Annotated in this window: 113 protein-coding genes, 6 tRNA genes and 1 riboswitch (2 of these 120 running past the window's edge); of the genes, 29 read left to right on the top strand and 90 right to left on the bottom strand. The window is 61.3% G+C overall.

Annotation, left to right across the window (positions count from 1 at the left end):
* Positions 1 to 162, top strand: partial view of a protein-methionine-sulfoxide reductase heme-binding subunit MsrQ gene (gene msrQ / locus AF337_RS24110; protein ID WP_049734104.1) — the end only. Its footprint begins 495 nt before the window's first position; only the last 162 of its 657 coding nucleotides appear in the window; the start codon falls outside the window, past its left edge; the stop codon is at positions 160 to 162.
* A gap of 138 nt (positions 163 to 300) precedes the next feature.
* Here msrQ and AF337_RS24105 read toward each other — a convergent pair whose 3' ends face one another.
* The 32 genes from AF337_RS24105 to rpsL all read right to left on the bottom strand — a co-directional run bounded on the left by AF337_RS24105 (position 301) and on the right by rpsL (position 20,039).
* The gene (locus tag AF337_RS24105; RefSeq protein ID WP_049734103.1) at positions 301 to 723 is read right to left on the bottom strand and encodes a ribosomal maturation YjgA family protein; all 423 of its coding nucleotides are present in this window, start codon (positions 721 to 723) and stop codon (positions 301 to 303) included.
* 171 nt (positions 724 to 894) lie between these two features.
* Positions 895 to 1,317, bottom strand: coding sequence for a 50S ribosomal protein L17 (rplQ, locus tag AF337_RS24100; RefSeq protein WP_003573769.1), 423 nt, complete (start codon positions 1,315 to 1,317; stop codon positions 895 to 897).
* Positions 1,318 to 1,441: 124 nt separating this feature from the next.
* The gene (locus AF337_RS24095; protein ID WP_003547579.1) at positions 1,442 to 2,452 is read right to left on the bottom strand and encodes a DNA-directed RNA polymerase subunit alpha; all 1,011 of its coding nucleotides are present in this window, start codon (positions 2,450 to 2,452) and stop codon (positions 1,442 to 1,444) included.
* A 97-nt stretch (positions 2,453 to 2,549) separates the two neighbouring features.
* Positions 2,550 to 2,939: a 30S ribosomal protein S11 gene (rpsK, locus tag AF337_RS24090; RefSeq protein WP_003547577.1), complete on the bottom strand. Its 390-nt coding sequence runs from the start codon at positions 2,937 to 2,939 to the stop codon at positions 2,550 to 2,552.
* Positions 2,940 to 3,072: 133 nt separating this feature from the next.
* The gene (gene rpsM, locus AF337_RS24085) at positions 3,073 to 3,441 is read right to left on the bottom strand and encodes a 30S ribosomal protein S13 (protein WP_003573772.1); all 369 of its coding nucleotides are present in this window, start codon (positions 3,439 to 3,441) and stop codon (positions 3,073 to 3,075) included.
* A gap of 221 nt (positions 3,442 to 3,662) precedes the next feature.
* On the bottom strand, positions 3,663 to 4,313 hold the full coding sequence (locus AF337_RS24080) for an adenylate kinase (protein ID WP_049734102.1): 651 nt from the start codon (positions 4,311 to 4,313) through the stop codon (positions 3,663 to 3,665).
* Positions 4,310 to 5,650, bottom strand: coding sequence for a preprotein translocase subunit SecY (secY, locus tag AF337_RS24075; RefSeq protein ID WP_049734101.1), 1,341 nt, complete (start codon positions 5,648 to 5,650; stop codon positions 4,310 to 4,312). Before secY ends, AF337_RS24080 begins: the two co-directional genes overlap by 4 nt.
* A gap of 232 nt (positions 5,651 to 5,882) precedes the next feature.
* The gene (gene rplO, locus AF337_RS24070) at positions 5,883 to 6,359 is read right to left on the bottom strand and encodes a 50S ribosomal protein L15 (protein ID WP_049734100.1); all 477 of its coding nucleotides are present in this window, start codon (positions 6,357 to 6,359) and stop codon (positions 5,883 to 5,885) included.
* Between the two features lie 16 nt (positions 6,360 to 6,375).
* On the bottom strand, positions 6,376 to 6,585 hold the full coding sequence (gene rpmD, locus AF337_RS24065; RefSeq protein WP_003547566.1) for a 50S ribosomal protein L30: 210 nt from the start codon (positions 6,583 to 6,585) through the stop codon (positions 6,376 to 6,378).
* A gap of 14 nt (positions 6,586 to 6,599) precedes the next feature.
* Entirely contained in the window at positions 6,600 to 7,169 is a 570-nt protein-coding gene (gene rpsE, locus AF337_RS24060) for a 30S ribosomal protein S5 (RefSeq protein WP_003573784.1), read from the bottom strand.
* A 131-nt stretch (positions 7,170 to 7,300) separates the two neighbouring features.
* Positions 7,301 to 7,663 (bottom strand): 50S ribosomal protein L18, encoded by a 363-nt coding sequence (rplR, locus tag AF337_RS24055; protein ID WP_003573785.1) that lies wholly within the window; start codon positions 7,661 to 7,663, stop codon positions 7,301 to 7,303.
* Positions 7,664 to 7,675: 12 nt separating this feature from the next.
* On the bottom strand, positions 7,676 to 8,209 hold the full coding sequence (gene rplF, locus AF337_RS24050) for a 50S ribosomal protein L6 (protein WP_003578670.1): 534 nt from the start codon (positions 8,207 to 8,209) through the stop codon (positions 7,676 to 7,678).
* A 42-nt stretch (positions 8,210 to 8,251) separates the two neighbouring features.
* Positions 8,252 to 8,650 carry a 30S ribosomal protein S8 gene (gene rpsH, locus AF337_RS24045; RefSeq protein WP_003547562.1) on the bottom strand — a complete coding sequence of 133 codons (399 nt, stop codon included), beginning with the start codon at positions 8,648 to 8,650 and terminating at the stop codon, positions 8,252 to 8,254.
* Positions 8,651 to 8,662: 12 nt separating this feature from the next.
* Positions 8,663 to 8,968 (bottom strand): 30S ribosomal protein S14, encoded by a 306-nt coding sequence (gene rpsN, locus AF337_RS24040; RefSeq protein WP_003573787.1) that lies wholly within the window; start codon positions 8,966 to 8,968, stop codon positions 8,663 to 8,665.
* A 32-nt stretch (positions 8,969 to 9,000) separates the two neighbouring features.
* On the bottom strand, positions 9,001 to 9,558 hold the full coding sequence (rplE, locus tag AF337_RS24035; RefSeq protein ID WP_003573788.1) for a 50S ribosomal protein L5: 558 nt from the start codon (positions 9,556 to 9,558) through the stop codon (positions 9,001 to 9,003).
* Entirely contained in the window at positions 9,551 to 9,859 is a 309-nt protein-coding gene (gene rplX, locus AF337_RS24030) for a 50S ribosomal protein L24 (RefSeq protein WP_003547559.1), read from the bottom strand. Before rplX ends, rplE begins: the two co-directional genes overlap by 8 nt.
* Positions 9,860 to 9,871: 12 nt before the next feature.
* Complete coding sequence (gene rplN / locus AF337_RS24025; RefSeq protein ID WP_003573790.1) at positions 9,872 to 10,240, bottom strand: 50S ribosomal protein L14; 369 nt, start codon at positions 10,238 to 10,240, stop codon at positions 9,872 to 9,874.
* Between the two features lie 258 nt (positions 10,241 to 10,498).
* Complete coding sequence (gene rpsQ, locus AF337_RS24020; RefSeq protein WP_003573791.1) at positions 10,499 to 10,738, bottom strand: 30S ribosomal protein S17; 240 nt, start codon at positions 10,736 to 10,738, stop codon at positions 10,499 to 10,501.
* A gap of 12 nt (positions 10,739 to 10,750) precedes the next feature.
* Positions 10,751 to 10,951 carry a 50S ribosomal protein L29 gene (gene rpmC, locus AF337_RS24015; protein ID WP_003547556.1) on the bottom strand — a complete coding sequence of 67 codons (201 nt, stop codon included), beginning with the start codon at positions 10,949 to 10,951 and terminating at the stop codon, positions 10,751 to 10,753.
* Positions 10,952 to 10,963: 12 nt separating this feature from the next.
* Positions 10,964 to 11,377: a 50S ribosomal protein L16 gene (gene rplP, locus AF337_RS24010; RefSeq protein WP_003573792.1), complete on the bottom strand. Its 414-nt coding sequence runs from the start codon at positions 11,375 to 11,377 to the stop codon at positions 10,964 to 10,966.
* 36 nt (positions 11,378 to 11,413) lie between these two features.
* A complete protein-coding gene (gene rpsC / locus AF337_RS24005) occupies positions 11,414 to 12,145 on the bottom strand; it encodes a 30S ribosomal protein S3 (RefSeq protein ID WP_003587196.1) in 732 nt (243 codons plus the stop codon).
* Positions 12,145 to 12,534, bottom strand: coding sequence for a 50S ribosomal protein L22 (rplV, locus tag AF337_RS24000; protein ID WP_003573794.1), 390 nt, complete (start codon positions 12,532 to 12,534; stop codon positions 12,145 to 12,147). The genes rpsC and rplV overlap by 1 nt, the downstream gene beginning before the upstream one ends.
* Before the next feature lie 2 nt (positions 12,535 to 12,536).
* The gene (gene rpsS / locus AF337_RS23995; RefSeq protein ID WP_003573797.1) at positions 12,537 to 12,815 is read right to left on the bottom strand and encodes a 30S ribosomal protein S19; all 279 of its coding nucleotides are present in this window, start codon (positions 12,813 to 12,815) and stop codon (positions 12,537 to 12,539) included.
* A gap of 15 nt (positions 12,816 to 12,830) precedes the next feature.
* Entirely contained in the window at positions 12,831 to 13,667 is an 837-nt protein-coding gene (gene rplB, locus AF337_RS23990) for a 50S ribosomal protein L2 (RefSeq protein WP_049734099.1), read from the bottom strand.
* Between the two features lie 11 nt (positions 13,668 to 13,678).
* Complete coding sequence (locus AF337_RS23985) at positions 13,679 to 13,972, bottom strand: 50S ribosomal protein L23 (protein WP_003547550.1); 294 nt, start codon at positions 13,970 to 13,972, stop codon at positions 13,679 to 13,681.
* Positions 13,969 to 14,589, bottom strand: a complete 621-nt coding sequence (gene rplD, locus AF337_RS23980) for a 50S ribosomal protein L4 (RefSeq protein ID WP_003578669.1) — start codon at positions 14,587 to 14,589, stop codon at positions 13,969 to 13,971. Before rplD ends, AF337_RS23985 begins: the two co-directional genes overlap by 4 nt.
* 13 nt (positions 14,590 to 14,602) lie before the next feature.
* Positions 14,603 to 15,244, bottom strand: a complete 642-nt coding sequence (gene rplC / locus AF337_RS23975; RefSeq protein ID WP_003587198.1) for a 50S ribosomal protein L3 — start codon at positions 15,242 to 15,244, stop codon at positions 14,603 to 14,605.
* A gap of 39 nt (positions 15,245 to 15,283) precedes the next feature.
* Complete coding sequence (gene rpsJ, locus AF337_RS23970; protein WP_003547547.1) at positions 15,284 to 15,592, bottom strand: 30S ribosomal protein S10; 309 nt, start codon at positions 15,590 to 15,592, stop codon at positions 15,284 to 15,286.
* Between the two features lie 154 nt (positions 15,593 to 15,746).
* Positions 15,747 to 16,922: an elongation factor Tu gene (gene tuf, locus AF337_RS23965; protein WP_003573803.1), complete on the bottom strand. Its 1,176-nt coding sequence runs from the start codon at positions 16,920 to 16,922 to the stop codon at positions 15,747 to 15,749.
* Positions 16,923 to 16,990: 68 nt separating this feature from the next.
* The gene (fusA, locus tag AF337_RS23960; protein WP_049734098.1) at positions 16,991 to 19,090 is read right to left on the bottom strand and encodes an elongation factor G; all 2,100 of its coding nucleotides are present in this window, start codon (positions 19,088 to 19,090) and stop codon (positions 16,991 to 16,993) included.
* A gap of 29 nt (positions 19,091 to 19,119) precedes the next feature.
* Positions 19,120 to 19,590 (bottom strand): 30S ribosomal protein S7, encoded by a 471-nt coding sequence (gene rpsG, locus AF337_RS23955; protein ID WP_003573807.1) that lies wholly within the window; start codon positions 19,588 to 19,590, stop codon positions 19,120 to 19,122.
* Between the two features lie 77 nt (positions 19,591 to 19,667).
* Entirely contained in the window at positions 19,668 to 20,039 is a 372-nt protein-coding gene (gene rpsL, locus AF337_RS23950; RefSeq protein ID WP_003547537.1) for a 30S ribosomal protein S12, read from the bottom strand.
* Positions 20,040 to 20,537: 498 nt separating this feature from the next.
* Here rpsL and AF337_RS23945 point away from each other — a divergent pair, with 498 nt between their 5' ends.
* Positions 20,538 to 20,831, top strand: a complete 294-nt coding sequence (locus AF337_RS23945) for a hypothetical protein (protein ID WP_049734097.1) — start codon at positions 20,538 to 20,540, stop codon at positions 20,829 to 20,831.
* 175 nt (positions 20,832 to 21,006) lie between these two features.
* On the opposite strand, the gene rpoC is transcribed toward AF337_RS23945, so the two are convergent.
* The 14 genes from rpoC to AF337_RS23880 all read right to left on the bottom strand — a co-directional run bounded on the left by rpoC (position 21,007) and on the right by AF337_RS23880 (position 36,698).
* Positions 21,007 to 25,215 (bottom strand): DNA-directed RNA polymerase subunit beta', encoded by a 4,209-nt coding sequence (gene rpoC, locus AF337_RS23940; RefSeq protein WP_049734096.1) that lies wholly within the window; start codon positions 25,213 to 25,215, stop codon positions 21,007 to 21,009.
* 191 nt (positions 25,216 to 25,406) lie between these two features.
* Complete coding sequence (gene rpoB, locus AF337_RS23935) at positions 25,407 to 29,546, bottom strand: DNA-directed RNA polymerase subunit beta (RefSeq protein WP_049734095.1); 4,140 nt, start codon at positions 29,544 to 29,546, stop codon at positions 25,407 to 25,409.
* 261 nt (positions 29,547 to 29,807) lie between these two features.
* On the bottom strand, positions 29,808 to 30,185 hold the full coding sequence (rplL, locus tag AF337_RS23930) for a 50S ribosomal protein L7/L12 (protein ID WP_049734094.1): 378 nt from the start codon (positions 30,183 to 30,185) through the stop codon (positions 29,808 to 29,810).
* Positions 30,186 to 30,243: 58 nt separating this feature from the next.
* Positions 30,244 to 30,762, bottom strand: a complete 519-nt coding sequence (rplJ, locus tag AF337_RS23925) for a 50S ribosomal protein L10 (protein WP_003587203.1) — start codon at positions 30,760 to 30,762, stop codon at positions 30,244 to 30,246.
* Positions 30,763 to 31,091: 329 nt separating this feature from the next.
* Positions 31,092 to 31,793 (bottom strand): 50S ribosomal protein L1, encoded by a 702-nt coding sequence (gene rplA / locus AF337_RS23920; RefSeq protein WP_049734093.1) that lies wholly within the window; start codon positions 31,791 to 31,793, stop codon positions 31,092 to 31,094.
* Between the two features lie 4 nt (positions 31,794 to 31,797).
* Positions 31,798 to 32,229 carry a 50S ribosomal protein L11 gene (rplK, locus tag AF337_RS23915; protein WP_003547518.1) on the bottom strand — a complete coding sequence of 144 codons (432 nt, stop codon included), beginning with the start codon at positions 32,227 to 32,229 and terminating at the stop codon, positions 31,798 to 31,800.
* A 176-nt stretch (positions 32,230 to 32,405) separates the two neighbouring features.
* Complete coding sequence (gene nusG / locus AF337_RS23910) at positions 32,406 to 32,936, bottom strand: transcription termination/antitermination protein NusG (RefSeq protein WP_003547516.1); 531 nt, start codon at positions 32,934 to 32,936, stop codon at positions 32,406 to 32,408.
* A gap of 17 nt (positions 32,937 to 32,953) precedes the next feature.
* Positions 32,954 to 33,154, bottom strand: a complete 201-nt coding sequence (secE, locus tag AF337_RS23905) for a preprotein translocase subunit SecE (RefSeq protein ID WP_003573826.1) — start codon at positions 33,152 to 33,154, stop codon at positions 32,954 to 32,956.
* 193 nt (positions 33,155 to 33,347) lie between these two features.
* Positions 33,348 to 33,423, bottom strand: a tRNA-Trp gene (locus AF337_RS23900).
* 168 nt (positions 33,424 to 33,591) lie between these two features.
* Positions 33,592 to 34,485, bottom strand: coding sequence for an NAD-dependent epimerase/dehydratase family protein (locus AF337_RS23895; protein WP_049734092.1), 894 nt, complete (start codon positions 34,483 to 34,485; stop codon positions 33,592 to 33,594).
* Between the two features lie 168 nt (positions 34,486 to 34,653).
* Positions 34,654 to 34,788, bottom strand: a complete 135-nt coding sequence (locus tag AF337_RS46085) for a hypothetical protein (RefSeq protein WP_003573829.1) — start codon at positions 34,786 to 34,788, stop codon at positions 34,654 to 34,656.
* Between the two features lie 204 nt (positions 34,789 to 34,992).
* Positions 34,993 to 36,168: an elongation factor Tu gene (gene tuf, locus AF337_RS23890; RefSeq protein WP_003573803.1), complete on the bottom strand. Its 1,176-nt coding sequence runs from the start codon at positions 36,166 to 36,168 to the stop codon at positions 34,993 to 34,995.
* A gap of 347 nt (positions 36,169 to 36,515) precedes the next feature.
* Positions 36,516 to 36,589 (bottom strand) — tRNA-Gly (locus AF337_RS23885).
* Between the two features lie 24 nt (positions 36,590 to 36,613).
* Positions 36,614 to 36,698 (bottom strand) — tRNA-Tyr (locus AF337_RS23880).
* Between the two features lie 30 nt (positions 36,699 to 36,728).
* Here AF337_RS23880 and AF337_RS43335 point away from each other — a divergent pair.
* From AF337_RS43335 to AF337_RS23870, 3 genes are read left to right on the top strand one after another with little or no spacing between them, the layout of a single operon-like run.
* Positions 36,729 to 36,905: a hypothetical protein gene (locus AF337_RS43335; protein WP_010069471.1), complete on the top strand. Its 177-nt coding sequence runs from the start codon at positions 36,729 to 36,731 to the stop codon at positions 36,903 to 36,905.
* A complete protein-coding gene (gene rlmB, locus AF337_RS23875; protein ID WP_049734091.1) occupies positions 36,902 to 37,792 on the top strand; it encodes a 23S rRNA (guanosine(2251)-2'-O)-methyltransferase RlmB in 891 nt (296 codons plus the stop codon). The genes AF337_RS43335 and rlmB overlap by 4 nt, the downstream gene beginning before the upstream one ends.
* Positions 37,793 to 37,830: 38 nt before the next feature.
* Entirely contained in the window at positions 37,831 to 38,523 is a 693-nt protein-coding gene (locus AF337_RS23870; RefSeq protein ID WP_049734090.1) for an AprI/Inh family metalloprotease inhibitor, read from the top strand.
* A gap of 34 nt (positions 38,524 to 38,557) precedes the next feature.
* Here the strand turns inward: AF337_RS23870 and AF337_RS23865 are convergent, their stop codons facing one another.
* Positions 38,558 to 39,292, bottom strand: a complete 735-nt coding sequence (locus tag AF337_RS23865) for a hypothetical protein (RefSeq protein WP_049734152.1) — start codon at positions 39,290 to 39,292, stop codon at positions 38,558 to 38,560.
* 206 nt (positions 39,293 to 39,498) lie between these two features.
* On the opposite strand from AF337_RS23865, the gene AF337_RS43770 reads away from it, so the two are divergent.
* Together AF337_RS43770 and AF337_RS43765 are read left to right on the top strand one after the other, a co-directional pair.
* Positions 39,499 to 39,657 (top strand): hypothetical protein, encoded by a 159-nt coding sequence (locus AF337_RS43770; protein ID WP_003587211.1) that lies wholly within the window; start codon positions 39,499 to 39,501, stop codon positions 39,655 to 39,657.
* 166 nt (positions 39,658 to 39,823) lie between these two features.
* On the top strand, positions 39,824 to 39,961 hold the full coding sequence (locus tag AF337_RS43765) for a hypothetical protein (protein WP_167347795.1): 138 nt from the start codon (positions 39,824 to 39,826) through the stop codon (positions 39,959 to 39,961).
* 75 nt (positions 39,962 to 40,036) lie between these two features.
* Here the strand turns inward: AF337_RS43765 and AF337_RS23860 are convergent, their stop codons facing one another.
* Both AF337_RS23860 and AF337_RS23855 read right to left on the bottom strand, forming a co-directional pair.
* On the bottom strand, positions 40,037 to 40,378 hold the full coding sequence (locus tag AF337_RS23860; protein ID WP_049734089.1) for a hypothetical protein: 342 nt from the start codon (positions 40,376 to 40,378) through the stop codon (positions 40,037 to 40,039).
* A gap of 183 nt (positions 40,379 to 40,561) precedes the next feature.
* Positions 40,562 to 40,637 (bottom strand) — tRNA-Thr (locus AF337_RS23855).
* A 156-nt stretch (positions 40,638 to 40,793) separates the two neighbouring features.
* Here AF337_RS23855 and AF337_RS23850 point away from each other — a divergent pair.
* From AF337_RS23850 to AF337_RS23840, 3 genes are read left to right on the top strand one after another with little or no spacing between them, the layout of a single operon-like run.
* Positions 40,794 to 41,567, top strand: coding sequence for an NAD kinase (locus AF337_RS23850; protein WP_049734088.1), 774 nt, complete (start codon positions 40,794 to 40,796; stop codon positions 41,565 to 41,567).
* A 4-nt stretch (positions 41,568 to 41,571) separates the two neighbouring features.
* Entirely contained in the window at positions 41,572 to 42,078 is a 507-nt protein-coding gene (locus AF337_RS23845) for a hypothetical protein (RefSeq protein WP_049734087.1), read from the top strand.
* A 34-nt stretch (positions 42,079 to 42,112) separates the two neighbouring features.
* Positions 42,113 to 43,132: an alpha/beta hydrolase family protein gene (locus tag AF337_RS23840; protein WP_049734086.1), complete on the top strand. Its 1,020-nt coding sequence runs from the start codon at positions 42,113 to 42,115 to the stop codon at positions 43,130 to 43,132.
* Between the two features lie 56 nt (positions 43,133 to 43,188).
* Here the strand turns inward: AF337_RS23840 and prfB are convergent.
* The 3 genes from prfB to AF337_RS23820 form a co-directional block, all read right to left on the bottom strand.
* Positions 43,189 to 44,320, bottom strand: a protein-coding gene (gene prfB / locus AF337_RS23835; protein WP_003573848.1) for a peptide chain release factor 2 whose coding sequence is annotated in 2 segments (ribosomal slippage) — positions 43,189 to 44,250 and positions 44,252 to 44,320 — 1,131 coding nt in all. Because the reading frame shifts where the segments join, the coding sequence is not laid out codon by codon here.
* 100 nt (positions 44,321 to 44,420) lie between these two features.
* The gene (locus tag AF337_RS23830) at positions 44,421 to 46,880 is read right to left on the bottom strand and encodes a penicillin-binding protein 1A (RefSeq protein WP_049734085.1); all 2,460 of its coding nucleotides are present in this window, start codon (positions 46,878 to 46,880) and stop codon (positions 44,421 to 44,423) included.
* A gap of 363 nt (positions 46,881 to 47,243) precedes the next feature.
* Positions 47,244 to 48,515: an N-acetylmuramoyl-L-alanine amidase gene (locus tag AF337_RS23820; RefSeq protein WP_049734083.1), complete on the bottom strand. Its 1,272-nt coding sequence runs from the start codon at positions 48,513 to 48,515 to the stop codon at positions 47,244 to 47,246.
* Positions 48,516 to 49,139: 624 nt separating this feature from the next.
* Between AF337_RS23820 and AF337_RS23815 the strand changes: the two genes are divergently transcribed.
* The gene (locus AF337_RS23815; protein WP_049734082.1) at positions 49,140 to 52,010 is read left to right on the top strand and encodes a ribonuclease E/G; all 2,871 of its coding nucleotides are present in this window, start codon (positions 49,140 to 49,142) and stop codon (positions 52,008 to 52,010) included.
* A 620-nt stretch (positions 52,011 to 52,630) separates the two neighbouring features.
* On the opposite strand, the gene AF337_RS23805 is transcribed toward AF337_RS23815, so the two are convergent.
* Complete coding sequence (locus AF337_RS23805) at positions 52,631 to 54,289, bottom strand: acyl-CoA dehydrogenase family protein (protein ID WP_049734080.1); 1,659 nt, start codon at positions 54,287 to 54,289, stop codon at positions 52,631 to 52,633.
* A gap of 179 nt (positions 54,290 to 54,468) precedes the next feature.
* On the opposite strand from AF337_RS23805, the gene AF337_RS23800 reads away from it, so the two are divergent.
* The 9 genes from AF337_RS23800 to rpmG all read left to right on the top strand — a co-directional run bounded on the left by AF337_RS23800 (position 54,469) and on the right by rpmG (position 65,944).
* Positions 54,469 to 55,425, top strand: a complete 957-nt coding sequence (locus AF337_RS23800; RefSeq protein ID WP_003587231.1) for an aspartate carbamoyltransferase catalytic subunit — start codon at positions 54,469 to 54,471, stop codon at positions 55,423 to 55,425.
* Positions 55,422 to 56,711, top strand: coding sequence for a dihydroorotase (locus AF337_RS23795; RefSeq protein WP_049734079.1), 1,290 nt, complete (start codon positions 55,422 to 55,424; stop codon positions 56,709 to 56,711). Before AF337_RS23800 ends, AF337_RS23795 begins: the two co-directional genes overlap by 4 nt.
* 45 nt (positions 56,712 to 56,756) lie before the next feature.
* Entirely contained in the window at positions 56,757 to 57,377 is a 621-nt protein-coding gene (gene plsY, locus AF337_RS23790) for a glycerol-3-phosphate 1-O-acyltransferase PlsY (RefSeq protein ID WP_049734078.1), read from the top strand.
* Entirely contained in the window at positions 57,377 to 58,519 is a 1,143-nt protein-coding gene (gene dprA, locus AF337_RS23785) for a DNA-processing protein DprA (RefSeq protein WP_049734077.1), read from the top strand. Before plsY ends, dprA begins: the two co-directional genes overlap by 1 nt.
* A 171-nt stretch (positions 58,520 to 58,690) precedes the next feature.
* Complete coding sequence (gene topA / locus AF337_RS23780) at positions 58,691 to 61,345, top strand: type I DNA topoisomerase (RefSeq protein ID WP_049734076.1); 2,655 nt, start codon at positions 58,691 to 58,693, stop codon at positions 61,343 to 61,345.
* 1 nt (position 61,346) lies between these two features.
* Positions 61,347 to 63,719 (top strand): ribonuclease R, encoded by a 2,373-nt coding sequence (gene rnr, locus AF337_RS23775; RefSeq protein ID WP_049734075.1) that lies wholly within the window; start codon positions 61,347 to 61,349, stop codon positions 63,717 to 63,719.
* A gap of 69 nt (positions 63,720 to 63,788) precedes the next feature.
* The gene (locus AF337_RS23770; RefSeq protein ID WP_049734074.1) at positions 63,789 to 64,241 is read left to right on the top strand and encodes a DUF983 domain-containing protein; all 453 of its coding nucleotides are present in this window, start codon (positions 63,789 to 63,791) and stop codon (positions 64,239 to 64,241) included.
* Positions 64,242 to 64,499: 258 nt separating this feature from the next.
* Positions 64,500 to 65,684, top strand: coding sequence for an MFS transporter (locus AF337_RS23765; RefSeq protein WP_049734073.1), 1,185 nt, complete (start codon positions 64,500 to 64,502; stop codon positions 65,682 to 65,684).
* A gap of 92 nt (positions 65,685 to 65,776) precedes the next feature.
* Positions 65,777 to 65,944: a 50S ribosomal protein L33 gene (gene rpmG / locus AF337_RS23760; RefSeq protein WP_003587245.1), complete on the top strand. Its 168-nt coding sequence runs from the start codon at positions 65,777 to 65,779 to the stop codon at positions 65,942 to 65,944.
* A 746-nt stretch (positions 65,945 to 66,690) separates the two neighbouring features.
* Here the strand turns inward: rpmG and AF337_RS23755 are convergent.
* The gene (locus tag AF337_RS23755; RefSeq protein ID WP_049734072.1) at positions 66,691 to 68,064 is read right to left on the bottom strand and encodes a PleD family two-component system response regulator; all 1,374 of its coding nucleotides are present in this window, start codon (positions 68,062 to 68,064) and stop codon (positions 66,691 to 66,693) included.
* A gap of 18 nt (positions 68,065 to 68,082) precedes the next feature.
* Positions 68,083 to 68,454 carry a response regulator gene (locus AF337_RS23750; RefSeq protein WP_003547430.1) on the bottom strand — a complete coding sequence of 124 codons (372 nt, stop codon included), beginning with the start codon at positions 68,452 to 68,454 and terminating at the stop codon, positions 68,083 to 68,085.
* Between the two features lie 133 nt (positions 68,455 to 68,587).
* On the opposite strand from AF337_RS23750, the gene AF337_RS23745 reads away from it, so the two are divergent.
* The gene (locus AF337_RS23745; RefSeq protein ID WP_049734071.1) at positions 68,588 to 68,896 is read left to right on the top strand and encodes a DUF3572 domain-containing protein; all 309 of its coding nucleotides are present in this window, start codon (positions 68,588 to 68,590) and stop codon (positions 68,894 to 68,896) included.
* A gap of 2 nt (positions 68,897 to 68,898) precedes the next feature.
* A complete protein-coding gene (locus AF337_RS23740; RefSeq protein ID WP_049734070.1) occupies positions 68,899 to 69,576 on the top strand; it encodes a hypothetical protein in 678 nt (225 codons plus the stop codon).
* On the opposite strand, the gene AF337_RS23735 is transcribed toward AF337_RS23740, so the two are convergent.
* Positions 69,551 to 70,138 (bottom strand): GNAT family N-acetyltransferase, encoded by a 588-nt coding sequence (locus AF337_RS23735; RefSeq protein ID WP_049734069.1) that lies wholly within the window; start codon positions 70,136 to 70,138, stop codon positions 69,551 to 69,553. The genes AF337_RS23740 and AF337_RS23735 overlap by 26 nt on opposite strands.
* A gap of 75 nt (positions 70,139 to 70,213) precedes the next feature.
* Here AF337_RS23735 and AF337_RS23730 point away from each other — a divergent pair, with 75 nt between their 5' ends.
* Together AF337_RS23730 and AF337_RS23725 are read left to right on the top strand one after the other, a co-directional pair.
* A complete protein-coding gene (locus AF337_RS23730) occupies positions 70,214 to 71,506 on the top strand; it encodes a DNA polymerase IV (protein ID WP_049734151.1) in 1,293 nt (430 codons plus the stop codon).
* A gap of 91 nt (positions 71,507 to 71,597) precedes the next feature.
* Positions 71,598 to 72,854, top strand: coding sequence for a L,D-transpeptidase family protein (locus AF337_RS23725; RefSeq protein WP_049734068.1), 1,257 nt, complete (start codon positions 71,598 to 71,600; stop codon positions 72,852 to 72,854).
* 102 nt (positions 72,855 to 72,956) lie between these two features.
* On the opposite strand, the gene dnaE is transcribed toward AF337_RS23725, so the two are convergent.
* The gene (gene dnaE, locus AF337_RS23720) at positions 72,957 to 76,454 is read right to left on the bottom strand and encodes a DNA polymerase III subunit alpha (RefSeq protein WP_049734067.1); all 3,498 of its coding nucleotides are present in this window, start codon (positions 76,452 to 76,454) and stop codon (positions 72,957 to 72,959) included.
* A 257-nt stretch (positions 76,455 to 76,711) separates the two neighbouring features.
* Positions 76,712 to 76,966: a hypothetical protein gene (locus AF337_RS42505; RefSeq protein WP_152971164.1), complete on the bottom strand. Its 255-nt coding sequence runs from the start codon at positions 76,964 to 76,966 to the stop codon at positions 76,712 to 76,714.
* On the opposite strand from AF337_RS42505, the gene AF337_RS23715 reads away from it, so the two are divergent.
* On the top strand, positions 76,956 to 77,420 hold the full coding sequence (locus tag AF337_RS23715) for a DUF5680 domain-containing protein (RefSeq protein WP_049734066.1): 465 nt from the start codon (positions 76,956 to 76,958) through the stop codon (positions 77,418 to 77,420). The two genes, AF337_RS42505 and AF337_RS23715, sit on opposite strands and share 11 nt — an antisense overlap.
* Positions 77,421 to 77,428: 8 nt before the next feature.
* On the opposite strand, the gene AF337_RS23710 is transcribed toward AF337_RS23715, so the two are convergent.
* The 25 genes from AF337_RS23710 to AF337_RS23590 form a co-directional block, all read right to left on the bottom strand.
* Positions 77,429 to 78,112, bottom strand: coding sequence for an ABC transporter ATP-binding protein (locus AF337_RS23710; RefSeq protein ID WP_049734065.1), 684 nt, complete (start codon positions 78,110 to 78,112; stop codon positions 77,429 to 77,431).
* Between the two features lie 14 nt (positions 78,113 to 78,126).
* The gene (locus AF337_RS23705; RefSeq protein ID WP_049734064.1) at positions 78,127 to 79,431 is read right to left on the bottom strand and encodes a lipoprotein-releasing ABC transporter permease subunit; all 1,305 of its coding nucleotides are present in this window, start codon (positions 79,429 to 79,431) and stop codon (positions 78,127 to 78,129) included.
* Between the two features lie 15 nt (positions 79,432 to 79,446).
* Positions 79,447 to 80,769: a proline--tRNA ligase gene (gene proS, locus AF337_RS23700; protein WP_049734063.1), complete on the bottom strand. Its 1,323-nt coding sequence runs from the start codon at positions 80,767 to 80,769 to the stop codon at positions 79,447 to 79,449.
* A gap of 591 nt (positions 80,770 to 81,360) precedes the next feature.
* The gene (locus AF337_RS23695; protein ID WP_049734062.1) at positions 81,361 to 81,636 is read right to left on the bottom strand and encodes a DUF1467 family protein; all 276 of its coding nucleotides are present in this window, start codon (positions 81,634 to 81,636) and stop codon (positions 81,361 to 81,363) included.
* 141 nt (positions 81,637 to 81,777) lie between these two features.
* Positions 81,778 to 82,182, bottom strand: coding sequence for a methylmalonyl-CoA epimerase (mce, locus tag AF337_RS23690; RefSeq protein WP_049734061.1), 405 nt, complete (start codon positions 82,180 to 82,182; stop codon positions 81,778 to 81,780).
* Positions 82,183 to 82,184: 2 nt separating this feature from the next.
* Positions 82,185 to 83,855, bottom strand: a complete 1,671-nt coding sequence (locus AF337_RS23685; RefSeq protein ID WP_049734060.1) for a ribonuclease J — start codon at positions 83,853 to 83,855, stop codon at positions 82,185 to 82,187.
* A 17-nt stretch (positions 83,856 to 83,872) separates the two neighbouring features.
* Positions 83,873 to 84,637 carry a biotin--[acetyl-CoA-carboxylase] ligase gene (locus AF337_RS23680; protein WP_049734059.1) on the bottom strand — a complete coding sequence of 255 codons (765 nt, stop codon included), beginning with the start codon at positions 84,635 to 84,637 and terminating at the stop codon, positions 83,873 to 83,875.
* Complete coding sequence (gene nuoN / locus AF337_RS23675) at positions 84,637 to 86,082, bottom strand: NADH-quinone oxidoreductase subunit NuoN (protein ID WP_049734058.1); 1,446 nt, start codon at positions 86,080 to 86,082, stop codon at positions 84,637 to 84,639. The genes AF337_RS23680 and nuoN overlap by 1 nt, the downstream gene beginning before the upstream one ends.
* Before the next feature lie 18 nt (positions 86,083 to 86,100).
* Positions 86,101 to 87,612 (bottom strand): NADH-quinone oxidoreductase subunit M, encoded by a 1,512-nt coding sequence (locus tag AF337_RS23670; RefSeq protein ID WP_049734057.1) that lies wholly within the window; start codon positions 87,610 to 87,612, stop codon positions 86,101 to 86,103.
* A complete protein-coding gene (gene nuoL, locus AF337_RS23665) occupies positions 87,612 to 89,612 on the bottom strand; it encodes an NADH-quinone oxidoreductase subunit L (RefSeq protein ID WP_049734056.1) in 2,001 nt (666 codons plus the stop codon). The genes AF337_RS23670 and nuoL overlap by 1 nt, the downstream gene beginning before the upstream one ends.
* Positions 89,613 to 89,619: 7 nt before the next feature.
* Positions 89,620 to 89,928 (bottom strand): NADH-quinone oxidoreductase subunit NuoK, encoded by a 309-nt coding sequence (nuoK, locus tag AF337_RS23660; RefSeq protein WP_049734055.1) that lies wholly within the window; start codon positions 89,926 to 89,928, stop codon positions 89,620 to 89,622.
* 22 nt (positions 89,929 to 89,950) lie between these two features.
* Positions 89,951 to 90,565, bottom strand: coding sequence for an NADH-quinone oxidoreductase subunit J (locus AF337_RS23655; protein ID WP_003573901.1), 615 nt, complete (start codon positions 90,563 to 90,565; stop codon positions 89,951 to 89,953).
* A gap of 141 nt (positions 90,566 to 90,706) precedes the next feature.
* A complete protein-coding gene (gene nuoI, locus AF337_RS23650; protein WP_003547385.1) occupies positions 90,707 to 91,198 on the bottom strand; it encodes an NADH-quinone oxidoreductase subunit NuoI in 492 nt (163 codons plus the stop codon).
* A 40-nt stretch (positions 91,199 to 91,238) separates the two neighbouring features.
* Complete coding sequence (nuoH, locus tag AF337_RS23645) at positions 91,239 to 92,282, bottom strand: NADH-quinone oxidoreductase subunit NuoH (protein ID WP_003587271.1); 1,044 nt, start codon at positions 92,280 to 92,282, stop codon at positions 91,239 to 91,241.
* A gap of 12 nt (positions 92,283 to 92,294) precedes the next feature.
* Positions 92,295 to 94,376, bottom strand: coding sequence for an NADH-quinone oxidoreductase subunit NuoG (gene nuoG / locus AF337_RS23640; protein WP_049734054.1), 2,082 nt, complete (start codon positions 94,374 to 94,376; stop codon positions 92,295 to 92,297).
* Between the two features lie 224 nt (positions 94,377 to 94,600).
* On the bottom strand, positions 94,601 to 95,305 hold the full coding sequence (locus AF337_RS23635) for an NADH-ubiquinone oxidoreductase (protein ID WP_049734053.1): 705 nt from the start codon (positions 95,303 to 95,305) through the stop codon (positions 94,601 to 94,603).
* Positions 95,306 to 95,307: 2 nt separating this feature from the next.
* The gene (gene nuoF, locus AF337_RS23630) at positions 95,308 to 96,612 is read right to left on the bottom strand and encodes an NADH-quinone oxidoreductase subunit NuoF (protein ID WP_003547378.1); all 1,305 of its coding nucleotides are present in this window, start codon (positions 96,610 to 96,612) and stop codon (positions 95,308 to 95,310) included.
* 10 nt (positions 96,613 to 96,622) lie between these two features.
* Positions 96,623 to 97,783 (bottom strand): NADH-quinone oxidoreductase subunit E, encoded by a 1,161-nt coding sequence (locus tag AF337_RS23625; RefSeq protein ID WP_049734052.1) that lies wholly within the window; start codon positions 97,781 to 97,783, stop codon positions 96,623 to 96,625.
* Positions 97,784 to 97,799: 16 nt separating this feature from the next.
* A complete protein-coding gene (locus tag AF337_RS23620; RefSeq protein ID WP_049734051.1) occupies positions 97,800 to 98,072 on the bottom strand; it encodes a hypothetical protein in 273 nt (90 codons plus the stop codon).
* Positions 98,072 to 99,262: an NADH-quinone oxidoreductase subunit D gene (locus tag AF337_RS23615; RefSeq protein ID WP_049734050.1), complete on the bottom strand. Its 1,191-nt coding sequence runs from the start codon at positions 99,260 to 99,262 to the stop codon at positions 98,072 to 98,074. The genes AF337_RS23620 and AF337_RS23615 overlap by 1 nt, the downstream gene beginning before the upstream one ends.
* 60 nt (positions 99,263 to 99,322) lie before the next feature.
* A complete protein-coding gene (locus tag AF337_RS23610) occupies positions 99,323 to 99,706 on the bottom strand; it encodes a four helix bundle protein (RefSeq protein WP_049734049.1) in 384 nt (127 codons plus the stop codon).
* A 40-nt stretch (positions 99,707 to 99,746) separates the two neighbouring features.
* Positions 99,747 to 100,349, bottom strand: a complete 603-nt coding sequence (locus tag AF337_RS23605) for an NADH-quinone oxidoreductase subunit C (RefSeq protein ID WP_003587282.1) — start codon at positions 100,347 to 100,349, stop codon at positions 99,747 to 99,749.
* Between the two features lie 18 nt (positions 100,350 to 100,367).
* Entirely contained in the window at positions 100,368 to 100,952 is a 585-nt protein-coding gene (locus AF337_RS23600) for a NuoB/complex I 20 kDa subunit family protein (RefSeq protein WP_049734048.1), read from the bottom strand.
* The gene (locus AF337_RS23595; protein WP_007626195.1) at positions 100,943 to 101,308 is read right to left on the bottom strand and encodes an NADH-quinone oxidoreductase subunit A; all 366 of its coding nucleotides are present in this window, start codon (positions 101,306 to 101,308) and stop codon (positions 100,943 to 100,945) included. Before AF337_RS23595 ends, AF337_RS23600 begins: the two co-directional genes overlap by 10 nt.
* Before the next feature lie 247 nt (positions 101,309 to 101,555).
* Positions 101,556 to 101,632: transfer RNA gene (locus tag AF337_RS23590), tRNA-Asp, on the bottom strand.
* Positions 101,633 to 102,036: 404 nt separating this feature from the next.
* On the opposite strand from AF337_RS23590, the gene AF337_RS23585 reads away from it, so the two are divergent.
* Positions 102,037 to 102,112 (top strand) — tRNA-Val (locus AF337_RS23585).
* A gap of 260 nt (positions 102,113 to 102,372) precedes the next feature.
* Positions 102,373 to 102,585, top strand: coding sequence for a hypothetical protein (locus tag AF337_RS23580; protein ID WP_049734047.1), 213 nt, complete (start codon positions 102,373 to 102,375; stop codon positions 102,583 to 102,585).
* Between the two features lie 405 nt (positions 102,586 to 102,990).
* On the opposite strand, the gene AF337_RS23575 is transcribed toward AF337_RS23580, so the two are convergent.
* Together AF337_RS23575 and AF337_RS23570 are read right to left on the bottom strand one after the other, a co-directional pair.
* The gene (locus tag AF337_RS23575) at positions 102,991 to 103,539 is read right to left on the bottom strand and encodes a glutathione peroxidase (RefSeq protein ID WP_049734046.1); all 549 of its coding nucleotides are present in this window, start codon (positions 103,537 to 103,539) and stop codon (positions 102,991 to 102,993) included.
* Between the two features lie 133 nt (positions 103,540 to 103,672).
* On the bottom strand, positions 103,673 to 104,032 hold the full coding sequence (locus tag AF337_RS23570; protein WP_049734045.1) for a hypothetical protein: 360 nt from the start codon (positions 104,030 to 104,032) through the stop codon (positions 103,673 to 103,675).
* 162 nt (positions 104,033 to 104,194) lie between these two features.
* Here AF337_RS23570 and AF337_RS23565 point away from each other — a divergent pair, with 162 nt between their 5' ends.
* Positions 104,195 to 104,800 (top strand): class I SAM-dependent methyltransferase, encoded by a 606-nt coding sequence (locus AF337_RS23565; RefSeq protein WP_049734044.1) that lies wholly within the window; start codon positions 104,195 to 104,197, stop codon positions 104,798 to 104,800.
* Here AF337_RS23565 and AF337_RS23560 read toward each other — a convergent pair whose 3' ends face one another.
* Complete coding sequence (locus AF337_RS23560; RefSeq protein ID WP_049734043.1) at positions 104,801 to 105,202, bottom strand: (R)-mandelonitrile lyase; 402 nt, start codon at positions 105,200 to 105,202, stop codon at positions 104,801 to 104,803. It abuts the gene before it with no gap.
* Positions 105,203 to 105,347: 145 nt separating this feature from the next.
* Between AF337_RS23560 and AF337_RS23555 the strand changes: the two genes are divergently transcribed.
* The gene (locus tag AF337_RS23555; protein WP_049734042.1) at positions 105,348 to 106,334 is read left to right on the top strand and encodes an aldo/keto reductase; all 987 of its coding nucleotides are present in this window, start codon (positions 105,348 to 105,350) and stop codon (positions 106,332 to 106,334) included.
* A 205-nt stretch (positions 106,335 to 106,539) separates the two neighbouring features.
* Here AF337_RS23555 and AF337_RS23550 read toward each other — a convergent pair whose 3' ends face one another.
* From AF337_RS23550 to lon, 4 genes are all read right to left on the bottom strand, one after another.
* Positions 106,540 to 108,738 carry an esterase-like activity of phytase family protein gene (locus AF337_RS23550; protein ID WP_049734150.1) on the bottom strand — a complete coding sequence of 733 codons (2,199 nt, stop codon included), beginning with the start codon at positions 108,736 to 108,738 and terminating at the stop codon, positions 106,540 to 106,542.
* Positions 108,739 to 108,833: 95 nt separating this feature from the next.
* On the bottom strand, positions 108,834 to 109,742 hold the full coding sequence (gene ribN / locus AF337_RS23545; RefSeq protein WP_425287896.1) for a riboflavin transporter RibN: 909 nt from the start codon (positions 109,740 to 109,742) through the stop codon (positions 108,834 to 108,836).
* A gap of 183 nt (positions 109,743 to 109,925) precedes the next feature.
* Positions 109,926 to 110,077, bottom strand: a riboswitch (FMN riboswitch).
* Between the two features lie 122 nt (positions 110,078 to 110,199).
* Complete coding sequence (gene hupB / locus AF337_RS23540) at positions 110,200 to 110,475, bottom strand: DNA-binding protein HupB (protein WP_003573937.1); 276 nt, start codon at positions 110,473 to 110,475, stop codon at positions 110,200 to 110,202.
* Between the two features lie 206 nt (positions 110,476 to 110,681).
* Positions 110,682 to 111,947, bottom strand: partial view of an endopeptidase La gene (gene lon / locus AF337_RS23535; protein ID WP_049734040.1) — the 3' portion only. 1,152 nt of this gene lie beyond the right edge of the window; the window shows 1,266 of its 2,418 coding nt (coding positions 1,153–2,418); the start codon falls outside the window, past its right edge; the stop codon is at positions 110,682 to 110,684.

Here is a 111,947-nt window from a genome sequence, read left to right as displayed (position 1 = left end):
CTGCATTTCGCGCTCTCGACCAAGATCCTCGATCTCGAGCAATATATCTATGTCGGGCTGATCATCGCGCTCATCCTCTACCGCTCCTGGCGGCCGATCGCCCGCAGCCGGAAAAAAGGCCAGGGTCGGACGCGCAATCGCGCCATGGCGTCGGCTTCGTGAGACCTTAAAGCGCGTCGCGATCTTTCAGATTCGCTCCTCGCGCTTTAAGTCTTTGTTTCTACGCATGTCGTTGGGGCAAAAGCGCTTCGCGCTTTGCCTGGGAAAACCGCTGCACACTTTTGCGCGACATGCTTTAGACTACCGGCGAGGACCAACCGCCGCCCGACGGGCGGGATCGCAGGCGCAGGCCGCTGCGATCCCGATCGCGTAAGCCAGAATGTTCCAGAGCGAAAATATCCGGCCGATCAGCAGTGCGCCTGCGGTCGTCAGTCGAAATGCGTCGAGCCAGGGCGTGTGATAGAGCCGGAACAACTCCACCGAGATCGCAATGAACAGCGCCATGGCGGCAATGATTGCCGGCCGTGACCTTGCGACAAAGAGCGCCACGAGCAGATAGACCATCGCGCCCCACAGCGCCGAACCGCCATATTTGACGACGATGAAGGGCAAATCGGCCGCATAGCCGAAACGCCTGAGCGCCAGTCCGAGGACGATCACCACAAGCAGGGCTGCGAGGCGAAGGAGCTGCGCTTGAGAGCGAGGCTGAATGATTTCGTGCAATGGAATCTGTCCTGCAGAGATCAACCGCTGGAGTGTTGGGGCGGAGATATCGAATTACCCGGCGAGATGCTGCCTGTCGTCGCAGCTTCCACGTTCGTCCACGTCCCACGCACAAACAAAAACAGCCGGGCTTTGTGAGCCCGGCTGTTTGGTTTCCGACGGAGCGGAAGATTAAGCGGCGACGGCCTGCTCTTCGGCGGCGACGCGGGCCTTGTCGGCTGCGCCCTTGGCGAAGGTGTCGCGGTCAACGAATTCGACGACGGCCATGGCGGCATTGTCGCCCTGGCGGAAGCCTGCCTTCATGATGCGCAGATAGCCGCCGTTGCGGGTGGCGTAACGCGTTGCGATCGTGTCGAACAGCTTCGAGACGACAGCGGCATCGCGGATCTGCGAGATCGCCTGACGGCGAGCATGCAGGTCGCCGCGCTTGCCGAGCGTGACGAGCTTCTCGACGATCGGACGAATTTCCTTGGCCTTCGGCAGGGTCGTGACGATCTGCTCGTGGGTAATCAGCGAAGCCGCCATGTTGGCGAACATCGCCTTGCGGTGGCTTGCAGTTCTATTCAGCTTGCGGCCGGCTTTACCATGGCGCATTGCTATTCTCCTTTAATGCAGGCGCCCTTACGTTACGTGGGCCTGCCGTTTCCTGGCACATGCAGGCGATCGGCCTGCTGTTTGACGGGGAAAGGCAGTCGTAAAGAGCCTGCCTTTTTGGTTTTTAATACTGGTCTTCGTAACGCTTGGCGAGATCTTCGATGTTCTCGGGCGGCCATGCCGGCACTTCCATGCCGAGGTGCAGGCCCATGGAAGCGAGAACTTCCTTGATTTCGTTCAGCGACTTGCGACCAAAATTCGGGGTGCGGAGCATTTCTGCTTCGGTCTTCTGAATGAGGTCGCCGATGTAGACGATGTTGTCGTTCTTCAGGCAGTTTGCCGAACGGACCGACAGTTCGAGTTCGTCCACCTTCTTCAGGAGAGCCGGGTTGAAAGCGAGTTCGGTGACTGCTTCCTCTTCGGTTTCCTTCTGCGGCTCGTCGAAGTTGACGAAGACGCCAAGCTGATCCTGGAGGATGCGCGCCGCGAAAGCGACGGCGTCTTCGCCGGTGATCGAGCCATCGGTTTCGATGGTCATGTTCAGCTTGTCGTAGTCGAGAACCTGTCCTTCGCGGGTATTTTCAACCTTGTAGGACACCTTCTTGACCGGCGAATAAAGGCTGTCGACCGGGATGAGACCGATCGGAGCATCTTCCGCACGATTGCGCTCCGCCGGAACGTAGCCCTTGCCGTTGTTGACGGTGAACTCCATGCGAATCTCGGCGCCCTCATCGAGCGTGCAGATAACATGCTCGGGGTTGAGGATTTCGATATCGCCGACCGTCTGGATGTCGCCAGCCGTGACAACGCCCGGGCCCTGCTTGCGCACGACCATGCGCTTTGCATCGTCGCCATCCATCTTGATGGCGATTTCCTTGATGTTGAGCACGATGTCCGTCACGTCTTCGCGGACGCCCGGAATCGAGGAGAATTCATGCAGCACGCCATCGATCTGCACCGCCGTGACGGCAGCGCCGCGCAGCGAGGAGAGCAGAACGCGGCGAAGCGCATTGCCGAGGGTGAGGCCGAAGCCGCGCTCCAGCGGTTCGGCAACAAGCGTCGCCCTGGTGCGCGAGCTCGAGGAGAACTCCACCTTGTTCGGCTTGATCAGTTCCTGCCAGTTCTTCTGAATCATGAGTTTGCCTTCCGTTCGTTGCCACCATCCAATCGTGGCAACCGAGCTTGAAAACCACCGGGAGCGCCAAGGCGCTCACCAGTGACGAGAGCGATGATCAGACGCGGCGCTTCTTGCGCGGACGGCAGCCATTGTGCGGGATCGGGGTCACGTCGCGGATGGACGTGATCATGAAACCTGCAGCCTGGAGCGCGCGCAGAGCCGATTCACGACCCGAACCCGGACCGCAGACTTCGACCTCAAGCGACTTCATACCGTGCTCCTGAGCCTTCTTGGCGCAGTCTTCGGCAGCGATCTGGGCAGCGAACGGGGTCGACTTGCGCGAGCCCTTGAAGCCCTTGGCGCCAGCCGACGACCAAGCGATCGCGTTGCCCTGGGCGTCGGTGATGGTGATCATCGTGTTGTTGAAGGTCGAGTTGACGTGGGCGACACCCGACGAGATGTTCTTGCGCTCACGACGGCGAACGCGGACGGCTTCCTTAGCCATGGTATTCCTTTCGTTGATCTCTTCACCGCCGTAATGCCAGCGGCTACACCGGAACGGCGCCTATATGGTCCCGCTCCAAACTCAAAAGAGGCCGGCGCAGACCGCCAGCCTCCCCACCCCGGTTTCCCGGAAATTACTTCTTCTTACCAGCGATTGCCTTTGCCGGGCCCTTGCGGGTGCGGGCATTGGTATGCGTGCGCTGACCACGGACCGGAAGGCCGCGGCGATGACGCAGGCCGCGGTAGCAGCCGAGATCCATCAGGCGCTTGATGTTCATCGCGGTATCGCGACGAAGATCGCCTTCGACCTGATAGTCGCGGTCGATGGCTTCGCGGATCTGAAGGACTTCGGCGTCCGTCAGCTGATGCACACGACGTTCAGCCGGGATACCGACCTTCTCGACGATTTCCTGTGCGAATTTCGGACCGATCCCGTGAATGTAGGTCAGCGCGATAACAACGCGCTTTGCAGTCGGGATGTTGACGCCAGCGATACGTGCCACGCCTGTTCTCCTTGCATTCCAGTTGCCATCCGGCAAGTGGGCTTCGTTATGCGGTCTTTGGAACCGCTCGTTCAGATTTACGTCCGCAACATGTCAAAACGACCGCACCCGGACTTCCCTGGGAAATCCGCGCCGATCGCATGGAATGTCGCGAGTTGGCGCGGTGTTTAGCGGAATCACTGCTGAAAAGCAACCGTTCCGCCAAGTTTATTTTCAAAGCCTTAAAGCTTGGAAAGAATGCTTTCGACCTCAGCCGTCACCTGATCGATCTCTGCCATGCCGTCCACGGACCTGAGTTTGCCCTTGGCATGGTAGTAGCCGATCAGCGGCGAGGTTTCCTTGTAGTAGACCTGCAGCCGAGCGGTCATGGTCTCCGGATTGTCGTCGGGACGGCGCTTGAAGTGCGTCGAACCGCACTTGTCGCACACGCCTTCGGCAGCCGGAATCTTATCGGTATCGTGATAGACGCTGCCGCACTGTGCGCAGGAATAGCGACCGGCGACGCGACGGATCAGTTCGTCATCGTCGACACGGAATTCGATGACGACGGAAAGGCCGAGACCCTTTGCCCTCAGCATCGCTTCGGTGGCATCAGCCTGGACGAGCGTCCTCGGGAAACCGTCGAGAATGAAGCCGTTGGCGCAATCGGGTTGATCGATTCGCTCGGAGACGATGGCGATAACGATCTCGTCCGAGACGAGTTTGCCGGCGTCCATCACCGCCTTGGCGCGCTTGCCGACATCCGTGCCGGCATTCACCGCTGCGCGCAGCATGTCCCCCGTGGAAAGCTGCGGAATGCCGTGCTTTTCCACGATCCGCTGGGCCTGGGTTCCCTTACCCGCGCCCGGCGGCCCTAAAAGGATAAGTCTCATCGCCCCCTCTTTCCTCCACGCAACTTCGATTTCTTGATCAGGCCTTCGTATTGCTGCGCGATCAGGTGACCCTGGATCTGTGCAACCGTATCAAGAGTTACGCTAACCACGATCAAAAGCGAAGTCCCACCAAGGGATAATGGAATGCCGGTTTGCGACACCAGGATCTCCGGGAGAATGCAGACGAAGACGAGATAGATTGCGCCGATCACCGTGATTCGGGTCAGCACGTAGTCGATATATTCGGCGGTGCGCTCGCCCGGGCGGATGCCGGGAATGAAGCCGCCATGCTTCTTCAGATTGTCGGCCGTGTCCTTCGGATTGAAGACTATGGCCGTATAGAAGAAAGCAAAGAAGGCGATCAGCGCTGCATAGAGCACCATGTAGAGCGGCTGGCCATGGCCGAGGGCCGCGACGATCGATGTTGCCCAGGAAGGCATTGCCGTGGTGCTGGCGAAGCCTGCGACCGTTGCCGGCAACAGCAGCAGCGACGAGGCGAAGATCGCCGGGATGACGCCCGAAGTATTGAGCTTCAGCGGCAGGTGTGAGGTATCGCCCTGGAACATCCGGTTGCCGACCTGGCGCTTCGGATACTGGATCAGCAGCCGACGCTGCGCACGCTCGACGAAGACGATGACGGCGATGACCAGGATCGCGACAAGGATGACCAGCAGGATGAGCGGGGTCGACAGCGCGCCGGTGCGGCCGAGTTCGAGCGTGCCCGCAAGAGCTGTCGGAAGACCGGCGGCGATGCCGGCGAAGATGATCAGCGAGATGCCGTTGCCGATGCCGCGTGAGGTGATCTGCTCGCCGAGCCACATCAGGAACATCGTGCCGCCGAGCAGCGTCAGGACGGTGGAAACACGGAAGAACCAGCCCGGATCGACGACCAGGCCCTGGCCGCTCTCGAGGCCGGCGGCGATGCCGTAGGCCTGAAGCGCACCGAGAATGACCGTGCCGTAGCGGGTATACTGGTTGATGATCTTACGGCCCTGCTCGCCCTCCTTCTTGAGGTTTTCGAGCGCCGGCACGACCGATGTCATGAGCTGCACGATGATCGAAGCAGAGATATAAGGCATGATGCCGAGCGCGAAGATCGCCATACGCTGCACAGCGCCGCCCGAAAACATGTTGAAAAGGCCGAGAATGCCGCCTGACTGGCCGCGGAAAGCCTGGGCATAGGCTTCGGGATTGAGGCCCGGAAGCGGAATATGAGTGCCGAGCCTGTATACGAGGAGAGCTGCCAGTGTGAACCACAGGCGCTTCTTCAAATCCTCGGCTTTGGCAAAGGTCGAAAAATTGAGGTTGGATGCCAATTGTTCCGCTGCAGAAGCCATGCGTTTCTCCGCGCTACCAATTCCGGCGTCTCTGGGGGATAGGCCGGCCCGGAATCAGTATGAAAATTATTCAAAACCGGGTTCAGTACGGATTGCAGCGCAACCCCATGCCTCACCCTTGTTTTAGTCTTACCGGCATGACGCGGGCGCGCCAGCCAACATTTTGTGAGGCCCACATATGGGAGCAAAATCGCCCGGTGTGAAGCACCCCGGGCGATATATCATCAGATTATTATTCGGCTGCAACAGGAGCCGAAAGCAGCGTCACGGTACCGCCGGCCTTTTCGATCTTCTCGACGGCAGGCTTGGAGGCGCCTGCAACGACGATGGTGATCTTGGCCTTCAGCTCGCCGTCGGCGAGAACGCGAACGCCGTCCTTGGTGCGGCGGATGACGCCGGCAGCCTTGAGGGCAGCTGCGTCAACGGTCGCCTTGGCATCGAGTTTGCCGGCGTCGATCGCCGTCTGGATGCGAGCGAGCGACACAACAACAAAATCGGAAGCGAAAATGTTGTTGAAGCCACGCTTCGGCAGGCGACGATAGATCGGCATCTGGCCGCCTTCGAAGCCGTTGATGGCGACGCCCGAACGGGACTTCTGACCCTTCACACCGCGGCCAGCCGTCTTGCCGGAACCCGAGCCGATACCGCGGCCGAGGCGCTTCCGGCTGTGGGTCGAGCCTTCGTTGTCTTTAATTTCATTGAGTTTCATGAGCGTTTCCTCCGTCTCACTTCTCGTCGACGACGCGAACGAGATGCTGGACAGCACGGATCATGCCGCGAACCGAAGGAGTATCCTCCAGCGTGCGGCGACGGTGCATCTTGTTCAGTCCGAGACCGATCAGCGTGCGCTGCTGAACATCCGGACGGCGAATCGGGCTGCCGATCTGTTCGATCGTGACAGTCTTCGCTTCAGCCTTCTTGGTAGCCTTGGCCATCTGTCAAACTCCTCTTATTCTTCAGAGGCGTTGCCGGAGGCGCTACGACGAGCCTGCAGCGTTGCATACTTGATGCCGCGCTGAGCTGCGATGTCCTTCGGGTGAACCTGGTGCTTCAGAGCGTCGAAAGTGGCGCGAACCATGTTGTAGGGGTTCGACGAACCAGTCGACTTGGCGACGACGTCGTGCATGCCGAGCGTTTCGAATACGGCGCGCATCGGACCGCCGGCGATGATGCCGGTACCGACCTTGGCCGAGCGCAGCAGAACCTTGCCGGCGCCGTGGCGGCCATGAACGTCGTGATGCAGCGTACGGCCGTCACGCAGCGGTACGAAGATCAGTTCGCGCTTGGCGGCTTCGGTTGCCTTGCGGATGGCTTCCGGCACTTCGCGTGCCTTGCCATGGCCGAAGCCGACGCGGCCCTTCTGGTCGCCGACGACGACGAGTGCTGCGAAACCGAAACGACGGCCGCCCTTGACGACCTTGGCGACGCGGTTGATCGCGACCAGCTTGTCGACGAATTCGCTATCGCGCTCTTCACGGCTCTGGCGGTCTTCCCGCTGCGGCCTTCTTTCCTGTGCCATTGTCCTCTTCCTTTTTCTTTTCCGGGTGCAATCGGCAAATAAATGTGGACCGCGTCAGCCTCCCCTTTCGGAGAGTGCCTGCGGTCCGGCGAAAATCCGGCCGGCGCCAAAAGCGTCCGGCCGGAAACTGATCAGAAGGTGAGACCGCCTTCGCGGGCTGCATCGGCGAGAGCCTTGATGCGGCCGTGATAGATGAAGGCGCCACGGTCGAACACGACCTCGGTGACTCCAGCCTTCGAAGCGCGCTCTGCAACGAGCTTGCCGACGAGGGCAGCTGCTGCGGTGTCGGCACCGGTCTTCAGAGAACCGCGCAGATCCTTGTCGAGGGTCGATGCAGCGGCAAGCGTCTTGCCGGCAACATCGTCGATAACCTGAGCGTAGATGTTCTTCGAGGAGCGATGAACCGACAGGCGCGGACGGCCATTGGCCACCGACTTGAGATGACGGCGCACGCGGTTGGCACGACGTGCAAGTGCTTCTTTCCTGCTAGCCATTTCGCGTGATCCTTACTTCTTCTTGCCTTCTTTGCGGACGATCCGCTCGTCAGCGTACTTGACGCCCTTGCCCTTGTAAGGCTCAGGACCGCGATATTCGCGGATTTCGGCGGCGACCTGACCGACCTGCTGCTTATTGATGCCGGAGACAACAATTTCAGTCGGCTTCGGAACGGCGATCGTGATGCCGACCGGCGGCTCATAGATCACGTCGTGGCTGAAGCCGAGGGCCAGCTGCAGGTTCTTGCCCTGCAGGGAGGCGCGGTAACCGACGCCGTTGATTTCAAGCTTGCGCTCGAAGCCGTCCTTGACGCCCTTGAAGATGCCTTCGATCATCGTGCGGGACATGCCCCACTTCGAACGTGCATCCTTGGTCTGGTTCACGGGCGTCACGACGACCGCGTTGTTTTCGAGCTTGAGGCTGATTTCGTCGTTAGCAACGAAAAACAGTTCGCCCTTCGGGCCCTTTGCAGTGACCTTCTGGCCATCGACCGTAGCCGTGATCCCAGCAGGCACCTGAACGGGCTTCTTACCGATACGAGACATGTTTCAATCCTGTCTGTTCGCTATGGAGATCTCTGCCCGATCTTAGAAGACCGAGCAAAGAACCTCGCCGCCAACGTTCTGTTCGCGAGCCTGGTGATCGGCCATCACGCCCTTCGGAGTCGAAAGGATGGTGATGCCGAGGCCGTTCGCGACCTGCGGAATGGACTTGACCGAGACATAAACCCGGCGGCCCGGCTTGGACACGCGGCCGATCTCACGGATCACCGATGCGCCTTCATAATATTTCAGCTCGATGCTGAGTTCCGACTTGCCATTGCCGAAATCGACAACGGAATAGCCACGGATGTAGCCTTCGGACTGCAGGACATCGAGAACACGTGCACGGAGCTTGGACGCAGGCGTCGAGACCGACGACTTGCGGCGGGAAGCGCCGTTACGGATACGGGTGAGCATATCGCCCAACGGATCAGTCATTGTCATGTAACCTGCTCCTTACCAGCTCGACTTGACGATGCCCGGCACCTTGCCGAGATTGCCCAGTTCACGCAGCGCAATACGCGACATGCGCAGTTTGCGGTAATATGCGCGCGGACGCCCCGAAACTTCGCAACGGTTGCGAATACGGGTCTTCGATCCATCACGCGGCAGGGATGCCAGCTTGATCGAGGCCTTGAACCGCTCTTCGATCGGAAGAGCCTGGTTCATGATGATCGCCTTCAACGCAGCCCGCTTAGCGGCCTGGTTGGCGACCGTAGTACGGCGGCGCTTGTTCTTTTCAACTGCGCTTGTCTTCGCCATGTCAGGTTCCTTTTCTACGCTCGTCGTTACGGTTATTGACGGAACGGGAAGCTGAACTCTTTCAGAAGAGCCCGTGCTTCGTCGTCGGTCGTCGCCGTCGTGCAAACGATGATGTCCATGCCCCACATCTGATCAACCTTGTCGTAGTTGATCTCAGGGAACACAATGTGCTCCTTGATGCCCATGGCGAAGTTGCCACGGCCGTCAAAGCTTTTCGGGTTCAGGCCGCGGAAGTCGCGAACGCGCGGAAGCGCGATGTTGACCAGGCGATCCAGGAACTCGTACATGCGGGCGCCGCGCAGGGTAACCTTCGCGCCGATCGGCATCTGTTCGCGGACCTTGAAGCCTGCGATGGAGTTGCGCGCGCGGGTGATGACCGGCTTCTGGCCGGCGATCGCTGCGAGGTCGGCGGCAGCTACCGTCGGCTTCTTCGAGTCAGCGGTCGCTTCGCCGACACCCATGTTGATCACGATCTTGTCGAGCTTCGGGATCATCATCTCGTTGGCGTAGGAGAACTGCTCCTGCATCGCCTTGCGGATGCGCTCGACATATTCCTTCTTGAGCCGCGGCTCGTATTTTGCCTCAGCCATCGATCACTTCTCCAGAACGCTTGGCCACACGGACCTTCTTGCCGTCAACAACCTTGAAACCGACGCGGGTCGGCTTGCCGTCCTTGTCGATGATTGCAACGTTGGACAGGTGAACCGGGGCTTCCTTGTTGATGATGCCGGCTTCCTGGGTCTGCGTCTGGCGCTGGTGGCGCTTGACGACGTTGACGCCACGAACAACGGCACGATCTTCCTTCGGCATGACCTGGACAACTTCGCCGGTACGGCCCTTGTCCTTGCCAGCGAGCATGACGACCTTGTCGCCCTTACGAATCTTCTGCATCGCTTCCGCTCCTTACAGTACTTCGGGAGCCAGCGAGATGATCTTCATGTGGTTCTTGGCGCGAAGTTCGCGCGGAACCGGTCCGAAGATACGGGTGCCGATCGGCTCTTTCTTGTTGTCGATGAGGACTGCTGCGTTGGTGTCGAAGCGGATGACAGAGCCATCCGGACGACGGATGTCCTTGGCGGTGCGAACGACAACCGCCTTCATCACGTCACCCTTCTTCACACGGCCGCGCGGGATCGCTTCCTTGATCGAAACGACGATGACGTCGCCGATCGAGGCATACTTGCGCTTCGAGCCGCCCAGCACCTTGATGCACATGACACGACGTGCGCCGGAATTATCCGCGACGTCGAGGTTTGTTTGCATCTGAATCATATCAGGTCGCCTTCTTGGTTTACCGGAATGGTTGGGCTAGCCCCCTACTCCGGCTTATGAAAATTTTCGCCGGCCGAACCGCCGTAACGGCAGCACAGACGCGGCAATAGCTGAATAGCGCGGGATCGATCGTGCCAGGGTGGTTTCCCGAAGGACCTTCCGTGCGCTCAAAGCAAAAGAACGCCCGGCATTCGAGCGTTCTGACGCTGCTTCATACAGATATTTCGGCGAGACGCAAGGCCTCGCACGAAATTCTGTTTACTGACCCTGGGCGGAAATTACCGTCCAGCGCTTGTCCTTGGAGATCGGCGCGCATTCCTCGATGGATACGGTATCGCCAATCTTGTACTGGTTGTTCTCGTCGTGGGCCTTGTACTTCTTGGAACGACGAACGGTCTTCTGGAGCAGCGGGTGAGCGAAACGACGCTCGACGCGAACCACTACCGTCTTCTCGTTCTTGTCGCCAACGACGACGCCCTGCAGGATGCGCTTCGGCATATTTTTCTTCCTTTAGGCCTTAACTTCTGCCGCCTTCTGGCGGGCAATGGTTTTCACGCGGGCGATGTCCTTGCGGACTTCGTTGATGCGCGAGGACTTTTCGAGCTGGCCGGTCGCCTTCTGGAAGCGCAGGTTGAACTGCTCCTTCTTCAGCTTGGCAAGCTCGTCCTTGAGTTGGTCGGCGGTGAACCCGCGAACATCTGAGGCTTTCATGAGCTCAATCCCTTACTCTGCAATGCGCTGAACGAAGCGCGTCTTGACCGAGAGCTTGGCAGAGCCGAGACGAAGCGCCTCACGGGCGATTTCTTCGCTGACACCGTCGATCTCGAACATCATACGGCCGGGCTTGACCTTGCATGCCCAGTATTCAACGGAGCCCTTACCCTTACCCATGCGGACTTCGGTCGGCTTTGCGGTTACCGGAACGTCCGGGAACACGCGGATCCATACACGGCCGGCGCGCTTCATATAACGCGTGATCGCGCGGCGGGCCGCTTCGATCTCGCGCGCGTTGACGCGGTTGGGTTCCTGTGCCTTCAGGCCGAATTCGCCGAATGCCAGGTCAGAACCGCCCTTGGCGACGCCCTTGATGCGGCCCTTGAATTGCTTGCGGTACTTGGTACGCTTTGGCTGCAACATTTTCTTATTCTCCGAACTTCTCTGCCACGCGCGCTATCAAGCGTTGTCGCGGCGACGGTCTCTGTCGCGGTCACGATCACGGCTTGCCGGACCCTGGGCGTCACCTTCCATCGCACGGCGCTCGGAAGCCATCGGATCATGCTCAAGGATTTCGCCCTTGAAGATCCAGACCTTGATGCCGCAGATGCCGAACGCGGTTTCTGCTTCAGCCGTGCCGTAGTCGATGTCGGCGCGCAGCGTGTGCAGCGGCACACGACCTTCGCGGTACCATTCCGTACGGGCGATTTCAGCGCCACCGAGACGGCCGGCGCAGGTGATCTTGATGCCTTCGGCGCCAAGACGCATCGCGGACTGAACGGCGCGCTTCATGGCGCGGCGGAAAGCCACGCGGCGCTCGAGCTGCTGGGCGATCGACTGAGCGACCAGCGTCGCATCGACTTCGGGCTTGCGCACCTCGACGATGTTGAGGTGCGTTTCCGAGTTGGTCATATCAGACAGCTTCTTGCGGAGCTTGTCGATATCGGCGCCCTTGCGGCCGATGATCAGGCCCGGACGTGCCGAGTGGATCGTGACGCGGCACTTCTTGTGCGGACGCTCGATAACCACCTTGGAGATCCCTGCCTGCTTCAGTTCGCTCATGACGAACTTGCGCATCTTCAGGTCTTCGTGCAGCAGCTGACCGTATTCGGCATTGTCCGCGAACCAGCGGCTATCCCAGGTACGGTTGATGCCGAGGCGGAAACCGATTGGATTGATTTTCTGACCCATTATGCGGCCTCCTCTACTGCCTGCACTTCACGAACGACGATCGTCAGGTGCGCGAAAGGCTTCTCGATGCGCGACGCACGACCGCGACCACGAGCGTGGAAACGCTTCATGACGATCGACTTGCCGACATAGGCCTCGGCGACGACGAGAGCGTCGACGTCGAGATCGTGGTTGTTCTCGGCGTTGGCGATCGCGGATTCGAGCGTCTTCTTGACGGCACCTGCGATACGCTTGCGGGAGAACTCCAGCTCAGCGAGTGCGCGCTCGACCTTCTTGCCGCGGATGGCCGCAGCAACCAGATTGAGCTTCTGAGGGCTGACGCGGAGCGTGCGGGCGACTGCTTGCGCCTCGTTGTCCTTCAGCCGGCGTTCGGCTTTTGCCTTGCCCATTATTACTTCCTCTTCGCCTTCTTGTCCGCGCCGTGACCGTAGTAGGTGCGGGTCGGAGAGAATTCACCGAATTTGTGGCCGACCATGTCTTCATTGACGCTGACCGGGATATGCTTGCTGCCGTTGTAGACGCCGAAGGTAAGACCGACGAACTGCGGCAGGATCGTGGAGCGACGGCTCCAGATCTTGATCACTTCTGCACGTCCGCCTTCACGAACCTTCTCAGCCTTCTTGAGAAGATAGCCGTCAACGAACGGACCTTTCCATACTGAACGAGCCATTGGAGACTTCCTCTCTTACTTCTTACGCTGATGACGCGAGCGCATGATCATCTTGTCGGTCGACTTGTTCGACCGGGTGCGCTTGCCCTTGGTCGGCTTGCCCCACGGTGTCACCGGATGGCGACCACCGGAGGTGCGGCCTTCACCACCGCCGTGCGGATGGTCGACCGGGTTCATGACGACACCGCGATTATGCGGACGCTTGCCGCGCCAAACGGTACGACCGGCCTTGCCGTCGTTGATGTTGGCGTGGTCAGGGTTGGAGACGGCGCCGATCGAAGCAAGGCAGGAGCCATGCACGAGACGCTGTTCACCCGAGTTCAGGCGAAGGATCGCCATGCCCTGGTCGCGGCCGACGAGCTGTGCGTAGCCACCGGCGGAGCGAGCGATCTGACCGCCCTTGCCCGGCTTCATTTCCACGTTGTGGATGATGGAGCCGACCGGGATGAACTGCAGCGGCATGGTGTTGCCGGGCTTGACGTCGACAGCCTTCTCGGAAGCGATGACCTTGTCACCCGCAGCGAGACGCTGAGGAGCGAGGATATAGGCCTTCTCGCCGTCAGCATAGACCACCAGCGCGATGAAAGCCGTGCGGTTCGGGTCGTATTCGATACGCTCGACCGTGCCTTCGACGTCGAACTTGCGACGCTTGAAGTCGATCAGACGATAGGTACGCTTGTGACCGCCGCCGATGAAGCGGGCGGTGATGCGACCGAGGTTGTTACGACCGCCGCTCTTGGTCAGGCCTTCCGTCAGCGCCTTGACCGGCTTGCCCTTGTAGAGGGCCGAACGGTCGACGATGACCAGCTGGCGCTGGCTCGGGGTGATCGGATTGAATGTTTTCAATGCCATTTTCTTATACCTCAGAGACCGGTGGAGACGTCGATCGTCTGGCCTTCAGCCAGGGTCACAACAGCCTTCTTCACGTCCTTCTGCTTGCCGACGAAACCGCGGAACCGCTTGGTCTTGCCCTTGCGCAGCAGAGTGTTGACGGCCGTAACCTTGACGCCGAACAGCGCCTCGACAGCAGCCTTGATTTCCGGCTTCGTCGCCTGCTTGGCGACATTGAAAACAACCTGGTTGTTTTCGGATACCAGCGTGGACTTTTCGGTGATCGCCGGAGAGACGATCACATCGTAGTGGCGAAGATCGGTCACTTGAATCGCTCCTCTAGCGCTTCAACCGCAGCCTTGGAAAGCACGAGCTTGCCGCGGCGCACGATGTCATAAACGTTGATGCCCTGGATCGGCAGAACATCGATGTTCGGGATGTTCTGAGCTGCGAGCTTGAAGTTGCCGTCAAGTTCTGCGCCGCCGATGAAGAGGGCGTTGGTCAGGCCGAGCGTCTCGAATACAGACGCGAGAGCCTTGGTCTTGGCTTCAGCGGCAACCAGGTTGTCGATGACGATGACGTCATCGGCCTTGATCTTGGCCGAAAGAGCGTGGCGCAGGCCGAGTGCACGAACCTTCTTCGGAAGGTCATGCTCGTGGCTGCGGACGACCGGGCCGTGGGCCTTGCCGCCGCCGCGGAACTGCGGAGCGCGAGCCGAATGGTGGCGGGCGCGGCCCGTACCCTTCTGCTTGTACATCTTGGCGCCGGTGCGCGAAACTTCAGCGCGGCCCTTTGCCTTGTGGGTGCCCTGCTGCTTCTTGGCAAGCTGCCAGCGGATGACGCGGGCGAGAATGTCTTCGCGGGGCTCGAGGCCGAAAATCGCGTCCGAAAGGGAAACCTTCCCGGCGTCTTTTCCCTCGAGGGTCTTGACGTTGAATTCCATTGATCTGGCTCCCTTACTTCGCGGCCGACTTGACGGCGTCGCGCACGATGATCCAGGCACCCTTGGAACCGGGAACAGCACCCTTGATCAGGATCAGACCACGATCTTCGTCGGTCGAAACCACTTCCAGGTTCTGCGTCGTGACGCGCGTCTGGCCCATGTGACCAGCCATCTTCTTGTTCTTGAAAACCTTGCCCGGATCCTGGCGCGAGCCGGTCGAACCGTGCGAGCGGTGCGAAACCGACACACCGTGCGTGGCGCGAAGACCGCCGAAACCATGGCGCTTCATGGCGCCGGCAAAACCCTTACCGATCGTCGTGCCCGTCACGTCGACGAGCTGACCGGCGGCGAAGTGACCTGCCTTAATCTCCGTGCCGATTTCCAGCAGCTGGTCTTCCGACACGCGGAATTCAGCGACCTTGGCCTTCGGCTCGACGTTGGCAACGGCAAAGTTGCCGCGCATCGCCTTGGAGGTGTTCTTCACCTTCGCCTGGCCGGCACCGAGCTGAACTGCGGTATAGCCATTCTTTTCGACAGTGCGCGTGGCGACGACCTGGCAGCCGTCCATACGCAGTACCGTTACCGGGACATGCTCACCGGCGTCGTTATAGACGCGGGTCATTCCCACCTTCTGTGCAATCACACCTGAACGCATCGGTTCAATCCTTCTCACTCAGCCCGAAGACCCGAGGTCTCAGAGCTTGATCTCAACATCGACACCGGCGGCGAGATCGAGCTTCATCAGCGCGTCTACCGTCTGCGGGGTCGGGTCAACGATATCGAGAAGGCGCTTGTGCGTGCGCATCTCGAACTGTTCACGGCTCTTCTTGTCGATGTGCGGGGACCGGTTGACCGTAAACTTCTCGATGCGGGTCGGAAGCGGAACGGGGCCCCGGACGCTTGCACCGGTGCGCTTAGCCGTCGATACGATCTCGCGCGTGGAGGCATCGAGAATCCGGTGATCGAACGCCTTCAGGCGGATGCGGATATTCTGGCCGTTCATTCGACTTTATCCTTGTGTCTGTTATCCGCGTGTCACCATTCAGGGACACGACTTACCTTCAGTTACGTTAGCGGGCCACCGGTTTCAAAGATCGAGAGGGACACCGAGATCGGCGTCCCTATCCTTTCCTTGGGCCTGGTGGCCCAGCCGCTAATTACTCGACGATCGAAGCGACGATGCCGGCGCCGACGGTGCGGCCGCCTTCGCGGATGGCGAAGCGCAGCTTTTCTTCCATCGCGATCGGAACGATCAGCTCGACGGCAACCGTGACGTTGTCGCCCGGCATGACCATCTCCGTGCCCTCGGGCAGCGTGACGATGCCGGTCACGTCCGTCGTGCGGAAGTAGAACTGCGGACGGTAGTTGGTGAAGAACGGCGTATGACGGCCACCCTCTTCCTTCGTCAGGATGTAGGCTTCTGCCATGAACTTCTTGTGCGGCTTGACAGAGCCCGGCTTGCACAGGATCTGGCCACGCTCGACGCCGTCACGGTTCACACCGCGAACCAGTGCGCCGATGTTGTCGCCAGCCTGGCCCTGATCGAGCAGCTTGCGGAACATTTCAACGCCGGTCACCGTCGTCTTCGAGGTCGCGCGGATGCCGACGATCTCGACTTCTTCGCCAACCTTGACGATGCCACGCTCGACGCGGCCGGTCACAACCGTGCCGCGGCCCGAGATCGAGAACACGTCTTCGATCGGCATCAGGAACGGCTGGTCGATCGGACGCTCAGGCGTCGGGATGTAGGCGTCAACAGCAGCCATCAGCTCGCGGATCGCGTCTTCGCCGATCTTCTTGTCGCTATCTTCGAGAGCGGCCAGTGCCGAACCCTTGACAACCGGGATATCGTCGCCCGGGAAGTCGTAGGACGACAGCAGTTCGCGAACTTCGAGCTCGACCAGTTCGAGAAGCTCGGCGTCGTCAACCTGGTCGACCTTGTTCAGGAACACAACGATCGCCGGAACGCCGACCTGGCGGGCCAGCAGGATGTGTTCGCGTGTCTGCGGCATCGGGCCGTCAGCGGCCGAGCACACCAGGATCGCGCCGTCCATCTGGGCAGCACCGGTGATCATGTTCTTGACGTAGTCGGCGTGGCCGGGGCAGTCGACGTGCGCGTAGTGGCGGGCCGGCGTCTCATATTCGACGTGCGCCGTCGAAATGGTGATGCCACGGGCCTTTTCTTCCGGAGCAGCGTCGATCTGGTCGTACGCCTTGAACTCACCGAAGTACTTCGTGATCGCTGCCGTCAGAGACGTCTTGCCGTGGTCAACGTGGCCGATCGTGCCGATGTTGACGTGCGGCTTGTTGCGCTCAAACTTACTCTTTGCCATTTTCGGCTCTCCGTTTTGCTAGTCCCCGAGGGGATCTAATTCTTGTTATCGGTCAATTGGTATTCCGGTCACTTCTGACCGGAATACTTTGCCTGGATTTCTGTTGCGACATTCGACGGGACCGGCGAATAGTGATCGAAGGTCATCGTGTACTGGGCGCGGCCCTGAGACATGGAGCGCAGGTTGTCGACGTACTTGAACATGTTCGCGAGCGGGACGTTCGCGTTGATGACGACGGCGATACCACGGCTTTCCTGGCCCTGGATCTGACCGCGACGGGAGTTCAGGTCGCCGATAACGTCGCCGACATAGTCTTCCGGGGTCACGACTTCGACCTTCATCATCGGCTCGAGCAGCTGAGCGCCGGCCTTCTTGGCTGCTTCACGGAAGCAGGCACGCGATGCGATTTCGAAGGCGAGAACCGAGGAGTCGACGTCGTGGAAGGCGCCGTCGATGAGCGTCGCCTTGACGCCGAGCATCGGGAAGCCAGCGAGCGGACCCGAAGACAGGACGCTTTCGATGCCCTTCTGGACGCCGGGGATGTATTCCTTCGGAACGGAACCGCCGACGATCTTCGATTCGAACTTGAATTCGTCGCCTTCCGGGTTCGGTTCGAAGACGATCTTGACGCGCGCGAACTGGCCGGTACCACCGGACTGCTTCTTGTGCGTGTAGTCTTCTTCGTGCTGGCGCGTGATGGTTTCGCGGTAGGCAACCTGCGGCGCGCCGACGGTTGCTTCGACCTTGAATTCACGACGCATGCGGTCGACGATGATGTCGAGATGCAGTTCGCCCATGCCGGCGATGATGGTCTGGCCGGATTCCTGGTCGGTCTTGACGCGGAAGGACGGATCTTCGGCAGCCAGGCGGTTGAGCGCGAGGCCCATCTTTTCCTGGTCACCCTTGGTCTTCGGCTCGATGGCGATCTGGATGACCGGCTCGGGGAATTCCATGCGCTCGAGGATAACCGGCTTCAGCGGATCGCAGAGCGTATCACCCGTCGTGGTTTCCTTGAGGCCGGCGAGAGCGACGATGTCGCCTGCGAAGGCTTCTTCGATGTCTTCACGCGAGTTGGAGTGCATCTGCAGCATGCGGCCGACACGCTCGCGCTTGTCCTTGACCGTGTTCATGACCGACGCGCCCTTTTCGAGCTTGCCGGAGTAGATGCGGGCAAAGGTCAGCGAACCGACGAAGGGGTCGTTCATGATCTTGAAGGCGAGCATGGAGAGCGGCTCGTTGTCATCGGCATGACGCTCGATGTCAGCTTCCGTCTTGAAGTCGATGCCCTTGATCGCCGGGATGTCCATCGGCGACGGCAGGTAGTCGACGACGGCGTCGAGCAGCGGCTGCACGCCCTTGTTCTTGAAGGCGGTGCCGCAGAACATCGGGTGGAACTTGACGTCGATCGTGCCGCGGCGAACGAGCGCACGGATCTGATCATTGTCGGGCAGAATGCCTTCGAGATAGGCTTCCATCGCGGCTTCGTCGATATCGACGACCGTTTCGATCAGCTTTTCGCGATATTCTTCAGCCTTGGCCTTCATGTCCTCGGGGATCTCGACGACATCCCACTGGGCGCCGAGCGACTCGTCGCGCCAGATGAGAGCGTTCATCTCGATCAGGTCGATGACGCCCTTGAATTCGGTTTCGGCACCGATCGGCAGCTGCATGACGACAGCCGTTGCGCCGAGACGGGTCTTGATCATCTCGACCGAGCGGTAGAAGTCGGCGCCGGTCTTGTCCATCTTGTTGCAGAAGATCATCCGCGGGACATTGTACTTCTCGGCCTGGCGCCAGACAGTTTCCGTCTGCGGCTCAACGCCGGCGTTGGCGTCGAGCAGCGCGATGGCGCCGTCGAGAACGCGCAGCGAACGCTCGACTTCGATGGTGAAGTCGACGTGGCCAGGGGTGTCGATGATGTTGAAGCGACGCATCTTGCCGTCACGGCCCTTCCAGAAGGTCGTGGTGGCAGCAGAGGTGATCGTGATGCCACGCTCCTGCTCCTGCTCCATCCAGTCCATGGTGGCTGCGCCGTCGTGGACTTCGCCGATCTTGTGCGACTTGCCGGTGTAATAAAGAATACGCTCGGTGGTCGTGGTCTTGCCGGCGTCGATATGCGCCATGATACCGAAATTGCGGTAGTCTTCGATTTTATATTCGCGAGCCATTGTGGACTGCCTTTCGATACCGTTCGGAATTACCAGCGATAGTGCGAGAATGCACGGTTGGCGTCAGCCATCTTGTGCGTGTCTTCGCGCTTCTTGACGGCGGAGCCGCGGTTGTTGGACGCATCGAGCAGTTCACCGGACAGGCGATCGATCATGGTGGTTTCATTGCGCTTGCGGGCGGCAGCAATCAGCCAGCGAATGGCGAGAGCCTGGCGGCGCTCCGGACGAACATCGACCGGCACCTGATAGGTCGCACCGCCAACGCGGCGCGAGCGGACTTCAACGTGCGGGGCAATGTTGTCGAGCGCAGAATGGAATACCGTGAGCGGCTCCTGCTTGGACTTGCCCTGGACGACGTCGAACGCGCCATAGACAATGTTTTCAGCAACGGACTTCTTGCCGTCGAGCATGATGGCATTCATGAACTTGGTGACGACCAGATCACCGAACTTCGGGTCCGGATTGATCTCGCGCTTTTCTGCTTTATGACGTCTGGACATACTTTTCGTCTCTTCAACCGTTAAGGCGCTTCATCACGCGGAGGACCTCGCGCAGCGCCGGATTATTCAAACCCGAATTACTTCGGACGCTTCGCACCGTACTTGGAGCGGCGCTGCTTGCGGTTCTTGACACCCTGGGTATCGAGAACGCCGCGGATGATGTGATAACGGACACCCGGAAGGTCCTTGACGCGGCCGCCACGGATCATGACGACAGAGTGTTCCTGAAGGTTGTGACCTTCGCCGGGGATGTAACCAATGACTTCGAAGCCGTTGGTCAGGCGGATCTTTGCGACCTTACGCAGAGCCGAGTTCGGCTTCTTCGGCGTCGTCGTATAGACGCGCGTGCAAACGCCGCGCTTCTGCGGGTTCTCCTGGAGTGCGGGAACCTTGTTACGCTTTACGTTCGCCTGGCGAGGCTTGCGGATCAGCTGGTTTACGGTAGGCATTCAACCATCCCTTACGTTTTATCTCAGTACCCTTGCGGGCTTGAACTCGCGCCGTCTCCGGCAGTGACGCACGCTTTCCGTCAATGCGCAAAATATGGCCCGATCCGCTTCCGCAGATGGACCACAAGGAGCAGAGGACGCATAAAATATGCGTCGTGCGTGCAGCATCATGACTTCAACGTGCGTTTAGAACCTTGTTTGAGGTGAACTTCAGGGCGCGTCGCCCCGAACAGCCAAGCCTCACATGGGATCTGATGGCCGGGGTACTACTGGTTTCCACCCCTCTCGTCAAGGCCGGTTAAGAAATAAACTCGCCGTATCGCCTTGATCTGCGGGCCTAACGCTATGATTTCATCCTTCTAGACGAAATCACGGCCGTGCACCAAGATAAAAACTTGGGCATCGCGGCAAAAGCAGTTAAGGAATCAGCAATTGCGGCGTGCGGCCCTCACAGCAGGATTCGAGCGACCGAATCGTCAAAGAGCCGAAGGACAGGCGATGATTACGACACCTGATAACGACAATAATTTCGACGGGCCGATGATCTTCATCATCATCGGCAAAGGCTACGAGTCCGACGACAGCGACGGCATCGACCTGCACATCATGCTGAAGGCACCCGACGACGATACCGCGGTACGCGAGGCCCTGAACGCCCTTGCCGAGGAAGGCTTCATCGAGGCCGATCTCGACCAGATCGGCATGCTGACCGAGGTGCCCGCCGAAGAGCCGCACGCCTCCGCCTACCAGGGCGCCGTCGATGGCGAGGTCGCGATCATCCGCTTCAACTGAAGGGAGCCGCCGCTGACGCTGCGGGGTCGCCCAAAGGCAGCATAAGCGGGAGCAGCGCCCTCCCCCAGACTGGCCCCAAGACTGGCCAATCCAGACCAAAAACGAAAAACCGCCCGGATCCCTCCGGGCGGTTTTTCAATTCGTGTGCCACCAAGTGGTGGCCTTCGGCCGCGGATTATTCCGCAGCCGGAGCCTTTTCGGCCATGTCCTGCAGCATCGGCGTGGCAACGGCAGCACCCGTGCCCTTGCGGCGCTCTTCGAGGATCAGCTCGTCGCGCGAGGTGGCGATGCGGCGGATCTGGGTCATGGTACCGCCGGTGCCGGCCGGGATGAGGCGGCCGACGATGACGTTTTCCTTCAGACCCTGCAGGCCGTCGGTCTTGCCGGCGATCGCGGCTTCCGTCAGCACCTTGGTCGTTTCCTGGAAGGATGCGGCCGAGATGAAGGACGGGGTCTGCAGCGACGCCTTGGTGATGCCGAGAAGAACCGGATCGCCGTAGGCGGGCTTCTTGCCCTGCTCGATCAGGTGATCGTTGACGTCTTCGAGCTCGATCCGGTCGACATTGTCGCCGACGATATAGGTCGAGTCGCCTGCATCGGTGATCTCCACCTTCTGCAGCATCTGACGGACGATCACCTCGATGTGCTTGTCGTTGATGACAACGCCCTGCAAGCGGTAAACTTCCTGGATCTCGTTGACGAGGTAGGAGGCCAGAGCCTCCACGCCCTTGATTGCCAGGATGTCGTGCGGAGCCGGGTTACCGTCGAGGATGTAGTCACCCTTTTCGATATAGTCGCCTTCCTGAAGGTGGAAGGGCTTGCCCTTCGGGATCAGGTATTCGACAGGCTCGACACCGTCTTCCGCCGGCTCGATGATGACGCGGCGCTTGTTCTTGTAGTCGCGGCCGAGGCGGATCGTACCATCGATCTCTGCGATGATGGCATGGTCCTTCGGACGGCGGGCTTCGAAGAGCTCGGCAACACGCGGCAGACCGCCGGTGATGTCCTTGGTCTTGGCGCTTTCCAGCGGCGAACGCGCAAGAACGTCACCCTGGGAGACCTTGGTGCCCGGCTCGACCGACAGGATGGCGTCGACCGAGAGCATGAAGCGGGCGTCACCACCACGCGACAGCTTCATGATGTTGCCGCTGGCATCCTTGATGACGATCGCCGGCTTGAGGTCCGAACCGCGCGGGGTCGAACGCCAGTCGATGACCTGACGCTTGGTGATGCCGGTGGATTCGTCGGTGGCTTCCAGAACCGAGAGACCATCGACCAGGTCTTCGAACTGAACGGTACCAGCCACTTCGGTCATCATCGGACGGGTGTAAGGATCCCACTCCGCCAAACGCTGGCCGCGCTTGACCTTGTCGCCTTCGTCGACATGCAACTTCGAACCGTAGGCCACACGCTGCGAAGACCGCTCGACACCACGCTCGTCCAGGATCTGGACGGTCATGTTGCGGCCCATGGCAACGAGGTTACCATCGGAGTTGCGCAGGATGTTGCGGTTCTTGATCTGCACCGTACCTTCGTACGAGGCTTCCAGGAACGACTGGTCGACCACGGTTGCCGTACCGCCAAGGTGGAAGGTACGCATGGTGAGCTGGGTGCCCGGCTCACCGATCGACTGAGCAGCGATAACGCCGACGGCTTCACCCATGTTGACAGGCGTACCACGGGCCAGGTCGCGGCCGTAGCAGACTGCGCAGACGCCCGTCTGGATTTCGCAGGTCAGTGCCGAGCGGATGCGGATCGACTGGATACCGGCCTTCTCGATTTCGATGACGTCGGGCTCGAGGATCATCTTGCCGGCATCGACGAGGCGCTCACCCGTGATCGGATGATCGATGTCATCAAGTGCCGTGCGGCCGAGGATGCGGACGCCGAGCGAGGCGACGACCTGGCCGGCATCGACGATGGCGGTCATGGTGAGGCCGGTTTCGGTGCCGCAATCGACGTGCGTGACGATGCAATCCTGCGCGACGTCGACGAGACGGCGAGTCAGGTAACCGGAGTTGGCGGTCTTCAAGGCGGTGTCTGCCAGACCCTTGCGGGCGCCGTGGGTCGAGTTGAAGTACTCGTTGACGGTCAGGCCTTCCTTGAAGTTCGAGATGATCGGCGTCTCGATGATTTCACCCGACGGCTTGGCCATCAGGCCGCGCATGCCGCCCAGCTGACGCATCTGGTTCGGAGAACCGCGGGCGCCGGAATGGCTCATCATGTAGATCGAGTTCATCGGCTTCTGACGGCCGGTGTTCTCGTCGAATTCGACCGCCTTGATGCGGGCCATCATCTCTTCGGCGACCTTTTCGGTGGCCTTGCCCCAGGCGTCGACAACCTTGTTGTACTTTTCGCCCTGGGTGATCAGGCCGTCATTGTACTGCTGCTCGTATTCCTTCACCAGGCTTTCGGTGTCGGCAACGATCTTGGCCTTGGCATCCGGAATGACCATGTCGTCCTTGCCGAACGAAATGCCGGCGCGGCAGGCATGGGAGAAGCCGAGCTGCATGATGCGGTCGCAGAAGATGACCGTGTCCTTCTGGCCGCAGTGGCGGTAGACCGTGTCGATCATCTTGGAGATGTTCTTCTTGGTCATTTCCTGGTTGCAGATGTCGAAAGGCACCTTGCCGTTCTTCGGCAGCAGTTCGCCGATGAGCAGACGGCCAGGCGTCGTCTCATAGATCTTCGAGTAGGGCTTGCCATCCTCGTCGACCGACTTAAAGCGGCCGCGGATCTTGGTGTGCAGCGTCACGACCTTGGTTTCGAGGGCGTGATGCAGCTCGCCGAGATCGGAGAAGGCCATGCCTTCGCCCGGCTCGTTCTGGTTCAGGATCGACAGGTAATAGAGGCCGAGAACCATGTCCTGCGAGGGAACGATGATCGGCGCGCCATTGGCCGGATGCAGGATGTTGTTGGTCGACATCATCAGCACGCGGGCTTCGAGCTGGGCTTCGAGCGACAGCGGCACGTGAACGGCCATCTGGTCGCCGTCGAAGTCGGCGTTGAAGGCCGTGCAGACGAGCGGGTGCAGCTGGATCGCCTTGCCTTCGACCAGGGTGGGTTCGAAGGCCTGGATGCCCAGGCGGTGCAGCGTCGGCGCGCGGTTCAGAAGAACCGGATGCTCGCGGATGACCTCGTCGAGGATATCCCAGACCTCAGGCTTTTCCTTTTCGACCAGCTTCTTGGCCTGCTTGACGGTCGAGGAGTAACCCTTGGCGTCGAGGCGGGCATAGATGAACGGCTTGAAGAGCTCGAGCGCCATCTTCTTCGGCAGGCCGCACTGGTGCAGCTTCAGTTCCGGACCGGTGACGATGACCGAACGGCCGGAATAGTCGACGCGCTTGCCGAGCAGGTTCTGGCGGAAGCGGCCCTGCTTGCCCTTCAGCATGTCGGAGAGCGACTTCAGCGGACGCTTGTTGGCGCCGGTGATGACGCGGCCGCGGCGGCCGTTGTCGAACAGCGCGTCAACCGATTCCTGCAGCATGCGCTTTTCGTTGCGGATGATGATGCCGGGCGCACGAAGCTCGATGAGGCGCTTCAGACGGTTGTTACGGTTGATGACGCGGCGGTAGAGATCGTTCAGGTCCGACGTCGCGAAACGGCCGCCGTCGAGCGGAACCAGCGGACGCAGATCCGGCGGAATGACCGGAACGACCTTCATGATCATCCATTCCGGACGATTGCCCGACTCCATGAAGTTCTCGACGATCTTCAGGCGCTTCATCAGCTTCTTCTGCTTGAGATCCGACGTGGTGTCGGCAAGCTCGGAGCGCAGGTCGCCGGCGATCTTTTCGAGATTCATCGAGGCCAGCATCTCGTAGATCGCCTCAGCGCCGATCATCGCGGTGAACTGGTCTTCGCCGTATTCGTCAACGGCAAGCATGTACTCTTCTTCCGAGAGGAGCTGATGCTCCTTCAGGGCCGTCAGGCCCGGCTCGGTGACGATATAGTTTTCGAAATAGAGGACGCGCTCGACATCCTTCAGCGTCATGTCGAGCAGTGTCGAGATGCGCGACGGCAGCGACTTCAGGAACCAGATATGGGCAACGGGAGCGGCGAGCTCGATATGGCCCATGCGCTCACGGCGAACGCGCGACAGCGTGACTTCGACGCCGCACTTTTCGCAGATGATGCCCTTGTACTTCATGCGCTTGTACTTGCCGCACAGGCATTCGTAGTCCTTGATCGGCCCGAAGATGCGCGCGCAGAACAGACCGTCGCGTTCCGGCTTGAACGTACGGTAGTTGATGGTTTCCGGCTTCTTGATCTCACCGTAGGACCAGGAGAGGATCTTCTCCGGAGACGCGATCGAAATCCGAATGGAATCGAAATTCTGTGCAGGCACCTGCGGATTGAAAAGATTCATGACCTCTTGGTTCATGCCTGTCTCCTTCATGGGCTAAAGCGCCCTCAAAATGCGATGGCCGGCGGCAAATTCCCGGGGAGCCGCCTCCCTCGCTTAAACGAGAATAACCGCAAGTTGCGGCGAAACTTCCCTGCAGGGCCGATACGGATACGGCGCCCGGCGGGACCGGCGTGCGCCGCATTGGCAGCGCACGCCCTATCAGGTGCTTACTCGGCAGCGTCGGGCAGTTGCGCTGCCTGCGCCTCGTCAAGCTTGGTGTTTTCGAGCTCGACGCTGAGGCCCAGCGAGCGCATTTCCTTGACGAGAACGTTGAAGCTTTCCGGAATACCGGCTTCGAACGTGTCGTCTCCGCGGACGATGGCTTCGTAGACCTTGGTGCGGCCGGCGACGTCGTCCGACTTCACCGTCAGCATTTCCTGCAGCGTGTAGGCCGCGCCGTATGCTTCGAGCGCCCAGACTTCCATTTCGCCGAAGCGCTGTCCGCCGAACTGCGCCTTGCCGCCCAGCGGCTGCTGGGTCACGAGCGAGTAAGGTCCGATCGAACGGGCATGGATCTTGTCGTCGACCAGGTGGTTGAGCTTCAGCATGTAGATGTAGCCCACGGTTACCTGGCGGTCGAACTGCTCGCCGGTACGGCCGTCATAGAGCGTCGACTGGCCGGTGTCCTTGAGACCTGCCAGACGCAGCATGTCGTTGACGTCGCCTTCGTTCGCACCGTCGAAAACAGGCGTCGCAATCGAAACACCGCGCTTCCACTGGTCGGCGAGACGCAGAACGGATTCGTCGTCGAACTCCTGGACCTGTTCGGCCTTCGGACCGTCACCGACGACATCGCCGATGGTCTTGCGCAGCGGCTCGATGTTGCCATTGGCCTTGTACGCTTCGATCAGTTCGCCGATCTGGCGACCCATGCCGGCGCAAGCCCAGCCCAGGTGCGTTTCCAGGATCTGGCCGACATTCATGCGCGAGGGAACGCCGAGCGGGTTGAGAACGACGTCGACATGCGTGCCGTCTTCAAGGAACGGCATGTCCTCGACAGGCACAATGCGTGAAACGACGCCCTTATTCCCGTGACGGCCGGCCATCTTGTCGCCCGGCTGGATCTTGCGCTTCACGGCGACGAAGACCTTGACCATCTTCATGACGCCAGGGGGCATTTCATCGCCGCGCTGGACCTTCTCGACCTTGTCCATGAAGCGCTGTTCAAGGCGCGACTTGGATTCGTCGTACTGGCCGCGGAGCGCTTCGAGCTCGCTCTGAACCTTCTCGTCCTCGACCGCGAACATCCACCACTGCGAGCGGGGATATTCGGAGACGACGGCGTTCGAAAGCTCGGTGCCCTTCTTGAAGCCCTTCGGACCGGCGATGGAAGCCTGGCCGCGCAGCATTTCGATCAGACGGCCGTAGACGTTACGGTCGAGGATCGCCTGCTCGTCGTCGCGATCCTTTGCCAGACGCTCGATCTCTTCGCGCTCGATCGCCATCGCGCGCTCGTCCTTTTCAACGCCGTGGCGGTTGAAGACGCGCACTTCGACGATCGTGCCGTAGGTGCCGGGCGGCATGCGCATGGAGGTATCGCGCACGTCGGAGGCCTTTTCGCCGAAGATGGCGCGCAGAAGCTTTTCCTCAGGCGTCATCGGGCTTTCGCCCTTCGGGGTGATCTTGCCGACGAGGATATCGCCCGGCTGAACTTCGGCGCCGATGTAGACGATGCCGGCTTCGTCGAGGTTCTTCAGCGCTTCTTCCGAAACGTTCGGAATGTCGCGGGTGATTTCCTCGGGACCAAGCTTGGTGTCGCGCGCCATCACTTCGAATTCCTCGATGTGAATGGAGGTGAACACGTCGTCGGCAACGATGCGCTCGGAGAGCAGGATCGAGTCTTCGTAGTTGTAGCCGTTCCAGGGCATGAACGCGACGAGCGCGTTGCGGCCGAGCGCCAGGTCGCCGAGATCGGTCGACGGGCCGTCGGCGAGGATGTCGCCGCGGTTGACCTCGTCACCGACGGTGACCAGCGGGCGCTGGTTGACGCAGGTGTTCTGGTTCGAACGCTGGAACTTCTGCAGGCGGTAGATATCGACGCCCGACTTTCCGGCTTCGAGGTCTTCGGTGGCGCGGATAACGATACGCGTCGCGTCGACCTGGTCGACCACGCCGCCGCGGCGCGCGCCGATGGCGGCACCCGAGTCACGGGCAACGACCGGCTCCATGCCGGTCCCGACGAACGGGGCCTCGGCACGCAGCAACGGCACGGCCTGACGCTGCATGTTCGAGCCCATGAGGGCGCGGTTGGCGTCGTCGTTTTCCAGGAACGGGATGAGCGCGGCTGCGACCGAAACGACCTGCTTCGGCGAAACGTCCATCAGGTTCATGCTGTCGCGGGGCGCCAGCATAACTTCGCCGGCATGACGGCAGACGACGAACTCGTCGACGAAGGAACCGTCGGCGTTCATTTCGGCGTTGGCCTGGGCGACGTAGTACTTCGCCTCTTCCATGGCGGAGAGGTAGAGCACGTCGCTCGTCACCTTGCCGTCGACGATGCGGCGGTACGGGCTTTCGATGAAGCCGTACTTGTTGACGCGGGCAAAGGTCGCAAGCGAGTTGATCAGACCGATGTTCGGGCCCTCAGGCGTTTCGATCGGGCAAATGCGGCCGTAGTGGGTCGGATGCACGTCGCGGACTTCGAAGCCGGCGCGCTCACGGGTCAGACCGCCCGGGCCAAGCGCCGACAGACGGCGCTTGTGGGTGATTTCCGAGAGCGGGTTGACCTGGTCCATGAACTGCGAGAGCTGCGAGGAACCGAAGAATTCGCGGACGGCTGCGGCAGCCGGCTTGGCGTTGATCAGATCCTGCGGCATGACCGTGTCGATCTCGATCGAGGACATGCGTTCCTTGATCGCGCGCTCCATGCGGAGCAGGCCGAGACGGTACTGGTTTTCCATCAGCTCGCCGACCGAACGGACGCGGCGGTTGCCGAGGTTGTCGATGTCGTCGATCTCGCCCTTGCCGTCGCGCAGTTCGACCAGCATCCTGACCACGGCCAGGATGTCGTCCTTGCGCAGGATGCGGACGGTGTCTTCGACCGTCAGGTCGAGACGCATGTTCATCTTGACGCGGCCGACGGCGGAGAGGTCGTAACGCTCCGCATCGAAGAACAGCGAGTTGAACATGGCTTCGGCCGATTCCATGGTCGGCGGTTCACCCGGACGCATGACGCGGTAGATGTCGAACAGAGCGTCCTGACGGTTCTCGTTCTTGTCGGCAGTCAGCGTGTTGCGGATATAGGCGCCGACATTGATGTGGTCGATGCCGAGAACCGGGATCTCGTCGAAACCGTTCGCCAGGATGATACCGAGCGTCTTCTCGTCGATTTCGTCGCCGGCTTCGAGATAGATCTCACCGGTGGAGTAGTTGACGATGTCACCAGCGAGATAGTTGCCATAGAGATCGTCGTCGCCGGCCTTCAGCGCCTTCAGGCCCTTGTCGGACAGCTGGCGCAGCAGGCGCGGGGTCAGCTTCTTGCCGGCTTCCACGACGACTTCGCCGGTATCGGCATCGACCATCTCGGTGATCGCCTTGGCACCCTTCAGCGTTTCCGGCTTGAAGGGAATGCGCCAGCCTTCGCCGTCGCGCTTGTAGAGCGACTTGGTGTAGAAAGTGTCGAGGATTTCCTCGCCATCCATGCCGAGCGCCATCAGCAGCGACGTGACAGGGATCTTACGGCGACGGTCGATACGGGCGTAGACGATGTCCTTGGCGTCGAATTCGATATCGAGCCAGGAACCGCGATAGGGGATGACGCGGGCAGCAAAAAGCAGCTTGCCGGAAGAATGGCTCTTGCCCTTGTCGTGGTCGAAGAAGACACCAGGCGAACGGTGCATCTGGGAAACGATGACGCGCTCGGTGCCGTTGACGATGAACGTGCCGTTGTTGGTCATGAGCGGCATGTCGCCCATGTAAACGGACTGTTCCTTGATGTCCTTGATCGACTTCGCGCCGGTATCCTCGTCGATATCGAACACGATCAGGCGCAGCGTCACCTTCAGCGGCGCAGCATAAGTCAGGTCGCGCTGACGGCATTCGTCAACGTCGAACTTCGGCGGCTCGAATTCGTAGGACACGAATTCCAGCATGGAAGCGCCGGAGAAATCGGTGATCGGGAAAACCGACTTGAAAACGGCCTGAAGGCCCTCGTCGGGCCGGCCGCCTTTCGGCTCTTCAACCATCAGAAACTGGTCGTAGGACGCCTTCTGAACCTCGATGAGGTTCGGCATTTCTGCGACTTCGGGGATCTTACCAAAAAACTTGCGTACGCGCCTGCGACCGTTGAACGAAAGGGTCTGAGCCATCGTCGCTCCTTCAAAATCTTGCACCCGGGCCTGCAACGGACGGGAACCGATGGCCAGTCGATCCCGTCTATCAATGAGTAGTTCAATCTCGTCCGACACCCGAAAACGCTCAGCTCGGATTGCTGTGCTGCCCTCGGTGCGAGACTATCCTTTTGAAGAACCCATTACCCAAAAGCCGGTTTGACGCGGCTTTTGGGTAATTCGTTCAGAAAAACGGCAAATGGGAGGCAGCAGAGACTGCCTCCCAAAAGCGTTTCAAGATTACTTGACGTCGGCCTTGGCGCCAGCGTCTTCAAGCTTCTTCTTGATGTCAGCGGCTTCAGCCTTGGAAACGCCTTCCTTGACAGCCTTCGGAGCGGCCTCGACGAGGTCCTTGGCTTCCTTGAGGCCGAGACCGGTGATGGCGCGGACTTCCTTGATGACGTTGATCTTGTTGGCGCCGGCATCCGCGAGGATGACGTCGAACTCGGTCTTTTCTTCTTCCACGGCAGCAGGGCCAGCAGGACCACCGACGGCAGCAACAGCTACCGGAGCAGCGGCGGAAACGCCCCACTTTTCTTCGAGAAGCTTCGACAGTTCTGCAGCTTCCAGAACGGTCAGCGAGGAGAGGTCGTCAACGATCTTTGCGAGATCAGCCATTTTACTAGTTCCTTTTGTTCGGTTCGAACCGGTTGATTATAAACAGCGAAAAACCGCCTTAAGCGGCTTCGTCCTTCTTGGCGTAGGCCGCAAACACGCGGGCAAGCTGGCTTGCCGGTGCTGCAACAACCCCAGCGATGCGGGTAGCCGGTGTCTGGATCATGCCCAGCAGCTTCGCACGCAGCTCATCGAGCGAAGGCAGGGTCGCAAGCGACTTGACTGCATCGGCGTTGAGCGTGGTTGTTCCCATGGCGCCGCCCAGAACAACGATCTTGTCGTTGGTCTTGGCGAAATCCATGACGACCTTCGGAGCGGTGATCGGATCGGTGCTGTATGCAATCAGCGTCTGACCCTTGAAGAGATCGGTGATCCCTTCCGCTTCCGTACCCTGAAGGGCAATTTTGGCCAGGCGGTTCTTCGCGACTTTGACGGTACCGCCAGCTGCACGCATCTTCGAACGAAAATCGTTCATCTGCGCGACTGTGGCACCAGCATAGTGGGCCACGACAACTGAGCCCGAAGCCTTGAAGACTTCGTTCAGTTCCGTGACGAATTCGCGTTTTTCCGCTCTTTCCACTGCCTATCTCCAGTTGGCGGGACCGAAAACGGGCCCGCCGGGTTGCCTTTTGCCTCCCGGGATCATGCGAGATCCCAAGCGACGCTTGAGGATCCTGTCCCCCCGCGCTCCCGCGCCAATGAAGGCTGGAGAGGCACAAGGCATCCAAGGCTCGAACCGATTTCCTATGAAGCGAACTTCAAGCAATTCGGGTCTTACCCGTCTCATGCAGGCAAAGTGATTAAGGGAAAACCACCTGCAATCTCGGACAGGATTCCGGATTTCTCCGGAATATTCCGGCCTCTTGCGAGGCCGGAATTCAGTGACCGGACCGAGGTCCGGCAATCAACTTATGCAGTCGGAGCTGCTGTGACGGAGCCGACTTCGATCTTGACGCCCGGGCCCATGGTCGAAGAAATCGCCACGCGCTTGACGTAGTTGCCCTTGGCGCCAGCCGGCTTCGCCTTGATGACTGCGTCAGCGAAGGCGCGGATGTTTTCTTCCAGAGCCTTGGCGTCGAAAGAGGCCTTGCCGATGCCGGCATGGACGATGCCAGCCTTCTCAACGCGGAACTCGACAGCGCCGCCCTTGGAAGCCTTGACGGCTCCGGCGACATCCATGGTGACGGTGCCGACCTTCGGGTTCGGCATCATGCCGCGGGGGCCGAGAACCTTACCGAGACGGCCGACCAGCGGCATCATGTCGGGGGTGGCGATGCAGCGATCGAATTCGATCTTGCCGCCCTGGACGATTTCGACGAGGTCTTCAGCACCGACGATATCGGCACCGGCAGCCTTGGCTTCATCGGCCTTGACGCCACGAGCGAAGACGGCAACGCGAACCGTACGGCCGGTGCCGTTCGGCAGGTTGACGACGCCGCGAACCATCTGGTCCGCATGGCGCGGGTCGACGCCGAGGTTCATCGAGACTTCGATGGTTTCGTCGAACTTGGCGACAGCCCGTTCCTTGACCATGCCGATGGCTAGGCTCAGAGCGTAGAGCTTGGTGGGATCAACACCTTCGTTGATCTTCTGCGTGCGCTTACCAGCCATGATCTTAACCCACCACTTCCAGGCCCATGGCGCGGGCAGAGCCCTCGATCATCGCCATTGCACCTTCGATATCCGCTGCGTTCAGATCCTTCATCTTGGCTTCTGCGATCGACTTGATCTGAGCCTTGGTGAGGGAGCCGGCCTTGGCGCCCTTGCCGGGCGTCTTGGAACCGGACGTGATCTTCGCTTCCTTCTTCAGCCAGTAGCTGACCGGAGGCTGCTTCATCGCGAAGGTGAAGGACTTGTCCTGGTAATAGGTGATGACGACCGGGATCGGCATACCCTTTTCCATTTCCTGCGTGGCGGCATTGAACGCCTTGCAGAATTCCATGATGTTAATGCCACGCTGACCAAGCGCCGGACCAATCGGCGGGGACGGGTTTGCCGATCCTGCCTTGACCTGAAGCTTGAGCTGGCCTGCAACTTTCTTAGCCATATCTCTCTGCCTTTCATGAGCGGCCGGTCGCCCGGCCCGTGATGCCGGATCTCTCCGGCGGCTGCGGTTGCGTGGTGCGGATCGTTAGGGTCCGGCTAAGACCCCTCACCTTCCACGCGGGTGCGGACCAGGTCCGCAGGAAACCGGCCGCAAGGCCTGCTTCCAATCTCTTACAATCAGACCTTCTCGACCTGAGCGTATTCCAGTTCGACCGGCGTTGCGCGGCCGAAGATCGACACTTCAACCTTCAGGCGCGAACGCTCTTCGTCCACATCCTGAACCGTGCCGTTGAACGACGCGAACGGACCATCGGAAACGCGGACCTGCTCGCCGATCTCGAAGGTGATGGAGGCCTTCGGCCGCTCGACACCTTCCTGGACCTGGCCGAGAATGCGCTCGGCTTCATAATCCGGAATCGGAACGGGCTTGTTGTCGGAGCCGAGGAAACCTGTGACCTTCGGCGTATTCTTGATCAAGTGGTAGGCTTCATCCGTCAGGTTGGCGCGAACCATGACATAGCCCGGGAAGAACTTGCGCTCGCTGTCGACCTTACGGCCGCGACGCACTTCCACCACCTTTTCGGTCGGCACGAGGATCTTCTCGAACAGGTGCTCAAGCCCCTTCTGGCGAGCCTTGTTCTCGATGTCCTCAGCGACCTTCTTTTCAAAATTTGAATATGCGTGGACGATGTACCAACGTGCCGCCATTTTCATCTCCACCCGTATCAGTTGCCGGTATTCAGCACGAAGCTCAGAACCCAGCCGATCAGCTGGTCAGCGGCAAAGAAAAACAGCGCAGCGAAAACCACCATCACAAGCACCATAACCGTCGAGATCATCGTCTCGCGGCGCGACGGCCATGTAACTTTGGACGTCTCGGAGCGAACCTGCTGCAGAAACGCAAACGGATTGGATTTGGATGCCATCGACTGCCCACGCAATTACGGCGCGTAAAGCTGAAACTATCAGCCCCACGCACCGCGTGTCTGTTGAACCCTAAATAAACACCGATTTCCGAATACACAAGAGGGAAACCGAAGTTTAACGAAATTAGTCTTACCCATCAATCCCCGGCCGGAATGCCGCGAGCATGTCCGCGCTGTCCCGCTTGGAGGAAAATGGCAGGGGCAGTAAGGCTCGAACTTACGACCTGCGGTTTTGGAGACCGCCGCTCTACCAACTGAGCTATACCCCTTCATACCGATCAATCAGCGTATGGACCAAGGTCCGCAAATCGCTGCTGAAAAGCATGGCGCTCCCTTTAAGACGACGGCAGCGGATTGGCAAGCACGATTTTCGTTTTTCATAGCCATTCTGCGGATATGCGAACGATCGGCTCGCTCATCGCCCCACCAGGATCCGTTCAGACGTTCACATATTTACGCCAATCGTGCTCCTCCTTGAACCCCAGCACCTCGCGAATCTTGCGGTTGGAGAGCAGGCCTTCATATTCGCCGATCTCGCGCGTGAAGGGCACGTTCGGATAAAATCGCTTCGCAAGCTCCTTCGACGGCGTGTTGGCCGAGACCGTGTCGTTGGCTGCGTTGAAGACCTGGTAGCCGAGACCGTCCTTTTCGATGCAGAGATGGCAGATCTGCCCGAGATCACGGGCGTCGATATAGCTCCAGGCGATGCGCTTGCGCATCTCGGGATTGGCGAAATAGGTGGGGAAACGCTCATATTCGTGCGGCTCGATGACGTTGCCGATTCGCAGCGCATAGATGTCGAAACCCGACCGTTCGGCAAAGGCGCGGGCGGTCTTTTCGTTGACCACCTTGGAAAGCCCGTAGGAATCCATCGGATTGACGTCGTAGTCTTCCTCCAGCGGGAACTGGTGGAAATCGCGATGGCCTTCGGCGAAGCAGACGCCGTAGGTCGTTTCGCTCGATGCGACGATAATCTTCCTGATGCCGAGCTTCACCGCCGCCTCGATGACATTATAAGTACCCATCGTGTTGATGCGGAAAGTCTCATTGTCCGGTTTGATCAGGATGCGAGGGATGGCGGCGAAATGCACGACGGCATCAAAGGGCTGCACGCCCCTGCCCGCATCGAGATCGGGAAAATCGCGGTGCATCGACAGCGCGTTGAAAACCTGACCGCTGTCGGTGATATCGGCAATGAGATTGGTGACGCCGGGACTGTCCAGCGGCACGAGATCGAGATTGTGAACCTCGTAACCGGCATTGATGAGCCATGGCACGGTATGGCGACCGGCCTTGCCCGAACCGCCCGTGAACAGAATTCGCTTCTTCATGGAATGTCCTCCGCGTCATCAAATCGGAGGCATAGTTAGACGCTTCCGCGCGAAGAGCAAGCGAGCGTCCTGCAAGGGTTCACCCTCGCGTCGCCAGGTGCACCCTATCAGGGCACATGGCCGATCATTTCCGATCACCGCAGAAGCCTGCGGCAAACTGCTAAATCGTTACTTAACGACGCTCACGTCGCCGATCTGCACGCCGGCTGCCTGAACAACCTCCTGCGGGATGGCTGCAATGAAAAACATCGTGAAAACATACATTGCGAATATCGTCGCAACGAACGTGGCCTTTGGAATCATCCGGGCTCTCCTCTTTGCATGAAGGAGTCTGGACTAAAATGAACCAATCACAACCGGTTTCTGAATGTGAGATGAACAAAATACTGTGACGGGCGAATTTAACGATATTTTTACAACACCTGTTAAACCCTCAAACAGGCATCAAAACGAAAAAACCCCGCCGTTTCCAGCGGGGTTTTTCCTGAATTTCGGGTAATCCCAGGATTACTCGACGATCGAAGCGACGATGCCGGCGCCGACGGTGCGGCCGCCTTCGCGGATCGCGAAGCGCAGCTTTTCTTCCATCGCGATCGGAACGATCAGCTCGACGGCAACCGTGACGTTGTCGCCCGGCATGACCATCTCCGTGCCCTCGGGCAGCGTGACGATGCCGGTCACGTCCGTCGTGCGGAAGTAGAACTGCGGACGGTAGTTGGTGAAGAACGGCGTATGACGGCCACCCTCTTCCTTCGTCAGGATGTAGGCTTCTGCCATGAACTTCTTGTGCGGCTTGACAGAGCCCGGCTTGCACAGGATCTGGCCACGCTCGACGCCGTCACGGTTCACACCGCGAACCAGTGCGCCGATGTTGTCGCCAGCCTGGCCCTGATCGAGCAGCTTGCGGAACATTTCAACGCCGGTCACCGTCGTCTTCGAGGTCGCGCGGATGCCGACGATCTCGACTTCTTCGCCAACCTTGACGATGCCACGCTCGACGCGGCCGGTCACAACCGTGCCGCGGCCCGAGATCGAGAACACGTCTTCGATCGGCATCAGGAACGGCTGGTCGATCGGACGCTCAGGCGTCGGGATGTAGGCGTCAACAGCAGCCATCAGCTCGCGGATCGCGTCTTCGCCGATCTTCTTGTCGCTATCTTCGAGAGCGGCCAGTGCCGAACCCTTGACAACCGGGATATCGTCGCCCGGGAAGTCGTAGGACGACAGCAGTTCGCGAACTTCGAGCTCGACCAGTTCGAGAAGCTCGGCGTCGTCAACCTGGTCGACCTTGTTCAGGAACACAACGATCGCCGGAACGCCGACCTGGCGGGCCAGCAGGATGTGTTCGCGTGTCTGCGGCATCGGGCCGTCAGCGGCCGAGCACACCAGGATCGCGCCGTCCATCTGGGCAGCACCGGTGATCATGTTCTTGACGTAGTCGGCGTGGCCGGGGCAGTCGACGTGCGCGTAGTGGCGGGCCGGCGTCTCATATTCGACGTGCGCCGTCGAAATGGTGATGCCACGGGCCTTTTCTTCCGGAGCAGCGTCGATCTGGTCGTACGCCTTGAACTCACCGAAGTACTTCGTGATCGCTGCCGTCAGAGACGTCTTGCCGTGGTCAACGTGGCCGATCGTGCCGATGTTGACGTGCGGCTTGTTGCGCTCAAACTTACTCTTTGCCATTTGAATGCTTCCTGTGAACGAAATGGTGGGCCCCGGCGAACCGGTTTAGTGCCGCCGTTTAAGGCTTTCGGCGAAATTGCGCAAGACTTAATTGCAGACGCCATTCTTGGTGTGACAGCGCATATGGGGGACAATTCGCCGCCTGCAAGGTGATTCGCCGAAGCCCCCTCGAAAATCACTGAAATCCTTGGAGAAAATCGCGTGGGCTGGCGGAGATGGGCTACCGCGCCCGGCGCCGAGCGCCCTCGCCTGCCGGTCGATGAGCGCTATCGCCGGCGTCTTCGGAAAACATCCGCATGCCGAATGATCGCCGCGGTGCCGGTCACATGAATTGGGCTTGGAAGAACTGGAGCGGGTAGCGGGAATCGAACCCGCGTATTCAGCTTGGAAGGCTGCTGCTCTACCATTGAGCTATACCCGCGGGGTGGTCCGATCCGATGACGAATGGTGGAGAGAGTTGGATTTGAACCAACGTAGGCTGAGCCAACGGATTTACAGTCCGTCCCCTTTAACCACTCGGGCATCTCTCCAGTTTTTCGTCCGGATCTAGAAGACCAAGTTTGTCAGACTTCGAAGCGTTGCCGCCCGTCGTCTGCGCCGCGTATATGACCGGAGCATTTCAGTCTGTCAACACGATGACTACGGAAAAAACACGAAAAATTTCATTCGCCGCCGAAAGCCGGCATATGAAAGAAAGCCTATGCGGCGGGGAGCGCCATGGCTATAAAGCCGCATGAGCAAAGACAAAAAACCCGGCGGCACGGCCGCGACAGACCCATCGGCCAAGGATACGCATTACGCCACGCTGCGGCGCGCCCACCGTGACGCCAAGCGCGAACGCGGCGAGATCCCGACCCCTCAGCCGCAGAAGCGCAAGCGCGGCGGCGACGATTGGAAGCCGCCGGCGCTGGCGCCAGACCAGGTGCATCTTTACGGCCTGCATACAGTGCGCGCCGCCCTCGACAATCCCGAGCGCAAGAAGATCAAGCTCTTCGTGACCCAGAACGCGCTGGCGCGGCTCGAAGTCGACGCCGAAACGCTCGGCATTCCCTTCGAGATCGTCTCGCCGCAGGATATCGACAAGGTGCTCGGCCCCGAGGCGATCCATCAGGGCGTCATGCTGGAAACGCGGCCGCTGCCGGTCCGCCGGCTCGAAGCCCTGAAGGACAGCCCGCTCCTGCTCGTCCTCGACCAGGTCACCGATCCCCACAATGTCGGCGCGATCATGCGCTCGGCCGTCGCCTTCAATGCCGGCGCCGTTATCACCACTCAGAGACATAGCCCGACCGAGTCAGGCGTGCTCGCCAAATCCGCCTCCGGCGCGCTGGAACTGATACCTTATATACAGGTGACCAATCTCGCCGATGCACTCGGTGAACTGCACAAGCTCGGCTTCTCCACCATCGGCCTCGATTCGGAAGGGCCGGCGCCGCTCGAGGGCACATTTTCGGGTGAGAAGGTGGTGCTGGTGCTCGGCTCCGAAGGCAAGGGGCTCAGGCAGAAGACGCGCGAGACCGTTACCGCGCTTGCCCGTCTCGACATGCCGGGCGCGATCAAATCGCTGAACGTTTCGAATGCTGCGGCAATCGCGCTTTATGCGGCGCGGCTCTTTTTGAAAGCATAGGCCGGTCCGCGGCAGGCCTGCGACAAAGAGGAACTGTCATGACCCGTTTCGTCCTTCGGCTCGCGGCTCCGGTAGCTGCGTTGCTTTTTTGCGGCATGGCCCATGGACAGGATATCGATGCCGATATTCTCAAGGCGCAGGCAGGAACCTATCTCGTCGCGCCGGAAGACGGGCGCGCGGGATGCCGGATGACGCTCGAAACCGACATGGCGATCGGCGGTCACTCGCTGTCCGGCCAGGACGCCTGCACCAAGCCGCTGCCGGCTCTTGCCGAAGCCGCTGCCTGGAATTTCGACGGCAATGGCGGCGTCATCCTGATCGATGCGACGCGCAAGGTGCTCGCCCGTTTCGTCGAGAACGAGGGCTCGCCGATGAAGACGCAGGACGGCACGCCGCTTTTGCTGATCGCCGCCCCTGACGGCATCGATCGCCTGCCGAGCTTCAGCGGCCTTGCCGGAACCTGGACGATGCAAAGACCGGACGGCGAAAGGCTCTGCGGTCTGACGCTCGACGGCCATGCCGATGCGGACGGCAATGCGCCGCTGTCGCTATCCGGCGACTGCGCCGCCAATGTCGCCAGGCTGAAACTCGCGGTCTGGCATATCGAGGGTTTCGGCCTGACGCTGCTGGGCGGTGACGGCTCATCGCTTGGCTTCGACATGCGCGCCGACGGCAATTTCGACAAATCGAAGGAAGAAGGCGGCAAGCCGCTATCGCTCGTGCGTCAATGATTCGAAAGTAGCGGCGCATCCGCCAACACACCGGTCAGCTCGGTATCCGGCAGACCGTCGTTCCTTCCAAGGGCCGGCGCGCCGTGTCACCAGCCGCATAAGTCAGTTCGACAGGATAGACGATCACGCTCGGCAGTTTCTCGATTTCGCCGGCATGGCCGGGGCTGCGTCTGATTTCCGCCTTGTAGGCGGCGGTGCAATCCGGCAGTTGCGACAGACCGGTATCGGCGGCGATCGTCTTCGCGCAGGCAGCACGCTCCAGATAGAGCGAACAGGACGCCGTGTAGACGCGACGAAAATCGAGGCTCAGCTCCCCCTTCCCGCTCCTTATCGCGGCAAAATCGTCGCCCGCCAGGGAATCGTCGAGCAGCCGCTCGCCCGTCGCCGCATCGTAGACGACGAAAGGCAGCCCGCCGTTCCACCCGTCCGCGGCACGAAAAAGGACGAAACCGCCGCTGACGCCCATGAGATAGCCGGCGGTATCGTCCGCGATCACCCGTTCGCGCGCGCCGGCGCGCTCACAGGGCGCATCAGGAGCGAGCAGCGCCAGCTTGTCGGCGCCGACCTCGCCGAGATCGACCTCCTTGACCATGAAGGCGGGATAGCGGTTGCAGGTGATCTTCGGTTTCGCATCGGGATTGAGCTCATCCTTCGGCAGTGCGACCACATCGACTTTTGTCGGCTTGTCGAAAGCTCGCGCGTTTTCCGAGGCTCCGGCGAAGGAGACGAATGCCGCGACAATGACCGATGCTTTAACCGTGCGTTTCACGACGTCCGTCCCCAACTGTTTCAGGCATCCCTGACACAGTTCAACCCGCTGCGACAGATGGAAAACGGATGCCTGCGACAGCCACGCAAGGCTCGCGCGATGCCGGAGAAATTCGATTTTGCCTTGGAAAGACCTCCTGGAGCACTATGATCGGGCGATGACCGATCGCAACGACCGGTCGGAAGCAAGAAGGAACGATCCCCATCATGGCTATTCGACCGCTGATTTTCGGTATCCTCTTCATCGCGGTCTTCGTCGGGATCATTCTCAGCATCATCTGGGTGGACACCTCGCACCCGGTCCACCAGCCCGATCCGCTGTCGCCGACGGCGCCCGGCCCCGCGACGCCGGGGACGGTGCAATAATGCATGTCGCCCGGAAGTGTGCAGCGGTTCCGGAGTAACGACATGCATAAAAACAAAAGGCTAAAGCGCGTAGCATGAATCAAATTCGATGCGGCGCGCTTTAGTCCCGACAGGAACGCGGACGACGATGGTGCGTTAATCCCCACTGAACGAGGATTGAACGCCTATGCGCATAATGATTGCCGTCGTTGCCTTCATGGTCGCCTCCGTGCTCAGCATCGCAATCCTGTCGCCGTCGGGCGCCGGCCAGACTGGCAACGGCAACAAGCTCGAGGCAAGTGTCAACGAACCCGTCAGTCATTGAAAAACGGCCCGGATGATCCGGGCCGTTCTCTCGCCGCGCGTCTCGGGCGCGCAATGGATGCTGTAGCAGCTGGCGTCAGCCGCGGTAGAGCCAGAAAGGCATGTCACGATCGCGATGGCGCCACTCACGGCGTTCCTGCCAACGCTCGGCACGCCACCGGCGCCAGCGCCAGTCATCACCGCGCCAGTCGGACCGGCGCCAATCGCGCTGATGGCGCCAACCGCGGTCGTCACGCTCATCACGCCAGCCACGGTCGTCACCGCCGCGATCATGGCGCCAGCCATCACGAATTTGAACGATATCGCCCTGGGCCGACACCGCCGGCCGGTCGACGGGCATGGCGGTTGCCGGGGCGACGGATGCCAAAGCCGCACCGACAGATATGGTTGCGGCGAAAAAGAGATGTGCGAGCTTCATGGCTGCTTCCTCATTGATGATGAGGCGAAGTTAAACCGGCGCGGCTGAATTGGCGCTGAAGCAGCCCTTCAGACAAGGTTCATCAAGCGATGTGCGATGGCTGGAAAAATCTGCCGGTGCGATCGAGCGAAGCGACGTCGAACCATAGCGATCGTCTGGGCAGGGATATGACGCGGAAAAAGATGGTGCCCCCGCCAGGGTTCGAACCCGGGACCCCCTGATTACAAATCAGGTGCTCTACCAACTGAGCTACAAGGGCAACAGGTGCCCAACTAGCAGATTCTATGGTTCTGTAAAGGAAAATTCGTGTCTGTGCGGACAGGTCGGCTGCCGCTCAAACGCCTGGCGATAGAAAACGTCCTTGTCGCGCCAGCCCTTTATCCGTTAGCTAGAGCAGCTTCACAAAGGGCATTGCATGGGCCGTTCATTTCAGACTCTTTCCTTTATCGCCTCGCCGACGACGGAGGCGCTCGCCGCGCGCGAGGAGTTGATTCGCATCTATGGCGACGTGCCGGCCGACGATGCCGATGTCATCGTCGCGCTCGGCGGCGACGGTTTCATGCTGCAGACGCTGCACAACACCATGAACTCCGGCAAGCTGGTCTACGGCATGAATCGCGGCTCGGTCGGCTTTCTGATGAACGACTATCGCAGCGAACAGCTTCAGGAGCGCATCTGCGTCGCCGTGGAAAACGTCTTCCGGCCGTTGCAGATGACGACCGCCAACGCCGACGGCACCAATTCGACGGCGCTGGCCATCAACGAGGTCTATCTTTTCCGCCAGTCCTATCAGGCGGCGAATCTGAGGGTGACGGTGGACGGGCGCGTGCGCCTGGAGGAGCTGATCTGCGACGGGCTGATGGTGGCGACCCCCGCCGGCTCGACGGCCTATAATCTTTCCGCTCATGGCCCGATCCTGCCGCTCGAGGCGCCGCTGCTCGCCATGACGCCGGTCAGCGCTTTCAGGCCGCGGCGCTGGCGGGGCGCACTGCTGCCCAACAAGGTGACCGTCGATATCGACGTTCTCGAGCCGGTGAAGCGGCCGGTCAATGCGGTGGCCGACAATACCGAGGTGAAATCGGTGCTGCATGTCCGCATTGCCCAGTCGGAGCATATGACGGCGCGTATTCTTTCCGATCCCGACCGCTCCTGGTCCGACCGTATTCTCGCCGAGCAGTTCAAGGATTGAGACGATGGCAATGCGACGGATAGTGATGACAACCGCTTTCCTCATTGGATGGTCGGCCGCAGCCTTGCCGGCGCAGGACGTCATCCTGCCGGCATCGGTGATTTTCGCGACCAGCACCGGGTATTGGGAGGATGACGGCAACGCACCTGATGTCGAGCGGGCGCCGACAGCCGCCGAGAGCGTTGCCAACTCGCAAGCAAAGGCTCAGCGCCACGGGTACTACAAGCTCTTTGCCGTCCGCCAGGCAGACAGGACCTCAAAGGTCTACCTGCAGCAGATTGCCCAGACCGAGACCGGCCCGGCGATCGCCTCTACCGTCGAGCTGCAGGAGATCAGCGACCTGAAGCCTTATATCACCGATATCCGCCCCGAGAATTCGAACGGCATCATCAAGCAGCCCGGCCTGTTCGCCACGATCTATCTGAAGACCGACCCCAATGCCGAGCCGGATGGCTGGACCGTGCTGATCGACGAATTCGGCGACATCACCGTCGAGAAAGCGACGAATTGAACCGCTGGGAATCGTTCGGGAAGGAGCAGGAGAGATGAAACTCGGCTTCCGTGACGGCGTCCTTTACGACCACAACAGGTCGAACTGGGACGCCAACGGCCCCAGACCCATCAGTTGGTCGCTGTGGTATCCCGCTGCCGATACGGCGCGGGAAAACGATACGGCGGAAAGAAGCTGGTTCAAGAAGGCGGTCGTCGCCCACGACGCAGCCATCCGGCCCCAGGCCCGGCCCTATCCCCTCGTGCTGCTGTCGCATGGCACCGGCGGATCCGCGGCGGGATTGGAGTGGCTGGCGCGACGGCTCGCCGATCGCGGATTTGCAGCGCTCGGCGTCAACCATCACGGCAATACCGGCAACGAGCCTTATCGCGCCGAGGGCTTTGCCTGCCTTTGGGAGCGGGCGCCGGATCTGAGCTTCATGCTCGACCACAGCGATGACTGGCTCGGCGATCTCTCCTCTTATATCGATACCACCCGCGTGTTCGCGGCCGGATTTTCGGCCGGAGCCTACAGCGTCATGCTGCTTCTCGGCGCCGTCGCCCAGTCTTCGCAGTTCGACCCATCCAGGATGAAGCCGGGCGGGGCGCGCGGACCGAGGGAATTTCCCGACCTTGCCGATCATATCCCGACCTTGCTTCGCACCAGCGACGTGTTTCGCGATTCATGGTCGCGCCTGTCGACGTCTTACCGGGACGACAGAATCAAGGCCGCACTCCTGTGCGCGCCGGGCCGGTCCGTTCTCGGTTTCAGCGAGGAAAGCCTGAAAACCGTCGACGCGCCCGCCCTCATTCTGGTCGGCGATGCCGACAGGGCGGCACCGGCCGAGGAATGTTCGGCATGGCTGCATGCGCGGCTCCCCGACAGCCGTCTTAAAATCCTCGGCGGCGGGCTTGGGCATTATGTCTTCGTGCCTGAAGGTACCGCCCTCGGCATGGCCTTTGCGGCGGAGCTCTTCACCGATCCCCCTGATATCGAGCGCGCCGCCATCCACGACGAGATTGCCGGTCTGTCGGCCGCGCTGTTCCAGGGCAACGACGTCAAAGCAATCGCCTGAACAACGAAAAAGCCCCGTCTCCGGGGCTTTCTCGTCTCAATCCCTGCTTTTGTCTATCAGTCCACGTCGTCGACGACCGCGTCTGCAGCGCCGCTGATGCGGTGGGCAAGAGCCGCTTCCATGAACTCGTTGAGTTCGCCGTCGAGCACGTCGTCCGGCGCGGTGCTGGCGACGCCGGTGCGCAGATCCTTGACCAGCTGGTAGGGCTGCAGCACGTAGGAGCGGATCTGGTGGCCCCAGCCGATATCCGTCTTGGAGGCGGCCTCGGCGCTGGCGGCGTCCTCACGCTTCTTCAGCTCGGCTTCGTACATGCGGGCACGCAGCATGTCCCAGGCCTTGGCGCGGTTCTTGTGCTGCGAACGCTCCTGCTGGCACTGCACGACGATGCCGGTCGGCATATGCGTGATGCGCACGGCCGAGTCGGTGGTGTTGACGTGCTGACCGCCGGCGCCCGACGAACGATAGGTGTCGATGCGGCAGTCGCCTTCGTTGATCTCGATCTGGATCGAGTCGTCGACCACGGGATAGACCCAGATCGACGAGAAGGAGGTGTGGCGACGCGCGTTGCTGTCGTAAGGCGAGATGCGCACCAGCCGGTGCACACCCGATTCCGTCTTCAGCCAGCCATAGGCATTGTGTCCCTTGACGAGCAGGGTCGCGGACTTGATGCCCGCCTCTTCGCCGTCATGGACTTCGAGAAGCTCGACCTTGAAACGCTGACGTTCGGCCCAGCGGGTGTACATGCGCAGCAGCATGTTCGCCCAGTCCTGGCTTTCGGTGCCGCCGGCGCCGGAATGAACTTCGAGATAGGTGTCGTTGCCGTCGGCCTCGCCGGAGAGCATGGCTTCCACCTGCCGGCGCGCAGCCTCGGCCTTCAAGGCCTTCAGCGTATCCTCGGCTTCCTTGACGACGCCTTCGTCGCCCTCTTCCTCGCCGAGTTCGATCAGCTCGATATTGTCGTTCAGCTGCTGTTCCAGCTGCTTGACGCCACTGATGCCGTCATCGAGCTGCTGGCGCTCGCGCATCAGCTTCTGCGCTTCGGTAGCGTCGTTCCAGAGGTTCGGATCCTCTGCCTTGTTGTTCAACCAGTCCAGCCGTCTTATCGCCTGGTCCCAGTCAAAGATGCCTCCTCAGCAGGGTGATAGCCTGCTTGGTTTCATCGACCACGTTTTCGATTTCCGCTCGCATTTTCCTGCTTCTCTGTCTCGGTTCTTCTGGTGCTGGTGGACATAGAGACGCCCGCCGCGGATGTAAAGAGCCGCGGCGGGCGTTCAAAATTCGGCGATGGTCAGAACAAGCCGGGCGTGCCGGTCTGGACGGCCTGGTTTGCCTGCGGTGAGGTCTTCAGGATCTCTTCCGGCGCCATGGTGCTGTCCATGCCGATGACGTTGAAGCTGTCGGCTGGGCCGGTGCCGGGTTTGAAGGCCTCGATGATGGTGTTCGGATCACCGTCGACGGCGGCCATGCCGGTCTTGCGGTCGATCGAAATCAGGTTCATGCCCGGCGGAATGACGAATTTCGATTCCGGCGCATCCTTGACGGCAGCCTGCATGAATTCGTTGAAGATCGGCGCGGAGAGACCGCCGCCGGTGCCGCCGCGGCCGAGCGGGGCCGGCGTATCGAAGCCCATATAAAGGCCGGCGACCAGATCCGGCGTGAAGCCGACGAACCAGGCGTCCTTCTCATCGTTGGTGGTGCCGGTCTTGCCGGCGACGTCGCGGCCGCCGAGATCGATCTTGCCGGCGGCAGTGCCGCGCTGGATGACGCCCTGCATCATCGAGGTGATCTGGTAGGCGGTCATCGGGTCGAGAACGGTTTCGCGGTTGTCGACGACATTCGGCTCTTCCTGGTTCTGCCAGTCGCCGGCATTGCAGCCCTCACAGAGACGCTCCTCATGCTTGAAGATCGTCTTGCCGTAGCGGTCCTGGATCCGGTCGATCAATGTCGGCTTGATCTGCTTGCCGCCGTTGGCGATGACCGAATAGGCCGAGACCATACGCAGCACCGTGGTGTCGCCGGCGCCGAGCGACATGGAGAGAACCGGCAGCATGTGATCGTAGATGCCGAAGCGCTCGGCATATTCGGCAACGATGTTCATGCCGAGATCGTTGGCCAGGCGCACCGTCATCAGGTTGCGCGAATGCTCGATGCCCGAGCGCAGCGTCGACGGACCGCCGACTTCGCCGCCGTAATTTTCCGGCTTCCAGACCTGGCCGCCGGAGACGATCTCGATCGGCGCATCCATGATGACGGAGGCCGGCGTATAGCCATTGTCCATTGCCGCGGCGTAGACGAAGGGCTTGAACGAGGAGCCCGGCTGGCGCATCGCCTGGGTGGCGCGGTTGAATTCGGACTGCGAATAGGAGAAGCCGCCGACCATGGCGAGCACGCGGCCGGTCTTCGGATCCATGGCGACCAGGCCGCCCTGCACCTTCGGCGGCTGCTGCAGCCGATAGGAGGTCGAGGCGTCGTCGCCGAGCTTTGCGACATAGATGACGTCACCGGGGGCTACGGCGCCGACCGGCGATTTCGTGCTCTTGCGGGCGGCGTCGGCCGAACGGAAGGCCCACTGCATATTCTTGGCGTCGATCGTGCCGCGTTGACGGTCCGGCGAAACCTTGCCGCTTCCATCCTTGGCCGGCTGCAGGCCGATATCGACATTGCTGTCGGAGACGGCGAGCACGACGGCAAGCCGCCATTCCGGCACGTCGGCAAGTGCCGGAATATCGGCAAGCGCCTTGCCCCAGTCACCGCTGGCATCGATCTGCTTGACCGGGCCGTGGAAACCGCGACGCTCGTCATAGGTCACCAGACCGTCCTGCAGCGCCTTGCGGGCAGCGAGCTGCATCTGCGGATCGAGCGAAGTGCGCACTGAAAGGCCACCCTCATAGAGGACCTTCTCGCCATATTGGTCGATCAGCTGGCGGCGCACGGCTTCGGCGAAATAGTCCGAAGCAAAAAGCGAGGGGCCGGTCGTGCGGGCGGTGACGCCGAGTGGCTGCTTCTTGGCTTCCACGCCGTCGCTCTGGCTCACATAGCCATTCTCGACCATGCGGTCGATCACCCAGTTGCGGCGCTCGAGCGCAGCTTCCGGATGGCGGAAAGGATGATAATTGGCCGGGCCTTTCGGCAAGGATGCCAGATAGGCGGCTTCGGCGACGGTCAGTTCGGTGACGGATTTGTTGAAATAGGTCAGCGCGGCGCCGGCGATGCCGTAGGAATTCATGCCGAAGAAGATCTCGTTCAGGTAGAGCTCAAGGATCTTGTCCTTGCTGTAGGCCTGCTCGATGCGGAAGGACAGGATCGCTTCCTTGATCTTGCGGTCGATCGTCTGGTCAGAGCTCAGAAGGAAGTTCTTGGCCACCTGCTGGGTGATCGTGGAAGCGCCGACGGGGCGGCGGCCGGAACCGAAATTCTGCAGGTTGACGAGGATGGCGCGGCCGAGACCAGTGAGATCGACGCCCGGATGATTGTAGAAATTCTTGTCTTCGGCCGACAGGAAAGCTGCCTTGACGCGGTCGGGGATGGCCTGGATCGGCAGGAAGAGACGCTTTTCCTTGGCGTATTCGGCCATCAGCGCGCCGTTGCCGGCGTGGACACGGGTGGTCACCGGCGGCGCATAGCTGTTCAGAACGGCATAGTCCGGGAGATCCTTCGCGACGTTGGCGAGATAGATGGCAACACCCGCCGCCGCGACCAGAAACAGGACGCAGGCCATTCCGAAGAAATATCCAAAAAGTCTAACCATATTTTCAGCTACCGGTCTCTTCGATCTTCAATCGGCGCAGAACGCAACGATTGCACGGATCAAGGCAATTTGCACGTTGCGCGGCTTACTCCATGAGCGCTACCGCCACAAGCCGATTCCGCGCCACAGGCTTACGAAACATAAGCCGGAGTAACGGCGCGATTGTGAGGAAAATAGGGCTCTGCCCGCCGCATTCATCGCTCCGGGCGCGTTTGATCAGGACTGTCACATCCAAGCAACGCCCGTCGCAGCCGCCCATCCGAGCCATCCTGCTCAGAATTTGAGTCATGCAACGCGCATTAAGTCTTTGTTTTCATGGATTCCGCCGACCCGTTACCCCATGGTTTCATGGGGCGGCAGACATCAGCCGCCATTGGCCATGACAGCGGCGCGGTAGCGCTTCACTGCGTCGGTCAAAAGACCGACGATCTTGCCGCGCCAGGTCTCGTCGAGCAGCAGTTTCTCGTCCTCGGCATTCGAGAGGAAGCCGAGCTCGAGAAGGATCGACGGCACGTCGGGCGCCTGCAGCACGCGGAAACCGGCATGGCGGTGCGGATTGTTGATGGTACCGACCTGATCCCTGAAAGAATTCAGCACGCTTTCGGCCAGCGAAATCGAGAAGGCCTGAGTCTCGCGCCGGGTCAGATCGAGCAGGATATCGGCGACCTCGGGCGGCTCGGCAACCGTCTCCTTGCCCGCGATCTGGTCGGAGAGATTTTCGCGTTCGGCAAGGTCGGCGGCGAGCTTGTCGGACGCCTTGTCGGAGATGGTGTAGACGGTGGCGCCGCGGATATCCTTCTGCTTCAGCGTGTCGGCATGCAGAGAAATGAACAGCCCGGCGTGGTTCTGGCGGGCGATCAGCACGCGCTGCGACAGCGACAGGAACTCGTCGTCTTCGCGCGTCAGGAAAGCCTTGATGCCCGGCTCCTTGTTCAGCCGCTCGGTCAGGGCCTTGGCGAAGGCAAGCGTCACCTGCTTTTCCTCGGTCTTGGTGTCGACGCCAATCGCGCCGGTATCGATGCCGCCATGGCCGGCGTCGACGGCGATGACGAAATCGCCGGGGGCGGCTTTCTGAGGCGCCGGAATGGCGCTCGTCGTCTGGGCCACCTCGCTCCCATCGTTCCAGGCCCCATCGTTCCAGGATTGCGTTTTCACCAGTTCGGCAAAGGCCTGCTTGTCGATCATCTCGGCATCGAGCACGAGGCGATGCCCCTTGCCGGCCTCGTCGGCCTGCACCTTGGCGAGCGCCAACTTCACCGGCCCTGCCGTCGTCAGGACGATGCGGGCACTCTCCTCGTCCATCTTGCCGTAGCGGATATCCTTGAACAGGCCGCGGGCAGCGAGATCCTTGGCCGGAAAACCGAAGGCGGTCGCCGGCAGGTCGATGACGATGCGTTCCGGATTGGCGATATAGTGGATGGAGAAGCGCGGTTCGTGATCGAAATCGATGACGATGCGGGTCCTTGCATCGTCGCCGACGATGCGCGCGCCATAGGCAAGCAGCGGATCCCCAGCCTCGACGGAACCAGCAACGGCAGGCAGCAGACTGACGGCCAGAAACGCGGTCAGAACCGCTCTTGCGAATGTCGATCGCCGCACTGCGAAATTCGCCGCGATCCGAGCCCTCTTAAACAATAACCCGCCACACCCTATCTGTATTGCGATGGAGCCGACGCGGCCGCGTCGAACGTCGCTTGGACGAAACACCCTTTGCGGCCGGCCGAATCGCGATCACTTTATCCCCAGCTTCTATGCGTTACGAAATCCATCAATATTATGGCACATTTGGCTTTTCCCTTGCTATTGTGACACAGAAAACATACAACGAATTTTAGGGTAAAGTGTTGACGGGATAGAGTCGCCGCAAAGGCTGCCAGCCAGATCAGGACCTGGCGCCACACCGGTCATCGTCCGCCGTCTCATGCGCTTCATCCCTAGAACTGGATCCTGATTTTCCGGCTCATTGTCGGAATTCATTGGTGGATCAGCCACCACGCTCTCAGGGAGCAAATTCATCGGACCCGAACGGGTCTTCGTATTTGTCGATCACGCTTGGTTGTTGATGGTTTCGCAGCAGGTTTTATCTGAAGTGTACAGGCCCCGGACCGAAATGGTTCCGGCTGCGGTCTGGCTGCTGCCCTCCCCCTCGCATCAGGCGCGACTTTCATTATTCGGCGCGGCTACAGTGGACCGCATTCCTTCTGTTTCAACAGCAGTCGGGAATGCGCTCTCGCGGCCACGCCGAGGAGCACAGCTTACATGGCAGACAAAATGCTTATCGATGCGTCTCACGAGGAAGAGACGCGCGTCGTTGTCGTTCGCGGGAACCGCATAGAAGAATTTGACTTCGAGTCCCAGCACAAGAAGCAGATCCGCGGCAACATCTATCTGGCAAAGGTAACGAGGGTCGAGCCCTCGCTGCAGGCCGCCTTCGTCGATTACGGCGGCAACCGGCACGGCTTCCTGGCCTTCGCCGAAATCCATCCCGACTACTATCAGATACCGCTTGCCGACCGTCAGGCGCTGCTTCGGGCCGAAGCCGAGGAGCATCGCCGTGACGAAGACGTCGAGCATGTCGAAACCGCGCCGATGGTCGATCTTTCCAAGCAGGAACAGCCGGATGTCGGCATCGTGCCGGCAGAGGCACCGGAAACTGCAGATGTAACGGAAGAGCCGGCAGCAGCAGAGGCAGTTGCATCGCCCGAGGCCGCTGAGGAAGCGCCGGCCAAGAAGGCCAGACCGCGCCGCAGCCGCAAGAAGGCTGCCGAGACGACCGCGACCGAGGACGCCGTTCCCACTGATGTCGAAGCCGAAGGCGCTTCGAGCGTCGACAACGAGGATGACGGTTCGAGCGGCGGCGCGATGGCCGCCATGGTGGAAACAGACTCGATCTCCGAAGACGTCGACACCAGCAAGCGTCGCCACGATGATGACGACGACGATGACGATCACGGCGAAGAGGAAGTCATCGAATCCGTCGGCGCCGAAGACGCGATGGAAGAAGTGCCGGATCGCGTGCAGCGCAAGCCGCGCAAGCAGTACCGCATCCAGGAAGTCATCAAGCGCCGCCAGATCCTGCTCGTGCAGGTCGCCAAGGAAGAGCGCGGCAACAAGGGTGCAGCGCTTACGACCTATCTGTCGCTTGCCGGCCGCTATTCCGTGCTGATGCCGAACACGGCGCGCGGCGGCGGGATTTCCCGCAAGATCACCAACCCTGCCGACCGCAAGCGCCTGAAGGAAATCGCGCGCATGCTCGAGGTGCCGCAGGGCATGGGCGTCATCCTGCGCACCGCCGGCGCCAACCGCACCAAGGTCGAGGTCAAGCGCGACTTCGAATATCTGATGCGCCTGTGGGAGAACGTGCGCACGCTGACGCTGGCGTCCACCGCTCCCTGCCTCGTTTATGAGGAAGGTTCGCTGATCAAGCGCTCGATCCGTGACCTCTACAACAAGGATATCGGCGAGATCATCGTTGCCGGCGAGGATGGCTATCGTGAAGCGAAAGACTTCATGAAGATGCTGATGCCGAGCCATGCCAAGGTGGTTCAGCCCTATCGCGACATTCACCCGATCTTCTCGCGCTCCGGCATCGAAGCCCAGCTCGACCGCATGCTGCAGCCGCAGGTGACGCTGCGTTCCGGCGGCTACCTGATCATGAACCAGACGGAAGCGCTGGTTTCGATCGACGTCAACTCCGGCCGCTCGACGCGCGAACACTCGATCGAGGACACGGCGCTGCAGACCAACCTCGAAGCGGCTGAGGAAATCGCCCGCCAGCTTCGCCTGCGCGACCTTGCCGGCCTGATCGTCATCGACTTCATCGACATGGAAGAGAAGCGCAACAACCGCGCCGTCGAGAAGAAGCTGAAGGAATGCCTGAAGAACGACCGCGCCCGCATCCAGGTCGGCCGGATCTCGCATTTCGGCCTGCTGGAAATGTCGCGCCAGCGCATCCGCGCCTCGGTTCTCGAATCGACCACGCAGGTCTGCTCGCATTGCGGCGGCAGCGGCCATGTGCGTTCGCAGTCCTCCGTCGCGCTGCATGTCCTGCGCGGTATCGAGGAATATCTGCTCAAGAATACCACGCACAACATCAGCGTGCGCACCACGCCTGACATTGCTCTCTACCTGCTCAACCACAAGCGCCAGACGATCATCGACTACGAAAACCGTTTCGGCGTCGCTATCGTCATCGATGCGGATGGTTCGGTCGGCGCGCAGCATTTCGCCATCGATCGCGGCGAGGCCGTGGAAAATCCGGTCAAGATCGAGACACTCTTCAACTTCGCAGCCATTCCCGAGGATGACGACGACGACATCGTCATCGAAATGGATGAGGACGAAGACGAGGAACTCGAGGAAAAGCCGGCCGCTGCCGAGCGACCCGTTGCGGCTCGCTCGGAAGGCGAAGGTGACGGCAACCGCAAGCGCAAGCGCCGTCGGCGTCGGCGCGGCCGCAACGGCAATGCCGAGCAGCCGGCATCGGCGGCTGGCGAAGCCGGCGACGAGGATGAAGACGGCGACGACGAGGGTGGCGAAGGTGATGCAACCGCCGAAGGCACGTCCGAGACGCTGGCTGAAAGCGAGGAATCGCAGCGCCGCAAGCGTCGCCGTCGTGGCAAGCGCGGCGGTCGCCGCAACCGCGCCGAGGACGGTTCCGAACTGACGGCCGGCGAAGCTGGTGAAGACAATGGCGGTGATGAGGGCGAAGGCGACGACGTTTCGAACGACGGCGCCCCCGGGGAAGCCGAAGCTGTCGAAGCGGTAGCCGAGCAGGCTGGTGAAAACCAGGCCGCCGCCGCTGTCGAGGCTGCGGCCGTCGTCACCGAGGATGTGAAGCCCGCCCGTGGCCGCGGCCGCCGCAAAGCCGCCGCAGCGCCGGTCGAGGAGCCCGTGGCAGAGACGGCACCTGCGGCCGTGGCCGAACCGGAGTTGGTCGAAGCCTCTGCCGATCTCGAAACGCCCGCTCAGGAAGAGGCCCCGGAAGAAGCGAAGCCGGTTCGCGCCAACCGCGAATCCAACATCACCTCCTCCGAGCCGACGGTGAAATCCACCCGCAGCGAAAGTGGCGAAAGCGATGACGGCAAGCCGAAGAAAGCCGGCTGGTGGCAGCGCCGCGGCTTCTTTTGAACGCTGATTTTTGGACGTAAATAATCAATCCGGCTGCGGCGACGCGGCCGGATTTTTGTTTGTGGCGAGGGTATCGTCATTGATCTTGAGACCATCCGGCGTCTTTCTCGCGTCTGAAAAGACGCACAGCCCAAGGAGATCGCCGAGACCAGCCCCATCCGGCTGCTGCCACCCTGCCTGAGCCACTCGTCTCTGTCCTTCGTCCCGCCAACAGACGAAGGGACATGCCGCGACCTCTCGATCCCCTCTTCTCCCCAGCGGGGAGAAGGTGCCCGTAGGGCGGATGAGGGGGCCGGCGAAGCCGGTCTTTTTCAACAACGCCCGGCGGATTTCAACCAAGCCGGCATTGTCTCAACGGCGTTCAGGGCGCGAGGGAACGGCGTCATCGTCGGCGTGGCGGAATAGGTTTTACGTGAAGGATGTGCCGTGTGGCCCCCTCATCCGACCCTGCGGGCCACCTTCTCCCCGCTGGGGAGAAGAGGGTTGCGGCAACCTCTCCGTCCGTCGTTCGCCTCTCGCAGGGTGCGTCCCATCACCTCGTTTTTACGAGGGTCCGCAGGACGGGTTAGTGTGAGGGCGGCTATTTGCGCGAGCAGTAACCATCATTCCCCCGCCTGCGGTCAGGCCGCCGGCGGATAGAGCAGATCGACGATGTAGCTGGCGTCGAAGCGGGAATCGAGCATGCCGTAGGTGGAGCGCCAGCCGCCGGCAAGGCGCGTCTCGATGAAGGCATCGGCAATACGCCCTGCCCCGAGCCGATAGAGTTCTGCGGCGCCGGCGGCAAGCGCCAGTTGCTCGACGAGCAGGCGTGCCGCCCCCTCATCCTGTTCGCACAGCGCAATTGCGGCGCGCAGCACGTCGATCGTCTTCTTGCCGGCCGGGCCGAGATCGCGGGCAAGGCCCGCGAAAACCGTTTCGAACAGATCCTTGCCGCGGTTGAGCACGCGCAGCACGTCGAGCGCCATGACGTTGCCGGAACCTTCCCAAATGGCGTTGACCGGAGCTTCGCGGTAATGGCGGGCGATCGGGCGTTCTTCGATATAGCCGTTACCGCCGATGCACTCCATCGCCTCATAGATCAGCGCCGGCGCGATCTTGCAGCACCAGTATTTGGCGACCGGCGTCATGACGCGGGCATAGGCCGCCTGCTCGGCATTGCCGCGCGCCTTGTCGAAGGCGTCGGCAAGGCGGAAGGAGAGAGCGGTGGCGGCAGCGACATCAAGCGCCATGTCGGCCAGCACGCGCGTCATGATCGGCTGGTTTACGAGCATCTTGCCGAAGACGCTGCGGCCGCGGGTGTGGTGCACGGCCTCGGCCAGCGAGGCACGCATCATACCCGACGAGGCCAGCGCGCAGTCGAGCCGCGTCAGCGTCACCATGTCGAGGATAGTGCGGATGCCGGCGTCGGAGCCGCCGAGCAGGAAGCCGAAGGTGTCTGAAAATTCGACTTCTGCGGAGGCATTGGAGCGGTTGCCGACCTTGTCCTTCAGCCGCTGAAACTGCAGGCCGTTGGCGGAGCCATCCTCCAGCAGGCGCGGCACCAGGAAGCAGCCCATGCCCTCCTTCGTCTGCGCCAGCATGATGAAGGCATCGCTCATCGGCGCGGACATGAACCATTTGTGGCCGGACAGCCGGTAAATGCCTTCGCTGACCTTTTCGCCAGCGGTCCGGTTGGCCCTGACATCCGTGCCGCCCTGCTTTTCCGTCATGCCCATGCCGATGGTGACGGCGGATTTCTGCATGGCTGGTTTGTTGGACGAATCATATTTGCGCGAGAGGATCTTTGGCGCCCAGTCCTTCTGCACCGCGGGCGAAGCTGAAAGCGCGGCAACCGAGGCGCTGGTCATCGTCAGCGGGCAGAGATGGCCGGATTCCAGCTGCGCCGTCAGATAGAAGCGGGCGGCGCGAACCTTGTGGGCCTCATCCTTGGCATCGGTATCGGCCTGCGGATCCCAAACGGAGGAATGCAAGCCGACCGACATGGAGCGGCGCATCAGCGCATGCCAGGCGGGGTGGAATTCGACGACATCGAGGCGCTCACCGCGCGGACCGTGGGTGCGCAGCTGCGGCGTGCCCTGGTTCGCCATGCGCGCCAACTCCTGCGCCTCCGGCGAGGTGACGTAGCGGCCCATGTTTTCCAGGTCTTCGCGGATGCCGCGCGGCAGGGCCGCCGTCAGATCGACGATCAGCGGATCGGACCGATAGGCGTTGATGCCGGACCACAGGCTCGGCTGGTTGAGTTCTGCGAGTTTTTCGTCAGTCCGGTTGGCGGAGGTCATAATTCGCTTCTAGTGTAAGAACCCGGCAAAGGGAAACCGGAAGTTATGATTCGGTTCATTCTGCTCTATCGGAATTTTGGCGAAAATGCATGGGGACATAAGCCTTTGCCCACAGCGCATGCTTGCCCCGGCGGGCCGCACTCTTTATAGACCCGCCAGAGACAGCAAGAGGCAGGGTCATGGTCTTTTTCCCCCACCGCCACCTCATCGGCATCAAGGGCCTCACCGAGCAGGATATCACCTATCTACTCGACAAGGCCGACGAAGCCGTCAAGATCAGCCGCCAGCGCGAGAAGAAGACGTCGACGCTGCGCGGACTGACGCAGATCAACCTGTTCTTCGAGGCATCGACCCGCACGCAGGCCTCCTTCGAGCTTGCCGGCAAGCGGCTCGGCGCCGATGTGATGAACATGTCGGTCGGCAATTCCTCGGTGAAGAAGGGCGAAACGCTGATCGATACGGCGATGACGCTGAATGCGATGCGCCCCGACGTGCTGGTCATCCGTCATTCCAGCGCCGGTGCTGCCGCCCTTCTCGCCCAAAAGGTCTCCTGCTCGGTCGTCAATGCCGGCGACGGCCAGCACGAACATCCGACCCAGGCGCTGCTCGACGCGCTGACGATCCGCCGTGCCAAGGGCAAGCTCTCGCGCATCATCGTGGCGATCTGCGGCGACGTGCTGCATTCACGTGTGGCGCGCTCCAATATCCTGCTGCTCAATGCCATGGGTGCGCGCGTGCGTGTCGTCGCGCCCGCTACGCTGCTGCCCGCCGGCATCGCCGATATGGGCGTCGAGGTCTTCCATTCGATGAAGGAAGGGCTAAAGGACGCCGACGTGGTGATGATGCTGCGGCTGCAGCGCGAGCGCATGTCCGGCGCCTTCGTGCCTTCGGTGCGCGAATACTATCATTTCTATGGGCTCGACGCCGAAACACTGAAAGCGGCGAAGGAGGATGCACTGGTCATGCATCCCGGCCCGATGAACCGCGGCGTCGAGATCGCCTCCGAGGTGGCCGACGGCCCGCAGAGCGTGATCGCCGAACAGGTGGAAATGGGGGTCGCTGTGCGCATGGCGGTGATGGAGACGCTGCTCGTCTCGCAGAACCAGGGTCCCCGAACCGATGGATTGAAGGCATGAGCAACCCGATCGTCCTCCAGAACGTCCGTATCGTCGATCCCTCGCGCAATCTCGACGAGGTGGGCACGATCATCGCCGAAAACGGCGTGATCCTGGCCGCCGGCAGCGCAGCGCAGAACCAGGGCGCGCCTGAAGGTGCTGATATCCGCGACTGCACCGGCCTCGTCGCCACGCCTGGCCTCGTCGATGCGCGTGTCCATATCGGCGAACCCGGCGGCGAACATCGCGAGACGATCGCCTCGGCAAGCCGGGCGGCGGCAGCCGGCGGTGTCACCTCGATCATCATGATGCCGGACACCGATCCCGTCCTCGACGACATCGCGCTCGTCGAATTCGTCAAGAAGACGGCGCGCGATACCGCCGCGGTCAACGTCTATCCGGCCGCCGCCATCACCAAGGGCCTTGCCGGCGAGGAGATGACGGAGATCGGCCTGTTGATGCAGGCGGGCGCCGTCGCCTTCACCGATGCCCATTCCAGCGTCCACGACACGCAGGTGCTGCGCCGGATCATGACCTATGCGCGGGAATTCGGCGCCGTCATCTGCTGCGAAACGCGTGACAAATATCTCGGCGCCAACGGCGTCATGCATGAGGGGCTTTTCGCCAGTTGGCTCGGGCTCTCCGGCATTCCAAGGGAAGCCGAACTCATCCCGCTCGAACGCGATCTCAGGATCGCGGAGCTGACACGCGGCCGTTATCATGCCGCGATGATCTCGGTGCCGCAATCGGTCGAGGCGATCGAACGCGCCCGCAGCCGCGGCGCCAAGGTGACCTCAGGCATCTCGATCAACAATCTGGCGCTCAACGAAAACGACATCGGCGAATACCGCAGCTTCTTCAAGCTCTATCCGCCACTGCGCCCGGAAGACGATCGGGTGGCGATGGTCGAGGCGCTGGCAAGCGGCGCGATCGACATCATCGTCTCCTCGCACGACCCGCAGGACGTCGATACCAAGCGCCTGCCCTTCGGCGAGGCTGAAGACGGTGCGGTCGGGCTGGAAACCATGCTGGCGGCGGCTCTCAGGCTGCACCATGGCGGCCAGGTGAGCCTGATGCGCCTGATCGACGCCATGTCCACCCGCCCGGCCGAGATTTTCGGCCTCGCCGCCGGCACGCTGAAGCCGGGGGCGGCGGCCGATATCGCGCTCATCGATCTCGATGAGCCTTGGCTTGTCGCCAAAGACATGCTTCTCTCCCGCTCGAAGAACACGCCGTTCGAAGATGCGCGCTTCAGCGGGCGGGCAATCGCGACATATGTCTCGGGAAAGCTTGTCCACGCACTCTAGGAAACGGCATACTGGGGATAGGCCACGGAGGGGCTGAGGCGGCATATGTTATCCAATCTCATGTCATGGCAGATCACGCTGCCGGTCGCGCTTGCCGCCGCCGTCATCGGTTATCTCTTCGGCTCCATTCCTTTCGGCCTGATCCTCACCCGCGCCGCCGGCCTCGGCGACGTGCGCAGCATCGGCTCCGGCAATATCGGCGCGACGAATGTGCTGAGAACCGGAAACCGCAAGCTTGCGGCGGCGACGCTGCTGCTCGATGCGCTGAAGGCATCGGCAGCGGCCTGGGTCGTCGGTTATTTCCTCGGTGAGGAGGCTGCGATCATCGCCGGTTTCTTCGCTTTCATCGGCCACCTCTTCCCGGTCTGGATCGGCTTCAAGGGCGGCAAGGGCGTCGCCACCTATATCGGCACCCTGCTCGGCGTCGCGCCGATCATGGTCGTGCTCTTTGCCGCCATCTGGCTGGCCGTCGCCTTCACCACCCGCTACTCCTCGCTGTCGGCGCTGGTTGCCATGCTTGTCATTCCGGTTGCGCTGTGGATACTGGGCAATGAAAAGGTTGCAGCCGTCATGGCGATCATGACGCTGATCTCCTACTGGAAGCACCGGGCGAACATCTCCCGCCTGATGGGCGGTACGGAAAGCAAGATCGGGGCGAAGGGATAATGGATGCGCTGAGCGCGGGACCAAAAGGCACTGTGCTGAGCGAACGGCAGAGAATTGCCTGGCTGCGCCTGATCCGCTCCGACAATATCGGCCCGGCGACCTTTCGCGACCTCATCAATCATTTCGGTTCGGCCGAGGCAGCGCTTGCGGCGCTGCCGGAGCTTTCGGCGCGTGGCGGCGCCACGCGGGCAATCCGCATCGCCAGCGAGGCCGAGGCGCATCGGGAGCTGGAGGCGGCGCATCGCTTCGGCGCCCGCTTCGTCGGCATCGGCGAGCCGGACTATCCGCAGGCGCTGAAGCAGATCGACGGCGCGCCGCCGCTGCTGGCCGTCAAAGGCGCGCTTGCCGCCGCCAAACGGCCGGCCGTCGGCATCGTCGGTTCGCGCAACGCCTCGATCGCCGGCGCCAAGTTCGCCGCGATGGTGGCGCGCGACTGCGGCCGGGCTGGATATACCGTGGTCTCGGGCCTGGCGCGCGGCATCGACACATCGGCCCACCGGGCAAGCCTCGATACCGGCACGATCGCGGCGCTTGCCGGCGGTCTCGACCAGCCCTACCCGCCGGAGAATATCGGCCTGCTCGAGGAGATAACCGGCGGCAACGGCCTGGCGGTCAGCGAGATGCCTTTCGGCTGGGAGCCCCGCGCCCGCGATTTCCCGCGCCGCAACCGGCTGATCGCCGGCATCGCGCTCGGCCTCGTGGTCGTCGAAGCGGCAACGCGCTCGGGATCGCTGATCACCGCACGGCTTGCCGGCGAATTCGGCCGGCTGGTGTTTGCCGTGCCCGGCTCACCGCTCGATCCGCGCTGCCATGGCACCAACGGCCTGCTGAAGGACGGGGCTTCGATCGTCACCACACCGGCCGATGTCGTCGAATCCTTGGCGCCGCTGGCGCAATTCGAGCTGTTCCCGTCGTCGATGGCCGAGGAACCGCCGCGTGACGGCGGGGCAATGACGATGCCGCCCGGCGATACGGATCGCAACCGCATCATCGATGCGCTCGGGCCGACGCCGGTCGAGATCGACGATATTATCCGCCATACCGGGCTCTCGGCATCGGCGGTCTATCTCATCCTGCTGGAGCTCGACATCGCAGGCAGGCTGCACCGGCATCAGGGCGGTCTCATCTCGCTTTCCGACTGAGGCTTGCACGATACGAGCGGGCCGCTTTACAGCAGCTGCAAGACGTAAAATTGTAGCAAACCCCTTGACCGCAGCGATTTCCCTGTCCATGTCGGAGGGCCGGTATCCATGTTGCGGTGTGTGTTGCGCTGGCTTCAACGCTGGCGTCGTTTCCTTTTTTAGAGAATCATCATGAATGTTGTAGTGGTGGAATCGCCTGCCAAGGCCAAGACGATCAACAAGTATCTGGGTTCGGGATACAAAGTGCTCGCCTCCTTCGGCCATGTGCGCGATCTGCCTGCCAAGGATGGCTCGGTCCTCCCCGATCAGGATTTCGAAATGCTTTGGGAGGTCGACGGGGCCTCGGCCAAGCGGATGAAGGACATCGCCGACGCGGTGAAATCCTCTGACGGCCTGTTTCTCGCGACCGACCCGGATCGCGAAGGCGAAGCGATTTCCTGGCACGTCCTCGACATGCTGAACAAGAAGCGGGTGCTGAACGGCAAGCCGGTCAAGCGCGTCGTCTTCAACGCGATCACCAAGAAGGCGGTGCTCGACGCGATGGCCGATCCGCGCGACATCGACGTGCCGCTGGTCGACGCCTATCTCGCCCGCCGCGCCCTCGACTATCTCGTCGGCTTCAATCTTTCCCCCGTGCTGTGGCGCAAGCTGCCCGGCGCGCGCTCGGCCGGCCGCGTGCAGTCTGTGGCGCTTCGCCTGGTCTGCGACCGCGAATCCGAGATCGAGCGCTTCATTTCGGAAGAATACTGGAACATCTCGGCGCTGCTGAAGACGCCGCGCGGCGACGAGTTCGAGGCAAGACTGGTTTCGGCAAGCGGCAAACGGCTGCCGCCCCGCGCGATCGGCAACGGCGAGGATGCAGGCCGGCTGAAGGCCTTGCTGGACGGTGCGAGCTATGTCGTCGACACGGTCGAGGCGAAACCGGTCAAGCGCAACCCGGGACCGCCATTTACGACTTCGACTTTGCAGCAGGCCGCCTCCTCCAATCTCGGCTTCTCCGCCTCGCGCACCATGCAGATCGCCCAGAAGCTTTATGAAGGCGTCGATATCGGCGGCGAGACCGTCGGTCTTATCACCTATATGCGAACCGATGGCGTGCAGATGGCGCCCGAGGCGATCGATGCTGCGCGCCGCGCCATCGTCGATCAGTTCGGCGAGCGTTACATGCCTGAAAAGGCGCGCTTCTATTCCACCAAGGCCAAGAACGCCCAGGAGGCGCACGAGGCGATCCGCCCGACCGATTTCTACCGCTCGCCCGACCGCGTGCGCCAATTCCTCGATGCCGACCAGATCCGGCTCTATGACCTGATCTGGAAGCGCGGCATCGCCAGCCAGATGGCCTCGGCCGAAATCGAGCGCACGACGGCTGAAATCACCGCCGACAACAAGGGCGAGAAGGCCGGCCTGCGCGCCGTCGGCTCGGTCATCCGCTTCGACGGCTTCATCGCTGCCTATACCGATCAGAAGGAAGACGGCGAGCAGAGTGACGACGGCGACGAGGATGGCCGCCTGCCGGAGATCAATGCGCGCGAGACGCTCGCCAAGCAGAAGATCAATTCGACCCAGCATTTCACCGAGCCGCCGCCGCGCTATTCGGAAGCCTCGCTGATCAAGAAGATGGAAGAGCTCGGCATCGGCCGCCCCTCCACCTATGCGGCGACGCTGGCGACGCTGCGCGACCGCGACTATGTGACGATCGACAAGCGCAAGCTGATCCCGCAGGCCAAGGGCCGTCTGGTGACGGCTTTCCTCGAAAGCTTCTTCACCAAATATGTCGAATACGACTTCACCGCCGATCTCGAGGAAAAGCTCGATCGGATTTCCGCCGGCGAGCTGAACTGGAAGCAGGTGCTGCGCGATTTCTGGAAGGATTTCTTCGCCCAGATCGAAGACACCAAGGAACTGCGCGTCACCAATGTGCTCGATTCGCTGAACGAGGCGCTGGCGCCGCTGGTCTTCCCGAAGCGGGAGGACGGCAGCGATCCCCGGATCTGTCAGGTTTGCGGCACCGGCAACCTGTCGCTGAAGCTCGGCAAATACGGCGCCTTCGTTGGCTGCTCGAACTATCCGGAATGCAATTACACCCGCCAGCTCTCCTCCGAAAACGGCGGAGAGGCGGATGGTGCCGCGCTCAACGAGCCGAAGAACCTCGGCACCGATCCGACGACCGGCGAGGAACTGACGCTGCGTTCCGGCCGTTTCGGCCCCTATATCCAGCGCGGCGACGGCAAGGAAGCCAAGCGCGCTTCGCTGCCGAAGGGCTGGAAGCCTGAGGATATCGACTATGAAAAGGCGATGGCTTTGATTTCGCTGCCGCGCGATATCGGCAAACATCCTGAATCCGGCAAGATGATCTCGTCGGGCATCGGCCGCTACGGGCCGTTCCTTCTGCATGACGGTTCCTATGCCAATCTGGAAACGATCGAGGACGTGTTCTCGGTCGGCCTCAACCGCGCCGTGACCGTCATTGCCGAAAAGGCAAACCAGGCGCCTGGCCGGGGTTCGCGCGGCACGCCGGCGGCGCTGAAGACGCTCGGCGATCATCCCGATGGCGGCGCCATCACCGTTCGCGACGGCAAGTACGGGCCTTACGTCAACTGGGGCAAGGTCAACGCCACCTTGCCGAAGGGCAAGGATCCGCAGGCAATCACCGTCGAGGAGGCGCTCGCGCTGATCACGGAGAAGGCCGGCAAAGCGCCAGCCGGCAAAACGAGCAAGGCGAAAGCCAAGCCGAAGGCGGCGGCCGCCGAAGCCAAGACCACCAAGACGGCGGCCAAGCCGAAGGCAACGAAGGCGAAAGCGCCCGCGAAATCGAAAAAGAGCTGACGTGAGCAGAATACCGCGCGACAGAACGAACCCCGCGGGCAAGCGCCCGGGCAAGATCGGCCGTGCCGGCAAGGATGCTCCGGCCGTCGAGCCGCTGAACATTGTCCATGGCGCGCTGCCGTCGCGCGAGGTGATCCTGCGCTTCATCGCCGATCATCCGCAGAAAGCTTCCAAGCGTGAACTCGCCAAGGCTTTCGGCCTGAAGGGCGACAACCGCGTCGAGCTCAAGCACATGCTGCAGGAGCTCGAGCAGGAAGGCATGCTGCAGAAGAACCGCAAGTCGCTGATCCGTCCCGGCGCGCTGCCGCCGGTCACCGTTCTCGATATCACCACGCGCGACAAGGACGGCGATCTGATCGGCCGGCCGGCGGAATGGCCTGAGGATCAGGGTGTCGCGCCCGCCGTCGCCATCCGCCAGCAATCGCCGGCCGGCCGCCAGGGCAAGGGCAAGGCGCCCGTCGCCGGCCTCGGCGACCGTATTCTGGCGAAGATTTTCCCGGCCGTCGATCGCGGCGGACCGGCCTATACGGCGCGGATCATCAAGGTAATCGACAAGCGCCGCGGCGCCTCGATGGGCGTTTTCCGCGCCGCACCCGGCGGTGGCGGCCGGCTGCTGCCGATCGAGCGGCGCGGCGAGGAAATGGTGATCGATCCAGACTTCACCGGCGGCGCCACGGATGGCGACTTGGTCGAGATTGAAGTCGCCCGCCTCGGCCGCTTCGGCCTGCCGCGCGCCAAGGTGCTTTCCGTCGTCGGTTCGGTCGGCTCGGAAAAGGCGATCTCGATGATCGCCATTCATGCGCATGGCATTCCGCATGTCTTCCCGCCTGCCGTTATCGCCGAGGCGGAGGAGGCAAAGCCCGCCACCATGTCGCATCGCGAGGACTGGCGCGACGTGCCGCTGATCACCATCGATCCGGCCGATGCCAAGGATCACGACGACGCTGTCTATGCCGAACTCGACCCCTCGCCCGACAATCCCGGCGGCGTCATCGTCACCGTCGCGATTGCCGACGTCTCCTGGTATGTCCGCCCCAAGTCGCCGCTCGACCGTGAGGCGCTGAAGCGCGGCAACTCGGTTTATTTCCCGGATCGCGTCGTGCCGATGCTGCCGGAGCGCATCTCCAACGATCTCTGCTCGCTGAAGGAAGGCGTCGACCGGCCGGCGCTTGCCGTGCGCATGAGCTTCTCCGGCGAAGGCCGCAAGATCGGCCACACGTTTCATCGCATCATGATGAAGAGCGCGGCTAAGCTCTCCTATCAGCAGGCGCAGGCGGCGATCGACGGCAAGCCGGACGATAAGACCGGGCCGATGCTCGAGCCGATCCTGAAGCCGCTCTGGCACGCCTATGAGGTGATGAAGCGCGGACGCGACCGGCGCCAGCCGCTGGAACTCGACATGCCGGAGCGCAAGATCCTGCTGAAACCCGACGGCACCGTCGATCGGGTCCACGTGCCGCCGCGACTCGACGCGCACAAGCTGATCGAGGAGATGATGATCCAGGCGAACGTCGCAGCCGCCGAGACCCTGGAAAAGAAACGTCAGCCGCTGATCTACCGCATCCATGACGGCCCGACGCTTGCCAAGCAGGAAATCCTGCGCGAATTCCTGGCGACGCTCGGCATCCCCCTTGCCAAGGGCGGCAATATGCGCGCCAACAATTTCAACGGCATTCTGGCAAAGGCGGACGGCACGCCGCACCAGACCATGGTCAACGAGATGGTGCTGCGCTCGCAGAGCCAGGCGATCTACGGCCCGGAGAATATCGGCCATTTCGGCCTCAACCTGATGAAATACGCGCATTTCACCTCACCGATCCGCCGTTACGCCGACCTCATCGTGCATCGCGCCCTCGTCGGCTCGCTCGGCTTCGGCGACGGCGGCATCACGACTGAGGAAGAGGCTGTTCTCGACGATATCGCTGCCGAAATCTCGACCTTCGAGCGCCGGGCGATGGCAGCCGAACGCGAGACGGTCGACCGGCTGATCGCGCATCATCTCAGCGGCCGCGTCGGCGAGGAATTTGCCGGGCGGGTCTCGGGCGTTACGAAATCCGGGCTTTTTATCGCCCTGCCGGAGTATGGCGCCGACGGTTTCGTTCCAATATCCACGCTCGGCACCGATTATTTCATCTATGACGAGGCGCATCAGGCGCTCTCGGGTGAAAGAACGGGGCTCGGCTATCGCCTTGGCGACAACGTCACGGTGAAGCTTGCCGAAGCGATCCCGCTTGCCGGCGCGCTGCGCTTCGAGATGATCAGCGAGGGCCGCGAGATGCCGACGGCGGCGCGCTCCTTCCACAAGGCGGGGCGCCGCGACAGGGGCCAGGTCCGCAAGAAGCCCGGAACGCGGCCGCCGCGCGGGCGGCGTTAGGGTATTCTGCGAAACTGCATCGGGCATGCATCACAGGCCCATGCTTTCGGCCTAAAAGAGGAACTTACCATGGGCACATCGACCGATCCGACCGTGCGCTACGGCGATAGGCCGGAGACCGAGCGGCCGCTGGGGCGTTCCATCATGCGCGGGCTGATGAACCGTTGCCCGGCCTGCGGCAGCGGCAAACTTTTCCGCGCCTTCCTGAAGCCGGTCGATCATTGCGCGTCCTGCGGCGAGGCGATGCATCATCAACGCGCCGACGACCTGCCGCCCTATATCGTCATCCTCGTTCTCGGCCATGTCGTGGTCGGTGGCTATATGCTGACGGACCTGACTTTCGTGCTGCCGGTATGGGCGCATATTGCCATCTGGGCGCCGATCACCGTCATCACCGCGCTTGCCTCGATCCAGCCGATCAAGGGCGGCGTCATCGGCCTGCAATGGGCGCTGCGCATGCACGGTTTCGGCGGCGAGAGCGACGGACCTGATGATTATGACATTGCCGGACGCCCGGATTGAGCGCCTTCACCTTCCAGACATATTTGACGTGTAGTGCCAGCGCTCCACCGACCACCACCTGAATGCGGCAGCCGACGATCCTCAACGACCCGACATGGTAAGCATTTCTTGGCCGAACGGGCTTTACATTCCGCAGATGGTCCCTCACATCGGAAAATACTGCGAAGCGGCATCCGTCACCCGGATTTGGCACGTCTGTGTCTATCTATTCGACGGGAACCGGCCGATTCGCTCGCGCAGCTTTCTAAGGATGGATAAATGTCTCAGCCGAGAAACGGCACACCGGGCGATGTCGAGGAAATCCATTGGCCTTCTCTGGTGGCAGCCGTCTCGTCCATATCGGCCGTCGGCATAGCAATCGGCCTCGGACTCCCGCTTCTCAGCATCATCCTGGAAAAACGCGGCATCTCGTCCACCCTGATCGGGCTCAACACAGCGATGGCAGGAGTCGCGGCGATGGCCGCCGCGCCCATCACCACCAAGCTCGCCCATAAATACGGCGTTGCGCCGACCATGCTCTGGGCGGTGCTGATTTCGGCACTGAGCGCACTCGGTTTCTATTATGCCGAGGATTTCTGGATGTGGTTTCCGCTGCGCTTCGCCTTCCACGGGGCAACGACGACGCTGTTCATCCTCTCCGAATTCTGGATCAACGCCGCCTCGCCGCCGTCCAAACGCGGCTTCGTGCTCGGCATCTATGCGACCGTGCTTTCGCTCGGGTTCGCAGCCGGGCCGCTGCTGTTTTCGATCCTCGGCAGCGACGGCATCTTCCCTTTCCTGATCGGCGCCAGTGCCATCCTGCTTGCCGCCATTCCGATCTTCATCGCCCGCGACGAAAGCCCTGTGCTCGAGGAAAAACCGGAGCTGCATTTCATGCGCTACGTTTTCCTGGTTCCGACGGCGACGGCGGCGGTTTTCATCTTCGGCGCGGTCGAAGCCGGCGGTCTGTCGCTCTTCCCGATCTTTGCGGTGCGCGCCCATTTCACCGAATCACAGGCAGCGCTTCTGCTCACCATGATGGGCGTCGGCAACATCATCTTCCAGATCCCGCTCGGCCTGCTCTCCGACCGCATCTCCGACAAGCGGCCGCTTCTGGCCGGCATGGCGCTGATGGGCTTCATCGGCTCGATGCTGCTGCCCCTGCTGCTCGACAACTGGCTGCTGATGGCCGGGCTCCTGCTTTTCTGGGGCGGCTGTGTCTCCGGTCTCTATACGGTCGGCCTCAGCCATCTCGGCTCGCGGCTGACGGGTTCCGATCTTGCCGCGGCCAATGCCGCCTTCGTCTTCTGTTATGCGATGGGAACCGTGGCCGGGCCGCAGGCGATCGGCGCAGCGATCGATGTCGCCGGAAATAACGGTTTTGCCTGGGCAATTGCCGCCTTCTTCGGCTTTTACGCCCTACTTTCCGGCATCAGACTGATGTTCATTCGAAAACGGACTTGACTTTTCGGGCGGGATTCGTAGTTTCGCGCCAGAATTTGCCGTGGAGCCCATCCGGCTTCCACGGCTTTCATTTTCTTAAAGGCAGGACGACCATGGCCAAGGCTACAACAATCAAGATCAAGCTGCTGTCGACAGCCGACACCGGTTTCTTCTACGTCACGACCAAGAACAGCCGTACGATGACGGACAAGATGACGAAGACGAAGTACGACCCGATTGCTAAGAAGCATGTCGAGTTCAAGGAAACCAAGATCAAGTAATCACTTGATCTGCGGATTTCGCAAAAAGCGCGCGCCCTCGGGTTGCGCGTTTTTTATTGCCCGAAATGCCCTCCTTGAAGATGATAGCGCAAACAGAAAAACGCCGCCCTTCCATCTTCGGGAAGTGGCGGCGTTTTCTTGAAAGGGGGTCGGCCAGCATGCAAAACGGCACGAGGAACCGCTATAACTTGCCTACTAGCCGACCGACCCCACGACCCAGGAGATGCGGCGGACCTGAGCATCATGGGGTATCGACAACTCCTCAGCGGGAGCGCTTCTCTTATGAGCCGATAATTTGCGCAAAAATGAAAGAAAATCAACAAATTCTTAATGATGATTTTTGCGGACTTGATTCTATGGTTAAAAGTGCAGTTTTGGTACATACAAAGATTTATCGACTCTGCTTAGGGATGAAGCCTAGACGTCGACCCACCGAAGAAATTCGACAATATAGCTTAATAACTTACACCTCCCCTTCCCCTAGGTGAGGTGAGGCTGCGGCACTCTATTTTCCCCAATCGGCAGACAGCGCTTTTTATAGTGGCAATTTCATTTTTAGCTATGGCCGGGCGCTTCCAAAACTATCGGGCAGCGGCACATCCGCAGCAAAGACGAAAATCCTTTTTTGGGCTATTTGATCGCAAACTTTTCACGCCACGCTGTGCGGGCGAGCATTAAAAATGTGTAACAATCCGCTTACCACGGTGGAAAACCCATAAACGGCACATAAGGCGGCAGATGATTCGTCAGGCGGCCGCAGCGACGACGCGATTGCGGCCGGTGTTCTTGGCTTCGTAAAGCGCAAGATCCGCCTGCTTCATCAGCTGATCGGGGGTCAGCACCGAGCCGATACGCGAGGCGATGCCGAAGGACGCGGTAACGTTCAGCGCCTCTCCCGAATGTTTCAGCCGGAAGGGCGCACTTTCGACGGCCGCGCGCAGGCGCTCGGCGACAGTGGCGGCAATTTCCGGCGAGGTATCCGGCATGACGACGACGAACTCCTCTCCGCCGTAGCGGCAGGCGAGGTCGGCGCCGCGGATGGTCGAGCGGACGCGATTGGCAAATTCCCGCAGCACTTCGTCGCCGCCGTCGTGGCCATAGGTGTCGTTCACCTGCTTGAAGCGGTCGATATCGGTGATCAGCACCGAGAGCGGCCGGCCCCGCGCCATCGAACGGTTGAAGAGCACGTTCAGGTGATTGTCGAGATAACGCCGGTTATAAAGCCCGGTCAGCGGATCGGTCACGGCCAGCTCGATCGTCTGCTTGACGCTGGCGCGCAGGCGGTCGTTGCAGCGCTTGCGGCGGATCTGCGTCAGGCTGCGGGCAACCAGCTCGTTGGGATCGACCGGGCGAATGATGTAGTCGTTGACGCCGAGATCGAGCGCCCGCACGACCATCTCGTCGGCACCCTGCTCGGTAATGATCAGGATCGGCAGAAAGCGCGTGCGCTCCAGCGAGCGCAACTGCGAGCAGAGGCGCAGCGGATCGTAATCGTCGAAATTGGCGTTGACGATGACGAGATCGAACGGGCTTTCAGCCGCTTCGAAGAGGGCTGCCTGCGGATCGGAAAGGGCAAGCACGTCGGCAACGGGCTTCAGCGCCTTGATGATGCGCTCCTGCGAATTGGCGCGGCCGTCGACGAGCAGGATCTGGCCGGTCTCGTCGGCGCGGCCCTCGCCTGCCCGCATGAGGTCGTCGATGCCCATCGTATGGGCAGTGTCGGCGCGGATGCGCAGCTCATCGCTCAACGTCTTCAACCGCAGCAGGCTCTTCACCCGGGAGATCAGCTGCAGATCATTGACCGGCTTGGTGAGGAAATCGTCGGCGCCGGCCTTCAGGCCGCGGACGCGATCGGCCGGCTGATCAAGTGCCGTGACCATGACGACAGGAATATGGGCGGTCTTGCGGCTGGCCTTCAGCCGCTCGCAGACCTCGAAACCGTCTATGCCGGGCATCATGATATCGAGGAGGATGAGATCGACCTGGTTGCGCTCGCAGATCGCCAGCGCCGTGTAACCGTCGGCTGCGGTCATCACGTCGAAATACTCCGCAAGCAGCCGTGCTTCGAGCAGCTTCACGTTGGCCGGAATATCGTCAACCACCAGTATTCGCGCAGTCATAATCGTCTTTCCGATGCGTCAGGCATCGCCCAGATAGGTCTTGATCGTCTCAATGAATTTCGGAACCGAGATAGGCTTGGAAACATAGGCCTCGCAGCCGCCCTGGCGGATCCGCTCCTCGTCGCCCTTCATCGCGAATGCCGTGACGGCGATGACGGGAATCACGTGCAACTCGTCGTCTTCCTTCAGCCATTTGGTGACTTCGAGGCCCGAGACCTCGGGAAGCTGAATATCCATCAGAATGAGGTCGGGGCGATGCTTGCGCGCCAGATCCAGCGCTTCCATGCCATTTCTGGTCTGGATCGTCGTATAACCGGACGCCTCGATGAGGTCGCGAAAGAGCTTCATGTTGAGCTCGTTATCTTCTACAATCATCACCTGTTTGGGCATGACAAGCTGTCCCTACGTCCGTTCGCGCAGCGGTTGGTCCCCATGAGAAAGGCACATGCGGACAATGGCTCCGTGAAACCGATAGCGCACGCTAGCGGCATTTGGTTGAAGAAAAGGTAACTTACCCCTCGAAATGCAAAGCAACTTCAAGACTTCGAAACAACAGGCCGCCGACCCGCACGCGACCGCGATCGCCGTGCTCGGCTGGCTTGCCGACGATCCCGACATGTTCGGCCGCTTCCTTGCGCTGACGGGCGTGACTCCCGGCCAGGTGCGCAGCGCCGTCAACGATCCCGGCTTCCTCGCCGGCATGATGGATTTCCTGATGAACCACGAACCGACGGCGATGGCTTTCTGCGCGGCGAGCGGCATCAGCCCGGAGACGGTGACCGCCGCCTGGCAGCATTTCTCCTCGCCCGGCCTCGATTCCGGGGAATACTGACGGTGACCGGCGTAAGAGAATTCGATATCTCGCATATCCGGCTCGGCGAAAGGCCGCTGATCGTCTGCGACGTCGACGATGTCGTGCTGCAATTCATCGGCCCGTTCCAGCTTTTCCTGCAAAGCCAGGGTCATGCATTTCTGCCGCGCTCGTTCCGGCTCCACGGCAACATCGTCTCGCAGGCCGATGGCGCGGAGATCGAGGACCAGCAGGTCAGCCGGCTGATCGAGGAATTTTTCGAGGCGCAGGAGCAGTGGCAGACGCCGCTCGACCGCGTCGTCGAAACGCTCGGCCGGCTTTCGCAAGCCGCCGACGTGCTTTTCCTGACGGCCATGCAGCCGCGGTTCCAGGACCAGCGCCGCCGCCTGCTCGACCGGATCGGCCTGCTTTTTCCGCTGCTTGCCAGCGAAGAGCCCAAGGGGCCGATCGTTCACGCATTGCATGCCAGCCGCTCCCTTCCCGTCGTCTTCATCGATGATATGGCGCGCAATCTGCATTCCGTCAGGGACCATGTTGCCGATTGCCTGCTGATTCACCTGATGCCCGATTCGCCCGTCCATCGTTTCGCGCCGGCCGCCGCCGACGACATCACCCGCGTGAGCGACTGGGCGCATGCGGCCGCGCTGATCGAGGCGCATTTCCTTGCCGGCGCGTTCAACCCCGCAGCTCCAGCCGCATGAGCGGACGGCCATCCTTGCGCCGCGCCACCGTCTCGAAACCGGCCGCATCGAAGATCGCCGTCGAGCCGATGCAGAGGGTCACCGATTTCGACTGCTTCACATGATCGATCGGACAGGCTTCGAGCAACCGCGCGCCCTGGCACCGCGCATGATCGATCGCTAGGGAAAGCAGGCGACGGCTCATTCCCCTGCCGCGTAAGCTCGGCAGCAGGAAGAAGCAGCTGACGGCCCAGATCGACGGATCGTATGCATCGCCCTCCTCCAGCGGCCGCGAGACTGTGCGCGGCGAATTGAACTGCGGCACGTCATGGCGCGGCCCGACCTGCACCCAGGCGACCGGGGCGCCGTCGGCATAACAGAGAATGCCCGGCGGCGGCCCGGCCTTGATCCGGTCGTGCATATGCAGCTTGCGCTCATCGGCCGCCATCTTCGTTCTTACCGCATGCGGCAGGCGCAGCGCGACGCACCAGCAATTATAGAAGGCACCCTGCGGCCCGAACAGGGTTTCGAAATCGTCCCAGCGTTCTGCCGTTACCGGCTCGAAACGAAGATCGTTATCCAAAGCAAAGCTCCCGGCCTCTCTTGAGACTCGGAAGCTTAGGGCGTAATGTCGCGGCGTTCAATCTTTGTTCTCATGATGACGCCCGCGCCCGACAAGACACCCGGCTTCTGTCGCGACTGCCTTGCCGAGCAGAAGGGCGAGGCGCGCCGCTGCGTGTCCTGCGGCAGCCCGCGGCTGGTACGCCATCGAGAGCTCTACGCATTGACGCTGGCGCATATCGATTGCGACGCCTTCTATGCGGCCGTCGAGAAACGCGACAATCCTGAACTTGCCGACAAGCCGGTGATCATCGGTGGCGGCAAACGCGGCGTCGTCTCCACCGCTTGCTATATCGCCCGCATCCACGGGGTGCGTTCGGCGATGCCGATGTTCAAGGCGCTGGAAGCGTGCCCCGAAGCGATCGTCATTCGTCCCGACATGGAGAAATATGCCCGGGTCGGACGGCAGGTGCGCGCCATGATGCAGGATCTGACGCCGCTGGTGCAGCCGCTGTCGATCGACGAGGCCTTCCTGGAGCTAGGCGGCACCGAGAGGCTGCATCACGACCCGCCGGCCCGCACGCTCGCCAAATTCGCCCGCCGGGTCGAAAAGGAAATCGGCATCAGCGTTTCGGTCGGGCTTTCCTATTGCAAATTCCTCGCCAAGGTCGCCTCTGACCTGCAGAAACCGCGTGGCTTTTCCGTCATCGGCCGCGAAGAAGCCGTCGAGTTCCTGGCGCCGCGTCCGGTCACCACGATCTGGGGCGTCGGCAAGGCCTTTGCGGCGACGCTGGAGGCGGATGGCATCCGCACCATCGGCCAGTTGCAGCAGATGGAGGAGAACGATCTGATGCGCCGTTACGGCAGCATCGGCCAGCGGCTCGCCCGGCTGTCGCGCGGGATCGACGACCGTGAAGTGCATCTCAACGATGCGGCCAAGAGCGTTTCATCCGAGACCACCTTCTTCGAAGACATCTGGCGTTATGACGATCTGGTCCCGATCCTGCGCGATCTTTCGGAAAAGGTCGCCTGGCGGCTGAAGAAAAACGACATCGCCGGCCAGACCGTGGTCCTGAAGATGAAGACCGCAGACTTCAAGATACGGACGCGCAACCGCAAGCTCGAAGACCCGACCCAGCTTACCGACCGGATCTTTCGCATCGGGCTCGAGCTTCTCGAAAAGGAGACCGACGGCACGAAGTTCCGGCTGCTCGGCATCGGCGTCAGCGATCTCGGCGATGCCGCACGCGCCGATCCGCCCGACCTCATCGACCGGCAGTCGGGGCGGCGGGCGGCGGCCGAAGCGGCGATGGACAAGCTGCGCGACAAGTTCGGCAAGAACACTGTCGAAACCGGCTACACCTTCGGCAGCGGCAAGCGCGATCACTAAAGCGTGAGCCGTGCGCGCCGCGCGGCCTATAAAATCTTCCTTAAACTTCGTCCCATAATGTGCCGGCTAGTATTGCGTATGGTTGGCTATCATGTTCTCGCGTCTTGTCTTCGGCCTCGGCTTGCTGTCGGCCACCGCACTCGTGCACCCTGCTCTTGCGGCGGATGCGCGCACGCTGCAGATCATCGTCTCGAAGGACAAGCAGTCGCTTGCGGTCTATGACGGCACCGAGGTCGTCGCGACGTCGAAAGTCTCGACCGGCAAGGACGGGCACACGACGCCGAGCGGCATCTTCTCGGTGCTGGAAAAGCAGAAATACCACGAATCCAATCTCTACTCGAACGCGCCGATGCCCTTCATGCAAAGGCTGACATGGTCGGGAATTGCGCTGCACGAATCCAATTCCGTGCCGCGTTATCCGGCGTCGCATGGCTGCGTGCGCATGCCCGGAACTTTTGCAAAAAAGCTTTACGGGATGACCGAGCCCGGCATTCCCGTCATCATCAGCGACGGCGAAGTGGTGCCGCAGCCGATCGACCATCCGACTCTTTTCCATCCGCAGGGGCCGACGCCGATGCTGCTGCTTTCGGATGTCGAACTGCGGCCCTCGATGCCCGACAGCGCGGGGACACCGGTGCAGGTGGCGATGAACGACACGGCTGCGATGCCGATGCCGGCAGCGCCGCTGGTAGCCGCGCCCGAAGCCGAACCGCCGTCCGAGCCGATCAGCATGCTGATCGCCCGCCGCACGCTGCGCGAGACGGTGATCGACATCCAGACACTTCTCAACCAGCTCGGCTTTTCCGCCGGCGATCCGGACGGCTTGCTCGGGCCGTCGACCGTGCAGGCGATCAAGTCTTTCAAGACGCTGCGGCCGGCGGAATTTGCCGGCGACAGGAGCCTGGTCTCCGACACGCTACTCAAATCCGTCTATGCGGCGACCGGCAAGGGTGAACCGCCGAACGGCGTCATCATGGTGCGCCAGGCGTTCAAGCCGATCTTCGAAGCCCCGGTGACGATTGCCGATCCCGGACTGGCGCTCGGCACGCATTTCTTCACGCTGCATGCACTCGATGAAAATGCCGGTACGGCGGATTGGCTCGGCATCACGCTCCAAAACAATCTCTCCCGCGAGACGATGAAACGGCTCGGCGTCACCAATCAGGAAAGCTCAATCGTCAGCGGCAGGCCGATCGCCCGGTCGCTCAGCCGCATCACGATCCCCGACGAGACCCGCCGCAGGATCGAGGCGCTGATCGCGCCCGGCTCGACGCTGACGATCTCCGATACCGGCCTCGGCCGGGAGACCGGCGAAGGCACGGATTTCATCACCATCACAAGGGGTTGATGATCCCTAGGGCGATTAACCATCGCCCGGGATAAACCATCGCCCGTGGCGATAACCATCACCCGGGGTGATATGCGTCACTTAAGGTGAGGCGCATCACTTCTAGACAAGCTCGACATCGACGACGCCGGGGGCGGCGCGAAGCGCGGCGGCGATCTCAGGGGTGATGCGGTATTTCTCCGCCAGCGCCACTTCCACCTCGCGTTTGCCATCCTCCTTGATGACGATGAAGGAAACGAGGCCGTCGCCCTTGGCGTTGAGATGGCCGGCGACCATCTTCAGCGGCCCGGAATCTCTGACATAGACGCGCAACGCCTTCTGCATCTGCAGCGATTTTTCCTCCAGCGACTGGATCGTCTGGATGCGCAGGCCGATGCCCTCCGGCCGCTCCTCCCCCGTCGCGGTCAGCACGAAGGATTTCCCCGACTCCAGCACGTCGCGATACTGGTTGAGCATTTCTGAAAACAGCACCGCCTCGAACTGGCCGGAGGAATCGGAAAAGACGATGATGCCCATCTTGTTGCCGGTGCGGGTCTTGCGCTCCTGCTTCGAAATGACGGTGCCGGCGAGGCGCGCATTGAAGGCGCCCTGTTTGATCGCCTGGGAAAATTCGGCAAAGGTCTGCACCCGCATCTTCTGCAGGAGGTTGTTGTAGGAATCGAGCGGATGTGCGGTGAGGTAGAAGCCCAGCACCTGAAATTCCTTGAGCAGCCGCTCGGAGGCAAGCCAGGGCGAAAACGGCGGCAGGGAAATTTTTTCAGGTCCCGAGGTCAGAGTGCTGCCGAATATGTCCGACTGGCCGCTCAGCTTGTTTTCCTGGGCGCGCTGGGCATAACCGAGGATGCGGTCGAGGCCGGCTGACAACTGGGCGCGGTCGGTGCCGAAACAATCGAAGGCGCCGGCAAAGATCAGGCTTTCGAGCACGCGGCGGTTGACTTGGCGCGGATCGATGCGCAGGCAAAAATCCTCGATGCCGGCAAAAGGCTTATCGCCACGCACCTCGACGATATGGTCGACGGCGGATTCGCCGACGCCCTTGAGGGCGGCCAACGCATAATAAATGCGGTTGTCGCCGGTCTGGAAATGGCGGAAGGAAGTCTGCACCGAGGGGGCGATCACCTCGATGCCGAGGCGCTTGGCATCCTGGCGGAAATCATTGACCTTTTCCGTGTTGGACATGTCGAGCGTCATCGAGGCGGCGAGGAATTCGACCGGATAATGCGCCTTCATATAGGCCGTCTGGTAGGAGACGATGGCGTAGGCGGCGGCATGCGACTTGTTGAAGCCGTAATTGGCGAACTTCGCCAGCAACTCGAAGATATTGTCGGCTTGCGGCTTCGATACGCCGTTCTTGACCGCGCCGACGACGAAGCGTTCGCGCTGCTGGTCCATCTCGGCCTTGATCTTTTTGCCCATGGCGCGGCGCAGAAGATCGGCTTCTCCAAGCGAGTAGCCGGACAGGACCTGGGCGATCTGCATCACCTGTTCCTGGTAAACGATGACGCCTTGGGTTTCCTTGAGCAGGTGGTCGATCATAGGATGGATCGATTCCAGCTCTTCGTCCCCGTGCTTGCGGGCATTGTAGGTCGGGATGTTTTCCATCGGACCCGGGCGGTAAAGCGCCACCAGTGCGATGATGTCCTCGATGCAGTCCGGCTTCATGCCGATCAGCGCCTTGCGCATGCCGGCGCTTTCCACCTGGAACACGCCGACCGTCTCACCGCGCGACAGCATTTCGTAGGTTATCTTGTCGTCCAGCGGAATGGCCGCGAGATCGACATTGATGCCGCGCTTGGCAACGAAATCGACGGCGACCTTCAGGACCGTCAGCGTCTTCAGGCCGAGGAAGTCGAATTTGACGAGGCCGGCCTGCTCCACCCACTTCATGTTGAACTGGGTGACAGGCATGTCGGAGCGCGGATCGCGGTACATCGGCACCAGCTTGGACAGCGGGCGGTCGCCGATGACGATGCCGGCGGCATGCGTCGAGGCATGCCGGTAAAGCCCCTCGATCTTCTGGGCAATGTCGAGCAGGCGCGCGACGACCGGCTCCTTCGCCGCCTCTTCCTGCAGCTTCGGCTCCTCCTCGATCGCTTTGGAGAGCGGCGTCGGATTGGCCGGATTGTTCGGCACCAGCTTGCAGATCTTGTCGACCTGGCCGTAGGGCATCTCAAGCACGCGGCCGACGTCGCGAAGGGCGGCGCGCGCCTGCAGCGAACCGAAGGTGATGATCTGCGCCACCTGCTCGCGGCCATACTTGGCCTGGACGTAGCGGATCACCTCTTCGCGGCGGTCCTGGCAGAAGTCGATGTCGAAGTCCGGCATCGAGACGCGTTCCGGATTGAGGAAGCGTTCGAAAAGCAGCGAAAACCGCAGCGGATCGACGTCGGTGATCGTCAAAGCGTAGGCGACCAGGGAACCAGCGCCGGAACCGCGGCCGGGACCGACCGGAATGTCATGCTGCTTGGCCCATTTGATGAAGTCGGCAACGATCAGGAAGTAACCGGGGAAACGCATGCGTTCGATGACGCTGAGTTCGAAATCCAGCCGCTCGCGATATTCCTTCTCCTCGTAACCCGGCGACATGCCGAGCGTTGCAAGCCGCATGTCCAGCCCTTCCACCGCCTGGCGGCGCAACTCGCTCGCCTCGGCGCGTTCGGCCTCCTCGGCATCGTCGGTCGCACCGGTGAAGCGCGGCAGGATCGGCTTTCGCGTCTTCAGCACGAAGGAACAGCGCCTGGCGATCTCGATCGTGTTCTCCAGCGCTTCCGGCAGATCGGCGAAGAGTTTGGCCATCTCGGCCCGGCTCTTCAGATAATGGTCCGGCGTCAGGCGAAAGCGGCTGTCGTCGGAGACGATGGCATTGTGGGCGACCGCCATCAGCGCATCATGGGCGTCGTAATCGTCGCGTGTCGGAAAGAAGGCCTCGTTGGTGGCAACCAGCGGCAGGTCATGGGCATAGGCAAGCGCGATGATCTTCTGCTCGTGACGTTTGTCGTAGGTGCCGTGCCGCTGCAATTCGACATAGAGCCGGTCGCCGAAAAGACGTTTCAGCGTCAGCAGCCGGGCCTCCCCTTGCGCGGGATGGCCCTCCCTGATCGCCGCGTCGACGGGCCCGGTCAGGGCGCCGGTCAGGGCGATCAGCCCTTCCGTGCCGGCTTCCTCCAGCCAGGAGGCACGGATATGGATAGACTGGTTGCTGTCGCCGCCGAGATAGGCGCGGCTGACGAGATCGACGAGCCGTTCGTAACCGGCATCCGTGGCAGCGAGAAGAACGATCGACGGCAGCTTGACCAGCGCCTGCTGGCCGCCGCGCTTTTCCGTTTCCAGCCCGTCTTCCATGTCGATCGAGACCTGGCAGCCGATGATCGGCTGCAGGCCGTCATCCATCGCCTTCTGGGAGAATTCCAGCGCGACGAACAGATTGTTGGTGTCGGTGATGGCGATCGCCGGCTGGCTGTCGCCGGTCGCCTTATATAGGATCTTCTTCAGCGGCAAGGCGCCTTCGAGAAGCGAATAGGCGGAGTGGACCCTCAGGTGGATGAAGCCCGGCGTGCCGCCGATCGCCTCACCCGTAGAACCCTTTGCCGTATCCGCCATGTCATGCCTTCCCAATCACCCGAATGAATCGAACGCATTGTCGGCATAGAGGGCGATGATGTCCAGAAGAAGTCCCGCGTCCGGACCGCATGATTGCCATGCGGTCCCCTGAAAACTTTAGATCGCCATGACGATGAGCGAGAAGCTGGCAACGAACATTGCGATGGAGGTGAATGCTGCGATATCACGGATCATGTCAGTCATTTGGCTCTCCTTTACTCGTTATGTTTTCAATTTGTTCGATGTATGTTCCATTGTCAACAGGAATCTTTTCCTTCTTTCTTGCGTTTGAAAAACCCGAAACGCGCATTGCGAATCGGCAGGCGGCAGCGAGCGATCCGATTGGGCGGCTCCTCCCCTTCCCGATCCGTGACGGTTCGGACACGCTGCCCGAGCGCCCGACCGCCTCTCACGGCGACCGCCTGTTTTTGGCTTCCGTTCTGTTTTTGTTCTTTACATGCCACAGCATCTTTGCCAGCATCCGGTCGAGAGGAGAACGGCATGTTCGACATTGCGATGCTCAATGAATTCGTCGTGGAGGCCAAGGCTGCGACCTATGTCGGCGGCGGCGTGGCGCGCGCGCCCTGCCGGCCGGGCGCTCACGATATCGGCTATGAGCGCGGCGACTGGCGCTATCTCGACAGTTATTTCGGCGGCACCGATTTCGCCGGACAGGAGGTTGTCTGGTTTGCCGGCGAACCCGTCTGGGTGATGAATTATTTCGGTTGGATCGTTGCGCCTGAGCTCATCGACGGCGCTGCCGCCGGTGCGGTGATCAAGGCGGCACTTTCAGCCATGTATCGGCAGGGACGCTTTCTCGGCGGCATGGAATTCGACCATCCGCTCGGCCGCTATCTCGATCGCAGCGAAGGGAACTGCGAGCGGTTCAGCGGCAATGAATGCATCATGGTCGACTTCAGGAAAGCCTATATGCTCGAATATCGCGGCGGATTGGTCGTCCCCTAATTTCAGTGTCAGAAGTCGACGACCTTGCCATCCGAGATCGTCACACGCCGATCCATGCGGCGGGCGAGCTCGTGATTGTGGGTGGCGATGAGGGCCGCGAGGCCGGACTGGCGCACCAGCGCCTCCAGCGCGTCGAAGACGTAACTTGCCGTTTCCGGGTCGAGATTGCCGGTCGGCTCATCGGCAAGAAGCAGGGTCGGTGCATTGGCGACGGCGCGGGCGATCGCCACGCGCTGCTGCTCGCCGCCGGAAAGCTCGCCGGGCCGATGGGCGCCGCGGTGGCCGATGCGCATATAATCGAGAAGCTGGCCGGCCCGCTCGCCGGCTTCCTTCCAGGACAGCCCGGCGATCAGTTGCGGCATCATGATGTTTTCGAGCGCGGAGAATTCCGGCAGCAGGTGGTGAAACTGGTAGACGAAGCCGATTTCACTGCGGCGGATCGCCGTGCGCTTCTCATCGCTCAGGCCATCACAGGCATGGCCGTTGATGTTGACCTCGCCGCCGTCCGGATGCTCCAGCAGGCCGGCGATATGCAGCAGGGTCGATTTGCCGGTGCCGGAGGGAGCGACAAGAGCGACGATCTCGCCCTTCGACATCGAAAAATCCGCGCCCTTCAGTATCGGGAGCAGCGTATCGCCCTGCCCGTAATGGCGCTCGACGCCGGTAAGCTTGAGAACGACGTTGCGTTTCATGAAGGCGGCATTCCTTATTCGTAGCGCAGGGCCTGCACCGGATCGAGCCTGGAGGCGCGCCAGGCGGGGAAGATGGTCGCGATGAAGGAGAGCGTCAGCGCCATGACGACGATCGAGATCGTTTCGCTGAGCTGCATCTCGGCCGGCAGCTGACTGAGGAAATAGACCTGCGGATTGAAGATCACCGTGCCTGAAATCCAGGAGAAGAACTGGCGGATGGATTCGATGTTGACGCAGACGAGGACGCCGAGCAGCACGCCGGCAACAGTGCCAACGATCCCGATCGCCGCCCCGGTCATGAAGAAGATGCGCATGATCGCGCCGGCGCTGGCGCCCATGGTGCGCAGAATGGCGATATCGCTGCTCTTGTCCTTCACGAGCATGATCAGGCCGGAGATGATGTTCAGCGCCGCCACCAGCACGATCAGCGTCAGGATCATGAACATGACGTTGCGCTCGACCTGCAACGCCGAGAAGAAGGTCTGATTGCGCTGGCGCCAGTCGGTGAGGTTGATCTGGCGGCCAGCCGCCTCTTCCACCTTCGGCCTCAAAGCGTCGATATCGTCGGGGTGATCGACGAAAAGCTCGATCGACTGCACCAATCCCTCGGCATTGAAATAAAGCTGCGCTTCCTCGAGCGGCATGAAGATGATCGAGGAATCATATTCCGACATGCCGATCTCGAAGAGGCCGGAGATCTTGTAGGACTTGACGCGCGGGCTGACGCCCATCGGCGTAATGTCACCATCCGGCGACGTCAGCGTGATAAGGTCGCCGACGCTCAGGCCGAGCTGGTTGGCCATGCCGGTGCCGATCAGCACGCCCTGCCCGGAGGCAAAACCGACCATGTCGCCGGATTTGATGTTCCCTGAGATTGTTTTGAGCTTGGTCAAGTCCTCGGCGCGGGCACCGCGCACCAGCGCGCCGGTGCTGCCGCCGGCCTGGGCGGAGGCGAGCACCTGGCCTTCCACCAAAGGCAGCGCCATCTTGACGCCGGGCACGGCAGCGAGCCTGCTGGAGAGGTCGGCGTAATCGGTGAAGGGGCCATCCGACGGCTGGACGATCATATGGCCGTTAATGCCGAGGATGCGCGAGACCAACTCGGTACGAAAGCCGTTCATCACGGCCATGACGATGATCAGCGTTGCAACGCCGAGCATGATGCCGACGAAGGAGAAGCCGGCAATCACCGAGATGAAGGCTTCCTTGCGCCGGGCGCGCAGATAGCGCCAGGCCACGAGGCGTTCGAAGGTGGAAAATGGCTTGCCAGCCGGACCCAAGCCGGATTTTGAACTCCGGTCCACTGCTGCCTCTGCCATTTCGCCTCCGTTTCCTTAAGCCACGAACCTGTTGATCGCCGCTTCGATGGTCATCGTTTCGCGGGCGCCGGTCTTGCGGTCCTTCACCTCGACTTCGCCGTTGGCGACCGCGCGCGGGCCGGCGATGATCTGGACGGGCACGCCGATCAGGTCGGCGGTCGCGAACTTCGTGCCGGCCCGGTCGTCGGTATCGTCGTAGAGCACATCCTTGCCGGCCTTGGTCAGCGCGGCATAGATCAGCTCGCAGGTATCGTCGCAGGCCTGATCGCCCGCCTTCATGTTGATCACCACGATATCGAAGGGCGCGACCGATGCCGGCCAGATGATTCCGTTGTCGTCATGCGATGCTTCGATGATGGCGGGAACAAGGCGTGTCGGGCCGATACCGTAGGAACCCATGTGAACGAAGTGTTCCTTGCCGTCAGGCCCCTGCACTTTCGCGCCCATCGCCTCGGAATATTTCGTGCCGAAATAGAAGATGTGACCGACCTCAATGCCGCGTGCCGACAGGCGGTCGCCTTCGGGAACGGCGTTGAAGGCCGCCTCGTCGTGCATTTCCGAGGTCGCCGCATAGAGCGAGGTCCACTTGTCGAAGATCGACTTCAGACCCTCGATGCTGTCGAAATCAGTGCGGTCGTCGGGAATATCGAAGCCGACGAAATCCTTGTGGCAGAAGACTTCGGATTCGCCGGTGTCGGCGAGGATGATGAATTCATGGCTGAGATTGCCGCCGATCGGGCCGGTGTCGGCACGCATCGGGATGGCGCGCAGGCCGAGCCGGTCGAAGGTTCTGAGGTAGGCGGCGAACATCTTGTTGTAGGAATGCTCCGCCCCTTCGCGCGTCAGATCGAAGGAATAGGCATCCTTCATCATGAATTCGCGCGAGCGCATGGTGCCGAAGCGCGGACGGATCTCGTCACGGAACTTCAGCTGGATGTGATAGAGATTGAGCGGCAGGTCCTTGTAGGACTTGACGGAGGAGCGGAAAATATCCGTCACCATCTCCTCGTTGGTGGGGCCATAGAGCATCGGCCGATCCTGCCGGTCCTTGATGCGCAGCATCTCCTTGCCATAGGCGTCGTAGCGGCCGCTTTCCTGCCAGAGTTCGGCCGACTGCAGGGTCGGCATCGACAGCTCGATGGCGCCGGCCCGGTTCTGCTCGTCGCGGATAATCGCGTTGACCTTGTCGAGCACGCGTTTGCCGAGCGGCAGCCAGGAATAGATGCCCTGCGACTGCTGGCGGATCATGCCGGCGCGCAGCATCAGCCGGTGGGAGACGATTTCCGCCTCCTTGGGGTTTTCCTTGAGGATGGGCATGAAATAACGGGACAGACGCATGGCGGATTCCGAAGCAGTTGAGATCCCGCAGCGGGCGGAATCGAAAGACAATGGTTAACGTCGGGAGGTTCATAGCCGCTTCGCGGCAGGAAGGAAACCCGCAACTGATGCCGGCAACCTCCCCGAAGCGCATGTACGCAGCCACAAAATGAAAGGGCGTCAAAAAGCGCGTGTTTATAAGGACTTGAACGAAAGTCCTGTCAACAGAAAAATTTTACTAGAGTGTAGCAAAAATGCAAAAAAAGCTGATGACAAAGCCCAATGTTTGAGCTAGCTTTAGCTCACAAAACAGGCAAGAGAGATAAATTCTTGCCAAATTCGCGGTCAAGTCTTGGGAGGATCAGATCTTAGGCGCGCTCGTCGCTGCCCCGGCAACGGTTACGGATCACGCGATACTTAAAACAAGGCTTCTGGCCTTGTTTTTTTTTGGCTTTTAGACTTCACCCTATCCTGGAAATCCGGCCAACTTCCGTAAGGGAATGATCCTCATTCCCTTACGCCAGCTCTTTGCCGCAATGGCATGACGCTGGTATGACGAAGTTCGCTTTTTAATAATATACATATGCCCAAAGTTTGGGCAAAAGCGGACCCTTAGTAAAAGCTCGGCCCGAGTTGTGGAAGAGCATCGAAGCCCCAGCCGAAATACGTGTCGCAGACATACCAGGTGCCGTAGATCAGAGCCGAAATCAGCGTCGTCAGCGAAAAGGTGAAGACGGCGCGAAAGCGGCTCGGCGCGCTCGGAACAGTGCCCAGCACGACGTCATTGTCCTCAGCCTGGGTGCGCAGGCCGATCGGCAGGACAGCGAAAAGCGTCATCCACCAGACGATGAAGTAGACGGCAAATCCCTGTAGAAAAATCTGGAGCATTGGGGTTCCCGATAGTGTCGCGCCGACGGACGCAACAGACGTTCTGTCACTTTGAGCTAGGCGCCCTTATACGGCGGAATGGCAGCCAACTCAAAGCGGATGATGCGCTTGAGCGCCTCGGGGGCATTCTGCCGCAGGGGGTCACGCCTGTTCGAGTTCGATCAGCGTGCCGAAAAAATCCTTGGGGTGCAGAAAAAGCACCGGCTTGCCATGCGCGCCGGTCTTCGGCCGGCCATCGCCGAGCACCCTCGCCCCGGCCGCAACCAGCCGGTCACGGGCGAGAATGATATCGTCCACCTCGTAGCAGATGTGGTGCATGCCGCCGGACGGGTTCTTTTCGAGGAAGGCTGCGATCGGCGAGGCTTCGCCAAGCGGCTGCAGCAATTCGACCTTGGTGTTCGGCAATTCGACGAAGACGACGGTGACTCCGTGTTCCGGCAGAGCCTGCGGCTGCGATACCGCAGCGCCCAGCGTGTCGCGATAGGCGGCCGTCGCCGCTGCCAGATCGGCAACGGCGATGGCGATGTGGTTTACCCGGCCGAGCATGGTCAGACCTTGGTGACGAAGGCGGTGACGACGGGCTTCTTGCCCCAGGCATGGTTGGCAGCGGCGCGGATCGCCCGGCGCACTGCCTCCTGCACCATGTCGATATCCTTGCGGCGGGCGCGCGGAATGCTTTCGATGGCGCTGATCGCCGCTTCGAAGAGCGTATCTTCCATCTCCTCGCCCTCGTCGTCAAAAACAGGCAGGCCGATCGAAACGAGATCGGGATCGCCGATGATGTCATAGCGAGCGTCGAGCACAACGCTGACCGCGACATGACCGACATAGGAGAGCTTCTTGCGCTCGCCGATCCCCATCTCGTCGAAATCGCCGATCAGGGTACCGTCCTTGTAGATGCGGCCATGCGGCGCCTCGCCGATCACCTCGACGGGACCGGGCGCCAGCCGCAGGATATCGCCGTTGCGCACACGCGGCACGATCGCGATGCCGGATTGCTCGGCAAGTTCCTTGTGCGCCGTCAGATGCGTCGCCTCGCCATGCACCGGCACGACGATCTTCGGCCGCGTCCACTCGTACATCCGCTGCAGCTCGTTGCGGCGGGGATGGCCGGAGACGTGAACCAGCGCCTCGCTATCGGTGATGATGTGCACGCCCTGCTCGACAAGGCCGTTCTTGATGTCCTGGATCGCCTTCTCGTTGCCGGGAATGGCGCGGGAGGAAAAGACGACGATATCACCTGCCGCAAAGGCCACATTGCGCATCTCGTCACGGGAGAGCTTGGCAAGCGCTGCCCGCGCCTCGCCCTGGCTGCCGGTCAGGATGACGACGACCTTGTCGCGCGGGATGTAGCCGTATTCCTCCTCGGAGATGAAAGGCTTCACGCCCTCCATCAGGCCGATATCCTGGGCGACGTCGACGACCCGCTTCAGCGAGCTGCCGAGCAGCAGCACTTCGCGGCCGGCCGCCTCGGCCGCTTCGGCAACGGTGCGGATGCGCCCGACATTCGACGAGAAGGTGGTGATCGCCACCCGGCCTTCGGCATTCTCGATGATCTTGCGCAGGCTTTCCGACACATCCTTTTCGGAGGGCGAGACGCCGTCGCGCAGCGCGTTGGTGGAATCGCACATCAGCGCCAGAACGCCCTCGTCGCCGAGCTGGCGGAACCGCGTCTCATCGGTCAGTGGGCCGAGCGAGGGCTCGTGGTCGATCTTCCAGTCGCCGGTATGGATGACGTTGCCGGCCGGCGTGCGGATCATCAGCGACATCGGCTCGGGGATCGAATGGTTGACGGCCACGCCTTCGATGCTGAAGGGGCCGACATTGATCGTGTCGCCTGCCTTGAACGGCGTCACCGGCACTTCGCCGATCCTCGCCTTCTCGAAATTGCGCTTGGCTTCGAGCAGGCCAGCGGTAAAGCCCGAGGCATAGACCGGCACGTTCAAGCCCGGCCAGAGATCGGCGAGCGCGCCATAATGATCTTCATGCGCATGGGTGATGATGATCGCCTTGAGGTTCTTGCGTTCACTGGCGAGGAAGCGGATATCGGGCAGCACGAGGTCGACGCCCGGCAGGTCGGGGCCGGGAAAGGTGACGCCGCAATCGACCATGATCCACTGGCGATGCTCGGGCGGGCCGTAGCCGTAAAGAGCGAGATTCATGCCGATCTCGCCAACGCCGCCCAGAGGCAGGAATACCAACTCGTCCTGTTTCGCCATAATTTTCGTTTTTTCCGCTATCCAAAAAACACATCACCGGCAGCAATGGGCATTATCCTGCCAGTGCCGGTATCGAGCATCAACAAGCCATTATCATCAATTCCGGCGAATTGTCCGGAAATCGATCGGTCCGGCAAATTCACCGTGATCTTTTCGCCGATGCCGCAGGCGATCGCGCGCCAGCGGGCGGTGATCTCGGCGATGCCGCGGCCCTGGTTCCATTGATCAAGCACCTCAGCCATCGCGGCGAAGAGATGGGCGAAGAGTTCCTCCGGCGACGCCGCGCTTGCATGCTGACGCAGGCAGGTGACGGGGTAGAGCGGATTATCCGGCATCACCGAGACATTGATACCAATGCCGACGATCAGCGCGTAGCGGCCATCGGGCAGCCGCTCGCCTTCGACGAGGATGCCGCAGGTCTTCTTTCGGCCGATGAGAATATCGTTCGGCCATTTGACCTCGAGCGGCTCGGAGCCCGGCGGCAGCACCTGGCGGATCGCCTGGTGCACGGCAACGGCAACAGCCAGCGGCAGAGAGCTCAGGCGCTCCATCGGCGCCGGGTCGATCAGCAGAAGAGAGGCATAGAGATTGCCGCGTTCGGAAACCCAGAGCCGGCCGCGGCGGCCGCGGCCGCCGGTCTGCCGTTCCGCCGTCACCCAGAGGTTGCCGCCATCGCCCGCCCGTGCCCGGGCGAGGCATTCGCTGTTGGTAGACGATGTTTCCGACAGAGCCTCATGCCGGAAATCGCCGAGCGATATCCGGCGCCGTCCGTCGGAAGCCATCAAAAGAGCGTCGCGGCGGCAAGCTCTGCCGCACCGCCGATCGGGCCGCCGATGAGGACATAGGCGGTGACGAAAAGACCGGAGAGACCGAAGACCAGACGCAACGAACCGGAGACGCGGGCGAATTCGCCGGTCGCCTCATCGAACCACATCAGCTTGATGACGCGCAGATAATAGTAAGCGCCGACGACCGAGGCGAGCACGCCGATGATGGCAAGCGCATACAGCTTGGCTTCGATGGCGGCGACGAAGACGAAATACTTGGCGAAGAAGCCGGCGAGCGGCGGAATGCCGGCAAGCGAGAACATCAGCGCCGTCAGCACCACGGCCATGAACGGGTTGGTGGTGGAAAGGCCGGCGAGATCGTTGACCTCCTCGACGACGGTGCCATCCTTGCGGCGCATCGACATGATGATCGCAAAGGTGCCGAGGGTCATGACCATATAGATGACCATGTAGAGCATGACACCGGAAACACCGGTCTGATTGCCGGCGGCAAGGCCGACCAGCGCATAGCCCATGTGGCCGATCGACGAATAGGCCATCAGCCGCTTGATGTTCTTCTGGCCGATCGCCGCAAAGGAACCGAGCAGCATCGAGGCGATCGAGATGAAGACGACGACCTGCTGCCAGTCCGCCAGAACCGGCTGGAAGGCGGTGATGACGATGCGGGTCATCATCGCCATGGCGGCAACCTTGGGGGCTGCGGCCAGGAAGGCGGTAACCGGCGTCGGCGCACCTTCATAAACATCCGGCGTCCACATATGGAAGGGAACGGCGGAGATCTTGAAAGCGATGCCGGCGAGGATGAAGACCAGGCCGAAGATCAGGCCGAGCGAACGCGCGCCCTCGACCGAAAGCGCTTGGGCGATCTCGGAAAAATGGGTGTGGCCAGTGAAGCCATAGACCAGCGACATGCCGTAGAGCAGCATGCCTGAAGAAAGCGCGCCGAGGACGAAATATTTCAGGCCGGCTTCGGTCGACTTCAGGCTGTCGCGGTTGATCGCGGCGACGACATAGAGCGCCAGCGACTGCAGTTCCAGCGCCAGATAGAGCGAGATCAGGTCGTTGGCCGAGATCATCAGCAGGATGCCGAGGGTCGCCAGCACCAGCAGAACCGGGAACTCGAACTTGTCGAGCTGATTTTCGCGGGCGTGGCCGATCGTCATGAACAGGGCGACCAGCGATCCGATGAGCGCCACCAGCTTCATGAAGCGCGAGAAGCCGTCGGCCATGTAGACGCCGCCATAGGCAAGGCCTTCTGCCGGCACGAAGAGCAGCCACAGGCCGGCGGCGAGCAGCAGCACGATGGCAAGGCCGGTGACGACGGGGCCCGACCGCTCGCCCGAGAAGACGCCGACCATCAACAGGACCAGGGCGCCGACCGCGAGGATCAGCTCCGGCGCGGAAAGATGCAGACTGAGGAGAATTGTTTCAGCGGTCATGTCCGATAAGTCCCGTCATCAATTCATAGACAGCGCAACATTCTGCGCTGCGTGCACGGCGGCCGTGTAGTTGTTGACCAGCAGATCCACCGAGGCGGCCGTCGCATCGAAGACGGGAGCCGGGTAAACGCCGAAGAGGATGGTCAATGCGACCAGCGGGTAGAGGATCAGTTGCTCCCGGGGAGAAAGATCGAGCAGCGCCTTCAGCTTTTCCTTCTCCAGCGCGCCGAAGATCACCCGGCGGTAAAGCCAGAGCGCATAGGCGGCCGAAAGGATGACGCCGGTGGCGGCAAAGAGCGCGACCCACGTGTTGACCCGGAAGACGCCCATCAGCGTCAGGAATTCGCCGATGAAACCGGAGGTGCCGGGAAGCCCGACATTGGCCATGGTGAAGACCATCATCGCCACCGCATATTTCGGCATGTTGTTGACGAGGCCGCCATAGGCGTTGATCTCGCGGGTGTGGGTGCGATCGTAGACGACGCCGACGCAGAGGAAGAGCGCGCCGGAGACGATGCCGTGCGACAGCATCTGGAAGATCGAGCCCTGAACACCCTGCATGTTGGCGGCGAAGATGCCCATGGTGACGTAGCCCATGTGCGCCACCGAGGAATAGGCGATCAGCTTTTTGATATCGTCCTGCATCATCGCCACCAGCGAGGTATAGATGATCGCAATGACCGACAGAGCGAAGACGAACGGCGCGAAATAGTCTGATGCGACCGGGAACATGCCAAGCGAGAAGCGGATCAGGCCGTAGCCGCCGAGCTTCAGGAGCACGCCGGCCAGGATTACCGAGCCTGCGGTCGGCGCCTGAACGTGGGCATCCGGAAGCCAGGTATGAACCGGCCACATCGGCATCTTCACCGCAAAGGAGGCGAAGAAGGCTAGCCATAGCCAGGTCTGCAGCGCCGGCGGGAATTTATAGGCGAGCAGCGCGGTAATGTCGGTCGTGCCGGCCTGCCAGTACATCGCCATGATGGCGAGCAGCATCAGCACCGAGCCGAGCAGCGTATAGAGGAAGAACTTGTAGCTCGCATAGACGCGATCCTTGCCACCCCAGACGCCGATGATCAGGAACATCGGAATGAGGCCCGCCTCGAAGAAGACGTAGAACAGCACGATATCGAGCGAGACGAAGACGCCGACCATCATCGTTTCCAGGATGAGGAAAGCGATCATGTATTCCTTCAGGCGCTTCTCGATCGAGAGCCAGCTCGCCAGCACGCAGAATGGCATGAGGAAGGTCGACAGGATGACGAACAGCATGGAGATGCCGTCGACGCCCAGGTGGTAGCCGATGCCGGTGCCGAGCCAGTCATGCTTCTCAACCATCTGGAAGCCCGGATTGGCATTGTCGAAACCGATCCAGATGACGAGCGAAACGACGAAGGTGAAGACGGTGGTGATCAGCGAGATTCCCAGCACGTTCTTGCGGCCGGCTTGGCTGTCGCCGTTCATCAGCAACAGGAACACCACGCCGACGAGCGGCAGGAAGGTGACCGTTGAAAGAATAGGCCAATCGGTCATCAGAAAGAACTCCCGAGCATCATCCAGGTAACGAGCGCCGCAATGCCGATCAGCATGGCGAAGGCGTAGTGATAGAGGTAACCGGTCTGCAGGCGGACAACACGGTCGGTAACGGCGACGACGCGGGCGGCGACACCGTTCGGGCCGTAGGTGTCGATGACGCCGACATCACCCTTCTTCCACAGGAAGCGGCCGAGCGCCTTAGCGGTGCGGACGAACAGGAAGTCGTAAAGCTCGTCGAAATACCACTTGTTCAGCAGGAACTGGTAGAGGACACGGTGCTGCCTGGCGAGGACGCGTGGCGTCTGCGGCGAGCGAATATACATGTACCAGGCGGTGACGAAGCCGAGCAGCATGGCGATGAAGGGGCTCAGGGCCACCAGCGCCGGCACGTGGTGGAACTCTTCGACGAGTTCGTTCTCGGCGCCGGTAAAGAGCGCCCCCTTCCAGAACTCGGCATATTCCTCGCCGTAGAACCGGCCTTCGAAGAAGTAGCCTGCGAGCACCGCGCCGACCGCCAGGAGATAAAGCGGCACCAGCATGACCTGCGGCGATTCGTGCACGTGATGCATCACCTCGTGCGAAGCGCGCGGCTTGCCGTAGAAGGTCATGAAGATCAGGCGCCAGGAATAGAAGCTCGTAAACAGAGCAGCGATGACCAGCAGCGAGAAGGCAAAGCCCGAGACCGGCGAATGCGATGCATAGGTCGCCTCGATGATCACGTCCTTGGAGAAGAAGCCGGCAAAGCCGATCGGCGTGAAGGGGATGCCGACGCCGGTGATCGCCAGCGTGCCGATGATCATCATCCGGAAGGTCCACTTGATGTGCGGCCGCAAGCCGCCCATGTAGCGCATGTCCTGCTCGCCATCGACGGCATGGATGACCGAGCCGGCGCAGAGGAAGAGCAGCGCCTTGAAGAAGGCATGCGTGAACAGATGGAAGATCGCCGCGCCATAGGCCCCTACCCCGAGCGCCACGAACATGTAGCCGAGCTGCGAGCAGGTGGAATAGGCGATGACGCGCTTGATGTCGTTCTGCACCAGGCCGACGGTTGCCGCGAAGAAGGCGGTGATCGCACCGATCACGGTGACGACGACGAGCGCATCCGGCGACAGTTCGAACAGCGGCGACATGCGGGCGACGAGGAAGACGCCGGCGGTGACCATGGTGGCGGCATGGATGAGGGCCGAAACCGGGGTCGGGCCTTCCATGGCGTCGGGCAGCCAGGTGTGCAGCAGGAACTGCGCCGACTTGCCCATGGCGCCCATGAACAGCAGCAGGCAGACGCCGGTCAGCGCATGCGCCTTGTCGAGCTGCATGCCGAAGAGGTTGAGGATCACCTCGCTCGCCTCGCCGCCGCCTTCATGCGGGGCGAAATTCGAGGCATTGGCGAAGATCGTGTCGAAATTGATCGAGCCGAACAACACGAAGACGCCGGCAATGCCGAGCACGAAGCCGAAGTCGCCGACGCGGTTGACGATGAAGGCTTTCATCGCCGCAGCTGTTGCCGAGGGCTTCTTGAACCAGAAGCCGATCAGCAGATAGGAGGCGAGACCGACGCCTTCCCAGCCGAAGAACATCTGCGCCAGGTTGTCGGCCGTCACCAGCATCAGCATGGCGAAGGTGAAGAGCGAGAGATAGGCGAAGAAGCGCGGGCGATGCGGATCGGTATGCATGTAGCCGATCGAATAGACGTGAACCAGCGTCGAGACCGTGTTGACGACGATCAGCATGACGGAGGTCAGCGTATCCACGCGCAGCGACCAGGAGACGTCGATGCCGCCGGACTGGATCCAGCGCAGCACCTCGACCTTAATCGGGCCGCCTTCGCCGTGGCCCATGCCGACGGTGAAGAAGACGTACCAAGAGAGGATGGCGGCGATGATCATCAGGCCGCTGGTGACATATTCCGAAGCCTTGGCGCCGATGGCGCGGCCGAACAGGCCGGCGACGATCGCACCGATCAAGGGAAGAAAGACGATAGCCTTATAGAGGAACATGAGCCACTCAGCCCTTCATCATATTGACGTCTTCGACCGCGATCGAGCCGCGGTTGCGGTAGAAGACAACGAGAATTGCAAGACCGATCGCCGCTTCGGCAGCCGCCACCGTCAGGATGAACAGCGCGAAGACCTGGCCGACGATGTCGTTCAGGAAGGAGGAGAAGGCGACCATGTTGATGTTGACGGAAAGCAGGATCAGTTCGACCGACATCAGGATGACGATGACGTTCTTCCGGTTCAGGAAGATGCCGAAGACGCCGAGCGTGAAGAGGATGGCGCTGACCGTCAGGTAGTGGGAAAGTCCGATGACCATGTTCTTTGTTCCTTGACCTGCCTTAGACGCCCTGCCCGGGCTTGACCGACACCACCTCGACGGCGGTGGCGGGCGTGCGGGCAACCTGCCTCGGGATATTCTGCCGCTTGATGTTGGTGCGGTGCCTCAGCGTCAGGACGATGGCGCCGATCATCGCGACCAGCAGCACCAGGCCGGCGATCTCGAAGAAATAGACGTAGTTGGTGTAGAGCACATCGCCGAGAGCGGCGGTATTGGTGCGCTCGCTGAGCGCCGGGATCGGCATGGCGACGGATTTGGCGATCTCGGGCGAGATGACGCTGCCGCCGATGACGACGATCAGTTCGGCTGCGAGAATGATCCCGATCAGCCCGCCGATCGGCGCATATTCGAGAACCCCTGCCCTGAGCTCGGTGAAGTCGATATCGAGCATCATCACCACGAAGAGGAAGAGCACGGCGACGGCGCCGACATAGACGACGAGCAGGATCATCGCCAGGAATTCGGCACCGAGCAGCAGGAAGAGGCCGGCCGCGTTGAAGAACACCAGGATCAGGAACAGAACCGAGTGAACCGGGTTCTTCGCCCAGATGACCATGAACGCCGACGCCACCGCGACAAAGGCGAAAAGATAGAAAAATAGAGCCTGCAGACCCATGTTGGTGCCTTTTTCATCTTCCCCCGGGCAGCCGGGAGTTTATCTGCCCGATAGAGCTTTGCGCGGCTGACCGGCAAAGCTCCTGTGCATATTGACCGCGGCCGGAGCAGCGAAGCCCCATCGCGGCATTTCAAAACCCAATCAGCGGTACGGCGAATCGATCGCGATATTGCGGGCGATTTCGCGCTCCCACCGGTCGCCGTTATCGAGAAGGCGCGCCTTGTCGAAATAGAGCTCTTCGCGGGTTTCCGTCGCAAATTCGAAATTCGGGCCTTCGACGATCGCATCGACCGGGCAGGCTTCCTGGCAGAAGCCGCAATAGATGCACTTCACCATGTCGATGTCGTAGCGCACCGTACGGCGGGTGCCGTCGTTGCGGCGCGGACCGGCCTCGATGGTGATGGCCTGAGCAGGACAGATCGCCTCGCAGAGTTTGCAGGCGATGCAGCGTTCTTCGCCGTTCGGATAACGACGCAACGCATGCTCACCGCGGAAACGCGGGGAAACCGGACCCTTTTCGAAGGGGTAGTTGATCGTTGCCTTCTGGCGGAAGAAATAGCGCATCGACAGAAAGAACGCGCCGACGAATTCCTTGAGAAACAGCGAGCTGATGGAGCCGGACAAGCTTGCCATCTTCAACCTCCAATTTTGCCGGAAACGAGAGAGGGCGTCATCAAGCCCATCCCATCAGCTTCAGCACGAATGCAACGATGATGACCATGGCGAGCGACAGCGGCAGGAAGACCTTCCAGCCGAGGCGCATGAGCTGGTCGTAGCGGTAGCGCGGGACGAAAGCCTTGACCATCGCGAACATGAAGAACACGAAGCAGGCCTTCAGCATGAACCAGATGATGCCCGGGACCCAGTTGAGGATCCAGATGTCGACCGGAGGCAGCCAGCCGCCGAGGAAGAGAATCGTCGTCAGTGAGCACATCAGGCAGACGGCCGCATATTCGCCGAGCATGAACATCATGTATGGCGAGGAGCCGTATTCGACCATGAAGCCGGCCACCAGTTCCGATTCGGCTTCCGGAAGGTCGAAGGGCGGACGGTTCGTTTCGGCCAGCGCCGAAATGAAGAAGATGATGAACATCGGGAAGAGCGACAGCCAGTGCCAGTCGAGGAACGACGCCGGCAGGCCGAGCATGGTGCCGAGGCCGGTATGCTGCGCATTGACGATATCGGTCAGGTTCAGCGAGCCCACGCAGAGAAGCACGGTGACGATGACGAAGCCGATCGAGACTTCATAGGACACCATCTGTGCGGCCGAGCGCAGCGCGCCCAGGAACGGATACTTCGAGTTCGAAGCCCAGCCGCCCATGATGATGCCGTAAACTTCGAGCGAGGAGATCGCGAAGATGTAGAGGATGCCGACATTGATGTTGGCAATCACCCATCCGTCGGCAAGCGGCACTACCGCCCAGGTGGACAGTGCGAGAAGCACCGTCACCAGCGGGGCAAGCAGGAACACCGCCTTGTTGGCGCCGGCCGGAATGATCGGCTCCTTGAAGACGAACTTCAGAAGGTCGGCGAAGGACTGGAACAGGCCGAAGGGGCCGACGACGTTGGGGCCGCGGCGCAGCTGCACGGCAGCCCAGATCTTGCGGTCGGCAAGCAGCACGTAGGCGATGAAGACGAGCAGGCAGACCAGAAGCAGCAGCGACTGACCGATCATGATGATCGCCGGCAAGACATAGGTCGAAAAGAAAGAATCCATAGTCCCCTGCCCTTACTCTGCCGCGACTTTGAAGTTGTTGCGGGCCAATGCCGAGCACTCCGCCATCACTGCCGAGGCACGCGCTATCGGGTTCGTCAAATAGAAGTCTTTCACCGGCGACGCAAACCCTGACTTGTTCATCTTGCCGGCTTTTTTCGCAACTGCGGCAATTTGGGCGCTATCGGTTTCGGCGATCTCGTCGATGGCGGCGAAATGCGGGAAAGCGGCATAGAGCTGGACGCGCAACTGGCTGAGCGAATCGAAGGGAAGCTTCTTGCCGAGCACGTCGGAAAGGGCGCGGATGATCGCCCAGTCCTCGCGGGCGTCACCCGGCGCAAAGCCTGCGCGATTGCCCATCTGGACCCGGCCTTCGGTGTTGACCCAGGTGCCGGACTTTTCGGTATAGGCTGCGGCCGGCAGGATGACGTCGGCATGATGAGCGCCGTTATCGCCGTGCGAACCGATATAGACGGTGAGCTTGGCCTTCTTGGCGGTGAAAGCGAGTTCGTCGGCGCCGAGCAGGAAGAGCACATCCATCGCCGTCAGCATTTCGGCGGCGTTGACGCCCTTGGCACCCGGCACGAAGCCGAGGTCGAGGCCACCGACGCGCGAGGCCGCGGTGTGGAGGACGGCAAAGCCGTTCCAGCCTTCGACGACCGCGCCGACCGAACCGGCAAGCTTGGCGGCACTGGCGAGAACGCCGGCGCCGTCGGTGCGCGACAGCGCGCCCTGGCCGATGATGATCATCGGCTTGGCGGCGTTCTTCAGCACGTCGGCGAAGGCGTGGGTGCCGTCGACCAGATCCTTCAGCGTGTCGGGACCGCCGCCGAGATAGTCATAGCTGTAGCGCAGTTCGCCCGGCTCGCCGATCACGCCGATCGGGAACTTGCCGCGGCGCCAGCGCTTGCGGATGCGGGTATTGAGGATGGCTGCCTCGAAGCGCGGATTGGCGCCGATGATCAGCAGCGCGTCGGCCTGGTCGATGCCCGAGATGGTCGGGTTGAAGAGGTAGCTTGCACGGCCGAGCGACGGATCGAGTGCCGCCCCATCCTGGCGACAGTCGAGGTTCTCGGAACCCAGCGACTTCACCAGTTCGGACAGTGCATACATTTCCTCGACGGAGGCAAGGTCGCCTGCGATCGCGCCGATCTTGTCGCCCGAAGTGGCGCCGACGGCTGCCTTGATGGCGCCGAAAGCCTCGGCCCAGGTGGCGGGCTGCAGGCGGCCGTCGCGGCGGACGTAAGGCCGGTCGAGGCGCTGGGTCTTCAGGCCGTCCCAGATGAAGCGGCTCTTGTCGGAGATCCACTCTTCGTTGATTGCCTCGTTGACGCGCGGCAGGATGCGCATGACTTCACGGCCGCGGGTATCGACGCGGATCGCCGAACCGACGGCATCCATGACGTCGATCGATTCGGTCTTGTTCAATTCCCAAGGGCGCGCGGTGAAGGCGAAGGGCTTGGAGGTCAGCGCACCCACCGGGCAAAGATCGACGACATTGCCCTGCAGCTCGGAGGTCATCGCCTGTTCGAGATAGGTGGTGATCTCGGCATCCTCGCCGCGGCCGATCAGGCCGAGTTCGGAAATGCCGGCAACCTCGGTGGTGAAGCGGACGCAGCGCGTGCAGTGGATGCAGCGGTTCATCACCGTCTTGACCAACGGGCCGATATACTTGTCTTCGACGGCGCGCTTGTCTTCCTGGTAGCGCGAGGTGTCGATGCCGAAGGCCATCGCCTGGTCCTGCAGGTCGCATTCGCCCCCCTGGTCGCAGATCGGGCAATCGAGCGGATGGTTGATCAGCAGGAATTCCATCACACCTTCGCGGGCCTTCTTGACCATCGGGGTGTTGGTGAAGACTTCCGGCAGTTCACCGTTCGGGCCGCCGCGGATGTCGCGTACGCTCATGGCGCAGGAAGCCTGCGGCTTCGGCGGGCCGCCCTTCACCTCGACAAGGCACATGCGGCAGTTGCCGGCAACCGACAGGCGCTCATGAAAGCAGAAGCGCGGAACTTCGGCGCCGGCATCCTCGCACGCCTGCAACAGCGTGTAATGATCCGGAACCTCGATTTCGTTGCCGTCAATCTTCAGTTTTGCCATCGTCGCTCAGTCCTGTTTCCCGTTTGCCTGATGACGGCAAACAAACCTATTTTTGCAACAGTCTCATTGCCAAGCCGGATCTTTCGTCCTGCCGACATTTGATGTCGCCCAAATTCTCTATCGCGTGTTCCAGGTCCGGAACCCGCACCGGCATCTGCAGCGTGAGGCCCCCGCCCGTCCGCCGATCTGCCCAACTTTTCCGGCCGATTGCACGGCCGGACAGTTCATTTCTTTCGGCGCGCCCGCCCGGCCAGAACTTTCGCCTGACCGGTCCAGTCGTCACGGCCGATTCGGCCGTTGAAGCCAAGCTCGGCGTCAAGTCGGGCAATGTCCTCGGCGCTCCAGCCGGCAATCTCGGCGAAGCTGCGTATGCCCTTGGCGTTCAACACCTGCTCCAGCTTCGGGCCGATGCCGGAAATCAGCTTCAGATCGTCGGCCTTTGCAGTCCGCGCTACCGGTTTTGCCTTGACGGCCGGCTTCGGCTGGCTTGCCGGTACCGGTGTGCTGACCGGTGTTACAACAGTCAGTTTCGGCCTTGCCGTCTTCTCGACGTCTGGCTTGGTCTCTGCCGCCGGCCGGTTCGCGGTCGCCGGCTTGGCGACAACCTTGACGGCAGGGCGAATATTCTCCGGCCGGATCTCGACGTCGGGCGCCAGTGCATCCGGCGGCGTGTCATCGAGGGCGGCGGCGACCTTGCCGGTGGTTTCCAGCGCGCTCTGGAAGGCGCCGAAGAAGGCGCCCGCCATCTGTGTCGAAAAACCGAAGCCGATCGCGGTTGCGGCGGCGAAGGCAGCGGCGGGATGCGCCATCAGCGGATGCACCGGCATCGCGCGTGCATTTTCCAGCATCTCGGCGGCAAGACGGCCGAAGCCCGCCGCGAAATCGGCGACGTCTTCCTTCTGTCCACTCTTCGATGCCTTGTCCGCCATGACTATTCAGCCGCCTCCAGAACCGCGCCGTGATCGAGTGCGCTTGCCGTATACTGGTCGATGCGCTTTTCGATCTCGGGACGGAAGTTACGGATCAGACCCTGCACCGGCCATGCGGCGGCGTCGCCGAGCGCGCAGATGGTGTGGCCTTCGATCTGCTTGGTCACCTGGAACAGCATGTCGATTTCGCGCTTCTGGGCATTGCCCTTGGCCATGCGCTCCATAACCCGCCACATCCAGCCGGTGCCTTCGCGGCAGGGCGTGCACTGGCCGCAGCTCTCATGCTTGAAGAAGGCGGAGATGCGGGCGATCGCCTTGATGACGTCGGTGGACTTGTCCATCACGATCGCGGCCGCCGTGCCGAAGGAGGAGCCGACGCCGCGCAGGCCGTCGAAATCCATCGGGCAGTCGATGATGTCCTTGGCCGGAACGATCGGGCAGGATGCGCCGCCCGGAATGACGGCAAGCAGATTGTCCCAGCCGCCGCGGATGCCGCCAGCATGGCGGTCCACCAGTTCGCGGAAGGTAATGCCCATTTCCTCTTCGACCGTGCACGGCTTGTTGACGTGGCCGGAGAGCATGAACAGCTTGGTGCCGACATTGTTCGGACGGCCGATGGCCGAGAACCAGCCGGCGCCGCGGCGCAAGATCGTCGGCGCGACCGCGATCGATTCGACGTTGTTGACTGTCGTCGGGCAGCCGTAGAGGCCCATATTGGCCGGGAAAGGCGGCTTCAGGCGCGGCTGACCCTTCTTGCCCTCGAGGCTTTCGAGCAGCGCGGTTTCCTCGCCGCAGATATAGGCGCCGGCGCCGTGATGGACGAAAATGTCCATGTCCCAGCCGAGCTTGTTGTTCTTACCGAGCAGGCCGTAATCATAACATTCGTCGATCGCCGCCTGCAGCGCTTCGCGCTCGCGGATATATTCGCCGCGCACATAGATATAGGCGGCATTGGCGCCCATGGCGAAGCTCGCGATGACGCAGCCTTCGATCAGCGTATGCGGATCGTGGCGCATGATGTCGCGGTCCTTGCAGGTGCCGGGCTCCGATTCGTCGGCATTGACGACGAGATAATGCGGGCGGCCGTCGCTTTCCTTCGGCATGAAGGACCATTTCAGGCCCGTCGGGAAGCCGGCGCCGCCGCGGCCGCGAAGACCCGACGCCTTCATCTCGTTGATGATCCAGTCGCGGCCCTTTTCGAGGATCTGCTTGGTGCCGTCCCAGTGGCCGCGGCTCATCGCGCCCTTCAGGGACTTGTCCTTGAGGCCGTAGATGTTGGTAAAGATGCGGTCTTTATCTTGTAACATGCTTCACCTCTTACCGCGGCTTCTTGCCGAAGACCTTGATATATTCCGCTTCGCCGCCCTTGGCGAGCGCCTTGGCCTGCTTGACCCAGTCGTCGCGCTCGATGCGGCCGCGGAAATTCAGGTAGCCGTCGACCCATTCGCGTTCGGCCTTCTTCCAGCCCGCGACCTGCGAGAAGGTGAAGATGCCGATTTCGTTCAACGTCGCCTCGATCTTCGGGCCGACGCCCGAGATCATCTTCAGATCATCCGGTGCGGCGGGCTTTTCGATGCCGGCCGGACGGTTCTTGTCGGTAAGCGCAGGCTTTGCCGCCGGGGCGGCTTCGGCCTTGACGGCGGGTGCCGGCTCGGCGGCCGCGGTGCCGGATACCGGCTGCTGTTCGGCAGCCTTGGCATTCTTTGCCGCGGCCTTCGGCGCCGTAGCCGGCGTCTTCAGCGCCGCATTGGTCTCGGCATCGGTGCTCTTCGGGCGGGCAGCCTCGGAGGGCGGAACCGGAGCGGCGTCGACCGGAGCCGACACGGTTTCGGCATCGGCCTTCTTGGCGCGCGTCCGTGTCTTCGGCTCTTCCGTCGTCAGTGAGGTCAGGCCGCCTTCAGGGGCCGAAAACACTCGGTCGATCTGGGTGCCCGGCTTGATGCTCGCGCCATTGCCGGCAGCGAAGCTGTCGATGATCTCTTCGAGACGCGCCGGCGTCAGGTCTTCATAGGTGTCCTTGCCGATCATCACCATCGGGGCGTTGACACAGGCGCCAAGACATTCGACCTCTTCCCAGGACAGCGTTCCCTCGGCATTGCGCTCGAAGGCATGGGCATGGATCTTGCTCTTGCAGACCGACATCAGCGCTTCCGAGCCGCGCAGCATGCAGGGCGTCGTGCCGCAGACCTGCACATGGGCGCGGGTGCCGACGGGGTGCAGCTGGAACTGCGTATAGAAGGTCGCGACCTCGAGCACTCTTATATAGGCCATGTCGAGCATGTCGGCGATCTTTTCGATCGCCGCGCGCGTGACCCAGCCATCCTGCTCCTGCGCCCGCATCAACAGCGGAATGACCGCCGATTGCTGGCGGCCGGCAGGGTATTTCTGGATCGTCTTGTCCGCCCAGACCGCATTTTCATCGCTGAAAGCGAATGCGGCAGGCTGAAATTGATCTTCGGCTAATCGACGAACGGACATTCTTCCTCACGCCTTGTCAGTTTAGGGTTCCACACCGCGAAGCGGTCAAAGACTGCATTTCGCAGGCATAGGCCGACTGGTCTTTCTGCATAAATACGACGAATTTGCTGCCATTCGGAATGGCAGCCTTGATCTGATAGCCCTTGGATAAAAGCTCGCCCATGGACGTTTTCGCCGCCGGCGGCGTCACTTCCTTATGCCCCAGCGGCGTGCCGAGCGTATCGGTCTCCTGGGCCGAAACCCCGGATGCCGCAAGAAGAAGTGCGACGACAAGCGGCAGACGCTGCATCAGCGGTCCACCTCGCCGAAGACGATGTCGAGCGAGCCGAGCACGGCTGCGACGTCGGCAAGCTGGTGGCCGCGGCACATGAAATCCATCGCCTGCAGATGCGCATAACCGGGCGCACGGATCTTGCAGCGATACGGTTTGTTGGAGCCGTCGGAGACCAGATAGACGCCGAACTCGCCCTTCGGCGCTTCGACGGCGGCGTAAACCTCGCCGGCCGGAACGTGGTAGCCTTCGGTATAGAGCTTGAAGTGGTGGATCAGCGCTTCCATCGAGCGCTTCATCTCGCCGCGCTTCGGCGGCACGACCTTGCCGTCGATCGACGAGAAGGGACCGGTCTTGGCATCCGACAGCAGGCGGTTGACGCATTGTTTCATGATGCGGATCGATTCGCGCATCTCGATCATGCGGATCAGGTAGCGGTCGTAATTGTCGCCGTTCTTGCCAATCGGAATGTCGAATTCGAGATCGGAATAACATTCGTAAGGCTGGGAGCGGCGCAGATCCCAGGCAGCGCCCGAACCGCGCACCATGACGCCGGAGAAGCCCCAGGCCCAGCAATCCTCCAGCGAGACGACGCCGATATCGACGTTGCGCTGCTTGAAGATGCGGTTACCGGTCAACAGATTGTCGATGTCGTCGAGCGCCTTGAGGAACGGATCGCACCAGTCGCCGATATCCTGGACGAGCTGTTCCGGCAGGTCCTGATGAACGCCGCCCGGACGGACGTACGCGGCGTGCATGCGCGAACCGCTGGCGCGCTCATAGAACACCATCAGCTTTTCACGCTCTTCGAAGCCCCAGAGCGGCGGCGTCAGCGCGCCGACGTCCATCGCCTGCGTCGTGACGTTCAGGAGATGCGAGAGGATACGGCCGATTTCCGAATAGAGAACGCGGATCAGCTGGCCGCGAATCGGAATGTCGATGCCGAGCAGCTTTTCCACGGCCAGCGCATAGGCATGCTCCTGGTTCATCGGCGCGACATAATCGAGGCGATCGAAATAGGGCACGGCCTGAAGGTAGGTCTTGGTCTCGATCAGCTTCTCGGTGCCGCGATGCAGCAGGCCGATATGCGGATCAACCCGCTCCACAATTTCGCCGTCAAGCTCCAGGACAAGACGAAGAACGCCATGCGCCGCCGGATGCTGCGGTCCGAAATTGATGTTGAAGTTGCGGACGTTATGTTCGGTCATGGCGATCAACTCGCTTAGAGTGAGTAGTGATTAGTGAGTAGTCGTTAGTTTTTCCGCTCACTATTCGTCAGCTTTCCTGTGCTGAACGCTTCGGATAAGCGATCCCAGCATCTTTCCAATTTCGTCGCATCGGTCGAGCAATTCGTCCAAGGCCAAGGCTTGAAGAAAGCCAATTCGTCCGGCGATGATCAAATGCGTCTCCAACTCTTTCAACGAGCCCTGAGCGATTTTGAGAAATTGGGCAAACGAGCCTCGATTTTCTCTTCCATATCCCTCCGCGATATTCGCGGCCACGGAAGCGGAAGATCGTCTAATCTGGCTGGTCATTCCATAGATCTCTTCCCGCGGGAAGGTTCTCGTCACCTCATAACAAACAACAGACAGCTCGATAGCAAATTGCCAGACTTTCAAATCACGATAGGAGCTGATTTTCCCGGTTGTCACCCAAATATCTGCCCACTACTCACTACCGACTAATCACTACTCACTGCTTCGCTTTCTCATCCCCCGGCAACACATACTCCGTCCCTTCCCAGGGCGACATGAAGTCGAAGTTGCGGAATTCCTGCTTCAGCTCAACCGGCTCGTAGACGACGCGCTTGGCGGCGTCGTCGTAGCGGACCTCGACGAAACCGGTGGTCGGAAAGTCCTTGCGCAGCGGATGGCCTTCGAAGCCGTAGTCGGTCAGGATGCGGCGCAGGTCCGGATGGCCGGTGAAGAGCACGCCGTACATGTCCCAGGTTTCGCGCTCGAACCAGTCGGCGCCGGGATGGACGGCGCAGGCCGAGGGAACCGGCGTATCTTCGTCGGTTGCGACCTTGACGCGGATGCGGACATTCTGCTTCGGCGACAGCAGGTGATAGACGACGTCGAAACGCAGCTCGCGCTGCGGCCAGTCGACGCCGCAAATATCGATCAGGTTGACGAAGCCGCATTTGGCGTCGTCACGCAGGAAGGTCAAAAGCGCGATCAGGTTTTCACCCGTCGTCGTCAGCGTCAGCTCGCCATACTTCATCTGCGATGCGGCGATCAGATTGCCGCGCGCTTCACCAAGGTAGGACGCAAGCTCAGTCAGGGCTTCACTCATATGCCTTGTCCTTAACCCTTAGCGTTCGATCGTGCCGGTGCGCCGGATCTTCTTCTGCAGCAGAAGCACGCCGTAGAGCAGCGCCTCCGCCGTGGGGGGACAGCCCGGGACGTAGATATCGATCGGCACGATGCGGTCGCAGCCGCGCACCACCGAATAGGAATAGTGATAGTAGCCGCCGCCATTGGCGCAGGAACCCATCGAGATGACGTAGCGCGGCTCGGGCATCTGGTCGTAGACCTTGCGCAGAGCCGGCGCCATCTTGTTGGTCAGCGTGCCGGCGACGATCATGACGTCGGACTGGCGCGGCGAGGCGCGCGGCGCAAAACCGAAGCGCTCGACGTCGTAACGCGGCATCGACAGCTGCATCATCTCGACAGCGCAGCAGGCCAGACCGAAGGTCATCCACATCAGCGAGCCGGTACGGGCCCAGTTGATCAGCTCGTCGGTCGAGGTGACGAGGAAACCCTTGTCGGCCAGCTCATTGTTGATCTCGCCGAAAAAGGCGTCGTTGCTGCCGATCGGCTTGCCTGTGGAGGGATCGATGATCCCCTTCGGCTGCGGGGCGACGAGCGGCTGATTGCTCACAGGGGCTACTCCCATTCCAGGGCTCCCTTTTTCCATTCATAGATAAAGCCGATGGTCAGCACGAAGAGGAAGACCATCATGGACCAGAAGCCAAACCAGCCGATGGCGCCGAAGGAAACGGCCCAGGGGAAGAGGAAGGCGACTTCCAGATCGAAGATGATGAAGAGGATCGACACAAGGTAGAAGCGGATGTCGAACTTCATGCGGGCGTCATCGAAAGCGTTGAAGCCGCATTCGTAGGCCGAGAGCTTTTCCGAATCGGGCGCTTTGAAAGCGACGGCGAACGGCGCAATGAGCAGCGCCAGGCCGATAACGAGCGCGATAGCGATGAAGATAGCGATCGGAATATAGGAACTGAGCAGTTCAGTCATCATGTTCATCCCTGCTTGCCGGAGGCGCCAGGCGGCACATTTGGGCAAATGCCCGGCAAGCGAACGTGCGTTGCAACAAAGCCGTGGTTAGCGCAGCCGAAGCCCCGGCGCAAGAGATTTACAGAGCCAATTCGACGCGTCGCGCGCGGACATTATCAAGCAGATGCAACGATGTCGCGACAAATCCGCGCAAGCCGTGTGAAGCTGCATGTCTGACCACTGGAAACTGCATGGCTTTGAGAAGAAATGGCGCGAGTGACGGGGCTCGAACCCGCGACCTCCGGCGTGACAGGCCGGCACTCTAACCAACTGAGCTACACCCGCAATTCATTTCAAGCAGTCCGGATGCCTTCGCACCCTCACCAAAACGGCTGCCCGTTTCGATGAGCGGCTAACTACGGGGTTCGCCATTTAGTGTCAAGCAGGTTTGGAGACAAAACCATGACAGTCGTTGAATTGTTTCGGCAAGGCCCATGCGGGGAGAATGAAAAGCCGGCAATTCCGTTGTTCGCCACGGCGCCGACGCCCGACCGAAGCTGCCGGCGCAGTCGAAGCCGACATGCCCCCTCCCCTTTATCCACAGCCTAGCGGCGCCCGATCGCCATCACAAGGAGCGGGACCACTACCAAAAAAATCAAAAATTCTTCACAAACACTCTTGCGGTTTTGCCGCGATCCGCATAGATCACGGCCACCAACGCGGCAGGCCGATCCGGCTTCGCTCGCGATGGGCGATTAGCTCAGTTGGTAGAGCGCCTCGTTTACACCGAGGATGTCGGGAGTTCGAGTCTCTCATCGCCCACCATTTTTCCCTTTAGTGCCAAATAGCAGCTTTCGCAGGCAGACGCCTCAGCTGCGTCGTCATGTAATTGGGATTCCAATTGGATCCAGTGGGACGTCCGGCAGGTCGCGATGCGGCGCGGCGCCTGAAAGCCAGCGCTCCACCAGAACGGACTACTCCGGCCGCCCCGCCACCTCCTATTGGGCGAATGGATGGGCGCGGGCAAAAGTGGGAGAATTCGCCGCCCGGAAAATCTCCGCGCTTGCTACACCTGGAGGTGTTCCATGAGGACTCTCTGCTCCGCATTGACGCTGTGCATCGCGGTCGCCCTTTATGCACCAAGCGCCAGATATGTCAGCCTGCCCGGATACGCCTTCAAGACGAATCCGCAATGCCAGCGCCACGAACCCAAGACGCGGTTTGACAGGCGGTGCGACTGGCCGAGAGTGGGCTTCAAGGACTTTACGCCCCCGCTGGTGACCGTGCTTGGGATCTGACGACCTTCTCAGCGTCTTTGCGAATCATCGTGGTCCAGTCGCGCTTGCCAGCCCGACGGCGTCCATCGCTTTTTGACTGCGACAGAGTTTCTGATCGTGACCAAGTGCCTTCGCTCAGACTTCCCACCAGACTCTATATAGCCCTTCGGAATCCCGAAATTGGTTGCGGGATTGAAATCATTGCATGATTTTTTCTGTCGACACCGCGCAAAGCTCGGCGAATTTCGGAATCCCGAAGCGGGGAATTTCGGGATTCCGAAGTGGCGTTCTAAAGCGCGTCGCGATCTTTCAGATTCGCTCCTCGCGCTTTAGCTCTTTGTTTTACGCCTGTCGTTGCCGCAAAACCGCTGCACACTTTGCGCGACATGCTTTAGAATCGTAACAGCCGGGCTCAGCGCCGACCATTCACCCCTTCGCCAATTCCTTCTCCACCGCCGAAACCAACCGCGAATCATCGGCCGTTACGTCAGGCGCGAATCGGGCAGCGATCTTGCCGTCGCGGCCGATCAGGAATTTTTCGAAGTTCCAGAGGATATCGTCCTCGTCGCCGCCCGATATGCCATGGGATTTCAGGCGCTCGCGCATCGGGCCGTCGCCTGTGGTCTTCACGCCCGATTTGGTCAGCTGCCGGTAGAGCGGGTGCTGGCTCTCGCCCTTGACCGAAATCTTCGAGAAAATCGGGAAGGTGACGTCATAGGTGCTGGTACAGAAATCGAGGATCTCGGCGTCGGTGCCGGGTTCCTGGCCCTTGAAATCGTTGGCGGGGAAAGCAGCGATGACGAAACCGCGTTCGCGCTTTTCGCCATAGAGCTTTTCCAGCCCTTCATATTGCGGCGTGAGCCCGCATTTCGAGGCGACGTTGACGACCAACAGCACCCTGCCCTTGTATTCGTTGAGCGTGGTCTCACGACCGTCCACTGACTTGACAGGGATATCCAGCACGTTGCCCGTCACGGGAACCTCCAATTTTGGTCGGAACATATCCGCCAAACTTAGCGATATCGCCGCCGTTGTCATCAGCGTCTGGATCAACTCGGCGTCAACAAGAGCCGGCGCAGGCTTGCGGCCGGCGCCGGACTCAAGCAGCTCAGGCGGGGGATGTTTCCTTCACGTCGTCGAGCAGGAAGTGCACGACGAGATAATCCGTCTTGTAATGGCGGCCGCTGTCGGACATGGATTCGACGCTGCCGCCGTCCTTCGGGTGCCAGGCGTGGTAATGGGGGTTGGTGGTGATCAGTGTGATGGCCTTGCCTTCCAGGGCTTCCTCGCCAAGCCGGAAGCGCATCTCGGCCAGCGGCCAGATCCGCTCGTAATCCGCCATGCTGATGCGCGCCTTCAGCGCCTTGCGATGCAGCGGTGCTTCGCCGGCCTCTGCGGGTGCTTCCAACATTACCTCCTCGGCTCCGTTGATGATGGCGTTGAACTCTTCAGGCCACATGCGTCTCATGAAATCGCTCCTCCCGGGGCTCTCGTCAGTCCACAGGTGAAACTTAGCGATTTGTTCGAAAGAAGCAAATTCCCGTCATGTGGTTGTCATCGAGGTCCGCTGCTCCTACGTTCCCCGCAGACCGCATCAGGGCCGTCAGACGCCCGCATTCCGAGATCAGAGATGAAGACACGTGAAGACAGGCAGGCGCTCCGGGCGAGCATGCCGCGCACCCCGCTCAGCGCCCATCATATGGAAAACGCCCGTCTGCTGCCCGATCGCGGCGAGCTGCTCTACCGCATCCCGAACGGTGGCATCGGCGTCGAAGTGGGCGCTGCCTTCGGCGAATATACGGCCGAGATCCTGGAAAAGAATCGCCCGGCGCAGCTCTACCTCATCGATCCCTGGTCGATGGATCGCTACAGCTCCGGCCTCGATGCGATCCATACGAAATTCGCGGCCGAGATCGAGGCCGGCCTGCTGCATCTGATGCAAGGCACATCGCTGGAGAAACTCGCCGAATTCGAGGACGATTTCCTCGACTGGGCCTATATCGACACCGATCATTCCTTCGAGCTCACCTGGCAGGAACTGCTGCTCTGCGAAAAGAAGGTGAAGCGGACGGGGCGCATCGCCGGGCATGATTTCTGCACCGGCAATACGGTCAAGCCGATCGTCTATGGCGTCGTCGAGGCGGTCACCAAATTCTGCAAGGATTACGGCTGGCAATTCGAATTCCTGACGGTCGAATCACATGCGCATTTTTCCTATTGCCTGAAGCGGCTCTGATCAGCTTTTGCCGGAATATTGCGCGTCGCTGACCTGCTCCATCCAGTCGACATGCCTGCCGTCCAGCGCCTCGTGAATGGCGATGTGCGTCATCGCCGTATCCGGGGCAGCGCCGTGCCAATGTTTTTCGCCCGGCGAAAACCACACCGTGTCGCCGGCGCGAATCTCGCTGATCTCACCGCCCCAGCTCTGGACGAGACCCCTGCCAGAGGTGACGATCAGCGTCTGGCCGAGCGGATGCGTATGCCAGGCGGTGCGGGCGCCGGGTTCGAAGGTGACGGAGGTTGCCCGCATCCGGGCCGGTTCGGGCGTCTCCATCAGCGGGTCCTGGCGAACGGCGCCGGTGAAATAGTCGGCCGGCGGCGTCATCGAGGGGCGAGAGCCGGCGGGTTTGATCTCCATGATCTTTCCTTTTCCATTCCATTGCGGTTGAAGCCTTGTCACCTGACGATATTTCATCGAGGCGACCGATCAAGGCCGGATCGGCAATTGCCGCATCCTCGCCCGGCTGATACGCCAATTTCTTTCATCACCTGGAGAATTTCTCATGAAACACCATGCTTTCGGCCGCATGCCCTTCACGATCACCAATGTCGGCTTCGGCGCCTGGCAGATCGGCGGCTCCTGGGGCGATATCAGCGAGGCGGATGGACGCGCGGCGCTGAATGCCGCGCTCGATGCCGGCATGACCTTCATCGATACGGCTGACGTTTATGGCGACGGCCGCTCGGAAAAGATCATCGCCGACGTGCTGAAGGCGCGCGGCGGCGAACGGCCGATGGTCGCCACAAAGGCGGGCCGCCGGCTCAACCCGCATGTTGCCGAAGGCTATACCAAGGCGAACCTCGAAGGCTTCATCGACCGCAGCCTTGCGAATCTTGCCGTCGACAGCCTCGACCTTGTGCAGCTTCACTGCCCGCCACGCGAGGTGTTTTATCAGCCGGAGGTCTTCGAAAGTCTCGATGCGCTGCAGAAGGCCGGCAAGATCAAGGGTTACGGCGTCAGCGTCGAAAAGGTCGAGGACGGGCTGAAAGCGATCGAATATCCGGGCGTCGTCAGCATCCAGATCATCTACAACATCTTCCGCCAGCGCCCCGACCACCTGTTCTTCCAGGAAGCGCGCCGCAGGAATGTGGCGATCATCGCCCGCGTGCCGCTGGCCAGCGGCCTTCTCTCCGGCAAGATTACCCGGGAGACCCACTTTGCCAGCGACGACCACCGCAACTTCAACCGCCACGGCGAAGCTTTCGATGTCGGCGAAACCTTTGCCGGCGTGCCCTTCGAGGTCGGCCTGCAGGCGGTGGAAGAGGTGCGCAAGCTGGTGCCCTCAGGCGCCACCATGGCCGCCTTTGCACTGCGCTGGATCCTGATGGCTGACGCCGTCACCGTCGTCATCCCCGGCGCCCGCAATGGCGAACAGGCAAGAGCCAATGCGGCCGCCGCCGATCTTGCGCCGCTGTCGGCCGATGTCATGGCGACGACACGCGAGATCTACGAGCGGCTGATCGCGCCGCATGTCCATCAGCGCTGGTAGGGTGCGGCTGCTTGTTTTTGAGGGCTGTGGCACGACGGAGAGCCGCCCCTCATCCGCCTGCCTGCACCTTCTCCCCGTAAACGGGGCGAAGGGGATATGCCGCAACCTCTCGGTTCCCCTCCTACCTCTCGCAAGGCACGTCCCCTCTCCCCGTTTTTCACGGGGAGAGGGTTAGGGTGAGGGGCTTTTCCCCCTCTATCGCAACTCAGTTCGTGGCGCTCAGTTCCACCGGGAAAAACAGCGTCTCGCCGGAGGAATCGCTGACGCCGTCATTGTCGGTGACGGCGTAGGGCTTGCCTGAGGCGTCGAAGGTGAAGCCTTCGAGCTTGTCGAGCACGTAGCCGTTGGTTGCGCTCTTGAGTTCGCCGAGGAAGTCGTGGGCTTCGGTCTTCTTGACGACCGGCAGTTCACCGCCGAGCTTGGCGGGCTTCAGCTCCGAGATCGCCACCTTGTAGAGCTTCTTCAGCTTCGCAGCATCGCCGACGAGGTTGTCGCGCTCGATGATGTAGACGCTGTCGCCCTGCGCCGAAATCTCCGACAGGCCGACCCAGCCGCTTTCCGTCTTGTCGAGCGGATAGCGCACGGCGCCCCATTCCTTCTTTTTCGGATTGTAGGAGACGAGCTTGACGAAGCCCTTCTCGTCGTCAGCCCACTCGCGCTGCACCGCCATCCAGAGCGTGGCGTCGTCGCCGGTGCCGATAATCGTCACCCCTTCGAAGCCGTAGCGGATTTCGTTGGCGGCAAGCTCCTTCGGCAGGGCGATCTCGGCCTTGATGTCGCCCTTGGCGTTGACGTTATAGAGGGCGTGCGGGACGAGACGTTCGCTGTAGCCTTCCGAGGCCAGCCAGAAAGAACCGTCGGCAGCCACCGCGATACCTTCGATGTCGAGCTTCTGGGCCGGGGCGCCGTCACGCTTGACGATCAGAGCGTCGGTGATGACAGCCGGCTTATTGCTGGCATCGATCGTGTATATCGTCGGCTGCGCGCCGAGAACGCTGTCGCTGACGGCATAAAGCATGCCTGGCTTGCCCGGCACGGCGGCAAGGCCCGAAAGGGCTGCAAAGCCGATCGGATTGCCGTCTTTGTCAGCAGAGACGATCTGCGGATAGGCTTTCTCGCCTTCCGAGCGCTGGTAGATCATCACATGCGAGCGTGCGCCGCCATCCTTGCCGAGGTCCAGTTCGTTGGCGGTGGCAAAAAGATTGCGCTGGGGAATGGCGATCCCGCCTTCCGGCGAAATGCCCGACGGCAGCAGTTGCACGAGTTCTGGATCGGCGCCGGTATCCTTATAGACGCCGACGACCGAGGCGCGCTCGGCGAGCAGGAAGAAATACTGCTCATCGCCGAATTTTGCCGCTTCGAGGCCTTCCGGCTCGACGCCCTTCGATCCCGAACGGCTTTCCGGATAGTGGCCGATATGGGCGACGGCGCGTTCGAAGGATGCGCCCGATTCGTAGAGAAGCTTGCCCGTCTTGTCGAAGATGGTGAAACCGCGCGAACCGCCCTGATAGTCGCCTTCATTGGCGACGACGAGGCGGTTGTCATCAAGCCATTTCGCGGCGTCGGGCTCACGCGGCACGCCCTTCAATTCGCCGGTGAATTTCAGGGCGCCGTCACGCTTGGTGTCGATGCCGGTGAGATCGACGCTGCCGGCGGAGAAATGCGTTTTCACCTGCGCCGTAGTGGCGTCGATGATGACGATCTCGTTGTTTTCCTGCAGCGTCAGGGCGATCTCGTTCAGGCCGTTGAAGGCGACGAATTCCGGCTCCGGATCTTCGGGCGCGACACCGGCGAGACCGGTCAGCGCCACGTGCTTGATGGTGGCGCAATCGACGGTGCCGTTCTTGACCTGGAAGACGACGAGATCGCCGGCCGGCATCTGCGGGATCTTGCCGTCATTGACCTCTTCGTCGCGCTCGTTTTCGATCGCGATGGCGCCGAGCGTCTTGTCCTTGTTGAGCGCGATCGAATCCGGCTGGCCGCCGAGATCGCAGCTGTTTTCGATCGTCCTCGTCGCCACGTCGACGATCGCCAGACGGCCCGAGGGCTTGGCCTTGCTTTCGGAGGTGTTGACGGCGACCAGTGCCTTGCCGGCGCTCGAGGTGACCGATGTCGGCTCGCCGTCCATCATCAGCGCGCCGCCTGATTTCGGGGCCTTGGCGTCGGTGATGTCGATGAAGCCGATCGCGCCGAGCGGGCTGTCGCTATAGATCAGCGTATTGCCGTCGTCGGTCGCGGTGATGATCTCGGCCGAGCTCGGCGACAGCTTGTCCTTGGCATCAGGCAGGTTCTGCGCGACCGGGAAGGACGCGATGCGGTTGAAGACCGGTTCAGCGGCGGCCGGGAAGGCAACGGAAGCGAGAAGCACGGCAGCAAGCGCTGCCTTGCGCGATGAAATGGTCATGAAATCCCCCATGTGTCGAATGGTCGAAACATGGGTTTTCTGCGGGAGCAGCATGACAGAGGCATGACAAAGGCGACATTTTGCGCCGGATCAGCTCAGGCGGGTTGCCGCTCCCTGCGCATCTCGTCGCGCATGATGAAGAGCGAGGCGGCAAGGATGAGGGCTGCTCCGAGCCAGAGGTAGCCCGCCGGCGCATAACCGAAGAACAGCCAGCCGGCGAGCACATTCAGCGGCAGCTTCAGATCGTCGAAGGGCTGGACGTAGGCGGCATCGGCTGCGGCATAGGCAAGCGTCAGGAAATACTGCGCGACGGCGGTCAGCAGCCCCGCCAGCAGGAACAAGGCAAGCGTTGCACCCGTCGGCACTGCAAAGCCCGCCGCCAGCGCCAGCCCGCCGTTTATCGGGGTCAGCAGCACGAGCAGCCAGACGGTGATCGTCTCCGGTCGCTCGATGCCCGTCAGGCTCTTGGTGATCAGCGACGAGGCGCCCCACAGCAGCGCCGAGAGCACCGGCAGCAGTGCTGCCCAGCCAAAGCCGTCCGACCATGGCTGCAGGATGATCATCGCGCCAGTGAAACCGGCCGCGGTCGCCGCCCAGCGGGCCGGACCGACGCGCTCGCCGAGGAAAAGCCGGGCGCCGAGAATGATGAAGAAGGGCGAGGTCATCACCAGTGCGATAGCCTGCCAGATCGGCACCGAAGCAAGGCCCGCCACCCAGGCCTCGACGCCGAGCGCGGCAAGCACGACGCGCGCGAGGTGACGCCAGGGATAGTGCGTGCGCATCGCCGCCAGGCCGAGCCTGCGAAGGAAGGGCAGCGAAAATGCGAAGGCGAAGCCATATTGCCAGAAGGCTGCCGAGGCCGAGGGAAAGGCAAGCTTCATCGTCAGCCATTGGGTGACGACGTTGAGCAGCGAAAAGGCGATGCCGGCAAGGACCATCCAGAGAGCACCGACAACGGCGCGGGACGGCTCTAGCGCAAGGGAATTCTGACTCATGTCTTTCATCCAAACCTACAGCGCCGCGCGTCCTTTCAGACGCGCAAAGGACGCTGTAGCACTTTGAATTGCTGCATAATTTCCTCCCTAAATCGATTCCGATTTAGGGAATTATGCAGGGACCAACATAAATCAGGACGCATGAGGCGACGGCACGCTGACGCCGGCAGTCCCCTGCCCGCACGCGGCCATGCTCATTCTCTTTCATCCGGACTATACCGTCGGCTCCGGAATCGCACCGGATCTGCTGACCTCTCCCGAGCGACAGCTCGGCAAAGCGCTCGCGGGCTCGGGCCGAAACCCTTACCGCCGGTGGGGAGTTTCACCCCGCCCTGAGAACAGCTCTGTTGGTAAAACAAAGCGTCGCATGCGGCAAGCGGCGAAATCAAAAAGGGGTCCGGCAAAGCCGAACCCCTTCCAAATCCTGCGCAGCCGGTCTCGTTTACGGCTGGCGGATAATCTCAGATCAGCCGTTGACGGCGTCCTTCAGACCCTTGCCGGGCGTGAACTTCGGCACGTTGCGAGCCGGAATGTCGACTTCAGCGCCCGTCGACGGGTTACGGCCCTTCGATGCGGCACGATGAGAAACGGTGAAGCTGCCGAACCCGGCGAGACGGATGTCGCCCTTGTTCTTGAGTTCACCCTGGACAACGTCAAAAACCGCGTCAACAGCGGAAGCCGCGTCAGACTTCGTCAGTCCTGCCTTTTCGGCGACTGCGGACACGAGTTCATTCTTGTTCATGTTTCCACCCCTTTCTAAATGGTACGAAACGACTCAAAAGTAAGCTAGGCGCAGAATAGGTTTCATCAGGCCCGCCGGGAACCCAAAAGCCCTGCAAATCAAGGAAAAGCAAGCGTCTCCATGACGTTTTCACAAAAAAGGCTGGCGTTTTCGCCAGCCTTTTTCCGTCTTTTCAGCCAATGGGGCATAAATGTGGCCTGGGCCACTCAATGCGCTATGGTTGCGCCCGTCTCATCGAGGCCTTCGACCGAGGTGATGACAGGCGTTTCCACCGTGCCGTCCCATTCGATCGGCTCCGGCCGCCGGATCAGCGCATGCTTGATCACCTCGCCCATGCGGGACACCGGGATGATCTCCATGCTGTTCTTCACATTATCCGGGATCTCCGCCAGGTCCTTGGCGTTCTCCTCCGGAATCAGCACCTTCTTGATGCCGCCGCGAAGCGCTGCGAGCAGCTTTTCCTTGAGACCGCCGATCGGCAGCACACGGCCGCGAAGGGTGATTTCACCGGTCATGGCCACGTGCCTGTTCACCGGGATACCGGTCATGATCGAAACGATCGCGGTCGCCATGGCGACGCCGGCCGAGGGGCCATCCTTCGGCGTCGCGCCTTCCGGCACGTGCACGTGGATGTCGCTCTTGTCGAAGCGCGGCGGCTCGATGCCGAAATCGACAGCACGCGAGCGGACATAGGAGGCCGCTGCCGAGATCGATTCCTTCATGACTTCCTTCAGATTGCCGGTGACCGTCATGCGGCCCTTGCCCGGCATCATCACGCCTTCGATGGTCAGCAGTTCGCCGCCGACTTCCGTCCAGGCAAGACCGGTGACAACGCCGACCTGATCCTCGCCCTCGGCTTCGCCATGGCGGAAGCGCGGGACGCCCAGATAGTCGGAGATGTTGGCAGCCGTCACATGCACGGACTTCGTCTTGCCCTTGATGATCTCGGTGACCGCCTTGCGGGCGAGCTTCATCAGTTCGCGTTCGAAGCTGCGCACACCGGCTTCACGGGTGTACTGCTGGCTGATCGCCATCAGGGCGTCGTCGCTGACCGAGAATTCTTCCGGCTGCAACGCATGTTCCTTGATGGCCTTCGGCAGCAGATGCCGCTTGGCGATCTCGCGCTTTTCATCTTCGGTGTAGCCAGCGATACGGATGATCTCCATGCGGTCCATCAGCGGCGCCGGGATGTTCAGCGTATTCGCCGTGGTGATGAACATCACGTCCGACAGGTCGTATTCGACTTCCAGGTAGTGGTCCATGAAGGTCGAGTTCTGCGCCGGATCCAGCACCTCGAGCAGCGCCGAAGACGGATCGCCGCGATAGTCCTGGCCGAGCTTGTCGATCTCGTCGAGCAGGAACAGCGGGTTGGACTTCTTGGCCTTCTTCATCGACTGGATGACCTTGCCGGGCATCGAGCCGATATAGGTGCGGCGGTGACCGCGGATTTCGGCTTCGTCGCGAACGCCGCC

Source organism: Rhizobium ecuadorense (genome assembly GCF_001187535.1).
GTDB lineage: Bacteria > Pseudomonadota > Alphaproteobacteria > Rhizobiales > Rhizobiaceae > Rhizobium > Rhizobium ecuadorense.
The sequence above is the reverse complement of the archived record's forward strand: the minus strand, read 5'-3'. Positions and strand labels throughout refer to the sequence as shown.

Excerpts from the sequence above, each read along its gene's own strand:
- AF337_RS23730 (WP_049734151.1), top strand. The coding sequence starts at position 70,214 with ATGACGCCCGCGCCCGACAAGACACCCGGCTTCTGTCGCGACTGCCTT.
- tuf (WP_003573803.1), bottom strand. The coding sequence starts at position 16,922 with ATGGCAAAGAGTAAGTTTGAGCGCAACAAGCCGCACGTCAACATCGGC.
- AF337_RS23750 (WP_003547430.1), bottom strand. The coding sequence starts at position 68,454 with ATGCCCAAACAGGTGATGATTGTAGAAGATAACGAGCTCAACATGAAG.
- rplA (WP_049734093.1), bottom strand. The coding sequence starts at position 31,793 with ATGGCTGGTAAGCGCACGCAGAAGATCAACGAAGGTGTTGATCCCACC.
- AF337_RS23580 (WP_049734047.1), top strand. The coding sequence starts at position 102,373 with ATGAGGACTCTCTGCTCCGCATTGACGCTGTGCATCGCGGTCGCCCTT.
- dnaE (WP_049734067.1), bottom strand. The coding sequence starts at position 76,454 with ATGGCGGATACGGCAAAGGGTTCTACGGGTGAGGCGATCGGCGGCACG.
- rplK (WP_003547518.1), bottom strand. The coding sequence starts at position 32,229 with ATGGCTAAGAAAGTTGCAGGCCAGCTCAAGCTTCAGGTCAAGGCAGGA.
- nuoK (WP_049734055.1), bottom strand. The coding sequence starts at position 89,928 with ATGGTCATCGGACTTTCCCACTACCTGACGGTCAGCGCCATCCTCTTC.
- AF337_RS23600 (WP_049734048.1), bottom strand. The coding sequence starts at position 100,952 with ATGGGAGTAGCCCCTGTGAGCAATCAGCCGCTCGTCGCCCCGCAGCCG.
- nuoN (WP_049734058.1), bottom strand. The coding sequence starts at position 86,082 with ATGACCGCTGAAACAATTCTCCTCAGTCTGCATCTTTCCGCGCCGGAG.
- fusA (WP_049734098.1), bottom strand. The coding sequence starts at position 19,090 with ATGGCTCGCGAATATAAAATCGAAGACTACCGCAATTTCGGTATCATG.
- AF337_RS23805 (WP_049734080.1), bottom strand. The coding sequence starts at position 54,289 with ATGACCTCCGCCAACCGGACTGACGAAAAACTCGCAGAACTCAACCAG.
- hupB (WP_003573937.1), bottom strand. The coding sequence starts at position 110,475 with ATGAACAAGAATGAACTCGTGTCCGCAGTCGCCGAAAAGGCAGGACTG.
- rpsS (WP_003573797.1), bottom strand. The coding sequence starts at position 12,815 with ATGGCTCGTTCAGTATGGAAAGGTCCGTTCGTTGACGGCTATCTTCTC.
- AF337_RS23755 (WP_049734072.1), bottom strand. The coding sequence starts at position 68,064 with ATGACTGCGCGAATACTGGTGGTTGACGATATTCCGGCCAACGTGAAG.
- AF337_RS23620 (WP_049734051.1), bottom strand. The coding sequence starts at position 98,072 with ATGCAGCGTCTGCCGCTTGTCGTCGCACTTCTTCTTGCGGCATCCGGG.
- nuoF (WP_003547378.1), bottom strand. The coding sequence starts at position 96,612 with ATGTTACAAGATAAAGACCGCATCTTTACCAACATCTACGGCCTCAAG.
- AF337_RS43770 (WP_003587211.1), top strand. The coding sequence starts at position 39,499 with ATGGCTATTCGACCGCTGATTTTCGGTATCCTCTTCATCGCGGTCTTC.
- AF337_RS23765 (WP_049734073.1), top strand. The coding sequence starts at position 64,500 with ATGTCTCAGCCGAGAAACGGCACACCGGGCGATGTCGAGGAAATCCAT.
- AF337_RS23595 (WP_007626195.1), bottom strand. The coding sequence starts at position 101,308 with ATGACTGAACTGCTCAGTTCCTATATTCCGATCGCTATCTTCATCGCT.
- rpoB (WP_049734095.1), bottom strand. The coding sequence starts at position 29,546 with ATGGCTCAGACCCTTTCGTTCAACGGTCGCAGGCGCGTACGCAAGTTT.
- nuoH (WP_003587271.1), bottom strand. The coding sequence starts at position 92,282 with ATGGATTCTTTCTTTTCGACCTATGTCTTGCCGGCGATCATCATGATC.
- rpsL (WP_003547537.1), bottom strand. The coding sequence starts at position 20,039 with ATGCCTACCGTAAACCAGCTGATCCGCAAGCCTCGCCAGGCGAACGTA.
- secE (WP_003573826.1), bottom strand. The coding sequence starts at position 33,154 with ATGGCATCCAAATCCAATCCGTTTGCGTTTCTGCAGCAGGTTCGCTCC.
- AF337_RS23565 (WP_049734044.1), top strand. The coding sequence starts at position 104,195 with ATGAAGACACGTGAAGACAGGCAGGCGCTCCGGGCGAGCATGCCGCGC.
- rplO (WP_049734100.1), bottom strand. The coding sequence starts at position 6,359 with ATGAAACTCAATGAAATTAAAGACAACGAAGGCTCGACCCACAGCCGG.
- proS (WP_049734063.1), bottom strand. The coding sequence starts at position 80,769 with ATGCGTCTGTCCCGTTATTTCATGCCCATCCTCAAGGAAAACCCCAAG.
- AF337_RS43765 (WP_167347795.1), top strand. The coding sequence starts at position 39,824 with ATGCGCATAATGATTGCCGTCGTTGCCTTCATGGTCGCCTCCGTGCTC.
- rpoC (WP_049734096.1), bottom strand. The coding sequence starts at position 25,215 with ATGAACCAAGAGGTCATGAATCTTTTCAATCCGCAGGTGCCTGCACAG.
- rplF (WP_003578670.1), bottom strand. The coding sequence starts at position 8,209 with ATGTCTCGTATCGGTAAGAAGCCCGTTCAGGTGCCTGCTGGGATCACG.
- AF337_RS23945 (WP_049734097.1), top strand. The coding sequence starts at position 20,538 with ATGATTACGACACCTGATAACGACAATAATTTCGACGGGCCGATGATC.
- AF337_RS23555 (WP_049734042.1), top strand. The coding sequence starts at position 105,348 with ATGAAACACCATGCTTTCGGCCGCATGCCCTTCACGATCACCAATGTC.
- rplE (WP_003573788.1), bottom strand. The coding sequence starts at position 9,558 with ATGGCTGAGGCAAAATACGAGCCGCGGCTCAAGAAGGAATATGTCGAG.
- rpsE (WP_003573784.1), bottom strand. The coding sequence starts at position 7,169 with ATGGCACAGGAAAGAAGGCCGCAGCGGGAAGACCGCCAGAGCCGTGAA.
- AF337_RS23550 (WP_049734150.1), bottom strand. The coding sequence starts at position 108,738 with ATGACCATTTCATCGCGCAAGGCAGCGCTTGCTGCCGTGCTTCTCGCT.
- rplL (WP_049734094.1), bottom strand. The coding sequence starts at position 30,185 with ATGGCTGATCTCGCAAAGATCGTTGACGACCTCTCCTCGCTGACCGTT.
- AF337_RS46085 (WP_003573829.1), bottom strand. The coding sequence starts at position 34,788 with ATGATTCCAAAGGCCACGTTCGTTGCGACGATATTCGCAATGTATGTT.
- rpsN (WP_003573787.1), bottom strand. The coding sequence starts at position 8,968 with ATGGCGAAGACAAGCGCAGTTGAAAAGAACAAGCGCCGCCGTACTACG.
- AF337_RS23795 (WP_049734079.1), top strand. The coding sequence starts at position 55,422 with ATGAGCAACCCGATCGTCCTCCAGAACGTCCGTATCGTCGATCCCTCG.
- rpmG (WP_003587245.1), top strand. The coding sequence starts at position 65,777 with ATGGCCAAGGCTACAACAATCAAGATCAAGCTGCTGTCGACAGCCGAC.
- rplX (WP_003547559.1), bottom strand. The coding sequence starts at position 9,859 with ATGCAGAAGATTCGTAAGGGCGACAAGGTCGTCATGCTCGCTGGCAAG.
- nuoL (WP_049734056.1), bottom strand. The coding sequence starts at position 89,612 with ATGTTCCTCTATAAGGCTATCGTCTTTCTTCCCTTGATCGGTGCGATC.
- rlmB (WP_049734091.1), top strand. The coding sequence starts at position 36,902 with ATGAGCAAAGACAAAAAACCCGGCGGCACGGCCGCGACAGACCCATCG.
- rplC (WP_003587198.1), bottom strand. The coding sequence starts at position 15,244 with ATGCGTTCAGGTGTGATTGCACAGAAGGTGGGAATGACCCGCGTCTAT.
- topA (WP_049734076.1), top strand. The coding sequence starts at position 58,691 with ATGAATGTTGTAGTGGTGGAATCGCCTGCCAAGGCCAAGACGATCAAC.
- AF337_RS23895 (WP_049734092.1), bottom strand. The coding sequence starts at position 34,485 with ATGAAGAAGCGAATTCTGTTCACGGGCGGTTCGGGCAAGGCCGGTCGC.
- AF337_RS23725 (WP_049734068.1), top strand. The coding sequence starts at position 71,598 with ATGTTCTCGCGTCTTGTCTTCGGCCTCGGCTTGCTGTCGGCCACCGCA.
- rplN (WP_003573790.1), bottom strand. The coding sequence starts at position 10,240 with ATGATTCAGATGCAAACAAACCTCGACGTCGCGGATAATTCCGGCGCA.
- AF337_RS23870 (WP_049734090.1), top strand. The coding sequence starts at position 37,831 with ATGACCCGTTTCGTCCTTCGGCTCGCGGCTCCGGTAGCTGCGTTGCTT.
- rplR (WP_003573785.1), bottom strand. The coding sequence starts at position 7,663 with ATGGCTAGCAGGAAAGAAGCACTTGCACGTCGTGCCAACCGCGTGCGC.
- AF337_RS23570 (WP_049734045.1), bottom strand. The coding sequence starts at position 104,032 with ATGAGACGCATGTGGCCTGAAGAGTTCAACGCCATCATCAACGGAGCC.
- AF337_RS23845 (WP_049734087.1), top strand. The coding sequence starts at position 41,572 with ATGGCAATGCGACGGATAGTGATGACAACCGCTTTCCTCATTGGATGG.
- ribN (WP_425287896.1), bottom strand. The coding sequence starts at position 109,742 with ATGAAAGACATGAGTCAGAATTCCCTTGCGCTAGAGCCGTCCCGCGCC.
- AF337_RS23850 (WP_049734088.1), top strand. The coding sequence starts at position 40,794 with ATGGGCCGTTCATTTCAGACTCTTTCCTTTATCGCCTCGCCGACGACG.
- AF337_RS23800 (WP_003587231.1), top strand. The coding sequence starts at position 54,469 with ATGGTCTTTTTCCCCCACCGCCACCTCATCGGCATCAAGGGCCTCACC.
- AF337_RS23680 (WP_049734059.1), bottom strand. The coding sequence starts at position 84,637 with ATGGCTTCCGACGGACGGCGCCGGATATCGCTCGGCGATTTCCGGCAT.
- AF337_RS23705 (WP_049734064.1), bottom strand. The coding sequence starts at position 79,431 with ATGGCAGAGGCAGCAGTGGACCGGAGTTCAAAATCCGGCTTGGGTCCG.
- tuf (WP_003573803.1), bottom strand. The coding sequence starts at position 36,168 with ATGGCAAAGAGTAAGTTTGAGCGCAACAAGCCGCACGTCAACATCGGC.
- AF337_RS23605 (WP_003587282.1), bottom strand. The coding sequence starts at position 100,349 with ATGAGTGAAGCCCTGACTGAGCTTGCGTCCTACCTTGGTGAAGCGCGC.
- rpsK (WP_003547577.1), bottom strand. The coding sequence starts at position 2,939 with ATGGCTAAGGAAGCCGTCCGCGTTCGCCGTCGTGAGCGCAAGAACATC.
- rplQ (WP_003573769.1), bottom strand. The coding sequence starts at position 1,317 with ATGCGCCATGGTAAAGCCGGCCGCAAGCTGAATAGAACTGCAAGCCAC.
- AF337_RS24080 (WP_049734102.1), bottom strand. The coding sequence starts at position 4,313 with ATGAGACTTATCCTTTTAGGGCCGCCGGGCGCGGGTAAGGGAACCCAG.
- secY (WP_049734101.1), bottom strand. The coding sequence starts at position 5,650 with ATGGCTTCTGCAGCGGAACAATTGGCATCCAACCTCAATTTTTCGACC.
- rpsJ (WP_003547547.1), bottom strand. The coding sequence starts at position 15,592 with ATGAACGGCCAGAATATCCGCATCCGCCTGAAGGCGTTCGATCACCGG.
- rplD (WP_003578669.1), bottom strand. The coding sequence starts at position 14,589 with ATGGAATTCAACGTCAAGACCCTCGAGGGAAAAGACGCCGGGAAGGTT.
- rplV (WP_003573794.1), bottom strand. The coding sequence starts at position 12,534 with ATGGGCAAGGCAAAAGCCGAACGCCGGCTGAAGGACAACGAGGCGCAA.
- AF337_RS23745 (WP_049734071.1), top strand. The coding sequence starts at position 68,588 with ATGCAAAGCAACTTCAAGACTTCGAAACAACAGGCCGCCGACCCGCAC.
- AF337_RS23615 (WP_049734050.1), bottom strand. The coding sequence starts at position 99,262 with ATGACCGAACATAACGTCCGCAACTTCAACATCAATTTCGGACCGCAG.
- AF337_RS23670 (WP_049734057.1), bottom strand. The coding sequence starts at position 87,612 with ATGACCGATTGGCCTATTCTTTCAACGGTCACCTTCCTGCCGCTCGTC.
- AF337_RS23635 (WP_049734053.1), bottom strand. The coding sequence starts at position 95,305 with ATGGCGGACAAGGCATCGAAGAGTGGACAGAAGGAAGACGTCGCCGAT.
- AF337_RS23560 (WP_049734043.1), bottom strand. The coding sequence starts at position 105,202 with ATGGAGATCAAACCCGCCGGCTCTCGCCCCTCGATGACGCCGCCGGCC.
- AF337_RS23685 (WP_049734060.1), bottom strand. The coding sequence starts at position 83,855 with ATGGCGAAACAGGACGAGTTGGTATTCCTGCCTCTGGGCGGCGTTGGC.
- AF337_RS23860 (WP_049734089.1), bottom strand. The coding sequence starts at position 40,378 with ATGAAGCTCGCACATCTCTTTTTCGCCGCAACCATATCTGTCGGTGCG.
- AF337_RS23815 (WP_049734082.1), top strand. The coding sequence starts at position 49,140 with ATGGCAGACAAAATGCTTATCGATGCGTCTCACGAGGAAGAGACGCGC.
- rplP (WP_003573792.1), bottom strand. The coding sequence starts at position 11,377 with ATGTTGCAGCCAAAGCGTACCAAGTACCGCAAGCAATTCAAGGGCCGC.
- AF337_RS23710 (WP_049734065.1), bottom strand. The coding sequence starts at position 78,112 with ATGAAACGCAACGTCGTTCTCAAGCTTACCGGCGTCGAGCGCCATTAC.
- rpsH (WP_003547562.1), bottom strand. The coding sequence starts at position 8,650 with ATGACAATGACTGATCCGTTGGGCGATATGCTCACCCGTATCCGTAAC.
- AF337_RS23625 (WP_049734052.1), bottom strand. The coding sequence starts at position 97,783 with ATGTCCGTTCGTCGATTAGCCGAAGATCAATTTCAGCCTGCCGCATTC.
- rpmC (WP_003547556.1), bottom strand. The coding sequence starts at position 10,951 with ATGAAAGCCTCAGATGTTCGCGGGTTCACCGCCGACCAACTCAAGGAC.
- rpsQ (WP_003573791.1), bottom strand. The coding sequence starts at position 10,738 with ATGCCGAAGCGCATCCTGCAGGGCGTCGTCGTTGGCGACAAGAACGAG.
- AF337_RS42505 (WP_152971164.1), bottom strand. The coding sequence starts at position 76,966 with ATGTCGAACATGCCGTTCTCCTCTCGACCGGATGCTGGCAAAGATGCT.
- AF337_RS23695 (WP_049734062.1), bottom strand. The coding sequence starts at position 81,636 with ATGCTCCAGATTTTTCTACAGGGATTTGCCGTCTACTTCATCGTCTGG.
- AF337_RS23715 (WP_049734066.1), top strand. The coding sequence starts at position 76,956 with ATGTTCGACATTGCGATGCTCAATGAATTCGTCGTGGAGGCCAAGGCT.
- plsY (WP_049734078.1), top strand. The coding sequence starts at position 56,757 with ATGTTATCCAATCTCATGTCATGGCAGATCACGCTGCCGGTCGCGCTT.
- rpsG (WP_003573807.1), bottom strand. The coding sequence starts at position 19,590 with ATGTCCAGACGTCATAAAGCAGAAAAGCGCGAGATCAATCCGGACCCG.
- AF337_RS23770 (WP_049734074.1), top strand. The coding sequence starts at position 63,789 with ATGGGCACATCGACCGATCCGACCGTGCGCTACGGCGATAGGCCGGAG.
- nusG (WP_003547516.1), bottom strand. The coding sequence starts at position 32,936 with ATGGCGGCACGTTGGTACATCGTCCACGCATATTCAAATTTTGAAAAG.
- AF337_RS24095 (WP_003547579.1), bottom strand. The coding sequence starts at position 2,452 with ATGATTCAGAAGAACTGGCAGGAACTGATCAAGCCGAACAAGGTGGAG.
- nuoG (WP_049734054.1), bottom strand. The coding sequence starts at position 94,376 with ATGGCAAAACTGAAGATTGACGGCAACGAAATCGAGGTTCCGGATCAT.
- rpmD (WP_003547566.1), bottom strand. The coding sequence starts at position 6,585 with ATGGCCAAGGCTACCAAGAAGGCTGAAGCGAAGACTGTCACGATCGAA.
- rplB (WP_049734099.1), bottom strand. The coding sequence starts at position 13,667 with ATGGCATTGAAAACATTCAATCCGATCACCCCGAGCCAGCGCCAGCTG.
- nuoI (WP_003547385.1), bottom strand. The coding sequence starts at position 91,198 with ATGGCAAGCTTGTCCGGCTCCATCAGCTCGCTGTTTCTCAAGGAATTC.
- dprA (WP_049734077.1), top strand. The coding sequence starts at position 57,377 with ATGGATGCGCTGAGCGCGGGACCAAAAGGCACTGTGCTGAGCGAACGG.
- AF337_RS23840 (WP_049734086.1), top strand. The coding sequence starts at position 42,113 with ATGAAACTCGGCTTCCGTGACGGCGTCCTTTACGACCACAACAGGTCG.
- rpsC (WP_003587196.1), bottom strand. The coding sequence starts at position 12,145 with ATGGGTCAGAAAATCAATCCAATCGGTTTCCGCCTCGGCATCAACCGT.
- AF337_RS23830 (WP_049734085.1), bottom strand. The coding sequence starts at position 46,880 with ATGGTTAGACTTTTTGGATATTTCTTCGGAATGGCCTGCGTCCTGTTT.
- mce (WP_049734061.1), bottom strand. The coding sequence starts at position 82,182 with ATGCTCGGCCGGGTAAACCACATCGCCATCGCCGTTGCCGATCTGGCA.
- AF337_RS23655 (WP_003573901.1), bottom strand. The coding sequence starts at position 90,565 with ATGGGTCTGCAGGCTCTATTTTTCTATCTTTTCGCCTTTGTCGCGGTG.